Annotated in this window: 108 protein-coding genes and 1 riboswitch (2 of these 109 cut by a window edge); of the genes, 13 read left to right on the forward strand and 95 right to left on the reverse strand. The window is 36.5% G+C overall.

Annotated features, from left to right (window positions below; all coding sequences use genetic code 11):
- The 9 genes from FFM71_RS01660 to FFM71_RS01700 all read right to left on the reverse strand — a co-directional run.
- Positions 1–241, reverse strand: partial view of an APC family permease gene (locus FFM71_RS01660; RefSeq protein WP_137610450.1) — the 5' end (the start) only. It extends 1,085 nt beyond the left edge of the window; only the first 241 of its 1,326 coding nucleotides appear in the window; the start codon lies at positions 239–241; its stop codon lies beyond the left edge, outside the window.
- 5 nt (positions 242–246) lie between these two features.
- Positions 247–465 carry a hypothetical protein gene (locus FFM71_RS01665; protein WP_137610451.1) on the reverse strand — a complete coding sequence of 73 codons (219 nt, stop codon included), beginning with the start codon at positions 463–465 and terminating at the stop codon, positions 247–249.
- 303 nt (positions 466–768) lie between these two features.
- The gene (locus tag FFM71_RS01670) at positions 769–1,482 is read right to left on the reverse strand and encodes a gamma-glutamyl-gamma-aminobutyrate hydrolase family protein (protein WP_137610452.1); all 714 of its coding nucleotides are present in this window, start codon (positions 1,480–1,482) and stop codon (positions 769–771) included.
- A 194-nt stretch (positions 1,483–1,676) separates the two neighbouring features.
- Positions 1,677–2,540, reverse strand: coding sequence for a PRD domain-containing protein (locus FFM71_RS01675; protein WP_137610453.1), 864 nt, complete (start codon positions 2,538–2,540; stop codon positions 1,677–1,679).
- A 49-nt stretch (positions 2,541–2,589) separates the two neighbouring features.
- Positions 2,590–3,402 (reverse strand): Cof-type HAD-IIB family hydrolase, encoded by an 813-nt coding sequence (locus FFM71_RS01680; protein WP_137610454.1) that lies wholly within the window; start codon positions 3,400–3,402, stop codon positions 2,590–2,592.
- Positions 3,403–3,602: 200 nt separating this feature from the next.
- Positions 3,603–5,027 (reverse strand): 6-phospho-beta-galactosidase, encoded by a 1,425-nt coding sequence (lacG, locus tag FFM71_RS01685; protein WP_373278780.1) that lies wholly within the window; start codon positions 5,025–5,027, stop codon positions 3,603–3,605.
- A gap of 12 nt (positions 5,028–5,039) precedes the next feature.
- Complete coding sequence (locus FFM71_RS01690) at positions 5,040–6,764, reverse strand: PTS lactose transporter subunit IIBC (RefSeq protein ID WP_373278781.1); 1,725 nt, start codon at positions 6,762–6,764, stop codon at positions 5,040–5,042.
- 30 nt (positions 6,765–6,794) lie between these two features.
- On the reverse strand, positions 6,795–7,145 hold the full coding sequence (locus FFM71_RS01695; protein WP_137610457.1) for a PTS lactose/cellobiose transporter subunit IIA: 351 nt from the start codon (positions 7,143–7,145) through the stop codon (positions 6,795–6,797).
- Between the two features lie 10 nt (positions 7,146–7,155).
- Entirely contained in the window at positions 7,156–8,010 is an 855-nt protein-coding gene (locus FFM71_RS01700; RefSeq protein ID WP_137610458.1) for a PRD domain-containing protein, read from the reverse strand.
- A gap of 607 nt (positions 8,011–8,617) precedes the next feature.
- On the opposite strand from FFM71_RS01700, the gene guaD reads away from it, so the two are divergent.
- Complete coding sequence (guaD, locus tag FFM71_RS01705) at positions 8,618–9,940, forward strand: guanine deaminase (RefSeq protein ID WP_137610459.1); 1,323 nt, start codon at positions 8,618–8,620, stop codon at positions 9,938–9,940.
- Positions 9,930–11,276 (forward strand): uracil-xanthine permease family protein, encoded by a 1,347-nt coding sequence (locus tag FFM71_RS01710; protein WP_137610460.1) that lies wholly within the window; start codon positions 9,930–9,932, stop codon positions 11,274–11,276. Before guaD ends, FFM71_RS01710 begins: the two co-directional genes overlap by 11 nt.
- A 178-nt stretch (positions 11,277–11,454) precedes the next feature.
- On the opposite strand, the gene FFM71_RS01715 is transcribed toward FFM71_RS01710, so the two are convergent.
- The 14 genes from FFM71_RS01715 to FFM71_RS01780 form a co-directional block, all read right to left on the reverse strand.
- Positions 11,455–12,480 (reverse strand): GGDEF domain-containing protein, encoded by a 1,026-nt coding sequence (locus tag FFM71_RS01715; RefSeq protein ID WP_306437278.1) that lies wholly within the window; start codon positions 12,478–12,480, stop codon positions 11,455–11,457.
- A gap of 888 nt (positions 12,481–13,368) precedes the next feature.
- Positions 13,369–14,496, reverse strand: a complete 1,128-nt coding sequence (locus tag FFM71_RS01720; protein WP_137610461.1) for a GGDEF domain-containing protein — start codon at positions 14,494–14,496, stop codon at positions 13,369–13,371.
- A gap of 271 nt (positions 14,497–14,767) precedes the next feature.
- Positions 14,768–15,931 carry a GNAT family N-acetyltransferase gene (locus FFM71_RS01725; protein WP_137610462.1) on the reverse strand — a complete coding sequence of 388 codons (1,164 nt, stop codon included), beginning with the start codon at positions 15,929–15,931 and terminating at the stop codon, positions 14,768–14,770.
- Between the two features lie 55 nt (positions 15,932–15,986).
- Positions 15,987–17,072, reverse strand: coding sequence for a DUF871 domain-containing protein (locus tag FFM71_RS01730; RefSeq protein ID WP_137610463.1), 1,086 nt, complete (start codon positions 17,070–17,072; stop codon positions 15,987–15,989).
- Positions 17,073–17,097: 25 nt separating this feature from the next.
- Positions 17,098–18,399 (reverse strand): PTS cellobiose transporter subunit IIC, encoded by a 1,302-nt coding sequence (celB, locus tag FFM71_RS01735; protein ID WP_137610464.1) that lies wholly within the window; start codon positions 18,397–18,399, stop codon positions 17,098–17,100.
- Positions 18,400–18,541: 142 nt separating this feature from the next.
- Positions 18,542–19,315 carry a MurR/RpiR family transcriptional regulator gene (locus FFM71_RS01740; protein ID WP_137610465.1) on the reverse strand — a complete coding sequence of 258 codons (774 nt, stop codon included), beginning with the start codon at positions 19,313–19,315 and terminating at the stop codon, positions 18,542–18,544.
- 783 nt (positions 19,316–20,098) lie between these two features.
- The gene (locus FFM71_RS01745) at positions 20,099–21,556 is read right to left on the reverse strand and encodes a 6-phospho-beta-glucosidase (protein ID WP_137610466.1); all 1,458 of its coding nucleotides are present in this window, start codon (positions 21,554–21,556) and stop codon (positions 20,099–20,101) included.
- A 26-nt stretch (positions 21,557–21,582) separates the two neighbouring features.
- A complete protein-coding gene (locus tag FFM71_RS01750) occupies positions 21,583–23,028 on the reverse strand; it encodes a 6-phospho-beta-glucosidase (protein WP_137610467.1) in 1,446 nt (481 codons plus the stop codon).
- Between the two features lie 5 nt (positions 23,029–23,033).
- The gene (locus FFM71_RS01755) at positions 23,034–23,369 is read right to left on the reverse strand and encodes a PTS lactose/cellobiose transporter subunit IIA (protein ID WP_137610468.1); all 336 of its coding nucleotides are present in this window, start codon (positions 23,367–23,369) and stop codon (positions 23,034–23,036) included.
- 104 nt (positions 23,370–23,473) lie between these two features.
- Entirely contained in the window at positions 23,474–23,782 is a 309-nt protein-coding gene (locus FFM71_RS01760) for a PTS sugar transporter subunit IIB (RefSeq protein ID WP_137610469.1), read from the reverse strand.
- 689 nt (positions 23,783–24,471) lie between these two features.
- A complete protein-coding gene (locus FFM71_RS01765; protein ID WP_137610470.1) occupies positions 24,472–25,293 on the reverse strand; it encodes a Cof-type HAD-IIB family hydrolase in 822 nt (273 codons plus the stop codon).
- 80 nt (positions 25,294–25,373) lie between these two features.
- On the reverse strand, positions 25,374–26,678 hold the full coding sequence (gene aroA, locus FFM71_RS01770; protein WP_137610471.1) for a 3-phosphoshikimate 1-carboxyvinyltransferase: 1,305 nt from the start codon (positions 26,676–26,678) through the stop codon (positions 25,374–25,376).
- A 234-nt stretch (positions 26,679–26,912) separates the two neighbouring features.
- A complete protein-coding gene (locus FFM71_RS01775) occupies positions 26,913–28,247 on the reverse strand; it encodes a M20 family metallopeptidase (protein ID WP_137610472.1) in 1,335 nt (444 codons plus the stop codon).
- A 30-nt stretch (positions 28,248–28,277) separates the two neighbouring features.
- Positions 28,278–29,783, reverse strand: coding sequence for a YfcC family protein (locus tag FFM71_RS01780; RefSeq protein WP_137610473.1), 1,506 nt, complete (start codon positions 29,781–29,783; stop codon positions 28,278–28,280).
- A 167-nt stretch (positions 29,784–29,950) separates the two neighbouring features.
- Here FFM71_RS01780 and FFM71_RS01785 point away from each other — a divergent pair, with 167 nt between their 5' ends.
- Positions 29,951–30,493 carry a hypothetical protein gene (locus tag FFM71_RS01785; protein ID WP_137610474.1) on the forward strand — a complete coding sequence of 181 codons (543 nt, stop codon included), beginning with the start codon at positions 29,951–29,953 and terminating at the stop codon, positions 30,491–30,493.
- Between the two features lie 40 nt (positions 30,494–30,533).
- Here the strand turns inward: FFM71_RS01785 and FFM71_RS01790 are convergent, their stop codons facing one another.
- The 3 genes from FFM71_RS01790 to FFM71_RS01800 all read right to left on the reverse strand — a co-directional run bounded on the left by FFM71_RS01790 (position 30,534) and on the right by FFM71_RS01800 (position 32,837).
- Entirely contained in the window at positions 30,534–31,877 is a 1,344-nt protein-coding gene (locus FFM71_RS01790) for a DUF4097 family beta strand repeat-containing protein (RefSeq protein ID WP_137610475.1), read from the reverse strand.
- Positions 31,870–32,220 carry a PadR family transcriptional regulator gene (locus FFM71_RS01795; protein WP_137610476.1) on the reverse strand — a complete coding sequence of 117 codons (351 nt, stop codon included), beginning with the start codon at positions 32,218–32,220 and terminating at the stop codon, positions 31,870–31,872. The genes FFM71_RS01790 and FFM71_RS01795 overlap by 8 nt, the downstream gene beginning before the upstream one ends.
- A gap of 128 nt (positions 32,221–32,348) precedes the next feature.
- Complete coding sequence (locus tag FFM71_RS01800; protein ID WP_137610477.1) at positions 32,349–32,837, reverse strand: acyl-CoA thioesterase; 489 nt, start codon at positions 32,835–32,837, stop codon at positions 32,349–32,351.
- A gap of 152 nt (positions 32,838–32,989) precedes the next feature.
- Here FFM71_RS01800 and FFM71_RS01805 point away from each other — a divergent pair, with 152 nt between their 5' ends.
- Together FFM71_RS01805 and FFM71_RS01810 are read left to right on the forward strand one after the other, a co-directional pair.
- Positions 32,990–33,253 carry a hypothetical protein gene (locus FFM71_RS01805; RefSeq protein WP_137610478.1) on the forward strand — a complete coding sequence of 88 codons (264 nt, stop codon included), beginning with the start codon at positions 32,990–32,992 and terminating at the stop codon, positions 33,251–33,253.
- 94 nt (positions 33,254–33,347) lie between these two features.
- Positions 33,348–34,934: an L-lactate permease gene (locus tag FFM71_RS01810; protein WP_137610479.1), complete on the forward strand. Its 1,587-nt coding sequence runs from the start codon at positions 33,348–33,350 to the stop codon at positions 34,932–34,934.
- 605 nt (positions 34,935–35,539) lie between these two features.
- Here the strand turns inward: FFM71_RS01810 and gap are convergent.
- Positions 35,540–36,550 (reverse strand): type I glyceraldehyde-3-phosphate dehydrogenase, encoded by a 1,011-nt coding sequence (gene gap, locus FFM71_RS01815; protein WP_137610480.1) that lies wholly within the window; start codon positions 36,548–36,550, stop codon positions 35,540–35,542.
- 108 nt (positions 36,551–36,658) lie between these two features.
- Here gap and FFM71_RS01820 point away from each other — a divergent pair, with 108 nt between their 5' ends.
- Positions 36,659–37,516, forward strand: a complete 858-nt coding sequence (locus FFM71_RS01820) for a helix-turn-helix domain-containing protein (RefSeq protein WP_137610481.1) — start codon at positions 36,659–36,661, stop codon at positions 37,514–37,516.
- Positions 37,517–37,589: 73 nt separating this feature from the next.
- Here the strand turns inward: FFM71_RS01820 and FFM71_RS01825 are convergent, their stop codons facing one another.
- The 8 genes from FFM71_RS01825 to tyrS all read right to left on the reverse strand — a co-directional run bounded on the left by FFM71_RS01825 (position 37,590) and on the right by tyrS (position 45,742).
- On the reverse strand, positions 37,590–38,369 hold the full coding sequence (locus FFM71_RS01825; protein ID WP_137610482.1) for an ABC transporter permease: 780 nt from the start codon (positions 38,367–38,369) through the stop codon (positions 37,590–37,592).
- Positions 38,370–38,378: 9 nt separating this feature from the next.
- The gene (locus FFM71_RS01830; protein ID WP_171000441.1) at positions 38,379–39,260 is read right to left on the reverse strand and encodes an ATP-binding cassette domain-containing protein; all 882 of its coding nucleotides are present in this window, start codon (positions 39,258–39,260) and stop codon (positions 38,379–38,381) included.
- Between the two features lie 176 nt (positions 39,261–39,436).
- Positions 39,437–40,591 (reverse strand): quinone-dependent dihydroorotate dehydrogenase, encoded by a 1,155-nt coding sequence (locus FFM71_RS01835; RefSeq protein ID WP_223876454.1) that lies wholly within the window; start codon positions 40,589–40,591, stop codon positions 39,437–39,439.
- On the reverse strand, positions 40,588–41,226 hold the full coding sequence (gene pyrE, locus FFM71_RS01840) for an orotate phosphoribosyltransferase (RefSeq protein ID WP_137610484.1): 639 nt from the start codon (positions 41,224–41,226) through the stop codon (positions 40,588–40,590). Before pyrE ends, FFM71_RS01835 begins: the two co-directional genes overlap by 4 nt.
- Complete coding sequence (pyrF, locus tag FFM71_RS01845) at positions 41,226–41,921, reverse strand: orotidine-5'-phosphate decarboxylase (RefSeq protein WP_137610589.1); 696 nt, start codon at positions 41,919–41,921, stop codon at positions 41,226–41,228. Before pyrF ends, pyrE begins: the two co-directional genes overlap by 1 nt.
- A 15-nt stretch (positions 41,922–41,936) precedes the next feature.
- Positions 41,937–43,208 carry a dihydroorotase gene (gene pyrC / locus FFM71_RS01850; protein WP_137610485.1) on the reverse strand — a complete coding sequence of 424 codons (1,272 nt, stop codon included), beginning with the start codon at positions 43,206–43,208 and terminating at the stop codon, positions 41,937–41,939.
- Entirely contained in the window at positions 43,168–44,115 is a 948-nt protein-coding gene (locus tag FFM71_RS01855; protein ID WP_137610486.1) for an aspartate carbamoyltransferase catalytic subunit, read from the reverse strand. Before FFM71_RS01855 ends, pyrC begins: the two co-directional genes overlap by 41 nt.
- 382 nt (positions 44,116–44,497) lie before the next feature.
- Complete coding sequence (gene tyrS / locus FFM71_RS01860) at positions 44,498–45,742, reverse strand: tyrosine--tRNA ligase (protein ID WP_137610487.1); 1,245 nt, start codon at positions 45,740–45,742, stop codon at positions 44,498–44,500.
- 334 nt (positions 45,743–46,076) lie between these two features.
- On the opposite strand from tyrS, the gene FFM71_RS01865 reads away from it, so the two are divergent.
- Positions 46,077–46,655: a histidine phosphatase family protein gene (locus FFM71_RS01865; protein ID WP_223876456.1), complete on the forward strand. Its 579-nt coding sequence runs from the start codon at positions 46,077–46,079 to the stop codon at positions 46,653–46,655.
- Positions 46,656–46,794: 139 nt separating this feature from the next.
- On the opposite strand, the gene yihA is transcribed toward FFM71_RS01865, so the two are convergent.
- From yihA to rpsO, 7 genes are all read right to left on the reverse strand, one after another.
- Complete coding sequence (gene yihA / locus FFM71_RS01870) at positions 46,795–47,379, reverse strand: ribosome biogenesis GTP-binding protein YihA/YsxC (RefSeq protein WP_137610489.1); 585 nt, start codon at positions 47,377–47,379, stop codon at positions 46,795–46,797.
- 48 nt (positions 47,380–47,427) lie between these two features.
- Complete coding sequence (gene clpX, locus FFM71_RS01875; protein WP_137610490.1) at positions 47,428–48,675, reverse strand: ATP-dependent Clp protease ATP-binding subunit ClpX; 1,248 nt, start codon at positions 48,673–48,675, stop codon at positions 47,428–47,430.
- A gap of 140 nt (positions 48,676–48,815) precedes the next feature.
- On the reverse strand, positions 48,816–50,102 hold the full coding sequence (tig, locus tag FFM71_RS01880; RefSeq protein WP_137610491.1) for a trigger factor: 1,287 nt from the start codon (positions 50,100–50,102) through the stop codon (positions 48,816–48,818).
- 211 nt (positions 50,103–50,313) lie between these two features.
- Entirely contained in the window at positions 50,314–51,504 is a 1,191-nt protein-coding gene (gene tuf / locus FFM71_RS01885) for an elongation factor Tu (protein WP_137610492.1), read from the reverse strand.
- 205 nt (positions 51,505–51,709) lie between these two features.
- Positions 51,710–52,657: a tetratricopeptide repeat protein gene (locus FFM71_RS01890; protein WP_137610493.1), complete on the reverse strand. Its 948-nt coding sequence runs from the start codon at positions 52,655–52,657 to the stop codon at positions 51,710–51,712.
- Positions 52,658–52,694: 37 nt separating this feature from the next.
- Positions 52,695–54,392, reverse strand: coding sequence for a ribonuclease J (locus FFM71_RS01895; protein ID WP_137610494.1), 1,698 nt, complete (start codon positions 54,390–54,392; stop codon positions 52,695–52,697).
- Positions 54,393–54,567: 175 nt separating this feature from the next.
- Positions 54,568–54,837, reverse strand: coding sequence for a 30S ribosomal protein S15 (gene rpsO / locus FFM71_RS01900; protein ID WP_137610495.1), 270 nt, complete (start codon positions 54,835–54,837; stop codon positions 54,568–54,570).
- A 514-nt stretch (positions 54,838–55,351) separates the two neighbouring features.
- Between rpsO and rpsT the strand changes: the two genes are divergently transcribed.
- Positions 55,352–55,600 carry a 30S ribosomal protein S20 gene (gene rpsT / locus FFM71_RS01905; RefSeq protein WP_137610496.1) on the forward strand — a complete coding sequence of 83 codons (249 nt, stop codon included), beginning with the start codon at positions 55,352–55,354 and terminating at the stop codon, positions 55,598–55,600.
- A 658-nt stretch (positions 55,601–56,258) separates the two neighbouring features.
- Here rpsT and holA read toward each other — a convergent pair.
- From holA to FFM71_RS01985, 16 genes are all read right to left on the reverse strand, one after another.
- Entirely contained in the window at positions 56,259–57,272 is a 1,014-nt protein-coding gene (gene holA / locus FFM71_RS01910; RefSeq protein WP_137610497.1) for a DNA polymerase III subunit delta, read from the reverse strand.
- Positions 57,247–59,388, reverse strand: coding sequence for a DNA internalization-related competence protein ComEC/Rec2 (locus FFM71_RS01915; RefSeq protein WP_171000438.1), 2,142 nt, complete (start codon positions 59,386–59,388; stop codon positions 57,247–57,249). Before FFM71_RS01915 ends, holA begins: the two co-directional genes overlap by 26 nt.
- A 117-nt stretch (positions 59,389–59,505) precedes the next feature.
- Positions 59,506–60,129 (reverse strand): helix-hairpin-helix domain-containing protein, encoded by a 624-nt coding sequence (locus FFM71_RS01920; RefSeq protein ID WP_137610499.1) that lies wholly within the window; start codon positions 60,127–60,129, stop codon positions 59,506–59,508.
- A 39-nt stretch (positions 60,130–60,168) separates the two neighbouring features.
- Positions 60,169–61,224 carry a SepM family pheromone-processing serine protease gene (locus FFM71_RS01925; RefSeq protein WP_137610500.1) on the reverse strand — a complete coding sequence of 352 codons (1,056 nt, stop codon included), beginning with the start codon at positions 61,222–61,224 and terminating at the stop codon, positions 60,169–60,171.
- 6 nt (positions 61,225–61,230) lie between these two features.
- Positions 61,231–61,722 (reverse strand): pantetheine-phosphate adenylyltransferase, encoded by a 492-nt coding sequence (gene coaD / locus FFM71_RS01930; protein WP_137610501.1) that lies wholly within the window; start codon positions 61,720–61,722, stop codon positions 61,231–61,233.
- Between the two features lies 1 nt (position 61,723).
- Entirely contained in the window at positions 61,724–62,275 is a 552-nt protein-coding gene (gene rsmD / locus FFM71_RS01935) for a 16S rRNA (guanine(966)-N(2))-methyltransferase RsmD (RefSeq protein WP_137610502.1), read from the reverse strand.
- Between the two features lie 4 nt (positions 62,276–62,279).
- On the reverse strand, positions 62,280–62,543 hold the full coding sequence (locus tag FFM71_RS01940) for a DUF2129 domain-containing protein (RefSeq protein WP_137610503.1): 264 nt from the start codon (positions 62,541–62,543) through the stop codon (positions 62,280–62,282).
- A gap of 4 nt (positions 62,544–62,547) precedes the next feature.
- On the reverse strand, positions 62,548–63,726 hold the full coding sequence (locus FFM71_RS01945; RefSeq protein WP_137610504.1) for an FtsW/RodA/SpoVE family cell cycle protein: 1,179 nt from the start codon (positions 63,724–63,726) through the stop codon (positions 62,548–62,550).
- Between the two features lie 579 nt (positions 63,727–64,305).
- The gene (gene typA / locus FFM71_RS01950) at positions 64,306–66,147 is read right to left on the reverse strand and encodes a translational GTPase TypA (RefSeq protein ID WP_137610505.1); all 1,842 of its coding nucleotides are present in this window, start codon (positions 66,145–66,147) and stop codon (positions 64,306–64,308) included.
- 74 nt (positions 66,148–66,221) lie between these two features.
- Entirely contained in the window at positions 66,222–67,001 is a 780-nt protein-coding gene (locus FFM71_RS01955) for an inositol monophosphatase family protein (protein WP_137610506.1), read from the reverse strand.
- On the reverse strand, positions 66,988–67,278 hold the full coding sequence (locus FFM71_RS01960; RefSeq protein ID WP_137610507.1) for a UPF0223 family protein: 291 nt from the start codon (positions 67,276–67,278) through the stop codon (positions 66,988–66,990). The genes FFM71_RS01955 and FFM71_RS01960 overlap by 14 nt, the downstream gene beginning before the upstream one ends.
- Before the next feature lie 244 nt (positions 67,279–67,522).
- Positions 67,523–68,950 carry a dihydrolipoyl dehydrogenase gene (gene lpdA / locus FFM71_RS01965; RefSeq protein ID WP_137610508.1) on the reverse strand — a complete coding sequence of 476 codons (1,428 nt, stop codon included), beginning with the start codon at positions 68,948–68,950 and terminating at the stop codon, positions 67,523–67,525.
- A 6-nt stretch (positions 68,951–68,956) separates the two neighbouring features.
- On the reverse strand, positions 68,957–70,246 hold the full coding sequence (locus FFM71_RS01970) for a 2-oxo acid dehydrogenase subunit E2 (protein ID WP_137610509.1): 1,290 nt from the start codon (positions 70,244–70,246) through the stop codon (positions 68,957–68,959).
- A 23-nt stretch (positions 70,247–70,269) separates the two neighbouring features.
- Complete coding sequence (locus tag FFM71_RS01975; protein ID WP_137610510.1) at positions 70,270–71,247, reverse strand: alpha-ketoacid dehydrogenase subunit beta; 978 nt, start codon at positions 71,245–71,247, stop codon at positions 70,270–70,272.
- Positions 71,248–71,249: 2 nt separating this feature from the next.
- Positions 71,250–72,353: a thiamine pyrophosphate-dependent dehydrogenase E1 component subunit alpha gene (locus FFM71_RS01980; protein WP_137610511.1), complete on the reverse strand. Its 1,104-nt coding sequence runs from the start codon at positions 72,351–72,353 to the stop codon at positions 71,250–71,252.
- A 151-nt stretch (positions 72,354–72,504) separates the two neighbouring features.
- Positions 72,505–73,503, reverse strand: coding sequence for a D-2-hydroxyacid dehydrogenase (locus FFM71_RS01985; RefSeq protein WP_137610512.1), 999 nt, complete (start codon positions 73,501–73,503; stop codon positions 72,505–72,507).
- Positions 73,504–74,416: 913 nt separating this feature from the next.
- On the opposite strand from FFM71_RS01985, the gene def reads away from it, so the two are divergent.
- The 4 genes from def (at position 74,417) to FFM71_RS02005 (ending at position 78,216) form a co-directional block, all read left to right on the forward strand.
- Positions 74,417–74,977: a peptide deformylase gene (gene def, locus FFM71_RS01990; RefSeq protein ID WP_137610513.1), complete on the forward strand. Its 561-nt coding sequence runs from the start codon at positions 74,417–74,419 to the stop codon at positions 74,975–74,977.
- Between the two features lie 136 nt (positions 74,978–75,113).
- Entirely contained in the window at positions 75,114–75,326 is a 213-nt protein-coding gene (locus FFM71_RS01995; RefSeq protein ID WP_137610514.1) for a DNA-directed RNA polymerase subunit epsilon, read from the forward strand.
- A 3-nt stretch (positions 75,327–75,329) separates the two neighbouring features.
- Positions 75,330–77,024, forward strand: coding sequence for a ribonuclease J1 (gene rnjA, locus FFM71_RS02000; protein WP_137610515.1), 1,695 nt, complete (start codon positions 75,330–75,332; stop codon positions 77,022–77,024).
- 241 nt (positions 77,025–77,265) lie between these two features.
- Positions 77,266–78,216, forward strand: a complete 951-nt coding sequence (locus FFM71_RS02005) for a diacylglycerol/lipid kinase family protein (protein WP_137610516.1) — start codon at positions 77,266–77,268, stop codon at positions 78,214–78,216.
- Positions 78,217–78,554: 338 nt separating this feature from the next.
- Here the strand turns inward: FFM71_RS02005 and FFM71_RS02010 are convergent, their stop codons facing one another.
- The 28 genes from FFM71_RS02010 to mraZ all read right to left on the reverse strand — a co-directional run bounded on the left by FFM71_RS02010 (position 78,555) and on the right by mraZ (position 106,215).
- Positions 78,555–78,923 (reverse strand): nuclear transport factor 2 family protein, encoded by a 369-nt coding sequence (locus FFM71_RS02010; protein WP_137610517.1) that lies wholly within the window; start codon positions 78,921–78,923, stop codon positions 78,555–78,557.
- Positions 78,924–79,014: 91 nt separating this feature from the next.
- Complete coding sequence (locus tag FFM71_RS02015; protein ID WP_137610518.1) at positions 79,015–79,491, reverse strand: GNAT family N-acetyltransferase; 477 nt, start codon at positions 79,489–79,491, stop codon at positions 79,015–79,017.
- A gap of 319 nt (positions 79,492–79,810) precedes the next feature.
- Positions 79,811–80,365 (reverse strand): hypothetical protein, encoded by a 555-nt coding sequence (locus tag FFM71_RS02020; protein WP_137610519.1) that lies wholly within the window; start codon positions 80,363–80,365, stop codon positions 79,811–79,813.
- 468 nt (positions 80,366–80,833) lie between these two features.
- Positions 80,834–83,242 (reverse strand): SF1B family DNA helicase RecD2, encoded by a 2,409-nt coding sequence (gene recD2, locus FFM71_RS02025; RefSeq protein ID WP_137610520.1) that lies wholly within the window; start codon positions 83,240–83,242, stop codon positions 80,834–80,836.
- Positions 83,229–83,894 carry a tetratricopeptide repeat protein gene (locus FFM71_RS02030; protein ID WP_137610521.1) on the reverse strand — a complete coding sequence of 222 codons (666 nt, stop codon included), beginning with the start codon at positions 83,892–83,894 and terminating at the stop codon, positions 83,229–83,231. Before FFM71_RS02030 ends, recD2 begins: the two co-directional genes overlap by 14 nt.
- A gap of 7 nt (positions 83,895–83,901) precedes the next feature.
- On the reverse strand, positions 83,902–84,552 hold the full coding sequence (locus FFM71_RS02035; protein WP_137610522.1) for a histidine phosphatase family protein: 651 nt from the start codon (positions 84,550–84,552) through the stop codon (positions 83,902–83,904).
- Positions 84,553–84,968: 416 nt separating this feature from the next.
- Complete coding sequence (gene mnmA, locus FFM71_RS02040; protein WP_137610523.1) at positions 84,969–86,087, reverse strand: tRNA 2-thiouridine(34) synthase MnmA; 1,119 nt, start codon at positions 86,085–86,087, stop codon at positions 84,969–84,971.
- Between the two features lie 13 nt (positions 86,088–86,100).
- On the reverse strand, positions 86,101–86,436 hold the full coding sequence (locus FFM71_RS02045; protein ID WP_137610524.1) for a hypothetical protein: 336 nt from the start codon (positions 86,434–86,436) through the stop codon (positions 86,101–86,103).
- Between the two features lie 54 nt (positions 86,437–86,490).
- Positions 86,491–87,639, reverse strand: a complete 1,149-nt coding sequence (locus FFM71_RS02050) for a cysteine desulfurase family protein (protein ID WP_137610525.1) — start codon at positions 87,637–87,639, stop codon at positions 86,491–86,493.
- Positions 87,640–87,651: 12 nt separating this feature from the next.
- Entirely contained in the window at positions 87,652–88,341 is a 690-nt protein-coding gene (locus FFM71_RS02055; RefSeq protein ID WP_137610526.1) for a 5'-methylthioadenosine/adenosylhomocysteine nucleosidase, read from the reverse strand.
- A gap of 10 nt (positions 88,342–88,351) precedes the next feature.
- A complete protein-coding gene (locus tag FFM71_RS02060) occupies positions 88,352–88,639 on the reverse strand; it encodes a hypothetical protein (protein WP_137610527.1) in 288 nt (95 codons plus the stop codon).
- Positions 88,639–89,208, reverse strand: coding sequence for an NUDIX hydrolase (locus tag FFM71_RS02065; RefSeq protein WP_137610528.1), 570 nt, complete (start codon positions 89,206–89,208; stop codon positions 88,639–88,641). Before FFM71_RS02065 ends, FFM71_RS02060 begins: the two co-directional genes overlap by 1 nt.
- A 680-nt stretch (positions 89,209–89,888) precedes the next feature.
- Complete coding sequence (locus FFM71_RS02070) at positions 89,889–90,107, reverse strand: cold-shock protein (RefSeq protein WP_137610529.1); 219 nt, start codon at positions 90,105–90,107, stop codon at positions 89,889–89,891.
- Between the two features lie 13 nt (positions 90,108–90,120).
- Positions 90,121–92,898, reverse strand: a complete 2,778-nt coding sequence (gene ileS, locus FFM71_RS02075; protein ID WP_137610530.1) for an isoleucine--tRNA ligase — start codon at positions 92,896–92,898, stop codon at positions 90,121–90,123.
- A gap of 177 nt (positions 92,899–93,075) precedes the next feature.
- Entirely contained in the window at positions 93,076–93,828 is a 753-nt protein-coding gene (locus tag FFM71_RS02080) for a DivIVA domain-containing protein (protein ID WP_137610531.1), read from the reverse strand.
- A 16-nt stretch (positions 93,829–93,844) separates the two neighbouring features.
- Entirely contained in the window at positions 93,845–94,639 is a 795-nt protein-coding gene (locus tag FFM71_RS02085) for a YlmH family RNA-binding protein (protein WP_137610532.1), read from the reverse strand.
- Positions 94,640–94,643: 4 nt separating this feature from the next.
- Positions 94,644–94,910, reverse strand: a complete 267-nt coding sequence (locus FFM71_RS02090) for a YggT family protein (protein ID WP_137610533.1) — start codon at positions 94,908–94,910, stop codon at positions 94,644–94,646.
- A gap of 14 nt (positions 94,911–94,924) precedes the next feature.
- Positions 94,925–95,341: a cell division protein SepF gene (locus tag FFM71_RS02095; RefSeq protein WP_137610534.1), complete on the reverse strand. Its 417-nt coding sequence runs from the start codon at positions 95,339–95,341 to the stop codon at positions 94,925–94,927.
- A 14-nt stretch (positions 95,342–95,355) separates the two neighbouring features.
- Entirely contained in the window at positions 95,356–96,606 is a 1,251-nt protein-coding gene (gene ftsZ, locus FFM71_RS02100; protein ID WP_137610535.1) for a cell division protein FtsZ, read from the reverse strand.
- Positions 96,607–96,644: 38 nt separating this feature from the next.
- On the reverse strand, positions 96,645–97,994 hold the full coding sequence (gene ftsA, locus FFM71_RS02105; RefSeq protein WP_137610536.1) for a cell division protein FtsA: 1,350 nt from the start codon (positions 97,992–97,994) through the stop codon (positions 96,645–96,647).
- 76 nt (positions 97,995–98,070) lie between these two features.
- Positions 98,071–98,769, reverse strand: a complete 699-nt coding sequence (locus tag FFM71_RS02110; RefSeq protein ID WP_223876455.1) for a cell division protein FtsQ/DivIB — start codon at positions 98,767–98,769, stop codon at positions 98,071–98,073.
- Positions 98,770–98,817: 48 nt separating this feature from the next.
- Positions 98,818–99,918, reverse strand: coding sequence for an undecaprenyldiphospho-muramoylpentapeptide beta-N-acetylglucosaminyltransferase (gene murG, locus FFM71_RS02115; RefSeq protein WP_137610590.1), 1,101 nt, complete (start codon positions 99,916–99,918; stop codon positions 98,818–98,820).
- Between the two features lie 9 nt (positions 99,919–99,927).
- On the reverse strand, positions 99,928–101,301 hold the full coding sequence (gene murD / locus FFM71_RS02120) for a UDP-N-acetylmuramoyl-L-alanine--D-glutamate ligase (protein WP_137610538.1): 1,374 nt from the start codon (positions 101,299–101,301) through the stop codon (positions 99,928–99,930).
- A 16-nt stretch (positions 101,302–101,317) separates the two neighbouring features.
- Positions 101,318–102,283, reverse strand: a complete 966-nt coding sequence (gene mraY, locus FFM71_RS02125) for a phospho-N-acetylmuramoyl-pentapeptide-transferase (protein WP_137610539.1) — start codon at positions 102,281–102,283, stop codon at positions 101,318–101,320.
- Positions 102,284–102,297: 14 nt separating this feature from the next.
- A complete protein-coding gene (locus tag FFM71_RS02130; protein ID WP_137610540.1) occupies positions 102,298–104,466 on the reverse strand; it encodes a penicillin-binding transpeptidase domain-containing protein in 2,169 nt (722 codons plus the stop codon).
- The gene (locus tag FFM71_RS02135) at positions 104,463–104,828 is read right to left on the reverse strand and encodes a cell division protein FtsL (protein WP_137610541.1); all 366 of its coding nucleotides are present in this window, start codon (positions 104,826–104,828) and stop codon (positions 104,463–104,465) included. The genes FFM71_RS02130 and FFM71_RS02135 overlap by 4 nt, the downstream gene beginning before the upstream one ends.
- A gap of 15 nt (positions 104,829–104,843) precedes the next feature.
- The gene (gene rsmH / locus FFM71_RS02140; protein ID WP_137610542.1) at positions 104,844–105,794 is read right to left on the reverse strand and encodes a 16S rRNA (cytosine(1402)-N(4))-methyltransferase RsmH; all 951 of its coding nucleotides are present in this window, start codon (positions 105,792–105,794) and stop codon (positions 104,844–104,846) included.
- Positions 105,784–106,215 (reverse strand): division/cell wall cluster transcriptional repressor MraZ, encoded by a 432-nt coding sequence (gene mraZ, locus FFM71_RS02145; protein WP_041499484.1) that lies wholly within the window; start codon positions 106,213–106,215, stop codon positions 105,784–105,786. Before mraZ ends, rsmH begins: the two co-directional genes overlap by 11 nt.
- Before the next feature lie 225 nt (positions 106,216–106,440).
- Here mraZ and FFM71_RS02150 point away from each other — a divergent pair, with 225 nt between their 5' ends.
- A complete protein-coding gene (locus FFM71_RS02150; protein WP_137610543.1) occupies positions 106,441–106,557 on the forward strand; it encodes a DUF4044 domain-containing protein in 117 nt (38 codons plus the stop codon).
- Between the two features lie 74 nt (positions 106,558–106,631).
- Here FFM71_RS02150 and thiT read toward each other — a convergent pair whose 3' ends face one another.
- From thiT to FFM71_RS02195, 9 genes are all read right to left on the reverse strand, one after another.
- Positions 106,632–107,213 (reverse strand): energy-coupled thiamine transporter ThiT, encoded by a 582-nt coding sequence (thiT, locus tag FFM71_RS02155; protein ID WP_137610544.1) that lies wholly within the window; start codon positions 107,211–107,213, stop codon positions 106,632–106,634.
- Between the two features lie 48 nt (positions 107,214–107,261).
- Positions 107,262–107,364, reverse strand: a riboswitch (TPP riboswitch).
- A gap of 32 nt (positions 107,365–107,396) precedes the next feature.
- A complete protein-coding gene (minD, locus tag FFM71_RS02160) occupies positions 107,397–108,194 on the reverse strand; it encodes a septum site-determining protein MinD (protein WP_137610545.1) in 798 nt (265 codons plus the stop codon).
- Positions 108,195–108,196: 2 nt separating this feature from the next.
- Positions 108,197–108,865 (reverse strand): septum site-determining protein MinC, encoded by a 669-nt coding sequence (locus FFM71_RS02165; RefSeq protein ID WP_137610546.1) that lies wholly within the window; start codon positions 108,863–108,865, stop codon positions 108,197–108,199.
- Complete coding sequence (mreD, locus tag FFM71_RS02170) at positions 108,862–109,404, reverse strand: rod shape-determining protein MreD (RefSeq protein WP_137610547.1); 543 nt, start codon at positions 109,402–109,404, stop codon at positions 108,862–108,864. The genes FFM71_RS02165 and mreD overlap by 4 nt, the downstream gene beginning before the upstream one ends.
- On the reverse strand, positions 109,404–110,264 hold the full coding sequence (gene mreC / locus FFM71_RS02175; protein ID WP_137610548.1) for a rod shape-determining protein MreC: 861 nt from the start codon (positions 110,262–110,264) through the stop codon (positions 109,404–109,406). Before mreC ends, mreD begins: the two co-directional genes overlap by 1 nt.
- 346 nt (positions 110,265–110,610) lie before the next feature.
- Entirely contained in the window at positions 110,611–111,612 is a 1,002-nt protein-coding gene (locus tag FFM71_RS02180) for a rod shape-determining protein (RefSeq protein WP_137610549.1), read from the reverse strand.
- A gap of 94 nt (positions 111,613–111,706) precedes the next feature.
- Entirely contained in the window at positions 111,707–112,345 is a 639-nt protein-coding gene (gene radC / locus FFM71_RS02185) for a RadC family protein (RefSeq protein ID WP_137610550.1), read from the reverse strand.
- 8 nt (positions 112,346–112,353) lie between these two features.
- Positions 112,354–113,619: a bifunctional folylpolyglutamate synthase/dihydrofolate synthase gene (locus FFM71_RS02190; RefSeq protein WP_137610551.1), complete on the reverse strand. Its 1,266-nt coding sequence runs from the start codon at positions 113,617–113,619 to the stop codon at positions 112,354–112,356.
- A gap of 78 nt (positions 113,620–113,697) precedes the next feature.
- Positions 113,698–115,343, reverse strand: the 3' portion of a protein-coding gene (locus FFM71_RS02195) for a valine--tRNA ligase (RefSeq protein ID WP_137610552.1). It continues 1,003 nt past the right edge of the window; the window shows 1,646 of its 2,649 coding nt (coding positions 1,004–2,649); the start codon falls outside the window, past its right edge; it ends in the stop codon at positions 113,698–113,700.

The following is a 115,343-nucleotide window of genomic DNA, read 5'->3' on the forward strand; positions in this document are numbered from 1 at the left end:
CGAATAAGCTGGAGTCTTCGGCAAAACATAAACCAATCGTTAAAACTAAAACTGCATCGAAGGCTAGAACAAAAATACTAGCGGGTCCAAAAAGTCGCATACCTTCATTTGGCAATAAGAAAATTCCCGAGCCAATAATACTATTGATTCCAAATAATAGGACTGTCCAAAAGCCCATCTTTTGTGATTTAACGGCTGCTTTGACAGTTGGTGCGTTAGTTAGAGTTATCGCTTGCTTCATGATTTTTACCTTCTATATAGTGTCAGAATTTTTTGATTAGGATAGCTTAAAAATATTTGTTCCGGCTGCTGGATCTGCTGGACCTGTTCAAGAAATTCGGACTGTAGAAGTTCATTAACTGAAAATACACCACGTTCTAATCCACGAACAACCATAGACAATTTTTCCATTGTCTTATTTGCTCCAATTAGAATATTTTCGGCGAATCCAGTTAATTTACTCATAAATGCTTTACCTCTTCTTTTTATTTTAATGTTTAGATTAGCACTCTCATGTAGATTGTCAATTTCTTATAATGAAATTAGTTAAATTTTAATGTAGGAATTGTTTGGTATTAAAAAGGCTAATATCAATCATTTTGTATAAATCAAAAAAGCCAATTCATTACTACTAAATTGACTAGATTTTGAACTATATATTTTAATTCTGAAGGTTGAAAGGCAAAAGTTTAATACATCAATTGGTGTTACCGGCCTGGAAACGACATACTTACTCAGACTTTCAACCTTTAGTCATGATTGCTGTCGTTATGCGCGATTGATAAAGTCTTGAAACAATTCTAATTGTCGCGAATCATGTTGCCACATATTCTCAGGATGCCACTGAACCCCTTGAATTGAAGCGTCAGAATTTTCAATCCCCTCAATCACGCCATCTGGGGCCTCCGCAACAATCTTTAACCCAGTTGCAACATCTTTGATTGCTTGATGGTGTCGAGAATTGACAAAAACATTATCACTGATTGTCTTAAATAGTTGTGATTCATGATTAACAGAAATAAAGTGTGTCGGTTGGTCTCCTGGTGCCTCCTGATGATGTTTTAGAACCTTACTTGGGAATTGACTATTTAAGTCCTGATAGACGGTTCCACCTAAGGCAACGTTAATAATTTGAGAACCACGACAGATTCCAAGAATCGGAATTTTCTTAGCCACGGCGGTTCTGATCAAAGCGATTTCAAAAATATCACGATTACGATTCGTCGCCCCTAATTGTGGAATCGGTTCTTCACCCATAAATGTGGGATCAATATCTGGGCCCCCGGTAAAAATTATTCCGTCCAACCGTTCTACTAGCCCATTAATTTGTTCTTTAGGGATATATGGCAAACTAACGGGAATTCCACCAGCGGCCACCACTCCATCAACTGCCGGGCGAGGTACAAAATCCATTAGTTTTTGATTGATCACTGACGTGGCGCCAGTATATATATCTGCAGTAATACCGATTACCTTGCTCATATGTTAATTCCCCGTTTCCATTTTCAATTTAATCCGATGGATAATTTATTAACATTATTAAATATTTTCTAATCTAAGTCTAGTGTTATGGCAATATTTTTTAATAAATTTCATTTTCTCTAATAAATAAATATTTTGGATATAAAAAAAGATATATTTTTTTATATTAATTGCCTTTAAAAATATATCTTCATTTATTGGGCACCATTCAAGCCATCCTCTTGCGTAATCCTTTGAATATGAATGATAAAATATAATAATTCTTTATTATTTAATTCGACACCACGCGCAGATTTTATTTCAGCAGAAACCTGTTTAGCAATCGACGTTGATCCGGGATAATCCCGTTCCATTTCTAATTCAATTTTTTGATCAAAATTTGTGTCAGCTGATATATTATTCAACCGCTGTTCTAAATACTGCAAATGTATCATGAATCGGTCATAGTAGCTGCTGTTACTCTTGGTACGAAAAATATTATTTTGTAACAGAACTCTTTTTATTAGCTTGGTAAAATCAACTTTTGCTGTTATATCAAGACTATTACTACTATCAGAGGTTGTTTGAGCATTAATAAAATGCAATGCCAAATTTCTAATCTCTGACATTGGTAGATCAATGTTGAGATTCTGATTAATTATTTTCAAACCTTCGCTAGAAATCAGATACTCTTCAATATACTTATCACTCATATCGGGAATATGACTAGGCTTATACTCACCATTTATGTATCGCTTATAAGCGCCATGAATGTGATCACTCAAAGTAATATAAATATAATCTAAAGCATGGTAATTGAAATTTTTTCTAGCGTAAGCAACGATTTCATAAGTGGTAGTTACTACATCGATGGGAATGTCCTTTAACAAGAAATAGAGATTTTTCTGGGAATCCACAGTATCTAGATAAAAGATTTTTTCAATCTTCACGCTGTCTAATGTCTCTCCCTTTGATTTATGAAAGGCAATCCCTTTGCCTTTAACAATTGCTTGTTGATCATCTTCTAAATCAACAACGGCTGTATTATTATTAAATATTTGTTTGATAATTAATTGCATAGCTCACCTCATACAATTAATTATAAATGAAAATGAATGTTCTTTTCGGCTATAGAACAAATTTTTCAATTGCCAATCCCACTCCACTGTGATTATTGTCTGCCGTAACGTAATCAGCTGCTGCCTTTACATCAGTTAAGGCATTGTCCATAGCAACCCCTTTGCCGACAATCCTCAACATTGGAATATCATTATCTCGGTCTCCCATTGCGATTACCTCAGAAAGATCAAAGCCCAAATTTTCAGCCAAAACTTTAATGGCTTTACCCTTATTAACGTGTTGTGGGAAGATTTCTAGGAAACCTATTCCGGTACGAACTACAAAATAATCTTGATCAAACTTTTCATGAACCATTTTAGAAACATCATCTAGCTCGGATTCACTACCGTTGATAATTGCTTTAACAATTTTGAATTCGGCGGGTAAATCATCGGGCTCCTTTAAATATAATCCATTGGCATTTTCAAAAGCCTGCATAATTGTATACTTATCCAACCAATCGCCACTGCTAGTATAGGTATTACCATGATTATCCACGACGTTGTAGTGCAAATTATTGTTATGAACAAATCTTATAAATTCTCGATAAAATTTATTGCTTAACATTTCTTGATACATAATTTTGCCATTCATATCTTCAATGATTGCCCCACCATTGGTAATCATATATTGATCAGAACCACTAATATCTAATTGATCAGCAAATTTTATAACGGCGTTATGTGTCCTTCCAGAACATAAAACAACCTTGATACCTTTGGCTAACGCCTGTTTTATCGCCAACTTATTCTGGTCAGAAATTGTCTTTTGGCTAGTTAACAAAGTGTCATCCAAATCTAAAGCAATCATTTTGTAATCCATAATTATCTCCTTATTTGTCTTTATATATATTGTAACGAAAAAGAACTCCGAGATGTTGATATCTCAGAGTTCTTTAAATTTCTTCAACGGTTAACTGTTTTCAATACCTAGGGGAGACGGAAATGACGTCTCATATTAAAAACAAACATTTTTCAGGTAGTTTTGTTGCAAGATTAATTTCAATTCGAGGAAAATTGAAATTAATCTTCTATTTCGTGTGTTTCACTGAGATTCTTGAACCAATAAGCGCTCTTCTTAACATAGCGCTTTTGTGTTGGAAAATCGACGAAGAATAATCCATAACGTTTGCTGTAGCCATTAGTCCATGAGAATTGATCCTGCAAGGACCAGATAAAATACCCTTTGACATTGGCGCCATCGTTAATGGCATCAGCAATTGCACTGATATATTTCTTCAAATAATCGATTCTCTTGGGGTCATCAATGATTGTATCATCGGTAGCACCCTCTGGTAGGCTTTCCTTTAATCCGATACCATTTTCAGTTACATAAGTAGCTGGTACCAATGGATAGTCGTTGTGAATTCTCATAAGGGTATCATGCATCCCTTTTGGATAAATAGCCCAATCCCAGTCAGTAGTTTCAATATTATCTGGTTTTCTTTCTTCACCGATCCCGTGCAGACGAGAAACTGAAGTTCCTTTTGCACCAGTACCATTGTGAATGGTCTCAGAAGCACCATCGTATGCTCTCATCCATACACTAAAGTAATTATTTACTCCTACAAAATCTAATTGGTGGGCAGCCTTGCTTAATTCCTCCATTTCCTTTGGTGTAGATTTAAACATTGGCTGATTATTTGCGTCCAATATTTCTTTAATCAGTGAAAGAGTCTCAGGACTATATTCACCAGCCAAGGTACCATCTAGGTAAAAACGGTCTTCAAAGGCATCCTTCAAAGCAGCTGCATGACGGTCTCCTTGACTATCACTATATGGGTAAACTGTTTGAATGGCATGAACAATTCCAATTTCGCCACCTAAATTCATTTCCTTATAAGCATTAACAATTCTAGCATGGGCAACATTTTGATTATGCTCAGCCTGAACTGCATTGTCGAATCTACCCTTTTCACCAGGTGGAAATGTTCCGGAAACATGTTGTTGAATCGCCATAGATGTTGGTTCATTAATAGTGATCCAATATTTAACTTCAGGAAATTCTTTGAAACAGTATTTTGCATAATCGACAAATGAATCTAACATAACTGGGCTCATCCAATCACCCATATCATGTAATTTTTTAGGAGTATCAAAATGATGTAGTGTTACGAACGGAATAATATGGTGCTTTGCACATGAGGCAAATAATTTGTGATAATACTCAACTCCACGTGGCTCCAACTTATCCGTTGTTCCCTCAGGAAAAATTCTTGACCATGCGATAGAAACTCGAATCGTTTGAACGCCATATTTCTCAGATAGTGCCAAATCATCGTCATAACGATGATAAAAGTCGGCGGCTGGATCAGGGCTAAATCGACCTTGTTTCTCTAAATAGTCATCCCAAAGAACCTTTCCTTTTCCATCTTCTTTAGTAGCACCTTCGACTTGATAAGCCGCTGTGGCACCACCCATCAAAAAATCTTTTGGTAATTTAAGCATCAATCAAACCTCCTATGCTAGATTTGCTTTTACAAATTGTAATGATTTTTCTGGATTTCTAGTTAATTCAATGTATTCTTTACCAGAAGTTGTAGCTAATTTAACACCGTACTTATCAGTAATCTTTTGTACATTACCTTTCATACTTTCCATTTGTGGAGCTAAAATAACTAGATCCATATCTTGAATCATATTCATATCTTGACCATAAGCACGAGCAGCAGCTGATAATTTCAAATCACGTTCCTTAGCCGTCTTGTTTAAAGCATTGGCCAAAATACCACTGGTACCACCACCAGCACAGATAACCATAACGGCCGTATCTTTACTAAATACTTCATCATTCGTTTTATCATCAACCTCTGGCGTAGCTTCATCTCCAGCCGTTGAAGCCATAACCGTTCCATCAGATGTTGTGTCAGTGTCGTCTGTAGATACATTACCTGCACCATCTGCTACAAGTCCTTCAGCAATAGCATTTTTATTTTCTTGTGAAAGAAGATCATTGTCATAAACTCTCATGAATGGGAGCCAAATGAAGACATCAAGAATCAAACTCAAAGCAACGAATACAAATGCTAATGGAGCAAAACCGGTACTAATTAAAATACCAATTGGAGCTGGGATAACCCAAGGCATGGTATACATCATACCGTTCATCCCTAAAACATCGATAAAGAACTTGAACAAACAGATATTAACCATTGGTGTTACAACAAAAGGTACAAAGAAAATTGGATTCATGATAATTGGAGCACCGAACAAAATAGGCTCATTAACAGAGAAACTGACAGGAATAAATGCTGCTTTCCCCAAAGCTCTCAATTGCTTAGAACGAGCTAGGAACAAGAACAAGAATACTAGTACAAGTGTTGATCCAGTACCACCCATGTTCATAACATAATCTTGAGCATTTTGAGCTAAAACGTGAGTAGCTTGGTGACCAGCTTGAATCAATTTCAAGTTATCTGCAGTATTAGTAACTTCAATGGCAGCAACAGCAGGTGCAACGATTGAAGGACCTTGAACACCAACAAACCAGAAGAAACCCATCGCTCCAGCGATAATTGCTAATCCTAAATAGGAATCACTGGCTGAGAAAATTGGAGCTAGTAAGGAGATAATCAATTGAGCCAAATTCTTACCAGTAAATGTAGCTAATACTAATGAGAATGCCCAAAAAGCAGTAACTGATAAGAACATTGGAATAACGTCTTTAAATGTTTGTGAAATATTCTGTGGTACCTGTGGAGGCATCTTAATTGTGACGTTATTCTTGATACATACATAATAGATATTTGGGACAATCAAACCAACAACATATGAAGCAACTAATCCTTGTGTACCAAGGTAAGTTAAATCAGCTCCACCTTTGTTTTGAACAATAGCACTAATTATAAAGGCAATTTCAGCAGCAAGGATAACTGACACTGCATTCATTTGATTAGTCTTAGGTAAATCTAGGTTCTTTGTATCAGTTAAATTCTTTGCGGTTGTAGCTGTAACAAACAATGCAAGTAGTCCCATTGAGTAGTTATAGGCAATCATAATATTATTTTCAATATTAACTGGCCAATGATAACCCCAAGCATTTGGTACATAAGCAACCAGGATAAACAATGACGAGAATAAGATGATAGGCATTGATGCAATGAATCCATCACGAATGGCGGAAACATAGGCATTAGATGCAATTTTTTCAAATCCTGGTTTCATTTTTTCAATTCTACTAGTAATGACATCCATCTTTCAGATCTCCTTTTTGACTTAATTTTTCATATCTAATTTTTCTTCAATTTTATTAATTCTTTCATATTCATCAATAAAGAACTCACATTGATCCATCAACATCATTGTTGTCATTAAAGTATCCTGACCATGAACCATAATGAATGTAACGTCCATGTCCATGCCGCCAGCTTCGTTAGCTAGTAACTTGGTTTGTTCATTATGAGCCTCAACGATTGATTGATTAGCCTCTTCAACTAATTTTCTTGCTTCTGCAATTTTACCAACACGGGCATTCTCTAAAGCCTTCATTAAGGCTGTTTTGGCATCCCCTGAATATGCTACGATTGCGAATCCTGTCATTGAAATTTCTTCTTTTGTAACTGCCATAATAATTACCTCATTTTTTTGTTTTTTCTTGTGTTAATCGTTGAATGTGAATTATGAAATATAATAGTTCATTACTATTGAGCGTCGTTGATAATTTGGATTGTAAACTTGTATAAATTTCTTTGGCAATTTTTGATGAACGTGGATACTCCTTTTTCATCTCTAATTCCAATTTATCGCTGAAGTCGCGATCTTCACTGTCGTCATTATCAAGACGTCCTGCTAAATACTGTAAATGAATCATGAAACGGTCGAAATAATTACCATTTCCTTCAATTCGATAAATCTTATTTTCGTTCAAAATCGTTGTCACAATGTCATTGACCTCTTTGGACGTATCTTCCTTTAGGTCACTGGCTTTAGATTCTTCACCTTTGGCATTGATGAAATGTAGAGCTATACTTTTAATTTCCGACTTTGGAAAATTAACATGCAGATTCTGATTGATTACCTCTAATCCATGACTGGCAATTTCATATTCATCCGGATACTGCTCACTCATATCGGGAATCAAACTTTCTTGATATGTGTGAGCCAACAATCTTTGATAGGAACCGAATATATGGTCACTCAAAGTGATATAGACATAATCCAAAATGTTATAATCAAATTTCTTTTTTGCATAATCAATAATTTCATAAGTAGTAGTAACAACATCAATTGGAATATCTTTAATCAAAAAATATAAATTATCCTGTGATGTTTTTGTATTTAAATAAAAGATATTCTCAATCTTACTCGAATCAACTTGTCCACCCTTAGTCTTCTTAAAAGCGATTCCTTTGCCCTTTACAATTGCTTGGCGATTATCTCCTAGGTTGACTAACGCACTGTTATTGTTAAAGACTTGGGCAATCTCTACCATCTCACTTCCCCCTTTCTGGCAACAAAAAAGAGACCACCAACGTTTTTCATCATGATAGTCTTTGGACTAAACAATGAAGAAAATACGTTGAGTGATCTCGCCTAATTTAATAGTAACAATTCACTGAAAATATATTCATCTTTCAACAACGCTTAGTATATGCTAGTAATTTCTTTTTGTAAACGGTTTCATTGAATTATTTTTTGAATCATATATTTCTAGTATTTGACTTTGTTTCAAAAAGCCTTTGTGACGGTAATCTGAGTTATATTTTAAAACAATAATTTTTTTATCTGATTATTGATAATTAGCACATACTGTCAGATCATCTGGATTTTTTCCAGTACATTATCGGCAATTAAAATTCATTAACTTTATTTTTATAAATCACTTTTATCATCAAGACAAATATCAAATACTTTTAATAGGGCGGTTAAAGCGGATACAAAGAAAATAAAATCCCAAAAAAATGAACGTTAAGTTTATTTTTAACACGATTTTTTTGACATTCAAGTAAAATGCGAACTATTTACTATTTATTTACATAATCATTCATGTTATCCTTACTATATAAAATTTAAGGAAGTGTTAGATTATCACCTATCAAATAGTTTTTGAGGGAAGTTACTTTTCTTCAGCAACGTTTGACAAGGCGGATTTCACACCAGATTCACTTATATGTGTAGACCAGTCAGGAATTATTGACCGTGTTATATCCGCTTCTGATAGTGATTATCAGATTGTCAAACAAGCTGCATTGGATAACGATATCCTCAAACAAATACCTAAGGGAAGTTATCTTTTACCAGGATTCACTGATTTACATATTCACGCACCACAATGGCCTCAGGCCGGTTTAGCTTTGGACAAGCCGTTGAACGAATGGCTCAACACTTATACTTTTCCACTTGAGGCTAAATTCAAAGATCTACAGTATGCTAAAAAAGTTTACCAAAGCTTGATCAAAGAATTATTGGCCAACGGTACTACTACTGGTTTGTTCTTTGGATCAGTTCACACGGATGCCAATTTAGTTTTGGCTCAGATTTGTGCTCAACTTGGACAACGTGCCTTTATTGGTAAAGTTGTGATGGATAATCCAGAACAAACTCCGGACTATTATCGTGATGCCTCTTCCAAAGTAGCTTTGGAAGAGACTGAAACATTCATTCTCAAAATGCTTAAGCTTCAAGGACAAACCGGTTCCGACATAACGCCAGTTATCACGCCCCGCTTTGTTCCTAGTTGTACCGATGAGACGTTACAAGGTCTGGGTGGCTTAGCTAAAAAGTATGACTTACCCATTCAATCACACTGTAGTGAAAGTGTTTGGGAAGATCAATATGCAATCGACCGTTTCAACTTACGTGACGCTGAAGTACTTAATAAATTTGGCTTGTTAACTGACAAATCAATTATGGCTCACGGTACCCAACTCAGTGACAGTGATTTAGATTTGTTTGAAAAAACGCAATCATCTATCGCCCATTGTCCTATCTCCAACGCGTTCTTTGGCAATTCGGTCATGCGTGTTAATGATGCTCACCAAAAAAACGTTAAAATCGGTTTAGGAACCGATATCTCCGGAGGATTTTCTCCTAGTATTTATCGAAATATGCAACAAGCTATTATGTCATCACAGATGTTACAAGACTCTAGTCATAAACCGGCACGTCTTTCAGCCAGCAATGCCTTTTATCTTGCAACAGTTGGTGGTGCTAGTGCCTTACATATCAAATCTGGACAAATTAAAGTCGGTTTTAAAGGCGACTTTCAAATTGTTCAAGATCAATACTTCGAACTCTCATCAAATGAATCAGACGATATATTTGAGAGACTTGTGTACCACACAAATAAAGAAAATATCAAACAAGTTTATGTAGCTGGTAAATTAGTACATGACAACCGAGGAGAAAATAATGGAAAATAACAACAAGAGCAGTCTTTTAGTCGGCCCTGATGACAAAATTGGCATGGGCGAAGCTGGTTTCTTAGGTCTTCAACACGTCTTAGCGATGGATATCTATGTTCCACCAATTATTCTAGCTGGCATGATGGCAATGGGCCTCAGTGATCAAATGGGACTTTTGCAATCAACTTTCTTAGCTGCTGGTATTGGAACAATTTTACAAACATTTGTCTTCATGAAGATGCCCGTTTCTCAGGGTCCTTCATTTGTTCCTCTTGGTGCCGCTGCCGGTGTTGTACTAGCATCTGGTGGTTTGAAAGGTAATGGTATGGGAACACTGATTGGTGCTTTATTAATTGGCTCACTTATACTAATCGTCTTAGGTGTCACTGGTGTTTTCCAAAAAATCATCAACCGTCTAGTTCCTGCTTTAGTCGGTGGTACGATTATCACTTGTGTTGGTTTATCTTTGATTCCAACTGCTCTAAACAGTAATATTTTCAACGCTCCTGGTAAGATTGACAATAATATCATCTTAGCTTCTGTAACTGCTTTAACATTGTTAGTCTCAGTTGGTATTAGTTTGAAATTTCCTAGCGTTCGTCGTTTCTTCAGAACTAGTTCAATTATTTTGGCTTTAGGTGTTGGAACGATTGTTTCAACTATGATGGGCATGTTCAACTGGAAAGCAGTTTCTGAAGCTGCTTGGTTCGGACTTCCCCAAAGAACAATTTTCCACTGGGGTATCAACTTCAGTCCTTCAGCTATTATTACTTTCATAATCATTTACGCAGTTATCACAACTGAAACAACTGGTACTTGGTTTGCCATGGGTGCCGTTACAAACCACGAAATCACTGACAAACAATGGAATCACGGTATTATCGGTGAAGGTTTAAGTTGTTTGGTAGCTGCCCTACTTGGAACAACACCAGTTACCGGTTATTCAACAAATGCCGGAGTTATCTCAATCACTGGTGTTGCAAGTAAAAGAGTTTTCTTATTTGCTGGAATCTGGTTCTCAATCTTAGGTTTCTTCAGTAAACTATCAGCCTTTTTAGCCGCTATCCCTGCCCCAGTTATCGGTGGCGTCTTTGCAATCATTACTGTTACCATCATGCTTAACGGTCTAAACGTTATCCGCGGATTAGAAACAACAGATCGTGACCTTTACATAATTGGTATTCCAATCATTTTGACATTAGCCTTAGTACTACTACCAGCTGATGTCACAAAGAATGCTCCCCAAATCTTACAATATTTATTAGGTTCACCAATTGCCATGGCTGCTATTGCTGCTATTATTCTTAACTTAGTAATGCCTAAAGCAAAGAAAGCAACCGTTAAAACGATTTAATTAATTTGAAATAAATCAAAGAAGCACTGTAATCCAAAATAGGATTACAGTGCTTCTTTGATAAAAAAAATAGTCATCAACATTATTTCTACAACAAAGATTTTATTTTCGTAAGTATAAATTAATTGTTCATTGACTCATTATAAATAAATTGGTCAGAAAGACTGAGAACCACGTTTTATTTGGCCGTAATTTGCATCCGACCATTTTTCTTGGAGTGATACAGATTACCATCAACACGTGAATAAAAATCATTTGGTTCTAAATCTGTTTGAGCAATTGTTGAAACGCCAACTGAAACTGTAATTGAAATTGACTTGTCATTTAATTCAACATCCAAATGATTCAGCGCCATAAAAATTTGTCGAACTATTGGTTCAGTAGATGACAAATCATAGTTTGGAAAGATAACATTAAATTCTTCGCCACCAGTCCGATATAGTTTAACATTCGGATCATTTTCAGCTATTACCGTTTCTACAACATCAGCCGTATGACGCAATACCTTATCCCCTGCTAAGTGACCATAAGTATCATTTACCTGCTTAAAATGGTCAATATCAAACATCATCATCGAGAGTGACAAGTTATTTTCAAAACTGGTATCAAATAAATTTCTAATTTCAGTAACATAAGCAGCGTAATTCTCAGTCTTAGTCAAAGCATCATGATTGGCAAACTCCAATAGATGAACTTTCAAATTAGTATCACGTAAAATCATTCCAACATAGCTGTACAGCAGCATCTCAAAGATAATTAGATAAGCCCACTCTTCAAAATACGTTTGCCAAGTAAAACCAAACTTTTCCCTCATAAAGAACCACAACAGACCTCCAAAAATTACTCCAGACAGGATATAAAAAATAAACGGATGATCATTATGTTGCTTACGACGAAGATAATTAAGTGTTTCATAGAAAGTAAGCAGTACAATACTGTGGCACCACGATTCCCAATATCCAAAGGAGCCATTAATAAACATATAGGAAATTATTAATGGATATAGATAATAATATGGAACATGAATATTTAAAAAATAGGCACAGAAAATCAAGGCAATCAACTGAAAATTCATAAATTGCCAAGAAATCGATGTATGAACAAGCGTCATCTGCATACTTATGATGAAAATCCCCATATAGCCGACACCAAGCCAGGAATTTAGAAGATCCTCATCAAAATGAATACCTTTTGAATTCAGCATTGTTTTTAATCCATCATATAAAACCTGATACAGAGTAAAAACGCCTAAAACAAAAAAAAACACTTGTGATAAATGGCGTCACACGCCAAACTGACCATGTCAAAAACCAAACCCCCTGTTAGGCTACTTTTTATTTAACGTCTCAGAACAATTAAATATGCCGGCTATAGACCTGTTAAAATCCATTTTTAAGCATATTATTAACCGCTACTATACATCATTTATAATTTTTTTTATATAAACATCTATGCAATTCTAGCACAAAAAAATCCCACTGTTCCACCCGTTTGTAGAATAGCGAGAATTAATCATTCAGACACTGCCTAAACAGTGATAAATCAAATTTTCTAGATAAAGACAATATGTTAAAAGTATCTTTTTAACATATCTACCTAATGGTTAAAATGTTAAGTAAATATGCCATTTACATAGTTAAGAGTATTAATCTGCTCTGCGGGCCGGTTAATACTCACAGCGCTTCAAACTAGTTTATTTTTTTGCAGGAACAATAAACTTCTAATTATTTAGACAACGGCCGAAAGGTTAATAATTAATATAACCAATGTTGTTACAAGCTTAGAGCTAATTTATTTAAATAATCAGAAACTTTCATTTTATTTGTTCCTGCCATGAAAAAATAAATTAGTTGGAGGAGCTGAGAGTATTCATTTGCAGCGAAAGTGGCGTTATTGCTTCAAACAACCGAGGTTCGAGACCGCTTCCCAGGCTCGGGCCGTTCCGCGCAGCAATTGAATACTCTCAGCTCTGGAAACGGTATACTTAACTAAACCTTAGTTATTTACAAATTAGTTCTAGGACTATGACAACAATATTTATATTAAGATTTAAAAAAATTGTAATTGTAATTTTCAAAGAATTGGGAAATATTTAACTTGCAGTAATCTGCATTCGACCATTTTTCTTAGAATGATAAAGATTATTATCAACTCTTTTATAGAAATCATCTGGATTATCATCTGATGACGACATGCTAGAAACACCTACAGAAATAGTGATTTTGATTTGTTTTTCTCCATCTTGAATGTCCAAATTATTCAAAGCCGTAAAAATCTGTCTGACAATTGGTTCAGTTGAAGGCAAATCATAGCCCGGAAAGACAACGTTAAACTCTTCGCCACCAGTTCGATATAACCTCACATTGGGATCATTACCATCAATTACCTGCTGTGCAACTGTCACGGCCTTCTGTAGAACCTTATCTCCTGCTAAATGACCATAGGTATCATTAACTTGCTTAAAGTGATCAATATCGAACATCATCATCGACAAATTAAGTTTATTACGCAAACTATTGGGGAAAAGTAGCTTCATTTCAGAGACGTATGCAGCATAATTCTCAGTCTTAGTCAAAGCATCATGATTGGCAAAAGCAACTAATCGTCCTTTTAAATCGTTTTCACGAAGTAACATTCGCATATAACTGTATAATAAGACTTCAAAAATCAATAGATAACTCCACTCCTGTAAAAAGACCCGTTGACTCAGATTAAATTTCACAGCAACGAAGAACCACATAACTGCACCCCAAGTGACGCCGACAACCATATAGCCAACAAAAGGATGCTTTCTGACTGGTCTTCTACGGATATAATTAAATGACCAGTATGTGAGCATGACACTCAATGCATGTAACCAAGATTCCCAATAGCCAAGGGAATTATTAAACAACATATAAATTAAAATAATTGGTACGAAGAAATACAGTGGAACACGAATATTGAGAAAGTATGCACAAAAAATCAAAGCAATGATAATAAAATTCATAAATTCCCACGAAATACTTTTGCCAACGATTGTAGATTGCATACTAAATATAAAAACCAGCATATAAATCACACCAAACGATGATCTCAATATATCGTCATTAATTGAAAACTTTTTTTCATGTACAATATTTCTCAGCCAATCAAAAGCAACTTGATAGAGCGTGAATACACCCAAGATGAAAAAAATACTCGTAATAACGGGTGCAACATGCCAGACATCCCATGTCATAAAGTGCTGTCTCCCTTCACATCTCAATAACTTTTGTTAAAACGTTTGCGTCTTTAGATTACACTATAATTTATTTAATTCAATTCAAATTTTTCTATTATTTTTATGAAATTTTAAATATATAAAATATTGTAAAGAAGACATTGTGTTGTTTAATTGTAAAAATTAGTCTGAAAATCTGAGAAATATTTAACTAATACAACACCTAACCCAAATTAAATGTCACAAATAAAAAAAGACGTTTGAGTTTTACTCAAACGTCTGATTTGACCTAGAAATAATCAATTAACTGGGGCTTTTCTTTAACAAAAACCTCATTTAGCTGATCCACTTTTTCGGAATCACCAGTAATATAGCCGTATTCAAACAGCGAATCCAAGGAACGATAACCAAACATTGCTTTAGTTAAAGTCTGAATCGTCAACTCCATGTCAGGGGTTTCGTCGTCAGCAATTTCAAAACTAACGACTCCATTTTCGATTGAAAGTCGCCAGGTATGGTTATTCCAATCCAAATCATCATTAACTTTAAAATAAACTTTCGACATAACTAGTGTTTGAACAGGATAGCGTTTGACAAAATCACTCAAATCTACGATTCGAGCCATCATATAGGGTGTAACTGAAATTTGAGCTGAATAAGGATTCTCTAACAAGTCGGCTTTAACATCAGGATCAGGAGATTCATAAACAAAATGTTGAAAAATCGATTGATGTTTCGTAACAAACTTGCTTAATAATTGACGGCTGAGTGGATTCTGATTAAGCCATTCATGAATATAGAAGGTTGTTCCTTCACTGTAATAAATTAGATATCCAATTAATTTGTCCGCATCATCATAGGCCGTGGCAACTTGATAATCTTCATGCTTATCAATCATGTGATCCCACCACCACTTGGGGCGAACTACCCCTCCATGATAATTGTTACTCAAATACATAATTTTAATATCATCATTTAAATCTCTGATATCGTCACGTTCTACATGTCCGACATTGCTATTTTTAATACGGGGCAGTTGATCATTTTCCATCGTTATAACGCTATGATCAAAGACTTGTTCAAAACCAAATTGACGATAATATCCGTATGAAAATGGTGCTAAATACGATAAAGTAATCTGGTTATGATACATATCGGTCAAAGCTGCCTTTAATAAGGTACCCGCACCACCACGACCACCAAACTCTGGTGCACTCATAACGTCGCCGATACCATTCATCTTGTAATCAACACCATGGAAATTTACATCAAAAGGAATACTAAAAAGCCCACTACCTAGTTTATTATGATTCATTAATCCATAAACCATTGAGTGATCAAAACGTTCTTTTAAGACATCCTTACGATGCTTGGAATCCTCACGATTAAATGAATACAAATATAAATTATAAAACTCATTAAATTTATCTTCATCGAGTAAATATTTATTCATATTTCGCTCCCTATAAAAAAATACTATTCAACTGAGAATAGTATTTCTTCATTTTTTATTTTGCTAGTTTGAAACTACTCCAAGGTTCGATGTAATTCAACAAGAAAGCCTCATTAGAATTCAAGTGTCCAACAACATTCCGACGACCGTCATTCTTTATATCACAAAGTGCGATTTGCGTCTCACCTTTATATTGACCATAGTTTTCATTAACAATGATGATATCACCGCGTTTGATATCTTGAGTATCGTGTGCGGGAAAATCGCCATTCTTATAAACAACTCTTGTCATTGTACTACGTAACAAGTAGTCAGATGCATCACCACGATAGACATGGGTAGTATTCAAAATAACTTCTTTTTCGAGATCAGTCGCATTATCTGAGAAATCAACCTTCAATACTGGATATGGTGCATAGAAAGCTTCAGAAGCTTCTTTTAATTCTTCATCAGATGCATAAGTGTTACCGATGATGACATCATCAACGACTCCACTCAATAGCAAATGCTTAACTTGTGTCGCAATTGGTAAATCACGATCATCTTCAAGCGTTGGCAAACCGTCCTGAACAGGCCAAGGGCCAAATGTTGCACTATGTGAGCTAATGAAGGCAGCTGAGTGAACATTGCGTTCCTTGAAAAAGTTTGACCATTTAATGAAGAAGTCCTCACCTAAGCCAGTATATCTTTGAGGATAAAAGTTATGACAACCAAGAAGATTATTGGTATCAGGATGATATGAAATAATATTATCCAAGTAGTGTGTCCCAGAACTCATATTAATTTCAATCTTTAATCCATAAGGATTATGAGTCATCTTAGCCTCTTCCATGCCAGAGAAACCTTCGTCAAGTCTAACACCAGCAGCACCAAGATCATGGAAAAATGATAAGTCATCGTAACTAATATCAAGTGCCTTAAATAATCCAGGGTTCATGTCAACAATCGTAACAAAGCCTAACTTATTTCCATAAGCAATCGTCTCTTTAAAACGGTTGATAGTTTTATCCTTGTCATCGCCTAATTCGAGTAATGAAGCAAAGATACGTGAATAGCCTAACTTACTAGCAGTATCAAGATATTTTTTATCATCCTCTAAAGTTGAATGCTCTGGATATAGTGATAATCCAAGTCTTCTCAAAACATGACCTCCAAAAATTTAAATATTATTTGCTAATTTTAGCTGAATCTAATTCTTCAGCCAATTTTTCTCTATCCATTGACTTGAAGAAGTAGAAGTAAATCAAAGTATCGATCACGATATTAACGATTTGTAGAACTGAACCGGAAATGTGACCAGTTGCAATAAATCCTGATAGGATTGGTGGAGTTGTCCATGGAATATAGACACCCATTGGTCTAGCAACCCAGTTAGCTGCCATTGAAACATATGTTGTTGTTACGTTAACAAGTGGAGTCAAGATAAATGGAACAGCCATCTTGTAGTTCATAACAATAGGTAGACCGAAGACGATAGGTTCGTTAATGTTGAACAATGCAGGTCCAGCAACAAGTTTACCTAATGTCTTAAGTTCCTTACTCTTAGCAGCGAATGCTAGTAGCATAGCCAAACCGATTGTGGCACCAGAACCACCCATGTGAACGAAGTTATCGAAGAATGATGTTGTAACGATATTTGGTAGAGCTTTACCAGCAGTAAAGGCTGCGTGGTTTTGGTTCAAAGCTGTTAACCAGATAGGCATCATAACACCAGAAACAACGTTGGCACCGTGAATACCGAATAACCATAGGAATGAAACAAGGAATTCAGCAACTAAAGCACCAGGCAATGTGTTACTCAAGTGGCCAAGTGGTGTTGCCAAGAAGAAGGAAATGATATTTGGAATACTTTGCATTGGTGTTGCTTCAACACCGATACGGATTACCCAAACAAGAGCTAAAATAATGAATCCTGGGAACAAAGCAGCAAATGAGTTACTTACTGCAGGTGGAACTGTATCAGGCATCTTGATTGTCCAGTTCTTGTGAACCATCCAAACATAGAAGTCAGTGATAAATAGACCAACAATAATAGCTGTAAATAGACCTGCTGAATCCAATTGTGTAAGTGGAACCCACAAAGCTCCAGCTTTATCTGTCTTCAATGGAATAGTAAGTACAAAAGCACCTAATGAAACAATTGAAGCAGAGATTGGATCAACCTTATAACTCTTAGCCAAGTTATAAGAAATACCGATAACGGCAATCAATCCCATGATATGGAATGATGCGTTAGTTGGATATTGTAAAACGGTTGCCCAGTTCTTACCAAAGATACCAGCCATAAAGTCTAGATAGGCTTGAATTGGAAATTGTGCGATGATCATGAACAATGAACCAATGATGATCATTGGAACAGCCAATGTCATACCATCACGCAAAGCAATCAAATGACGAGAAGAAGCAAGCTTGCCGGCAAGAGGAATTAACTTATCTTGGACAAAGCCGCCAGATTTCTTTTCAGCCATGTGTAAAACCCCCTCAAATGAAATAAAATATGTTTCACAGCAGAAACACGAATCTGCTTACAAGAACCATTGTAACCCTTTTCATTAAAAAGTATATGCATTTATAAGGAAAATAATAAGTTATCATATAAAAAACATGTTACTAATCCGTAACACGTTCCGTAAACCTATTATCCATTTGGTCTACCATCTTGTGGTATGCACAATTAGACATTTGCTCAAGCGTATATACGATAGGCACTTGAGTCGTGACATTAATGTGTCCCTTACGATTCTGTGGCGTGTCATATGAGATTGAAAAGTCAGTTATTTGATTCAATACTGAATATGAATTGGCCGTCAGAGCAATCGTTTCTGCCCCATTCTTCTTGTAGTAACGTGCTTGTTCCAAGACTTGGTCTGTTTCCCCTGAAATAGATATGAGAATCAACAGCGTTTTTGAGAAATCCCTATCTGAGAAGGGTTCCGGTTGGAAAGGATCAATAATCGGTAATGAGTATATCCCGTAGCTAGATAAAATGCTTGCTCCAAACTGAGCGATGCGACCACTGTTACCGACCCCAAAAAACAAAACTAGATCCGAGGCATTGATCATGTCAGCTGCCTGTTTAATTTTATTATCAAATGGCTCCTCATCAGCAACAAGTTGAAAGAAGTTCTTGATAGGCTCCATACTGGGATTCTGTTGTGATTTTGTAGGTTGCTTAAGACTTTGCTTAAGTGCAAATTTAAACTCTGAGAAGCCGCTATAATCCATCTTCTTGAGGAATCTTAGAATCGTAGTCGTCGAGACATGTGCTGCATCAGCCATCTCCCGAATAGTCATATTTTGAACTTCTTTAGTATGGCCAATAATATATTTGTAAACTATTAATTCCAAACGATTGAGTTCATGAACTTTTTGATATGGAAACATATTTTAACCTCCTTGTGAATGGTCTATATCATTTTTACTGAAACATAATTATATTATATATGTAACAAATTACATCCGCTAGGTGCCGCCTCCAGTTGTCAGTAAGATAGTCCCTGCTGTGGGGACCGGCCCGAACCAACGGTTTACCTCTGCCTTGACCTAAAGCTTGGCAAGGCTACGAGTCGTAAAGTTCGTCTCACACTGTATAAGTTAAAAACCTGACATCACCTTAACTGCAACGACTTATATTACCGACGACTTCTGATTAAGGATTGTTTTTTTCATGTTAACTGATACTTCAAAACACACAATGTGTATTTAATTAACCAAACTAATAACAATTATAAAAACATCCTTCAATACATTAGCCACTGGATGCTAGGGATTCTACCAGCAGTGCAAGTGGCGTTAGAGCAGCGCTTTTCTGCTCTTACCCCACTGACGTATTTTGAGATTCGCGGTCTTTGCGAAGCTCAAAATCGAGGCGCGAGACGATGCTGCTGAAAAACTAAATTAGAGAAATTTAATCCACCATTTTCGTTTTATTTGAAGCACTATTTTGGGTAATTTCACCCACTTTTGTACTCAATAATAACTGTTTTATGGGAATTGATTTTTTAAAATTAAAAATTCAGGAGTTTTTCAGCAGCCTTGCGCGAGACCTTGGCTCGCACCGGTCACACCACAGGTAGAATCCCTAGCATCCGGTGGCGGCCCAAACCCTAAAACAAAAGAAGCTAAGACAAAATAATATGACTTTGTCTCAGCTTCTTTTTAATTGATTCAGTCTAATTGTGATCCGTTAGTACGGATTACCTTTTGATACCAATAGAATGAATCTTTCTTTGAACGTTCAAGTGTTCCGTTACCTTCATCATCTTTATCAACATAAATGAAACCGTAACGTTTGGACATTTGACCTGTTCCAGCAGAAACCAAATCAATGCAGCCCCAAGGTGTGTAACCTAAGAGATCTACTCCATCCTCGTTAACCGCTGTTATCATTTGTTGAACATGAGCTCTGAGATAGTCAACTCGATAATCATCATGAACACTGCCGTCAGACTCAACTTTATCATAAGCACCGAAACCATTTTCAACGATCATTACTGGCTTGTGATAATGTTCTGTCAACCAGTTCATTGAATAACGTAGTCCAATAGGATCAACTGGCCAGCCCCAGTCATTATACTTAAGATTAGGGTTCTTAACTGCTTCACGATCACCAATAAACTTAAATTCAGGATTGTCATCGCTATATTTAACAGTCATTGAGTTGTAATAACTGAATCCAACATAATCAACTGTTCCTTCACGTAATACAACGCGGTCTTCAGCTGTAATGTCTGGTCTCAAGTCGTGATTCTTAAAGTAAGCTTCCATACCAACTGGATATTCACCCAAGGCTTGAACATCGGCCCACCAGTAACGTCTTTGCATGGCCTTTTCAGCTAACAAGATATCACGTGGATCTGATGAAGCTGGATAAACGGGTGTAAAGTTGACCATATTACCAATTTCAAAGTCAGGATTGATCTTGTGACCAATCTTAACTGCCAAGGCACTAGCAACAACTTCATAGTGTGATGCTTGATACATCAATGCTTCACGTTCATCCTCTGACTCGTTATCTCTAAAAATCAAACCGGAATCAGTTGCAATTGAAAAGTCATTTGTAAAAGTAGTTTGATTATTGATTTCGTTGAAAGTCATCCAATACTTAACTTTGTTCTTGTAACGTTTGAAACAAACTGTAGCAAATTTAACAAAGAAATCAATAACTTTCCGATTTCTCCAGCCACCGTACTCTTCAACCAAGTGATATGGCATTTCAAAATGTGACAGTGTGATAACTGGTTCAATACCATATTTCAAGCATTCATCAAATAAGTCATCATAAAATTTCAAACCTGCTTCGTTAGGTTCATCTTCATCTCCGTTTGGAAAAATTCTTGTCCAAGCAATTGATGTTCTGAAACATTTGAAACCCATTTCAGCAAATAATTTAATGTCACCTTTATATTGGTGATAAAAATCAATCGCCTCATGATTAGGATAGTTTTTACCGGCGATGATGCCATCTGTAATTTCACGTGACTTTTGGTAAGCACCAGCAGTCATAATATCTGACACACTGACACCTTTGCCATCAACATTCCAAGCACCTTCGAGTTGGTTAGCCGCAACAGCTCCACCCCATAGGAAATCTTTTCTTAAACCACTTTTTGTTATTTCAGTCATATAAAAACCTCTCTCCTTTTATATGTCTATTCTTTTAAATCTTTACCATTCGAAGCGATAACTTTTTTATACCAAGCAAATGAATCTTTCTTATAGCGTTTCAAACTACCGTTACCTTCATCATCTTGATCAACATAAATCATGCCGTAACGTTTCTTCATTTCACCAGTACTTGCTGAAATCAGATCAATGTGACCCCATGGTGTGTAACCGATCAATTGCACGCCGTCTTCTTTAACTGCCTTTTCCATTTGTAAAATATGGTCATGGAAGTAAGAAATACGGTATGGATCATGGATACTGCCATCGTCTTCTAATTTATCGTAGGCACCAAAACCATTTTCAACAATGAATAGTGGTTTGTGCCAACGTGTTGTCATCCAGTTCATGGCATAACGAAGTCCAACAGGATCAATTTGCCAACCCCAATCAGACTTTTCAACGTAGGGATTTGAAACTAAATCTTCATGTTCGTTGTAATCAAAATGAGTTTCATTTTCATGAGCTTTAGTTGTGAAGGACATGTAATAGCTAAATCCAACATAATCGACTGTTCCAGCCTTCAAAGTCGCCAAATCGCTAGCAGTGACGTCAATGTCATAACCCTTACGACTCCAATACTTTTCCATCCATTCTGGATAATAACCAAGTGCTTGAACATCACCAAAGTAATAACGATATTGCATGGCACGCTCAGCCTTCATTATATCCTCAGGCTTTGAAGTTAGTGGGTAAACTGGGCACATTGCAATCATTGAACCGACTTGTAAACTTGGGTCAATTTTATGTGCAATTTGAACCGCATGAGCACTAGCAACAAATTCATAATGAGCAGCTTGGAACATTTCTTTTTCCCAGTTGTCATCCTTACCTAATTCCAACCCAGAATCTTGTAGTAATGGATGTGGATCACTCCACTCAGCTTGATTGTTGATTTCGTTGAAAGTCATCCAATACTTAACTTTGTTCTTGTAACGTCTAAAGCAAACCTCAGCAAAACGATCAAAGAATCCAATCAACTTACGATTACTCCAACCACCATATTCTTTAACTAAGTGATATGGCATTTCGAAATGTGACAAAGTAATTACTGGTTGAATTCCATACTTGAGACATTCGTCAAACAAATCGTCATAAAATTTCAAACCTGCTTCATTAGGTTCAGTTTCGTCACCATTTGGAAAAATTCTTGTCCAGGCGATTGATGTTCTGAAACATTTCAAACCTAAGTCAGCAAACATTTTGATGTCTTCAGGATATTTGTGATAGAAGTCATTACCCCAATGATTAGGATAAATTTCTCCATCCTTGACACCATCTGTTACTTTGCGAGCTACTCCCTTAGAACCAGCAGTCATGACATCGGCAATACTTACTCCCTTGCCGCCTTCATTCCAGCCACCTTCTAGTTGATGAGCAGCTACAGCGCCACCCCAAAGGAAACCTTCGGGCATTTGAATTCCTTCACTCATTGAAATTATTTCCCTTCTTCATCAAGTCTCTTGTACAAATCAACAATTTCTCCAGCAAGGTCTCTAAATGTAATAGCATTCATGATGTGATCTTGTGAGTGAACCATCAACAAAGTAACTTTAGCATGTTCGCCATTAGCTTCTTTAGTAAGCATGTCAGTTTGTGAATTGTGAGCATCAACTAAAAATTTGTCAGATTCCTTTAATTTTTGATCAGCAATTGTAAAGTGACCTTTCTTAGCAGCGTTAATTGCTTCAAAAGCAGAACTCTTAGCATTACCACCGTTAATAATTAATCCCATTACTGTTTGTAATTCTTCATCATGTTGTTCTTCAGCCATTTTTATAAATCTCCCTCAATTTTTTAAGCGCTTACTGTCGCTTTAAATAACAAAAGGGGTGTATATTTACGCCCCTTTGTTTGTTTTTTATTAATGATAAACGATTAACCGATTAGTTTTACAGCCTCTTGTAGAACCTTTTCACCGTTCATCATTCCGTAGTCTTGCATGTTGATTACTTCAACAGGAATGCTCAACTTATCTTTGAATTGTCCTTCAAGATATCTTACTTGAGGTCCAAGCATCAATACATCTGGATGTTTTTCTTCTAATTTTGCATCTGCATCTGCAGCAGCAGTAGCAAAGATTTCTGTGTCAATGCCATCACTTTCAGCAGCCTTTTGCATTTTTGATACTAACAAACTTGTTGACATACCAGCAGCACAAACCAACATAATTGTCTTTTCAGCCATAATCAAATACCCCTCTTGATCCATTATTTTATTTATTTGTTTTTTTGCTAAAACGTTTACTAAAAACGCTTTCATAGAACAATTAGATTGTATAACGTCTCTGAAATTTTATCAAGATGTTTTTAACAAAAAACAAATATTAGTTTCAAATTTAACCTGATTTAGTTATTTATTGATAATCGTGGAGATATTCCTTGTATTAGTTATAAAACGTTTGTTGCCGTTTACAGAGCTAAAAGTATTCATATGCTGCGCGGTGCGATTCAAGCAACAAGGTGGTCTCGAATCTCGGTTGAAGCTGAACCTCGAACCGGTAAGTCCCCACACGCCCAGTGGTGTAAGAGTAAAGTTCTAACGCCACTTTCGCGGCAAGTGAATACTTTCAGCTCTTCCAACTAGTTTTTTTATAATAGGACTATCCAATTGTGATCTTTTGATATTTAAATAAATTAACTCTGGGTCTGTAACAACAAGGTTATATTAATTTTTCAACCTTTATTTATGATGGCAAAAAATTTACTGTCGCGTCATGGTTAGACTAGAGGTCAAAAAAGGAAGTTATTCCTTCACTTTAAAATTTCTCAAAGTAAGAAACAGCTTCCCTTTTTATTATCATTATATTTTTAAACAACTGAGTTGCACAAAACTGGGCGAATCTGAGTTTAATAATCAAAGCTCCAAAGGCGGTCCTAATCGAATTCCTTATTCAATACTCTATCTAACATCTTTGCAACGCCATCTTGATTGTTATTGGCAGTTGTTTCCCAAGCAACGTCCTTAACGCGATCAATTGCATTATCCATCGCAACGCCATAGCCTACTTCTTTGATCATATCTAAATCATTTCCATAATCTCCAAAACACATGAAATGTGTCATTGGGATTTTAGAAAGTTCTGAAATATGTTGCAAGGCAGATAATTTTGTTACATCTTGGCCGTTAATTTCAAAATAATAACTGCCTGAACGACTAATTGTCACTGGTAATGCCGTAAATGATTCTAGTTTCTTTTGTAATTCGGGTAATTTGGACGGTGTACAGCTGAAACAAACTTTATAAATATCTAAATCCGTGCGGTCATTAAGCTTCTTTAAATCTTCCATCGAATGGGCCTTGATATGATGACGACTCATTCCCTCAAAGTAAGTCGTCCAACCGTGATTGGGATCGTAGATATAGACGTCATTCAAGCCATCCAAAACTACTTTGAATTTACTAAATTCAGCTCGTTTTAAAATTTCTGCGACAATCTTATGGTCTAGAGGTTGGTCAAAGACTTTTTTGCCATCAGAATCAACTATGACCGCCCCGTTCAAAACAACTCGATAGCCCGGAACTTTTAAATCATTCTCAAAGTATTTATTGACGGAATGTAACGTTCTCCCTGAACAAATGGCAAATTTTCGCCCCGAATTGACCACATTACGAATAGCTTGGACATTTACGGATGATATTTTACTGTAACTATTCAGTAACGTTCCATCTAAGTCAGTTCCTATAAATTCAATCATTAATAACGTAACCCCTTACATCGTTGCAATTTATTATAATCATACGACACTGTTTGAAAAAAAAGAAGTCCCTTTCACAATTACTTAGCGACAAGGACTTTGTTTAAGTCAGCAATGAATCCCGGATAAGAGACGTCGATTGCTTCAATATTCTTTATTTTAAAAGGCGTCTCTGTAAGAATTGAAGCGATACAGAGCATCATCGCAATACGATGATCATTGTGACTGTCAACATCATCCTTAACATTAATTTCTTGATTACCGTTAATTACAATCTGATCCTCATGAACTTGCATAATAATGCCCAATTTAGCTAATTCTGTTCGCATATTAATCAAACGATCACTGATCTGTAAGTAAACATCATGAATACCATCAATTACCGTCCGACCATTTGCCTGAGAAGCCATCAGCGCAATTAGTGGAATTTCATCAATGATAAATGGCACTTGCTGTGCAGATATCGTTGTTCCATGTAGCTTTTGAGATTTAATTATCAAATCCCCAAAAGGTTCGACGCTATTGATCGAATGCTGATTGAGGAAAATATGTGCTCCCATCTGTTTAGCAACATTTAATAATCCAATTCTAGTTTTATTTAGACCAACGCCTGGTAGAGTAATTTCACTACCATCTGAAAGCAATGCTCCAACGATATACATAGCTGCCGAAGAAAAGTCTCCAGGTATTATTAAACTTTGACCTTCTAATTGACTGTGACCCGGGTGGACCACAATAATATCGGGTTTTACTTCAATATCAGCGCCAAAGTAATTTGCGAGGACCTCAGTGTGATTTCGAGTCGGCAACTTACGAATGATCCGCGTCTCACTATTAGCATATATCCCCGCCAAAATCAGACTACTTTTAATCTGAGCGTTAGAAATGTCTTGATGGTATGTAATCCCTTGCAAATCATTACTACCAGTTATTCTCATCGGTAAAGCATTTTCAGTTGTTTGCTGGTAACTGGCACCCATTTCCTGCAAAAGACTCACTAAGTGGCTTGTAGGACGTTTTTGAAGATAATCTCCACCAATTACCTCATATTGATTGGGACTACTAGCTAAAACACCAAACAACAGGCTTCTCAAAGTACCCACGTTATCAATTTGCAATGGATGATCCAACGGCTTTAGCTGATGGTCAATACCTTTAATGATCATATCTTTATTACTAATTTCAGTATGAATCTTAGCGCCCAGTTCTTTGAAGATCCGAACAGTAACGGCTAAATCATCAGCATACATAAAGTTGCTAATTTGGGTGACGCCATTAGCCAACGCACCAAAAATAATAGCACGATGAGCAATACTTTTATCACCAGGTACCGTTATTTCGCCTTGAAAACTGAATTTGCGTGGTTGCGTATTAAAGTTAAACATGTTTCTACACCTCAAGTATTTTTAAAAGCTGGGAATAATTACGGAATAAATATCTATTCAACAGATAGGTTCAAGATTGGTCCGCACTGCCAGTCCATATTTTCCAGCTCTGGAGACGGTAGGTCTTAATCCTTTACTGCTACGCTACCGAATTTTGAAATATAAAACAAATTTTTAGTCTTGAGATAAAAAAAAATAGGACCTCAGCCCTATTTTCATTAATTATTGGAATTTTTAAACGCAAAGACGATAGAGAGCTTCAGCAAAAATTTCCATAGCTTTTCTCATATCAGCCTTACTCCAGTTCTCATTAGCTTGGTGCATGAAATCAGGAGTTGTTGGTAACATCCCACCAAAGGCTACACAATTATTCATAGTTCTAGCAAATGTTGCACCACCTGAGATAGCTGGTTGAGATTTGGTATCACCAGTTAAGTCTTGGTATGTCTGCATCAATGTTTTAACAAGTTCACTGTCAGTTGGAACATACAATGGTGCTACGTAATCAAAGTTTTCATACTTCATATCAAACTTAGCAACGGCATCTGAAACTTGTTGAATCAATTGATCATGGTCAATCTTTACGGGAATACGCATATCAATTTGCATTCTTGATTCTTCTGGTGTGATCTTCAAACTCGAAATATTGAAAGTCAACTTACCAGACACATCATCCGAAACATCACCTAACAAGTTAGTAGCATTAGCATCCTCACCAAATGCCTTCAAGAATTTCAAAACAGCAATATCTGGGAACACGTCTGCCAAAGCAATCGCTAATCTGACAACAGCATTAGTACCTTCCGGAGCGTTCATTGCATGAACTGATTTACCGTGAACTTCAATTTCACCATCTTTTTGATCTGCGTCGAAATTGTGTTTTTGTAAAGCAGCAAATACTTCTGCCTGCTTTGGACCGTCATAGATAGCTTTACCAGGAACTGCATTAAAGGCATTCTCAAGGTCAAGGTTCAATTCAGTGGACCCAGGACCTGTTAAATATGATTGTTGCAATCCTTTTTCAGCATAAATCAATGGGAATTCTGCATCCGGAGCAATACCCATGTCAATTGGGTCTTCTTTTTTATTATATTCAGCCAAACATCTCCAAAGAATCTCTTCATCAGTACCAAAGATTACACGGATCTTTTTGTTAAATTTGTAGCCTTTGTCTAAGATTGACTTGATAGCATAAATAGCTGAAATTGTAGGACCTTTGTCATCTTGAGTACCACGACCGTACAACTTGCCATCTTTGATAGTTAGTTTGTATGGTTCAACATCCCAAGCTTCCAAATTTCCAGCAGGAACTTCATCCAAGTGACCTACTATACCAAATGTTTGATCACCCTCACCAATATCAGCATAGCCATAATAGCCATCTGGATCTTCGTGAGTCTTAAAGCCCAATTTGTCCATCAATTCCATTGTCTTATCAAGTGCGGCTTTAGGTCCCTTACCAAAGGGTGCATTAGGCTCTGCTTCACTATTAAATGAGGCAATGCCAACCAACTCACCCAAGTCTTTGATAGCTGCATCTTGAATTTCATCTGTAATAAATTGTTCCATTATTCAAACCCCCAGAATTATTTCCAAATATTATTTAAACATCGAAACAACAACTAAGAATACTGCGATTACCACGAATAAAATGGCGACCAATTTCCACATGTACTTCCACCATTTAACAATATCAACATGACCAATTGCCAAAGCACCCATAACGATACCTGAAGTTGGTGTAATCAAGTTAACTAATCCAGAAGCCGATTGATAAGCTGTGATAACAAGTGAGCCATCAACGCCTGAGAATTTACCAAGTGGTCCCATGATTCCCATTGTAGCAGCAGCAAGGCCGGAAGTTGAAGGAATCAAGAATGACATTGGAATATAGAAAATATATGTTAAGACGATGAATACACCTGCAGAAAGGTTTTGCAAGCCAGTTTCACCAGCATGCAAGACTGTAGCAGTGATGTAACCATTGTTCATGATAACTTGAATACCACGGGCAACAGCAACGATAATAGCAACACTGATAAATTCTGTCATACCACCCATGAAAGCGCTAATATAATCAGATTCCTTCATGTGGAAGACAAACATGATAACAACTGACATCATGAAGAATAGTGTTGTGATTTCTGTAAAGTACCATGTTCCTAATGGTGCCAGATCCTTACCAATTAAAGCACCAAGGAAAGGTAGATTTGTGAGCCACTTCGTAAAGTTTTCAAAGAATGTCCAACCAGGATTCAAACTTGTCCAAGGAATCAAACTGCTGATCATAATAACGAACGTTAAGGCAAAGAGCCAAAGAACACTCTTTTGCTTCTTAGTTAATTTTTCTCCAACAGATCTTTCTTCCATGTTAAATTCTTCAAGATCTTTTTGACGGCGCTCAAAAACAACTGACTGTGACGGATCTTTTTTAACCTTTTCAGCATAGTGCATAACGTATGCAATACTGATACCGGTTACAATAATTAATAAAATAAACCGTGAAATCAAACCATCACCAGGTGAAATATTAATTGTCTGTGAAGCAACACCTGTTGCAAATGGATTAACTGTTGAAGCCAAACATCCAACTTGTGAACCGATCAATGCCAAAGAAATTGCGGTAATCGAATCGTAACCAACACTGATCATAACAGGAATTAAAATTGGATAGAAAGCAATCGTTTCTTCACCCATACCGTAAGTTGAACCACCGATTGCAAATAAGGTCATTAAAATTGGGATAAGTGCTTTTTCTTTACCATGATACTTACGGACAGTTGAACTAATACCATCATCCAACGCCTTAGTTTTATTGACGACCCCTAAGAAACCACCAATAACCAAAATAAAGAGTGAAACTGAGATAGAACCTTCAGTTATATCAGTACCAACCATCCCGTTGATTGGTGCTAAGAATACATCCCAGATACCTTGAGGACTACTTGCTCGTGCCTTGTAGGTACCTGCAATGATATTTCCCGCTTTGGTAGTTGCATACTCACCAGCAGGTATAATCCAAGTCAAAATTGCGACTACGATTATCAAGAAGAACAAAATTGTATAAGCGGATGGCATTTGCCATTTTTTTGCTTTCTTTTCCATTAAATCAACCCTCCTATATTTATAATATAGTCTCAGGATATACGATAAAATAAACTATTACAATGCTTTATAGCGAAATATTTTTAAATAAAATTTCCTTTGACATCAGTTGTGTAAACGGTTGCAAAATATTACAATATTATTAGATTCAAGAGGGAGATATTAGAATGATCGATACGATCGAGTTTGGAAAAAGGATCAATCATCGTCCAATAATTGTAAGTTTTTTAGTCAGCTTTTTGGCTGGTGGCCTTGGATTAATCGCTAACATAAAGGTATCTATATTATCATTTTTGTTAGTTTTATTTTTGCTACTTTGCATTTATTTTCCAATTCTTTTGCCAAAACTATTCGGCCATTGGCAACTAGAAAAACATGGTATTTCTTACTATAAAATGACTACTTATCGTGACAAATTAAAAATGATTTTCTTCCCAGATCAAGCAGAATTTCAATTTATCAGCTTTTCTCAAATTAAAAACTTTCAAGTTCATGAGGAAAATCAACAATATTCTGTAACTGACATTTTAACAATAAAACCTGCAAAGCAGTCAATTTTCCCTGAATTTAGAAAACCATTTTTTCTCGAATTGAAACTTAATCAAGCTTCGGCTGATTTAGATCTCTCATTTGATCAATTACACGATCCGCAACATACAATGTACCGACTGGCAAACGTCCTCCAGATTCTTTCAAATAAAATAAACTAAAAAAACTGAGATGAAATTCTAATTTTCATCTCAGTTTTTTTTAATTTACTTTAATTGTGCCTGAATTTGCTTTGGCAGTTAGCTTATATTGAGGACCAGTCCCAACCCTACCTTCCTTCAGACTTAGAACGTCATGTTTATAATTAGCCGCCTGGTTCATTTTGACTACTCCACTGCGAGCTTCAAGATCAAAATCATAAGAATCGTGTTCAGGCATCATTAATTTTATCGTTCCGCTGTTGTTAGAAACCTTAACATCCGAGGTGATTTTTTCAAATTCTATTTTAATTGTACCTGATTTAGCAGTTATCGAACCAGCGCCACTGAGGTCAAGTCCTCTAATTGTGCCACTATTAGCCTGAATATTGTAATCTGGGCTGAAAACATCATCTAATTTAATAATACCGCTCTTAGCATTGACTGATAATGAATTCTTAACATCAACGTCTTCCAAAACAATCTTTCCAGAAGTTGACTGAATCAGCAGTTGATTGATCGAAATATTTCTAATATTGACCAAACCACTGTGGACATTAATCAGTGCTTGATCAATATTATCCATATTTTGAAGTAGCAGACTGCCACTACGATTGGTAATTCTTAATTTTCCTGTGAATTCCTTAGGAATCAAAATTTGAGTTTTTATACGTAAAGGTAAGAAATGAGGAACTCGTCCCTGCTTAACTACTAGAGTATCATCGACAATCTCAGCTTTAACCTGATAATCGGGATTAGACCGTGACATGTATTCTCTGATAACAATTTTTTGTCCATTAGTTGGCAAAATCTTTAAATAGGCGTTTTCAGAAAAAATATCCATTTTTTTAATATCCGTCGTAGAAAACTCACTTTCATCCGTCAAGGGCATTGATTCAACATGTACTTCAGTATCAAAATCAGTATCCTTGAAATTTGCATTGACTTCATCAAATGATTCTTTAGATTTTTTTCCATTAAAATTGATGCCGTCTTCATTGATAACCATGTTTCCTAACTTAACGCCTTCAGAATTGATACTGATAGTTTTCCCATTGTTGATTGTAATACCATCATCATTGATATTGAGTAATTTCCCATTATCTATTCTGATTCCATCATCATCTAAATCAATGTGATGCTCCTGAATCGTTTTACGATAATGATTATCTTTGTCCTGATTTTCATCCAAAACTTGATCAATTACCTCATCAATATCGCCGAATTCTTTAAATGCTGCGGCTACTGCAGCTTCTTCTGTCACGTCAACGGTCTTTTTGTCTTCAGACGAAGCAATCAAATCAGATTCCAATTCCTCTTGTAATTCTTGTAAGTCCGCGGTATCTGGATAGTCCGCAAAAATTTTATTTAATTTTTCATCTACTAATTTATTTATCATTTCACTCATAATCTTGTATCCTTCCTAAAATCAAATCATCTATTACATCCTTGGCAAATTTCCAAGCTTCAATATTATCTTCCAAAGTCTGTTTGCCTTGCGTCGTTATTTGATAATACTTGCGACGACCGCCCTGGCTTTCATCGCCCCAATAACTGACAATATCGTTATTTTTTTCAAGACGTCGAAAAACTGTATAAAGTGTTGCCTCGTTCAGTTCATATTTATCGTGACTCAAATTTTTAACCATTTTAGCAATCTCATAACCATAACTGTCACCTTGGCTGAGAATGTTCAAAACAATCGTGGCTGTGTGTCCACGAATTATATCTTTAGAAATTTGTGGTTTCATAATCCATCCCTACCTTTTATTTCTATGTAGATAATGTATCACCAATTACTGTGTGTGTCAAAGTAATTTACTTGAAATAGTATTTTGATATAAAAAAAGAGTTAGTCATAAGTTTCAACTAACTCTAATTACTCGATATTTAAATGACTCAAAAATTCATCTCTCTGCCTGTAATCTGCACGTCTTCCCGCCAGTCGTTTTCTAAAACCCGCACAGAGATACTTTTCCTCTGGTGTCTCTGGAACTATTTCTGGTAGCTCGACTGCCTGTAAAACCACTAGTGTACAGAAACTAGAAAAGGCTATCTCTCTCTCATCAGTTTTTAAATCATGACTAATAATCTTCGTAAAAACTTCAATTTGTCGACCTGATACTCCCGTTACAAAGGATTCAAATTTAATATATTTATCAGTTGTAATTGGTTTCCAAAAATTAACATGATCATAACTAGCAGTTGCAATCTTAGCTTTTATCACTTTAAAACTGGCTAATCCAGCATTCTCATCCAATAAACTGAGCGTTTTACCACCAAAAAGTGTTCCTTTGTCGTTCAGGTCCCCATCAAAAATAACTCTTTCACTGATTGTGCGCGTTTCCTGACATGTAATTTGTTTCATAATTTTCCCCATTTTTAACGAACGATTTCTATTTAAATTGTAACTTGTCAGCCAGCACTTGCATACTAATTTTCTAAAATAACCGTCTGCTAATTGATTAATCTCATCTAAAATATTATATGATAAGAGTAAGAAAATTCTGGAGGAATATTATGGCATTTCAACTTTGGTATACAAATTATTTTGTCGACATTGATTCTGAGAATCCCGTTGATCCTAAGACTATTGAAGGCATCAATGGATTGGGGGAAGTTTCAGCTAATGGAAACTTATCAGCTTGGCACGTAAAATCACAATTACAAGAAGATGACTTCAAGCATCATTTGAATAAATTATTAACCGATCAAACCAAAATCAATCCAACTGACGTTACGGTCACTAAAGGTATCAATGGTGGTCCATTATCAATGCTTTAGTTCATTTTTTTAAAAACATTTTTGCAAATTCTATTCACAACCATAAGCTAAAAATTATATAATATATAAAATTGGTTTAAGAGGGAGTTATTTTATGATTCTAATTGCACTATCTGCGGTCATCTTGCCACTAGTTTTATTAGGCATTCTCAACTTGCCTGCCACTAAAGGTATGTCGATCAGTGCATTTATTGTTCTGTTGGAAGGTTATTTCTTTTGGAAAATGCCTACCAAAGTTTTACTAGCTTCAATTTTTCAATCGATCCACAAATCGTTACCAATTCTGTGGATTTTGTTTGGGGCTTTGATGATGTTAAACATGTTGCAACACACGGGAGCTATTGATCGAATCAACGCTGGGTTTCACACAATTTCAGCTGACATGCGGTTGCAAGTTCTATTGGTTGCTTTTTTATTCGGTGGTCTGATCGAAGGTGTTTCAGGATTCGGTACCCCCGCCATGGTTACAGCACCACTAATGATTGCTTTAGGTTTTTCGCCCATGGCTGCCGTAACATTAGCATTAGTCGCTGACTCAACTCCGGCATCCTTCGGGGCAGTCGGAACTCCGTTAACAGTTGGTTTGAGTAACGTCAGTGAAAAGGCTGATTTTCTTAATGCTATCGGTCAAAAAATTACACAAATAGATTTGTTTGCTGGAACATTCATGCCATTGATTTTAATCTTTATGCTGACATTTCTTTTTGGTAAAAAAGAGGGCAATCCTAAAAAGGATTTCTTAGCCCTTGTTCCTTGGTCACTTTTCATCGGTATAGTATACAGTCTCTTCGCTATCCTAGTTTCATTCGTTGTAACTTATGAATTTGTAGCAATTTTGGCACCCTTTGCCACAATTATTATTGCCATTATTTCAATCAAATTTAAGTTTCTATTACCTAAGTCAGTCTTTGAAAAGCCTTGGACAACTTCGACTAAGACAGTTACAAACACAAATAAAATGTCTTTATTAACTGCTTGGTCACCTTATATTGTGGTTATATTGCTGTTACTAGCAACCCGGACAATTAATCCTCTCAAGCAACTTTTGGTAAACAACATTAATTTATCTTGGCGAAATATCTTAGGATTCACTCAAATCAGCTCTGATTGGGAATTTCTCTATTCACCAGGAACTTTGTTAACAATCGCCGTTCTGATTGGACTATTAATTCAAGTTAAATCACTCAAGAGTTTCTTACCAACTGCTAAAAAAGTTGTTCTATCAATGAAATCAACCGCCTTAGCTTTGATAGTTACCTTGATAATGGTTCAAATATTTACTAATTCAGAATTAAATGGTGCAAACTTTCCAAGCATGCCAATGTACATCGCTAAAATAATTTCCAAATATCTATCATCAGTCTGGATCATTATTGCTCCTTTCCTTGGTCAACTAGGATCATTTGTGACCGGAAGTACGACCGTTTCCACTTTGACATTTGGTCAAATTCAGGCCGATATCGCTACAAAAGCTGGTGTCGGTAAAGAATTAGTTTTGGCAGCTCAATTAATTGGTGCCGCCGCCGGAAATATGATTTGCGTACATAATATTGTGTCAGTCAGTTCAGTTGTTGGATTGTCTGGACAAGAAGGAAATATCTTACGTAAAACAGTGGTTCCAGCTTTGATCTATAGTTTACTGGTCGGGATCGTTGGTTTCATCTTCACATTATTTATGTAAAACGAAAGTCTGGGAATATTCCTAGGCTTTTTTGCGTTGAAAAAAGAAAAGTTTAGTACTATCAGTTCTAGAAATGATATACCTAAAATGTGGACGTGCTAGTTAATCGTTATTAATTGAATGTAAAATATTCAATTGCTTTTATTTCCAGACTATTTTAAATTCTAAAATAAACATAAGGTTAAAAACTGAAGGTTGAAAGGTGAAAAAGTGATATAAACAGCGCTCTGATAGTCCTAAAGTAAATTTATTTATCTATTTATTTAAATAGCAAAAGATAACAATTAGACATTCGTATTATTAAAAAACTAGTTGGAAGAGCTGAGAGTATTCATTTGCAGCGAAAGTGGCGTTAGGACTTTAGTCCTTACACCACCGGGCGTGTTGGAGACTTACCGTTTTTTGGTAAGGCTTCAAACAACCTAAGATTCGAGACCGCCTTTTGGCTCGGATCGTACCGCGCAGCATATGAATGCTTTCAGCTCTGGAAACGGCAAACTTAATTAAACTTTCAACCTTTAGCTATGAATAAAAAAATGCTCAATTAACCGAGTAATTGAACATTTCTTCAAATAATATTTTTTGATTTCCATAATCTATTATAATTAAATATGTGCAAACATGTTCAAAAGACGCACCATTTGACTCGTAAAACTATATTCATTATCATACCAAGCAACCGTCTTAACCAGAGTCGTATCACCCACTGAAGTAACTTCAGTCTGTGTTGGATCAAAAATTGAACCATAGGATGAATTTATAATATCGGTTGAAACAATATTACGGTCGTCATAGCCAAATGAAGGATTATTCTCTGTGTGATTCTTCATTGATTGATTAACTTCCTCAACAGTCACTGCCTTGTCAACAACTGATACTAATTCTGTAAGTGAGCCATCACTTACAGGTACTCTTTGAGCGTGTCCTTTTAGCTTCCCATTCAATTCAGGAATTACTAATCCAATCGCTTTGGCAGCACCTGATGAATGTGGAATGATATTAACAGCTGCTGTTCGTGCTGCACGAGGATTATTGCCACGAACTGGTCCATCCAAAATCATCTGTGTTGAAGTATAAGCATGAACAGTTGTCATTGTTCCGACTTTAATACCATAATCTTGGTTTAAAAAATATGCCATTGGTGCTAAACAATTAGTGGTACATGAACCAGCTGAAATAATTTTGTCGTCCTTATTTAAAATATCGTCATTTACATTAACAACGATTGTCTTCATTGAACCAGCTGGAGCTGAAACAATAACTTTCTTAACACCTGCATCAAGATGTGCTTGAGATTTCTCAGTCGAGGTATAAAATCCGGTACATTCCAGTACAATATCAACACCATCATTTTTAACCCATGGTATTTTACGTGCATCCGGTTGAGCGTATACCTGAATCTTTTTCCCATCAACAATAATGGCTCCATCTTCTGATGTAACCTGTTTTTGATATGTTCCATGTGCCGAATCGAATTGTAACAATTGTGCCAACATCCCGGCATCCGTTAAATCATTAATCGCAACAACTTCGATGTCTGAATCAATTTCACTAATCCGGCGAAATGCCAAACGTCCGATTCTTCCAAATCCATTAATACCTACTTTTACTGTCATCTTTCTGACCTCCATGTCTTTATTACATGAATAATCATAATTTGAAACAGTCATCAAAAAAATGGTATAAATGAAACAGTTAACTATACTATTTGTCAGGAGAAAAGCATGCCTCAAGTAGATCGTCATAAAAATCGCCAAGTTGAAATTGAATTTAATCCTACACAAAATCTTGCCGAACCACCATACAAAAAACGTTATAGCTTAATATTAATCACACAGGGACAAGTCTCATTACAATTAAATGATTATCCACTTAAATTACAGTCGCCATGTATTATCTGTCTGAAAGACGGAGATAATATAATTATTAATGAATCCAAGGATTTGGTAGCCTCCTCTTTTTCTTTTAATCCTGATTTTTTGAACACAGTTCGATTATCACACACCAAAGATGTTAAAGTTCCTAATACTCCAAGAATCAAAGAAGGGCTTTCTTTGTTTGAAAACAATTTACAACACATTGGCACAATCAACTTAACAAGTGATATTTATCCAAAGTTTTTACAATGGTTCTTCACCTTGGGCATGGAGGTCAATGCTCAAAGTGATGACTTGTGGGTGTGCCGTATTAAACAATACTTGATTCAAATTTTTAACCTTTTACTCCGTTTAGAACAAGATACTCAAAATTCAACCATTGAGCAGGCATTAAAATATATCCACTTAAATTATTCAACACCAATTCGTTCTGAGGATTTAACCGAACTAACCCATCTCAATCGTGTCTCATTGAACAATCAATTCAAACAACGTACTAAACAAACAGCTTTACAATATTTATTATCATACCGACTAACAATCGCCGAACAAATGTTGACACACACTGGAATGACTTTAAATGATATTGCCTTGGCAACTGGCTTCGAATATGACACTTACTTCATGAGGCAATTTAAGCAACGTATCGGAATGTCCCCAACGCAGTATCGTAATCTAACACGAGAGCTGGCCGCAGCCCAATAATGTATCTTGAATTGCTTAATTAAGAACCATAGAAAAAATGACCGAAAACTTCATCATTGCCGATGGAGTTTTTTTATACTTCTTTTCTAGAGAAGAAGAACAATCCAATTGCCATAAATAAAATAATATATATGATATTTCCCATTAACATCTGATCATTATTTAAATGCGTCAGTTCAGAAAGAGTTGATTCTCTAACCAATTGTCCAGGATAGTTTAGAAAATTAAGTGGATTCCACTTTAAAAAGTCCCATTTGCTAATTAAAACAAACATTAATGAACTGATGATTTCCAAAGCAAAATATCCGACGACACCAACAACAACAGCCAAAGCACCTTTTTTCATCACTGCTGCCAACAAGAAAACAATACTCAAGATTAACCAGAGTGTAATAAAAGTTGCACCATTACTAATCAACCAACTTTGCCAAACTAAATAAGTGCCACCCTCTGACTTATCGACCAATGAAAATGTATTATTAAAAAAAATGAATTTATCAAATAAACTCAAAATCATAGAAAACAAATAGATCCCTACTGAATATGTTAAAACGGTTAACCATTTGCTAATTAAAATTTGGTTACGTGAATATTGTTGCATCACAACGTTTTTAATCGTATTGTACTCAAATTCTGTCGAAATAATCGTAGCGCTAGTGGCAATCAGGATCAAAGAGATGAATGCAGGTGATACGAAATCATATTGAAACAAAAATTTTGGTTGTAAAAATTTAGAATATGACTGACTAAAAATTGCTACCCCTATATTTTGTAACGCAATAAATAACAGACAAAACCAGAAGCTCCGCTTCTTCAGCAACTTAAAAATTTCTTGTTTATATAAATAACCCATAATCTTCTCCTACTCCGCAATTAATTTCAAAATCGATTCTTCTAAGTCCGCATCTTCGTGCTGCATATCATTCACGGTAATTTGTTGTTTCATCAAAATATTCATCAATCGTTCAACTGTATTTTCCTTTGTTAACGTTAAGCGCAATGGTGACTGTGATACAACTTGAAATCCAACAATCTCTAACAACTTTTGAGCTTCAACATCATCACTGGTTTTAATTACAACAAAATGCTGATTACTGGCTAATAATTCATTCATGGTTGTTTTCTTAATAACTTTTCCATGATCAATCACGATTAAATCTTCAGCTAATTTTTGCAACTCTCCTAAAATATGGCTCGAAATCAAGACAGTCATCCCTTGATCTCTGCGCTTTAAGATCAGCTCCCGTAAATCTTTTGTCGCTTGCGGATCTAACCCATTCATTGGTTCGTCTAAAATAACTAGGTCAGGTTGATTAACCAAAGCCATCGCAATACCTAATTTTTGTTTCATCCCCAATGAATATAGCTTAGCTTTTTGGTCAATATAATTATTTAATTTTAAGTCATTAATAATCTTTTGGATACGTTCTTTGCTGTCATTTGAATCAGTCACAAATAATTTGAGATGGTCTCTTCCACTTAAATATGGATAAATCCCTGGATACTCAACTAATGCTCCAACCCTTTTCAGGATGGGATGGTGATTGAAGGTGCTTTTTTGCCCATCAATAGTTACCTGACCTTCGCTTTTGATTAGACTTAAAATTGCCTTCATGATTGTAGTTTTACCTGCACCATTGGCGCCAACTAATCCAATGATATGACCTTTTTGACATTCAAAATTAATATCAAATAACGTCTGTCTATTCCCGAATGATTTATTCAAATTTTTAACTGATAAAATTGTTTCTTCCAAAACACTACCTCCATCTGAATTTCCCTTAAAATTTCCCATTTAATCCGATAATTAAAGTTTAGCGAAGTATTAATTTTCAAGATATTCAAATAAGCAATCTCTTTCAAAAATTAATTAAATGCAAAAAAAAATCCACTATCTAGTATAGATAGTGGATTTTCTAGCTATTCCTCGTGAAATGAAGCACCTGAATTAGCATCTAATTCAATTTTTTTATCATTATTAATATCGGTAACGATAATATCTTCATTATCTCGAACTGGAGTTTCGGAAATCTTAGGGGAGTAAGTTAACTTTTGTAAAACGTTGTTCTTAGACAAATAGTTATTTATTTGATTGATCATTGTTGGACCATTATAAATAAATCCTGTATAAACTTGCACTAAACTGGCTCCTGCCAATAATGCAGCTCTTGCATCTTCAGGCGTGAAAACACCACCAGAAAACATTATTGGTAAATCTGGAAATACCTGATGAATTGCTTTAGTTAAACTCAATGACTTTTTAAAAATTGGCTTACCACTGAGACCGCCACCTTCATTTTTATGCTCAGACCTCAAATTATCATGAATCGGGCTAGGGTTGGCGGCTGTATTAGTTAAAATGATTCCGTCCATTAAGCTGCCCACTTCATTGAGCAATTCAATTAATTTTTCAGGGGTAATATCATTACCAAACTTACAAAAAACCGGTTCCTTGATATGTAAATTATGGATTTTTTGAAGTAGCTTTTTAGCGACTGGAATTTCTTGTAAAGTTGTCACACCTTTTTGATTAGGACAACTTTGATTTAGGGCTATATAATCACCAAACGAATGAATCTGCGCAATATTATCAACCATTTCATCAATCATACTGTCACTGTCCAAACCATGCCCAGGTGCGACGCTGATACCAATTTTAACGTGTTTGGGAGTGTTTGCTAGATGTTTCCTAGTTTCTTCAACACCAAGATTATTTAAACCCATGCGATTGATTATTGCTTGATCAGCTGGTAAACGAAAAATTCTCTTTTTCTTATTTCCTGGTTGACCATTTTTAGTAATACTACCAATTTCTACAAACCCAGCCCCTAAGGCGCCAAGACTATTGTAAAATTCAGCTTTCTTATCAAAACCTGCTGCAATACCAATTGGTGAATCAAAAGTTACGCCTTTAACCGTTAATCCCAAATTAGAATGTTGTTTTGTTTGAAACATTGTCCGTAAGACCTGCGGTGTCTGATTAAATATTTTTAATCCAGTAGCTACAATATGATGATCAATTTCAGGGTCGACTTTAAAAATTACGGGACGAACTAATTTGTATAAATCCATCATTTACCCCAGCTTTCGGGGTTCTGATACCACTGTTGTAACAATTCCATATCTGTTTCTTCAACGTAATTTTGCTTTTGAGCAACCTCAATCATTGTTGGAAAATCAGTCAATGTGAATAATTTGGTGTCATAATCAGCAAAGTTCTTCGTGCTTTCTGGTAGTCCATAAGAGAAGATGGCAACAGTTCCAATAACATCCCCACCTTCTTCACGAACAGCTTTGACAGCCTTTAAAATACTACCACCAGTTGAAATTAAATCATCGATCAAAACAACTTTGTCACCCCTTTGGCAACGACCTTCGATTTGACTCTTTTTACCATGATCCTTTTTCTGAGGGCGAACGTAATTCAAAGGTAAATTCAAAATGTTAGAAACTCCAGTAGCATGTGGAATTCCGGCTGTAGCAACTCCACCGATAACTTCAACTTCCGGATAATGCTCCTTGATTAAATCTGCTAAGTCGTGAGCAATTGTTTGGCGAAAATCTGGATAAGCAATCGTTAAGCGATTGTCAGTGTAAATCGGTGATTTGATACCACTTGCCCATATGAAAGGCTCCTTGGGACTCAACGTCACTGCCTTAATTTTTAATAATTGCCCTGCAATGTTGTTAGCAACTGCTAATTTATCCATTATTTATTCCACTCCTTACAAATATTCACATATGCTTGATGGCCATCTTGAGCCTGAGTAATCGGACGACCAACGACGATAGCATCACTGCCAAGCTCTCTAGCATGAGCTGGTGTTGCAACACGCTTTTGATCACCTACTTGAGATGACTTGGGTCTGATACCTGGGGTAACACACAAGAAATCAGTACTAGTAGCGGTTTTGATTACTGGAACTTCAAGTGCAGAAGATATAACCCCGTCAGCTCCATTTTGATAAGCCAATTTTGCCAAATGCGTTACATAATCTTGCGAATCCAACGGTACTTGTAATTCATTCGCCAATTCCGTTTGACCAAGGGATGTTAACTGCGTTACTGCTAATAATTTGGTCGACGAGCCGGCAAGGCCCTCCTTAGCAGCAGCTATCATCTCAGAACCACCTGTCGCATGAACTGTCAGCATTTGAACATCCCACTGAGCAATCATCTCACACGTTCTTTTAACCGTATTAGGAATATCATGCAATTTCAAATCCAAGAAAATATTATAACCACGTTCTCTTAAATTTCTCACAAATGGATAGCCAAATTGACAAAACATTTCTAAACCAATTTTTAAAAATAATTTTTCTTCATCTTTGGGAAATTGATTTAAAAAGTTGATACATTCAAAATCATCTGCAAAATCTAGCGCTACTATTACTGGCTTGTTCATCATTACCCTCACTCTTTATTTTGAATAAATACATGTTCCATTAACGTATGTCTGTTCCACCTCACCGTAAACTTTTTGACCGATAAAGGGACTATTCTTGCCTTTTGAAAGAAAATCCTTTGATTTAATCGCATATTCATCATCTAAATTTATAATTGTAAAATCTGCTCTTTGACCAAGCTTAATTGTCCCAGCTACTTTTATTTTAAATATTTCAGCCGGATTATTAGTCATAAGTTTCAATAACTTTTCCAAACTAATGATATTTGTTTTGACTAAGCGACTGTACATGAGAGGAAATGACGTTTCAATTCCGGTAATACCAAAGACACTCTTAGCAAATCCTTGATTCTTTTCATCTTCAGCATGAGGCGCATGGTCGGTTGCAATCATGTCGATCGTGCCATCCTGCAAACCAGCAACCAAAGCTTGACGATCCTCTTCACTGCGTAATGGTGGATTCATCTTAAAATTGGCATCATCATTTAAAATATCTTGATCACTGAGCAGTAAATGGTGTGGAGAAACTTCACAAGTCACATTAATTCCAGCATCTTTAGCCATTCTAACCAACTGCACACCGTCTTTTGTCGAAATGTGACAAACGTGATAGTGAACCCCAGTCTCCTTAGCCAAAACTAAATCTCGTGCTAATTGAGATGTCTCTGCCACTCTTTGAATTCCTGGTAAACCTAAACGTTGTGACGCCGTTCCAAAATTAATAACACCATGATTGAATAGATTCTTGTCTTCCACATGAGCGGCCAAGTGACTGTCAATTGCAGCAATTCTTTCCATTGCCATAAACATTGACCGTGCATTCATGATTCCATGTCCATCGTTAGAAAAGGCAAAGGCCCCTAATTTGGAAAGCTCTTCTATATCGACTAGTTTGTCACTAGTTTCATCTACGGTAACTGGTGCATATTGCAATGTGTGAATCAAAGAATTTTGTTCATTTAACGCTATTTGTTGACCGAATTTCTCAGCGTTATCAGGCACAGGGATAACATTTGGCATTGCTCCAACCGTTGTAAATCCACCATGTGCAGCGGCCAAAGTTCCTGTTTTGATTGTCTCCTTATGAACTTGACCAGGTTCTCTAAAATGCACGTGTACGTCTACTAATCCAGGCGTTACTAGTTGAAATTTTGCATCAATGATTTTGGCATCTGTTGCAACAATATTCTCAGCAATCTGCTTAAACTTACCATCTTCAATCAGAAGATCACAGTTAATTAATTTATTAAGGTAAAACAACTTGGCGTTTTTGATCAGTAACTTCATCGTGGATATGATCTCCTTCCAAAACAGCTTCAATCATTGCCATTCTCATGAATACTCCATTAGCCATCTGTGGGAAGATATATGACTTGTCGCACTCAACCACATCGTCAGCAATTTCGGCACCACGATTGATTGGGGCGGGATGCATGATCATCGCGTCAGCTTTCATCATATTGACACGTTCCTTATTTAACCCATATTTGTTAAAGTAATCTGTCTTAGAAAAGCTCTTGTTCTCTTCTTCAGAAAGACGTTCGTGTTGGACTCTCAATAACATTACAACATCCATTTCTTGGCAAAGGTCATCAACATCCATGTGAGGTCCCATTTCAGCAAACTCTGGCGTGTACCAAGCGTCCAAACCACCGAAACATACTTGAGCACCTAATCGTGTCAAAATTTCTGCATTTGAGTGGGCAACTCTAGAATGACTTAAGTCACCGATAATTCCAATTTTCAAACCATCAAATTTCCCAAAATGTTCAAAAATCGTCATCAGATCTAAAAGTGATTGTGAAGGATGTTGGCCAGTGCCATCACCACCGTTGATAATGTGAATATTTAAGTCATGGTTATTAACTAAATCTTCGTAATATTTATCTTTACTATGACGAATAATTGCAACCGAAGCGCCGATACTCTCTTCAGTTTTGATTGTGTCATAAAGGCTTTCACCTTTAGTCGTTGATGATGTTGAAGCTTCAAATTCAATTTCTTTCATCCCTAGTTTCATTTCAGCAACTTGGAAACTAGATTTAGTTCTCGTACTGTTTTCGAAGAAGAGATTGATAGCAAATTTATCTGTACCGATCACTGACTTTTTACCAGCTTTGAACTTTTCCGCAGAGTCTATTAGGCTATAGACCTCTTCGTTTGATAATTGTGACATAGAAAGTATGTTTTTCATTGTTTTCCTCCAAATTAAAAAGGGTTAGCTTTCATCCAGCTAGCCCCTAAAAGTTTGGTTTTATCCGACCTTTTAGACCTCACTGGATCCATTTAAAAGTTCCCTGATTTTTCTTTAAGTAAACAAAAAACTTCCTATCCCACAAGGAAAGGAAGTTTACACTTTTTCTGTCTCTACGTGTAATGAACCTTCCAAGCCTCACAGGACTTGATTAAAAGTTTTCGTTGAAAATAATATAAACGATTTCACGCATTCAGTCAACAGTTTTATTTAAATATTTGAAATATACCGTCTCCAATTGCCAGACGATTTGTCTGCTATAAAAACAGTCAAAACACTTATTAACTCAGACTTAACACTGATTTAAAAAGTAAATCAAAATCTATTTTACAGTAGCTAAGAAATACTTCTTCTTACCTCGACGAATAACGATATATTTACCATCAAATGAATCTTTTGGCTCGATTTCAGTAGTTGTATCTGTTAACTTTTCACCATTAATTCTGATAGCACCATTTTGAATATCTTCACGCGCTTGACGTTTTGACTTATCGACGTTTGTGGCAATTAATAGGTCAACTAAATTGATTGAATCAGATGAAATTTCGGCACTTGGTACACCATGGAATGCTTCAGCGACTTCTTCAGTTGTCAATTCTTGAATTTCACCAGAGAACAAGACATCCGTAATCTTTTCAGCTGTCTTCAAAGCTTCTTCACCATGAACAAATTTAGTAACTTCTTGAGCCAAAGTCTTCTGGGCCAAGCGTTTTTCTGGAGCGGTCTTAACAGATTCTTCTAAATCATCGATTTGATCTTTTGTTAGGAATGTAAATTTCTTTAACAAATTGACAACATCTTTGTCATCTTGATTAAACCAGAATTGATAAAATTCATATGGTGAAGTCTTTTTAGGATCAAGCCAAACAGCACCACCGGCAGTTTTACCAAATTTTGTACCATCGGATTTCAACAATAATGGAATTGTCAAAGCATAAACTTTGGCTTCTTGCCCTTCAGCCTTGTGAATCAAATCAAGACCAGCAGTTAAGTTACCCCATTGATCGCCACCACCGACTTGCAATTGCACATTGTGTTGACGGTATAGTGTTAAGAAATCTAATGATTGAAGAATTTGGTAAGTAAATTCAGTAAATGAAATTCCAACTTCCAAACGACTTGAGATAATTTCTTTATTAAGCATTGTATTAACGTTGAACAATTTACCATAATCACGTAAGAAATCTAGAATACCAATAGGTTCAGTCCAATCAAAGTTGTTGACCATCGTAAAACCATTGAAAATCTTGTTAGCTTGATTGCTTAAAGCCTCAACGTTGTGATTAACCTGATCCATAGTTTGCATTGGACGTTCAGCCTTTTTACCACTTGGATCACCAATCGACCCAGTTGCACCACCAATAACGATATAAGGATGGTGACCAAATTTGCCAAATCTTTCCAAAGTCATAAATGGCAACAGGTGACCGATATGCATAGAATCACCGGTTGGATCCATACCACAGTATAGTGAAATATCCTTAGAATCAACTAAATCACGAAGGCCCTCTTCGTCAGATTGTTGATTGATCAAACCACGCCATGATAATTCGTCAATAATATTCATAAAACTTCCTCCTAATTGTTGTCCTCGTTAAAGGGATAAAAAAAGGCATCCCTGCAATTTATGCAGGGACGCCTTTTTGCGCGGTACCACCCAAATTCAAGCTTATTAGCTTGCTCTTTACTCCTATAACGTAGGATCCGAATTTTAGTCTAGTATTTCACAATTTACCCTGCTTGACTCGCACCAACCGTCAATTCTCTGGACACTGAAGTAAATTCCTACTTGGATTAAAACTAAAACATTACTTATAATTAGAATGATACACACCACTTAAACAATTTTCAAGGTATTTTTTAGTGTTATTGTATAATTAAGTTACTTTCTAAGGGGGATAATTTTGACAAAAACACTCTACATCATGCGCCATGGACAAACATTATTTAATATTCAACATCGAATTCAAGGCTGGTGTGATTCACCATTGACAGAAATTGGTATCCAACAAGCCAAAATTGCAAGTCAATATTTTAAAGATAACAAGATTAAATTTGACGCTTGTTATTGTTCCACAACTGAACGAGCCAGCGACACATTGGAACTTGTAACTGATATGCCATATAAACGCTTAAAGGGCCTGAGAGAGCTCTCATTTGGAAAATTTGAAGGTGCTCCTGAATATTTACATCCACAAGATGATCCTAAAAAGCATTTTGGTGATTACTATGTACAATTTGGTGGTGAGGACAATCAAGTCGCCCAACAACGAGTTAATAAAACACTGACAGCAATTATGCAAGAAGATGATCAGACAGTTTTGGTCGTCAGTCACGCAGGTGCCATAATGATGTTTTCTGACTTGTATACCGACATGAAAAAATTACGTAACAGTGGCTTTACTAATTGTAGTATTTTGAAATTTACCTACGATGACAATAAATTCACTTTCGAGAAGATTATTAATTTTGAAGGATAACAAATCAATATTTTATTTTTAGAAGTTCATATCAATGATAAACAAAAATGAGTTGTATCACACCTAATTATTTGGTTCTTTAAGTGTGATACAACTCATTTTTCATACAATTAAAAATTTGGATTTATAAAAACATTTTTTATTTCATATGATCTTCAATCCAAGTCCAAACTTCATCCTTACCCTTTTTTGTTGCAGCACTGAACAATTGTAAGGAATCTGTTTGATTGATCTCCATCGATTTTTTAACTTGGCTAATCGTCTTATTCCACTGGTTACCCTTGACTTTATCCATCTTTGTTGCAACAACCAGCGTTGGAATATGATAATAGCTGACAAATTGATACATTGAAATATCGTCTTCACTAGGCTCATGACGTCCGTCAACTAAAATAACAACACCACGTAAGGGACTTCTGGTAGTCAAATATTCTTCGATCATGATACCAAATTCTTCACGTTGTTTCTTGGAAACTTTGGCAAAACCATAACCAGGTACATCAACTAAATATAGCTGGTCTTCAATATTATAGAAATTCAAAGTTTGGGTCTTACCAGGCGTACTAGACGTTCTAGCAAAGCTTTTACGGTTGATCAACGTATTTATCAATGATGACTTACCGACGTTTGAGCGACCTAATAGAGCAATCTCCGGATAACCTTCATCTGGATATTGTCTTGAACTGACGGCGCTTAAATTCATAGTTACATTATTTACCTGCATAATTCACCTCAATGAAACAATTTTACCATATAAAAAAAAAGCTGCCAATTAGGCAACTTCTCCATTTTTCAAAATAAGCTCTGGCTTTTTAACTTTTCTGACAGCATCTTTAGTAACCTTGATACTCTCAACATCATCACGTCCAGGAATTTCAAACATCGTATCAAGCATTGTTTCTTCAACGATAGATCTCAAACCACGGGCACCAGTATCTCTTTCGATTGACAAACGAACAATTTCTCTCAAAGCACCATCAGTAAATTGTAATTCAACTCCATCAAGAGCCATCAATTCCTTATATTGCTTGATTAAGGCATTTTTTGGCTTTGTAAGGATATTAACCAAATCATCCTCAGTGAGCTTCTCAAGAGCCGTAACAATAGGAATACGGCCAATGAATTCAGGTATAATACCAAACTTCATCAAGTCTTCAGGGATAATTTGTTGCATTAAACTTTTCTCTTCGGCAATATTGATCTTTTGTTCAGCACCAAAACCGATTGTCTTATCGCCAAGACGATTCTTAACAATTGTTTCAATCCCATCAAAAGCACCACCAACAATAAAGAGGATGTTAGTTGTGTCAATTTGAATAAGTTCCTGTTGAGGATGCTTTCTTCCGCCCTGTGGTGGAACACTAGCAATTGTTCCTTCAAGAATCTTCAAAAGTGCTTGTTGAACACCTTCACCAGAAACATCACGAGTAATTGAGACATTCTCACTCTTCTTAGCAATTTTGTCGATTTCATCAATATAAACGATACCGTGTTCGGCCTTGTCAACATCAAAATCGGCATTCTGCAAAAGTTTCAAAAGAATGTTTTCAACATCTTCACCAACATATCCAGCTTCAGTAAGTGTTGTAGCATCAGCAATTGCAAATGGAACTTTCAAGATACGAGCCAAAGTTTGAGCAAGGAAGGTCTTACCCGAACCAGTAGGTCCGATTAAGGCAATGTTACTCTTTTGCAATTCAGTTTCGCCCTCTTTTAGGTGTTCCATTTTATTAATTCTCTTATAGTGATTATAAACAGCAACTGACAATGCCCTCTTAGCGTCAGTTTGACCAATCACGTAATCATCAAGAATTTTTTTGATTTCAATAGGTGTAGGGATGTTGTCCAAATCTAATGGTGTAGCTTCATTTAATTCTTCGTCTATGATTTCTTTGCATAAATCAATACATTCATTACAAATATAGACACCGGGTCCGGCAACTATTTTTTTAACTTGATCTTGTGTTTTACCACAAAATGAACAGCTAATTGTGCCAGTATTTTCTGTACTATCAAACATATGCGATTTCTCCTTCAATAGTTCCAATGCTTTAGAAAGTCTAGCATTGTCATAATTAAGAGTAAAGTAATTAGTTTTACACGTCGTTCTTATAAAAAAAGGAAGCCTTCCGGCTTCCTAGATTTTAATAACAGAATTGCTTATTTTTCAACGGCTGAGTCAACAATCAATTCGATTGCTTTCTTAGCAGCGATGTCATGAGCCAACATTTCGTCAGAAAGTGCATTTCTAACAGCTGATTCTTCCATCTTGTATTCGTCAGAAAGTGATTTGATTTCTGCTTTAATTTCGTCTTCTGAAGGTTTGATACCTTCTTTAGCAACGATTGCTTCGATAACTAAGTCAGTCTTAACACGTTCTTCAGCGTCTTTAGCAAATTGTTGTTTCAAAGTATCTTCAGTTGTTCCTGTCATTTGATAGTACAACTTAGGATCGATACCTTGACGACGTAAGTTAGCTAGGTATTGGTTCAATTGGTTTTCAACTTCTGTATCAATCATAGGTTGAGGAATTGAATCAAGTTTAGCATTCTTTACTGCACCAGCAATTGCTTCTTCTTGAATATTTTCTTCAGCAGTTTCTTTCTTTGAATCTTTGATTTCATCGTGAAGCTTTGTCTTCAACTCTTCAAGAGTATCAACATCTTCATCAACGTCCTTAGCAAAGTCATCATCTAATGCAGGCAATTCTTTTGTCTTAACTTCGTGAAGTTTTGTAGCAAAGACAGCATCTTTACCAGCTAATTCTTTAGCTTGATAATCTTCTGGGAAAGTAACCTTAACGTCAATATCTTCGCCGGCAGCGTGACCAACTAATTGATCTTCAAATCCAGGAATGAATGAACCTGAACCTAGTTCTAGTGAGTAGTTTTGTGCGCTACCACCATCGAATTCTTCGCCATCAACAGTTCCAACGTAATCAATGATAACTGTATCGCCGTTTTCAGCTTTACCATCTTTAAGAACTAATTCAGCTTGTTGCTTTTGTAATTCGGCAATACGATCTTCAACATCAGCCTTCATAACATTACGTTTTTGCTTTGAAACTTCGATACCCTTGTAATCACCAAGTTCAACACCAGGTTTTACAGTAATAGTTGCTGTAATAGCCCATGGTTGATCTTTTTCCATTGATTCAACGGAAATTTGTGGTTGATCAACAGGTTCTACCTTTGTATCATCAACAGCTTTTTGGTAAGCATCTGGTAAAACAGCGTTAAGAGCATCTTCGTACAATGCTTCTTCACCGTACATACGGTTGAAGATTTGGCGAGGTACGCGGCCTTTTCTGAAACCAGGAACATTTAAGCTCTTCTTTACACGGTTGAATGCAGTATCCAACCCTTTCTTGATAGTGTCTTGGTCAATTTCAAACTTCAATTCACCAGTATTGTTTTCTTTTTTTGTAAATTCAGCCTTAGCAGACATTTATATTATCCCTCCGGTATTTCAACGATCTCATACTTTGTAATATTACCTTAAAAAGGTGATATTGTAAACATTTGACGTGATTTATAGGTACTTTAAGACATCATGTTATCCATTATAAAATACTTTGACGTATTTTTGAACATTTTTCAATAAAAAAAAGAGCTGGATTTATTCCAACTCTTTTTTAATTATCATCACGACTTAGAAATTAGTCTAAGATTTCTGTAACAACTCCGGCACCAACAGTACGGCCACCTTCACGAACAGTAAATCTTGTACCATTTTCAATAGCAACTGGAGCAATCAAGTCAACTTCAAAAGTAACTTGATCACCAGGCATAACCATTTCTACACCTTCTGGCAATTCAATAACACCAGTAACATCAGTTGTATGGAAGTAGAATTGTGGACGATAGTTTGAGAAGAATGGAGTATGACGTCCACCTTCTTCTTTACTCATAATATAAACTTCACCCTTGAACTTGTTATGAGTCTTGATTGAACCTGGTTTAGCAAGAACTTGTCCACGTTCGATTTGGTCACGGTTAATACCACGAAGAAGAACACCAACGTTATCTCCGGCTTCACCGATATCCAATGTCTTACGGAACATTTCAAGACCAGTAACAGTTGACTTCAATGTTTCTGGCTTCAAACCAACGATTTCAACTTCGTCACCAATCTTAACTTCACCACGATCGATACGACCAGATGCAACAGTACCACGACCAGTGATAGTGAAGACATCTTCAACAGGCATCATGAATGGTTTTGTATTATCACGTTCTGGTGTTGGGATGTATTCATCAACAACATCAAGTAATTCTTCAACGTGTTTAACTTCCTCTGGGTCACCTTGAAGAGCTTTCAAAGCTGAACCACGGATAACAGGAATGTCATCCCCTGGGAAATCGTATTCTGATAGAAGTTCACGAACTTCCATCTCAACTAGATCAACTAGTTCTGGGTCATCAACAAGGTCAGTCTTGTTCAAGAAGACAACGATGTAACCAACACCAACTTGGCGAGCAAGCAAGATATGTTCCCGTGTTTGTGGCATAGGACCATCAGTTGCAGCAACAACAAGGATGGCACCATCCATTTGTGCAGCACCAGTGATCATATTCTTAACGTAATCAGCATGTCCTGGAGCATCAATATGTGCATAGTGACGCTTTTCAGTTTCATACTCAACGTGAGCAGTGTTGATAGTAATCCCACGTTCTTTTTCTTCTGGGGCTTTATCAATATCAGCGTAATCTTCAGCCTTAGCTAAACCTTTGTCAGCCAATACCTTAGTGATTGCTGCTGTTAAAGTAGTCTTACCGTGGTCAACGTGACCAATTGTCCCAATATTTACATGGGGCTTTGTTCTCTCATAATGTTCTTTTTCTGCCATTACAAAGAATCCTCCTAAAATTTCATTTCATAAGATTGATCCAAAGAAAATGTTCTTTAGACGACTCTTTACTGAAAAATTATACTACTTTCAGAGGTGAAAGCAAATTAATTCATAGCAAATCACCGACTAAAAATATACTCTTTGGAGTATACAGGCCGTAAACGTAATTGTAAATACTCAAAGTGAAAAAAATTTAAAAAATTCACTCCTGAAAGGTATTTATCAGCTCATCGAACCTCTTTAACCAAGTTTTCACATCGTCTAAACCTTGATTATCACTTACTTCTGAATCATCTACTAAACCATACCTTAAAAGCATTGCTTTTGTCCAGAGTTCCGGCGTTTTTATTATTTCATTACCAAAAGGATAGACAAATGCGGCATATAGAGACAATTCACCTTTGAAGTTCTCGATCTGAGTTTCGTTTTCATCGGTCAGTAATTTTTCCAGTTCGTCACACATTTTCAAATAGACATCAGTTGACATAATAGGCATTAGCTTGCTTGGAATGCAAGTTTTATTTTCACCATAGAACGAAATATCAACCTTTTCACTAATACCTAACTTCAATAAATTTTCCAAAGCTTCACTCTTTAAAAGCGGATGCAGCAAGGGATTGCCTAATAATATCTTGGCATTTTTGACGTAATCAGCCTTATTAAATTCCCGCAATTTTCGCAATAATTGAATTTGCTCAGCGGTCGGCTCAGTTACAATTGAAAGTAGTCGTGCTGATATTTTATCCTTCTCAGGTTTAAACGAACGTTCATGACGATCTTCAGCAATTCTGATACGTTTGACAAAATCAGCAATAATTTCCGTCTTAACATGTGGTGATGGATTGGCATCGTAGTAATTTAACATTTGATTAGCCAGCAAAAAATCGTTGTTTTCCAGCACGATATCTAATGCCAATTCTGCCGTCTGAGGTTCGCTGAGGTAATAGTTAAAATAATCTAAAATGACTGCCTCTGCGTCGCCTGGTCTTTTTTGATTCAATAAAGAAGCAGCAAGCCCCTTGTTAATATCAAAGGATTGCTGCATCGAATATGCTTGTGTGTATAAATCAGTTGCTTCGACCCAATTACCTTGGTCAAAGGCCTCATCAGCCTGATCAATAATTTTTTTTAGATTATCTGAATCGTCCATACAATACCTCGACAATATCCGAATAGATTAAATCAATCTAATTCTTTGCTTTTCTGTGTCTGTTTTGATTAACTTCCATGATCACAGGCAAAATAACTGGATGTCTGTTGGTCTGTTCATACAAGAAATGATTTAGTTTATCACGAACTCCTTGTTTTAAGTCCGACCAATCGAAATCTTTGTTATCTTGCATGTAATCGGTGATCGTATCAACGATAATATCTGAACTTTCACTCAATAAGTCACGACTAGCTCGCATATAAACGAAGCCACGTGCCGTTATTTTAGGCTTAGCGACGACTTTCTTCTTTTTACGGTCAATTGTAGCTACCGCAATAAAGACCCCGTCTTCGGCCAATAATTCACGATCACGAAGGACAATACTACCAATATCGCCAACTCCAATACCATCAATCATGGTATCTCCAGCATCAACGCCCTTACCTTGATAAAATTGACCGTTTTCGTAATTTAGAACATCCCCCTTTTTTGTTAGGAAGATATTTTGATATGGAATACCTGTTTCATTGGCAATTCTAGCATGGGCGTCTAAAAGACGATATTCACCTTGAATTGGAATAACGTTCTCAGGATTCAATAAATTGATCATCAATTGTAAGTCAGACTTATTTGCATGACCTGACGAATGCTTGTCATCACTAAGAGCTTTGACCTCGGCACCAGTACGATAAATGGCATCTCTAGCCTTAGCAACAGTTGTATCCATAGCGTGTGAAGGTGTAGTAGCGATAAATACTAAGTCGCCTTCTTCAATTTGGAACTTCGTCTTAGCAGCAGGATTAGCCATCTTTTGAAGCAACTTAACTGGCTCACCCATTTTACCTGTTTCGATGACAACTAATTTATTCTTGTCAACATTCTTTAATTCCTTAGGCTTGATTAATAGTTCTTTGTTATTGATCTTCAAATAGCCCAAACTCATAGCAGTTTTTAAGATTTTTTCAGCGTCAGTTCCGGAAAGAAAGACACGACGGCCTGTTTTATCAGCGGCATCAACAACTTGTTGCATTCTTTGAATATTTGAAGCAACTTGGGCTACGATGATCCGACCATTATGATAACTAAATGTATCTAAGATATATTCATAAATATCTTTTTCACTTGAATTTTCATATGGAGACTCAGCGTTTGCAGAGTCACTTAACAGTGCTATGACACGTTCACTACCAATTTTGGCAATTCGACCATAATCTGTTTTATATGTTGGTGCAGCTGCTTGATCAAATTTAAAGTCCCCCGTATAAACGATTTGACCTTCAGTAGTACTGATAACTGTTCCTAATGATCCAGGAATCGAATGTGTTGTCTTGAAGAATGAAATTGATGCTTCCTCAAAATCAATAGCAGTGTTTTCGTCAATAACGTGGAAATTGTTGAATTTCTTACTACGACGATCATTTGAACAAACAATTTTAGCCAATTCAATAGTCATTTCTGAACCAAAAACTGGAATATCAAATTCACTGATTAAGTATGGCAAAGCGCCGATAGCATCAGCATGTCCATGTGATAGAAATACTCCGACTACTTTATCAATATTTTTCTTGATGTAAGTCATATCTGGAACAACTACATCAATTCCGTAGAGATCATTGTCAGGGTATTGTAAACCAATATCTAAGATATAAATCTCATCATTTACTTCGACAGCGTACATATTTTTTCCGTTTTCACGTACACCACTTAACAAAATTATTTTAATTTTTTTGCTCATTTTCATCTCTCATTTCATTTAAATAGCATAGATCATAATATTCTATTGTGATTCTTAAGTCTTTTAAGACTATTTAAGCTATACCTATTTTTCATTTTACCATATCAAAGGCAATTTAGAGAAAATATGCAAAAAAAATAGGAGCCTCCAACAAAGGAAGTTCCTAAAATTATTATTAACGACGTAGACCCAATGACTTGATTAGTTCATGGTAACGATTAATATCTTTTCCACGTAGGTAACCTAATAGATTACGACGGTGACCAATCTTCTTAAGTAGACCAACATATGAATGGTGATCTTTCTTGTTAACTTTCAAGTGATCGTTAAGTGCATTAATATCAGCAGTTAAAACCGCGATTTGTACTTCTGGAGAACCAGTGTCTCCATCTTTACGTGCATATTGTTTAATAATTTCGTTTTTCTTTGCTTTTGAAATAGCCATTTCAATTCACCTTTTCCTTATATATTTAGCCAAACTATGCTTGCGTTGGTGATTCGTCAAACAGAGCATGGTTAACACAACTAAATAATTTACTACATAATCGAAGATATTGCAAGACTTAAAGCTAAGGATCAACCTGTACAACGAGTGCAGTTTTTATATCTAACACACTGTGAGTCTGGAACATAACTATTATTGTCATTAAGCACATGAATCTGGAGATGGTCTATTTAACTTCCACTGCAGTTCTCATTTTGAAGTCTGACATTTACTTAATTGAGAATTCTTTAACTATAATTCTTAAAAGTGATTTCAAAAACATATAACTTGCAGTAATATAATATGGTTAGTATTCATATTCAATAGATTGATTTAATAGGTACCACGGTAATTTAATTACCATTAAACTATAGATACTGAAAAAAAATCGACATTTCATTGCATTGTGAAAATTAATTATGTATAATTCTATGTATTGAGTTTTAAGCTTACTAGGTAATCGGAGGTGAAATTAATGCCACAAATTAAATCAGCTATGAAACGTGTAAAGACTGCACAAAGCGCAGGCCTTCGCAATAATGCACAAAGAAGTTCAATGCGTTCAGCAATTAAGAACTTCGAAGCATCAGCTGCTAACAACGCTGACAACAAGGATGACTTGTTTAGATCAGCTGTTCGTGCAATTGATATGGCTAAGTCAAAAGGCCTAATCAAGGCTAACAAGGCTGCTCGTGATAAGTCAAGACTTGCAAAATTGAATTAATGATAAGCAGCCAATTGGTTGCTTTTTTATTTTGTCAAAATAAGAATATGTTTTAACTAAAGGTTGAAAGTTTTGGCAAGTATGCCGTTTCCAAGTCAGTATAATTTCTTATGAATTCGGATTTATAATTATATCAAAAAGAGTTGTATCACATTTAATTTTCTTAAAGTGTGATACAACTCTTTTTGGTTAACTAAAGGTTGAAAGGTGAAAAATTAATCTAACAATTGCTATTACAGGACTGAAGCTAATTTATTTAAATACTCAGAAATCTTCATTTTATTGTTCCGCCCATAAAAAAAACTAGTTGGAAGAGCTGAGAGTATTCATTTGCAGCGAAAGTGGCGTTATTGCTTCAGCAATTACACCACCGGGCGCGTTGAAGACTCGCGGGTTTTGCGAGGCTTCAACCGAGGTTCGAGACCGTTTTATGGCTCGGGCCGTTCCGCGCAGCAAATGAATACTCTCAGCTCTGGAAACGGCATACTTAACTAAACTTTCAACCTTTAGTTGGTTAATTTTAAAATTTAATGATTGAAACAAAATTTCAAAAAATAATTACCGGGATACTTTTATAATCAAAATTTAAGAAAGAAACTCTAATCAAATTACTGACCTTATTTATTATTGAAATTTGATAATATTTTACACTATCCTTCTATGCATATTTAGCGATAAAAAGATCAAAGAGTAGTTCTTTATCTCCTTGCCCCGATTTAATTTGATAATCTAAATTAACAATATCATCATACATAACTTGTAGTCTAGGCCGATTCAATGTTTTAGCCTGACGATGGGCATACTTAACCCGATATGGATTCAATCGTAAACTTTTGGCAATGGTCGACTCTGACAAGCCTCTTTCCGACAAAACCTTAACCTGAATCAGCAGTCTCAGTTGTGAAATGATAATTGCGACCAATAAAATCGGATCAATTTTTTGTAGTAAAAACTGATTGTAAAGCTCTTCAGCCTTATAGACATTCTTATTCAGAATTTCTGTCATCAGATCAAAAACATTATCTTCTAATGATTGTGGCACTAATTCTGAGACTGCTGCCTGATCGATTTGTTTCGAATTCAAAGCATACATCTTTAATTTTTCAAGTTGATTAGTAATCAGCGAATAATTACCTTTTGTTTTGTTGACCAATAATTCTAAGGCAGCTGGTTCAATCTGATAACCTGCATTTTTTAAATCACTATTGATGGTTCGATTTAATATTGGACCTTCCATTTGACCAGCATCAACGATTGTCGCTGATTTCTTTAGTTCTTTAACGATCTTCTTCCTGGAATCCAATTTATCGTAGGATGCAAAAATAACTAGAATCGTCGAAGGCGTAGGATTTTGAATATATCGTAATAATAAATCAGGATTCTGTTCGACTGTATTCTTAGTCCGCTCGCCTGTTAAAAAAAAGGGATGTTCTGCAAAAACTAACCGACGTTCACCAAAAAAAGGTGCAGAAATGGCCTCGTTGATCACATCTGCTAGCGATACTTCCTCCAAATCAAAATTAGAGAAATTCATCTCACGCTCTTCCGGTGACATTATTTCTTTAAACGACTTTTGAATATCCTTGATAAAAACTTGTTCTTTACCAGTAATCAGATAAACATTGTCTAAATTACCTTTTTTTAAATTATTTTTTAGTTCTATTATTTTCAAGCAAGTCACCCTTTAAGAAAGTTGTTATCTTTTCCTCATCATTATAGGAAAAATAATACCAATTAATCATACCATAATCAGCTGTATTAAAATATTGCACTCGATGCTTCTGTAACCGCTGCAATGTTTCCTGATTGGGATGACCATAGCGATTATTAACTCCGGCAGAAATAAATCCCAATTTAGGTTTAGTTTTCTCTAGCAAATCGTTACTAGTGGCAGTTTTAGATCCATGATGCCCAAGTTTCAAATAATCAATCTGAAAATTCTTATCATTTAAAATTGACTTCTCACCAGCACTATCAAGATCCCCTGGAAAAAGCCATTTTTTATTCTTGATTTTGGCGAATAACGTTAAAGAATCACCATTTTCGCCAATGCCTTTTTTCTTAGGCCACAATACTTGCCACTTGATAACCCCGGTATCAACAATATCGCCTTGTCGTAAATTCTTAAATTTTATCTCTGGATGTTGCTTGATTGCCCGTTTAATACGGGGATTATCTTCTAATCCAATACCAAAATTAACTTCCTTCACTGGAAATTTATTTAACATTATATCCAAATTACCAATATGATCGACATCCTTGTGCGAAATAAATATTTTATCAATGTAGCTGATTCCCTGAGATTTCAAAAAAGGAATCGTACTATTCTCAACTTGATTACTGCTAGTTCTCTTGGCCCATGGTTTACTTGGAAAGCTCGATTTTCCTGCAACGTCGATTAAAAAGGTCTTTCGCTGCAACGGAGTCGTAACTAAAATGCTGTCCCCTTGACCAACATCTATCAGACTGACTGAACCGAACAAAGGAAACTTATTTAAAATAACACAACCAACAAATATAACCGTATATTGCCACAAGTATTTATTCCAAAATGTTTTGCTTTCGATATAAAACAGCACGATTACCACTAAAATAATTACAATTGCGATTGGAAATTTACCAGTAATAAATGTATTAGTAGGATTCATCGTTAACATCTCAAGAAAACTATAGAATTTTTCAAAAAAATAATTTGGAATCTGCCAAAATTTCCAATCGACCGTTAGTGAAGAAACCAATGTTACCGGCAAGATGATATAGGTAAATAGTGGAATGAACATTACATTTGCTAATAATGTCAACCAATTGAATTGAAACGTATAAAAACTAATCAGGGGCAGACTAACTAGATTCATTTTAAATACGGTCAGCAAAAAATTAGATTCTTTGTACAAATAAAGAATTGCAAAAGATAGCAAAAAGCTCAATTGACCTCCCATTTCAATTATTGCAAAGGGATAAATCATTAAACAGATCATCATTGTCAAACTAAAAACATCCAATTTACTCCACGAAACTTTAAACCTGCCTAATATGATTCCTACCATGGCTAAAACAATTGCACGCCAAATACCACTCTTAGAACCTACCAAAATTCCATAGCATGGCAGTAAAATCAGCATAATATCATTGATCCACTCAACTGGGATTCTAAGGTATGATGTAATTTTTTTGATGATCGTCAACAAAATTAATACGTGAAGCCCTGATAAACTGAACAGATGAATCACACCCAAGACGCTGAGTATTTTGAGGAAATTTTTATCTGGATTTGCCGTGTATCCAACGATAAGACTTTGAGCGTGAATCCTGAGCCACTTAGGTAAATGCGTCAAATGTTGAATAATATGTATTCGTAAAACATTTATTTTATCTAAAACTGTTTTTGCATGATATGTACTTACTTTTCCAATTTGATTCAATTCCACTGTATAGTGAATATTTTTATGATAAGCATATTTTTTAAAGTTAAATTCACCGATATTACGTGGTCCAGTAATTGCAGTCACTTTTTTAATTTTTACTGGTGCCTCGACAATATCAGTCTGCTGTTCCCAAGCAGCCTGTTCTTGCTTGGATTTCAATTTATAAACGAATCTGACCGTTTGCTCATCATTACGTAGTTGTCCGCTTAGCAGATCGCCATTAATCGAAAAGGTATCAGGTGAAAAAATTGCGTTCGAAAAATGTGGCATCATTGGTCGTAAACTTTGTTCTAATAACTGACAACGTATCAAAAATATCCCGGCAACTAACCCGACAACTATCAGTAAACGCCCATTCCTCAACCAAAAAATTCTCAATAAAACTATTACTAAAAAAAATACTAGCCAACTTGATTCAAAATAAATAGTTATCAATAGAATGACCACTATGGTGGGAAATATTAGTAATCCTTTCATCGATTAAACAGTCAATTGATCTTTCAAGGAGTCCAAACTTTTGTCACCAATACCTGAAACTTTTGTTAAATCGTGCAATTGTTTAAATTCACCATTTTTCTCCCGAAATGCAATAATTTTTTCAGCTTTTTTTGGTCCGATACCCGAAACACCCTTAAAGTCGTCAACTGTAGCTGTATTGATATTGACTACTTTCTTATCACCACTATTGTTTTCCCCACCATTTTTGGCTGCACTAGCACCTTTTTCACCCACTACTGGAACGTAAATCTGCATTTGATCAGTTAATTTTTTAGCCTGATTTAATTGCTTTACATCAGCATTAGAGCCCGCTCCACCAGCCATCTTCAGAGCATCTTGAACAATGGCACCATTTTGCAGTCGATAAACTCCAGGTGTCTTAACCGCCCCCTGAATATCGACCACGACAATTTTATTTTTAGTTACCTTGGGATTTTTTTCTTCTTTTTTTGACGCTGAGACCTTAGTTTCCGTTTTAAGATCATTTTTAACCATTGATGTTTTATGACCTTGAAGTACCAAATAACCTGTTCCTAAGGCAATTATTACCACTCCAAGTAAAACCAACATCTTATTACGTTTCAAATAATTCAAAATATTTTCCATCTCTATCACCTCAAAAAAAATTACGAAAAAAAACAGCCCTTATTTGGACTGTTTCGTTTTTTCTAGATAATTAATGGCATCATTCAAGTTTTTCACTGGAACAATTTTCATCTTGGTATGCAGTTTCTTAGCAGCACTGAGTGCCAAATGATAGTTATTTACATAGCCAGGTTCATATTTCTTAATTTCTTTAGTAACCGGATCGTCTGGAGCAAAGAAAATCGTAGCACCTTCCTCAGAAGCAGCATAGACCTTTTTCTCAATCCCGCCGATTGGTCCAACAGTTCCATCAGGAGCAATCGTTCCAGTACCAGCAATTGTCCGGCCAGCTTTCAAATCTTTATTGGCGACTTGCGAATAAACCTGCAGCGTAAACATTAAGCCCGCTGAAGGTCCTCCAATTTGCCCAGCATTAATTTTAGTTGGGGGATTTCCCTCAGCTTCAGTATCATCAGTTAAAGTGATTCCAAGGCCAAATCGTTTCGTATCGGCCAGTTTAACTAACTTACCCGAAGCAGTCTTTTTCTTGCCATCTCGTAAGAAACTTATTTTCACTGTCGAATGCTTATCTTGTTTTCGAACATACTTGATAAATTGATCAGCATTGGTGAAGTGATAACCATTGATAGAAGTGATTGTATCACCCATTTCCAGCTTCTTCTTGAAGTCAGAATTACTCATGATATCCATCACATATACGCCTAAATATTTCTTAGTAAATGGTTTGTCAGCCTTAGAATACGCCGCCTGCACAGCACTATTTTGGGCTGATTTCATATAAAACTGTTGAACTTTAAAATATTCTTGACTATTTTCATCGCCCATTAAATCTTTTTGCGAATAAATTGTTTCAAAATTATTTCCTAATGATTTTAACAAAGTAAACGGCGTCCCTTGAATAATCCCCACGGTCGTCAAAAGCAAATTCCCTTTTTTCTTATCGTGTTTGCCATCCACTTTGACAAATTGTGAGGTATCTTCTGCAGTTCCAGGCACTTCCAAATAATAACCCGTAGGGGTCAAGAAAAATGCTGCCACCACAATAATTATGAAGATTGCACTTAAAACTTTGTTTCTGGTTTTATTAAATTTCAAAATAGGCTAGTCCTTCCTATACTTCTCTATCAACGCCTGAGCCACTGCTGGAGGAACAAACCCTGAAATATCCCCGCCAAAACTAGCGACCTCCTTCATCATTGATGAAGATATCGTAGCATATCTATTATCTGCTAGCAGGAATATTGTTTCAATTTTTTTATCTAAAATTTTATTGATAGCCGAAATGCCCGACTCATACTTGAAATCGTCAGCAGTCCGCATTGAACGTACTAAAAAATTAGCTCCCAAATCCTGAGCCAACTTAACCGTCAATTCACCTTTTGAATTGACAATTTCAACATTTTCCAAATCTTTTATCTCTGCTTCAATAAAAGCTTTCTTTTCTTCATAAGTGAATAAATACTTTTTGGAAGTATTTGTCATTGGCGCCACGTACAATTTATCAAACAGTTTGGCAGACCGATGAATAATATCTAAATGACCATATGTAATTGGGTCAAAGCTTCCAACAAAGAGTCCAATTTTTTGAGACATGCTATCCTCCAAATTGATACAATGCAACCTTTGTATCTTTATAACGTTTTTCTTTAATTAAATCTATTCGACCAAAGTCATTCAAATCAATATCGTAATCCGTCTCATCAACAATAATGGCATCCGGATTCAAAAGATCCTGCTCAACCAAATCCTTGATTATTTGTTCAGTGATTTTCATTCGATATGGTGGATCTAAAAAAACTAAATCGAATTTCACACCGTCAGCTGCAAACTTCTGTAAAGCCTCTGTAGCTGCGGTCTTCATAACTACAAAACTTTCTTCAGCATGGGTCTTTTCAATGTTTTCTTTAATGGTATTGATAGCCTTATAGGCCTTGTCGACCAAATAAGCTTGTCCATACCCACGAGAGACAGCTTCAATGCCTAAACTACCTGTACCGGCAAATAAGTCCAAAGCAACCCCATCAACCATGTAAGGGGACAACATGCTAAAAACAGCCTCTTTAACTTTGGACGAAGTAGGACGAGTATTATCTGTTGGTACCGCCTTTAAATTTAAACCACGGAACTTTCCTGAAACAACTTTCATAAGACTAATCTTCCTCTTCAGTACTCTTGGATTTTAAAACAAAATGTTCATCAAGTTCTTTACGATGGCCCAAAGATACCCTCTTAACATAATTTTTTGAAGTTAATTCTTTTCTTATTTCCGGTAACTTACTTGAATTAACATAAATCATTACATATTTCATCTTAGGAGAAGTGTAGTAAATTGTGCCATAACGTTGCAATTTCTTTCTCCATTTTAATGAGTAGACCCAGACATAAAGTGCCTGGCGCTCTACTTTTTTATACATAGGATCACCCTTTTTTAATTTTTTCAAATTTAGCAGTTGCCTCAAGATTCAAGACCACTCCTAACGCTACTGACAAGATTAAGAGACTTGAGCCACCATAACTAATAAATGGCAGAGTAACACCAGTCAATGGAATCAAACCTAGCAGTCCCCCAACATTCAAAATGATTTGAATCAAAATCATCGTTGCCACACCATAATAAATCAATGAATTATAAGTCTTTTTTGATCTGAAACCTAAAGAAATCATTCGCATAATAATAATAAACAATAGACTTAAAATAAATGCTACACCGACAAAGCCCAATTCTTCACTAACAATCGACATAATAAAATCAGTATGTGGTTCAGGTAAATAGCCACGCTTTTGAATACTATTCCCTAACCCAACACCGAATACACCACCATTACTGATGGCGTAAAAAGAGTTGACCAATTGTGCTCCAGATTTTTGTTCCAATTGGAATGGATGTTGCATTGCTAAAAATCGTTGATAGGCATAATTATGCTTTACAAACATGGGAGGAAACTTGGTAATAATAACCACCATACCGGTAAAGACAACTAATAACACTCCACTCAATTCTGCAATGAGTCGCCCTGGAATAGTTGATGCCGACAGTAGAACTAGTGTAATCAATGACAGGATCAATGCCCCACCAATATCAGGTTGTAAGAAAACCATCACGATCATTACAATAACAATTATCAAAGGCTGCAATACTTCCAGAAATACTTCTTTCCAACCCTGCTTACTCAATAAACGATTTTGCTTATTGGTTAAGAATAACGCTAAATACATTATAAAAAATAATTTAGCTAATTCCAAAGGCTGAAAATTTATCAGTCCCAGATTAATCCAGGCCGACGCACCATTGATACGACTACTGGGAACAAATTTGGCTCGCAGCAATAAATAAAGCAATGAAATTCCTGTTACCAACATGACGATACTCAAGATTCGCTGACTTTTAAAAATCTTTTCTTTCAACATGAATGTCACATAACAAAGAAAGAGCCCCATGACGGCATACGTTGACTGTTTGATCAAGTACTGATCAGTTTTACCGCCAACCACTAATGCATTGTAAAAACTGGCGGAATAAACCATCACAATGCCAATGCCCAAAAGCAAGATGTATGGAATGACTATCCATAAGTCTATTTTCCTTAATTTTTTCACATTTTATCTCCTAAAATCTGATAATAAGATTATACCACCAAACAAATGGAGAAAAAAACTGACTCGATTGGTATTGAAATTTGCTGGTCTTCTGAACTGAAAATGATTAATTCGCGAATTAATCAATTAAAGTTTGAAACGTTTGAAAGACGAAACAATAATATAATTATTATTTTTACAGGCCTAGAGCTAATTTATATATATAACTGAAGGTTGAAAAGCGAGAAATTAATATAGGCGTTGTTATTACAGACCTAAAGTTAATTTATTTGCATAATTAGGAGTTTTCGCTTTATTATTCCTTTCATAAAAAAGTCAAACTAGTTGGAAGAGCTGAGAGTATTCATTTGCAGCGAAAGTGGCGTTATTGCTTCAGCAATTACACCACCGGGCGCGTTGAAGACTCGCGGGTTTTGCGAGGCTTCAACCGAGGCTTGAGACCGTTCCCCAGGCTCGAGCCGTTCCGCGCAGCAAATGCATACTCTCAGCTCTGGAAACGGCATACTTAACCTTATAAAATTAATTAAACCAAAGAAAAAAGAGGTTAGGACAATTGTCCCAAACCCCTTAAAATATTAATTATTTTGAATTCTTCTTTGATTTATCAAACTTCTTACGTTCGTTTGTGCTCAAAATCTTCTTACGTAATCTAACACTTTCAGGTGTTACTTCACAAAGTTCGTCTTCGTTTAAGAATTCGATTGATTGTTCTAGTGACATATCTTTAGGTGTCTTGATAGCGGCAGCATGATCTTTACCAGCGGCACGAGTATTTGTAAGGTTCTTACCTTTAGTAACAGTAACAGCGATGTCTTGATCACGGCTACTTTCACCAACAATCATACCCTCATAAACGTCAACAGCGGCACCGATAAATAATGTACCACGATCTTCAACTGATTGTAGTGAATATGTAGTTGATGGACCTTGGTTGATTGAAACCAAAGCACCAGTTCTTCTACCTGGGTTCCAGTTCTTAACAACTGGCTTGTATTCTGAGAATGTATGGTTCAAAATACCGTAACCACCAGTCATTGAAAGGAATTCTGTTGAATAACCGATCAATCCACGTGAAGGTGCTGAGAAAATAAGTCTTGTTTGACCATTTCCAGTACTTTCCATGTTAACCATGTCACCTTTTCTTTGAGACATTGAATCGATAACTGAACCAACGTATTCGTCAGGTGTATCGATAGTTACCTCTTCAAAAGGTTCGCACTTCTTGTTGTCGATATTCTTGTAGATAACTTCTGGACGTGATAGTTGTAATTCGAAACCTTCACGACGCATTTCTTCAACAAGGATTGACAAGTGAAGTTCACCACGACCTGAAACCATCCAAGCACCGGCTTGATCAGTATCTTCAACCTTCAATGAAACATCTGTATGTAGTTGCTTTCTTAAACGGTCTTCGATCTTTCTAGCAGTAACTTGTGTACCTTCACGACCAGCAAACGGAGAGTTGTTTTGTAAGAACATCATCTTCAATGTTGGTTCATCGATACGTAGCAATGGAAGTGCTTCTTGATGGTCAACTGGTGTAACAGTTTCACCAACGAAAATGTCTTCCATACCAGAAACAGCAATTAAGTCTCCGGCCTTAGCTTCGTCAATTTCAACACGGTTTAGACCCATGAAACCAAATAATTTAGTAACACGGAAATTCTTTGTTGAACCGTCAAGTTTCATAACGGTAACATTGTCACCAACTTTGATCTTTCCACGGAAAATACGTCCGATACCGATACGACCAAGGTAATCGTTGTAATCCAACAATGCAACTTGGAATTGTAGAGGTTCGTCTGAATTATCTATTGGAGCTGGAATAGTCTTCAAAATTGTGTCGAACAATGGGTTCATAGTATGTTCTTGATCGGCTGGATCATCTGAGTAACTTGAAGTACCGTTAATAGCTGAAGCGTAAATAACTGGGAAATCAAGTTGTGTATCATCAGCACCTAATTCGATAAATAGTTCAAGAACTTCGTCAACTACTTCTGCAGGACGAGCACCTGGTCTATCGATTTTGTTGATAACAACGATAGGTGTTAAATGTTGTTCCAAAGCTTTTTTCAAGACAAAACGTGTTTGAGGCATTGTACCTTCATATGCATCAACAACTAGAAGTACACCATCAACCATCTTCATGATACGTTCAACTTCACCACCGAAGTCAGCATGTCCTGGTGTATCCAAAATGTTGATTTTCTTACCTTGGTAATCAACAGCTGTATTCTTAGAAAGGATTGTGATACCACGTTCTCTTTCAATAGCATTTGAATCAAGGGCACGATCTTGAATTTCGTAGTGCTTTCCTAGTGTGTCTGATTGTTTTAACATTTCGTTAACTAATGTAGTCTTACCGTGGTCAACGTGAGCGATGATCGCAATGTTTCTAATATCTTCTCTTCTCTTAGTCAAGTTAGTTCTTCCTTCCGTAAATACGTGTTTAAATTACTTGCAATAAAAAAACTGTGAATGACTGTCACAGTTCACTAACGCGTTTTAAGTGTCATTAGTGCTTCAGAAACAACTTTCTGAGTACCAACTATTACGACTTGTGATTCTAACATATTTATTGGGGCACCGTCAATACTTACGACACTCATCCCTGCTGCCTCACACATAACGCGTCCAGCGGCTAAATCCCAAGGAGCTAAGTATGACATATACATGACTTCTTTGCCAGTCAGAAGGTGACCGAAAATAATTCCGGCACTTCCATAAACTCGAAAACCACTGCTCTTTTTAATGACATCTTGAACGGCAAATTTATTTGCCAAGGCCATTGGAGCGGATACATCAACTAAACCTTCTACCAAGGGAAGATTCTTTGGATTATCGATCTTTTGATTATTAACAAACAATCCAATTTCTTTACCACCGTGATAAATTTTATTATCCATAACGTCTATAATAGCACCATTTAATGGTTCACCGTCAATGTAAGCGCCAATCATAGATGCAAAATTATCTCCGCGCTTAACAAAATTCATTGTTCCATCGATTGGATCAACAAAGAAAACTAGCCCTGACATATCCTTAACAAGGTCGCCATAGCCTTCCTCACTGACAATTGTTGCATCTGGATAAGCTTTTTTTATTTCACTATTAACAAACTGTTCAGTCTTTTTATCAAAATTAGTTACCAAGTCGTTGCGATTTTTTTTCGTTGCGACTGACATCTTCTTGATTGAATCTTCGCGCAACTTCTCGCCAACTTGGTTGAGTAGTTTTACTAAAAAAGCATCAATTTCCTTGCTATCTACTTTCATTTCTAATCCTGACTTTCTCACTGTTTTTTGCTTGTTGGCACTGTTTGAAAACTTGATAGATCGAATAGCCTGATTCTAATTCAAATTCCTTGCCTAACCTCTTTTGTTCCATCTTCATTGGAACAACTTGTTGAAACGAACGATATTTCTGTAAAAATTCATCACGTTTAACACCGGATTCGTAAGCCTTTTCTACTGCATTGTATAGTGCAATCACAGTCACGATATCTGCCTGTGTCCAAGCTTCATCAAGTGGATAACTATAGTTATCTTGCATAGAATTTACTCCTTCTAGTTTCTTCTTAAAAACTGCTATTTCCAGTTTCAAGGGACATGCACCACCTCTGGAGACGACATATTTAATAAATAGCACAATGCGTTTTAAATTTCTATAATTAGTCAATCCAAAGAAACCTTGAGTCTACTATACAAAAAAAGCGATGTAATTGCATCGCTTTTTTGATTAATTAATTTATTTAGTATACGAAACGAAACTATTTCGGTTTCTAAATAAGCATAGCTTAAATATGTGTTGGGTATCCGATTAAAATATCGGCTGCCTCTTGAATTGGTTCACCTAATGTTGGATGTGGATGAATTGTTAATGCAATATCTTCCGCGTTCAATTGACAATTTACGGCAACACTCAATTCAGAAATCAAATCACTGGCACCTGGTCCAACAATTTGACCACCCAATAAGGTTCCAGTTTCCTTGTCAGCTACCAATTTAACGAATCCTTCAGCAGCATCTAATGAAACAGCACGTGCATTACCAGCAAATGGGAACTTGGCTACTTTAACATCAATATTCTTATCCTTAGCATCTTTTTCGGTTAAACCAACAGTTGCTAACTCAGGATCAGTAAAGCAGACGGCAGGAACGCTGATATAGTCGTTTGCTGTGTGTTTACCAGAAATTGCTCCAGCAACCGTCTTACCCTCAAAGAATGCCTTGTGAGCCAAAGCAGGACCTGGGGTAATATCACCAATCGCATAGATATGATCAACTGAAGTTTTACCTTGCTCATCAACTTCGACTAGACCACGATCAGTTGTCTTAACATTAGTCATTTCCAAACCAAAATTATCAGTGTTGGGACGACGACCAACAGTTACCATACAGAAATCAGCGTTTAGAGTAGTTGGTTTTCCATCAACTTCATAAGTAACATCAACAGAATCACCCTTATTCTCGCTCTTCTTAGCCATAGCATTAGTAATAATTGTTACGCCCTTTTTCTCAAGGTTCTTCTTAACGATTGAAACCATATCTTTTTCAAAATTAGGAATAATGCTTGGTGAGCCTTCCAAAATTGTTACATGTGAACCAAGGTCGGCATAAGCACCAGCTAATTCTGTTCCAACGTAACCACCACCGATAATGATGAATTCCTTAGGAACTTCTTTCAGGTTCAAGCCGCCGGTCGAATCAATTACACGATCAGCAAACTTGAATCCGCGAATTTCGATTGGACGACTACCAGTTGCCAAAATCAAATTCTTGAACTTGATAGTTTGACCACCACCGTTGTCCATGAATTGTCTTGGACCACTTGGCATAATACGAAGTTGCGTGTCGCTGTCCAAATATGCTTCACCATTGATCAATTCAACATGATGTTTTTTCAAAAGCATTTGCACACCGTTTGTCATTCTGGCAACAACTTTTTCATCTTTCCAAGCTTGAGTTTTCGTGAAATCAATTGTGGCATCACTAGTTGTAATTCCGTAAGTTTCTGAATCCTTAGCCTGTTGAAGTCTGTGACCAGCAGTAATCAAAGCTTTTGAAGGAACACAGCCAATATTTAAACAAACGCCACCAACGGTATCAGATTTTTCAATTACAGTTACATCTTGTCCCAATTCTGAAGCTCTGATTGCTGCAACGTAACCACCAGGGCCGGAACCAATAATAACGGTATCTTTTTCTATTACGTTTTCTGCCATTTTAATTTAGCCCTCCATTAATAACATATCTGGATCATGCAACAACTTCTTCAAGAGGTTCAAAGCATTTTGTGCCAAAGCACCATCAATCAATCTGTGATCATAACTCAATGATAACTTCAACATATTACCTACTTGAATATTGCCATCCTCATCAACATATGGTTCTTTGGCAATCTTACCAACACCTAGAATTGCAACTTCCGGATAGTTGATAACTGGAGTAAACCAGCCACCACCAATAGAACCAACGTTACTAATTGTGATGGAACCACCGCTCATTTTATCCATGCTTAATTTATTATCATAAGCCGCTTGACTGTTCTCGGTGATTTCTTTAGCAATTTCGAACATCCCTTTAGAATCGACATTCTTAACATTTGGAACGTAAAGTCCATGTTCAGTATTAGTTGCAATACCAACATTGTAATAATGTTTGTAAACAATTTCTTCTGTTGAATCATCAATTGAGGCATTCAATTCTGGATAAGCCTTCATAACCGCAACTAATGCCTTAACAATATATGGCAAGAATGTTAAATGAACCCCCTTGTCAGCAGCAATTGCCTTGTACTTCTTTCTGTTAGCCATCAAAGCTGACACTTCAACATCATCAAAACTTGTGACATGTGGAGCGGTATGTTTACTTGTTAACATTGCCTTTGCAATAGCTTTTCTAGTAAGTGACATCTTTTCACGAGTTTCAAGTTCTGGTGTAGCTGATTTATACGGTGTAATTGGTTGAGCTGGAGCACTAGCAGTATTGGCTGAAGCCGTTGCTGTTACTGGTGTAGCAGCACTAGCTGGATTACCATTCTTATATGAATCAACGTCTGATTTGGTTATTTGACCATGTTTTCCACTTGGAGTAACCGATGCTAAATCAACACCTTGATCACGAGCATACTGACGAACTGATGGCATTGCTAAATAATGCGTATTGGCTGAACCAGTTGCTGCAGCAGCTGGAACACTGGCAGTACTACTTTCACTAGCAGCGGGCACGGCTTTTTCTGCTGCCTTTGGTGCTGGTGTATCGTCATCGCCAGAATCAGGAGAGCCATCATCGATCACAATTAATGTATCTCCGATTTCAACGGTGTCCCCTTCCTTAGCTACAATTTGTTTAATAGTACCAGCTACTGGTGATGGTAGTTCTTCAACGGATTTATCATTTTGAATTTCTACCAAGGAGTCATCTTCTTTAACGGTGTCTCCTTCTTTTACAAGCCAGCTGGCAATTTCACCTTCGGCCATACCTTCGCCTAGTTCTGGTAATTTAAATTTGTATGCCATAGTTTTTTCCCTTCCTTCGATTATTAGTAGTTGAGAATTTCATTTACTTTTTCTTCAATTTCTTTAGCCCGTGGAATCCAAATGTCTTCACCAAGAGCAAATGGATAAACACTATTTGGAGCAGCTACTCTACCAACTGGTGCATCGAGAGAAAGGATGGCACCTTCAGCAATGGCTGATGCTACTTGAGCGCCAACGCCGGCCATCTTTTGTGCTTCTTGGACAATTACAACTTTGTGAGTTTTTTGAATTGATTTGAAGATTGTTTCAGTGTCAATAGGTGAAACAGTTCTCAAGTCGATAACTTCAACAGAAATATTTTTTTCTGCCATTGTGTCGGCGACTTTGATTGCTTCATTTACTTCGGCACCATACGCAACAATAGTGAGGTCATTACCTTCACGAACAACATTAGCCTTATCCAAAGGCACTGAGTACTTGCCATCAGGAATATCATCCTTCATTGAACGATATAGTTTCAAATTCTCCATAAATAACACTGGATCATTATTTTCAACTGATGAAATCAACAGACCTTTAGCATCATATGGATTACTTGGCATAACTACACGTAATCCTGGAATTCCAGTAAAGAAGTTTTCCAAATTATCAGCGTGCATTTCAGCTGTATGTGTCCCCCCACCATAAGGTGTTCTAATTGTTACAGGAGCATTCTTCATGCCATCAAATCTGAAACGCATTCTAGCCAATTGACCAGCAATTTGATCAACAGCTTCAAATGAAAATCCCATAAATTGAATTTCAGGAATTGGACGCCAACCAGTTAAACCTAAACCAGTTGCTAAGCCCAAAATACCTGATTCAGCTAATGGAGTATCGAAGACACGGTCTTCACCATATTTTTCTTGGAGCCCTTGAGTAGTTCTGAAAACGCCACCGTTTTTACCAACATCTTCACCGAAGATCAATGTTTTTGGATCGTCTTCCAGAACAATGTCTAAGGCATCTGTAATTGCTTGAATATAAGTTTTCTTAGCCATCTTTACTTCGACTCCTTTGCTTCAAATTTATCGATTTCTTGTTTCATTTCTGGGGTTGGAATCTCAAATGTACGTTTCAACATATCAGAAACCTTATCAGCAGGAACATCATCGGCCTCTTTGATAGCTTCTTTAAATGATGCTTTGTAATCATCAACTAATTTATCTTCTTGTTCCTCTGACCAAAGTCCCTTATCTTCAAGAACTTTTCTTAAGCGGATCAATGGGTCCTTTTCAAACCAAGGTTGTTCTTGTTCCTTAGTTCTGTAACGTTTAGGATCATCACCTGCACTTGAGTGAGCTCCAAAACGATATGTTAAAGTTTCAATCAAGACTGGTCCATTGCCAGCTACCATATAATCACGTGCGGCTTTGGCAACTGCATAACAAGCTAAGATATCCATCCCATCAACTTGAACACTAGGAATACCCGCAGCGACGGCCTTTTGAGCTAATGTAGGGGCAGCAGTTTGTTTAACACGAGGCGTTGAAATCGCAAAGCCATTGTTTTGAACAATAAAGAGCACTGGTGCTTGATATGCTCCAGCAAAGTTCATTCCCTCATAACTGTCACCTTGAGAAGTACCACCATCACCTGTATATGTGAAAGCAATAGTATCCTCTTCTTTATTCTTTTTGATACCTAGTCCAACACCAGCAGCTTCAACATAAGCAGCACCGATAATAATTTGGGGCATCATGGAACGAGCCTTAAACTTGTTTCCGACGACATGACCTCTTGACCAAAGATATGCTTCAGTTACGGTTGCACCATGTTGAATCAATTGAGGAACATCACGATAAGCGGGCAACAAATAATCTTGTTTCTTCATTGCCAAAACAGTTCCCATCTCGGAAGCCTCTTCACCTTCAGTTGGTGCATAGAATCCCATCCGTCCTTGACGTGAAAAGTTCATTGTTTGTTCGTGTAATGCACGCTCCCAAACCATCTTCTTCATAAATTCAACCAAATCATCATCTGAAAAAGTATCAAAGATCTCTTGATCTGTTATTTCAGCATTTTCATTCAAAACTTGAATAGGTTTTGAAACATTCGATAAGTCATTTTTAATTGCTTCAAAATCAACAATTGGTTTATTTGCCATTCTTCACAGTCCTTTCATAAAAAAACTCATCCCTTGTGAATACTGTAAGGGCTTTCATATAATTTTAGTCTATCATTGATCTACCAAAAAACAAGTAGTTTAGGCGTTCCGCAATCAAAAAAAAATTAAATAATGATTGTGAAAATGATAACTATTTATCTAAATCTATTTCATTTTCAGACGTACCATTTTTGAGTTCATCAACCATCGAATCCAAGGAGATCGTTGCCATATTCTTTACTGCCTTAGTCGTGTAAAAGGCGATATGTGGCGTTAGAATAAACCTAGGACTCTTAATAACTAGTTCCAGCAATTCATCTGATAATCCTTCATCAGTTAAATCATTGTTAAAAATACCAACTTCATTTTCATAAACATCCATAACAGCACCGTAAAGTTTCCCTGACGCTACAGCCTCATAAAGATCTTTGGTATTAATCAAATCACCACGGGCGGTATTAATTACGATAGCATCGTCTTTCATTTCTGAAATTGATTGGCTATTAATTACGGTATGCCCCTTGCCTAAACTTGGAATATGTAAAGTTACCACGTCTGATTCCTTCAATAAAGTGTCAAGACTATCAACGTAAAGTCCTTCTTTTTCAATTTCGGAATTGTGAAATTTATCGAAAGCAATGACTTTTGCGCCAAATCCTTGATAAATTTTAATTGCTGCTTGACCAATTCTTCCGGTACCAGCAACACCAACGGTCAATTGATTCAATTCACGTCCAATATCTGGTACCCAGCGAAAATCGTGTTGATCGACTTTTCTAATCATATGTTTCATATTTCTCAAGAGTGCCATCAAACCAGTAACTGAATACTCAGCGATTGCCTCTGGTGAATAGCTTGGTACATTGGTTAAACGAATCTTATTTTTCTTCAAAGCTTCAATAGGAACATTATCGACCCCAACGTTTCGCAACGAAATGACATGAATCCCATATTCATTCATCGTGTCAAAAATCTTTTCATCATATGGCAATTGTTGATAAGCAACGATTCCATCGAATCCCTGTGCCATTTTGACTGTTTCAGGGGTCAAAAGATCAGTGACAATTTTTACTTCAATGTCGTTGTCCTTTGACCATTCCTGAATATACTTTTTCTCATCTTCTCTGACACCAAAATCAATTAACTTCATCTAGTTAGCCTCCAATGATACGAATTTATGTAACCTTATGAAATCGGTAACATATACACCTAACATTTTATCATTTTAGCGATTATTATCACAAAGATATAACCTTATAAAAATCAAGTTTAAATTTGGCGTGCCGCTTTCTGGTGTGAGTGATTCCGCCGCTGTGGGACCGGCTCGAGCCAAAGTGCGGTCTCAATCCTCGCTTTTGGACTTCGAGAAAACCACTCGAATTTCAAAAGACGTCTTGTGCTGTAAGAACGGGAAAATCACCCGTCCTAACACCACTGCCACTGCTGGCTGCATCACTCACACCAGAAAGCTAGATAATTTTTTATGGCTTGATATAAATGATATTACGAAAATAATTGTTGATTTTTTTACGATAACTATTGCTGTTAAAGGCCTAAAGCTAACTTAATTTAAATAACTGAAGGTTGAAAAGTGAAAAAGTAATATAAACAGTGCTCTGATAGTCCTAAAGTAAATTTATTTACCAATTTATTTAAATAGCAAAAGATAACAATTAGACATTCGTATTATTAAAAAACTAGTTGGAAGAGCTGATTAGTATTCATTTGTGCCGAAAGTGACGTTAGAACTTCACCATTACACCACCAGGCGCATTGAAGAATCGCAAGTTTTGCTAGGTTTCAAACAACCTAAGGTTCGAGACCACTCTTTGGCTCGGGCCATTTCGCGCAACAATTGAATACTATCAGCTTTGGAATCAGCATAATTAACTAAACTTTCAGTCTTTAGTTAAATTTTAAAACATTGAAGCTGCACACTTCATAGAACGCTTTCTTTAACAAAACCAGTAAATTTTTTGTCATTTATTTCTATTTTCAGAGAAAAATAATCTATAATAGATATACTAAGGTACTTTTGTACAATCAAACATTTGGAGGAAACTATGTATTTTATGAAAGATATCGTCCGTGATGGCGATCCCGTTTTAAGAAAAGTTGCTAAAGAGGTTCAATTTCCACTGAGTGACGATGACAAAGCATTGGCCGCCAATATGATGGAATATTTAGTTAAAAGTCAAGATGAAGACTACGCTGAAAAGCATCAACTACGTGCTGGTGTTGGTTTGGCTGCACCTCAAGTTGGCGTTTCAGAAATGATGGCTGCTGTTTTGGTTCCTAACGAAGATGACCCTGACAAGCCTTTACTTAAAATTACGTTGATCAATCCTGTTATCGTCAGAAATTCAGTCCAAAAGGCTGCTTTGTCTGAGGGTGAAGGCTGTCTTTCAGTTGATAAGGATGTCTCAGGCTTTGTTCCACGTGCCGATAGAATCACAATTAAATATGATGACTTTGAAGGTAACTCACAAACAATGCGTGTTAGAGATTACCCTGCTATCGTTTGCCAACATGAAATTGATCATTTAAATGGTCACCTATACTATGACAAGATCAGTAAAACTGCACCATTCGATCTTGACCCAAGTACCGTCGTTATTTCGTAATATCGTTGTCAGTATACTTACCCTATTAGATATGGTAGAATTGTGCTATCTATTGATTACTGCACAAATGGACTGGAAAAAACGTCAAATGAAACTGACTTGTTTCATTTAATTCGATTAAAGGAGAAATTTAATATTGATTTATAAAGTTTTATATCAAACAAGTGAACTAGACAACCCCCGTCGTGAATTTACACATTCACTTTACGTGGACGCAGCTTCAAGTATTGAGGTACGTCAAGCGGTCGAAAAAAACACCGACTACGAAATTGAATTTATTCAGGAACTCGATGAGCAACATTTAGAGTACGAGAAAAAGAATCCTGATTTTAAATTAACGGAGTTTTAATTAATGTCGTTTAAAGTAAAAAATAATGAAGTTGCTGTTTTTGCCATCGGGGGCCTTGGCGAAATCGGTAAAAATATGTACGGAGTTCAATATCAAGACGAATTGATCGTTATTGATGCCGGAATCAAGTTTCCAGAAGACGAACTTCTTGGAATTGACTATGTCATTTCAGATTACAGTTACTTAGTAGAAAACAAAGATAAGATTAAGGGACTCTTCATCACCCATGGTCACGAAGATCATATTGGTGGTATTCCTTATTTGCTTCAAGAACTTCCAAATGTTCCAGTTTATGCCGGTCCACTAGCATGTGCATTGATTAAAGGTAAATTGGAAGAACATGGTTTACTAAGAACAACTGAAATGCATGTCTTACACGAAGATGATGTTATCAAATTCCCTAAGACAAGTGTTTCATTCTTCAGAACAACTCACTCAATCCCTGATACCTTAGGTATTGCTGTTACTACACCTCAAGGAATCATTGTTGAAACTGGTGATTTTAAGTTTGACTTAACTCCAGTTGCCGGATTACCTTCACCTAACTTACAAAGAATGGCTGCACTTGGTGCTAAAGGCGTTTTATGTTTACTATCTGATAGTACAAATGCTGAAATCCCAACCTTTTCTAAGTCAGAACGCTCTGTTGGTTTAACGATTCACCAAATTTTTGAAACAATCCAAGGAAGAATTATCTTCGCTACCTTTGCTTCAAACATTTATCGTATTTCCCAAGCAGTTGATGCTGCAATCCAACAAGGTCGTAAAATCGCAGTCTTTGGACGAAGTATGGAAGGTGCAATCGAAAATGGTCGTGAATTAGGATACTTGAATATCCCTGATGACATGTTGATTGATCCTCATGCTCTGAACAAAACACCTGCTAGTGAAACTTTGATTCTATGTACTGGTTCACAAGGTGAGCCATTAGCTGCCTTGAGTCGAATTGCTAACGGTACCCACAGACAAATTACAATTCAACCAGGCGACACGGTTATTTTCTCAAGTAATCCTATCCCTGGTAACACAATCAGTGTTAACCACTTGATCAACCAACTTTCTGAAGCTGGTGCTGAAGTCATTCATGGTAAAGTTAACAATATCCATGCTTCTGGTCACGGTGGTCAAGAGGAACAAGAATTAATGCTCCGCTTGATGAAGCCTAAATTCTTCATGCCAATTCACGGTGAATACCGAATGTTGAAGATTCACACCGAGTTAGCTGAATTGTGTGACGTGCCACAAGATCACTCCTTCCTATTGGAAAATGGTGATGTCTTGGCACTTACAAAAGATACAGCTCATGTAGCTGGTCACTTCCCTGCTGGCGATGTTTACGTCGATGGCAAGGGCGTTGGTGATATCGGTAATGTTGTTATCCACGATCGTCAAGTTCTTTCTGAAGAAGGAATGGTCGTAGTTGTAGCAACAATTGATTATCAAAAACATATTGTCTTAGCAGGCCCAGATATCTTGTCACGTGGATTCGTCTACATGCGTGAGTCTGGCGAATTGATCAACCAAGCACAAAAACGTGTCTTCCACTTGATCAAGAATGCTTTTGATAATGACGATACTGAAAAAGTTACTGAAGCAACCTTGAAACGTGTCATCATTGAAGGACTACAAGAATTCTTGTACAAACGTACAGCTAGAAATCCTGTCATCTTACCAATGTTAATAGGAACCTCAATCTAAAGAAGATCAATTGATCTTCTTTTTTGTTTTGGCAGTCTTTCCGTCTCAGGCTGCCTATTGACTTGCTGTGAGTATCGGTCTTTGCTGAATCAGTACTGGCAATCTGAGACTAGTGTATTTTTTATTATGAATATTGTTATATAATTAAGAATATTCATTGCACCATCCGTATAAATTCTAATAACTTCGTCGATAGAACTATAAATATCCTGTTGACCGTAGTTAAATTAAGGGTATTTAAATGACTAAAATAAGTAAAATTGAAATAATTCTCAATTATCATGCTGGTAATGGGCATGCTAAACGTACTTGTAACAAGGTGACTGACTTTCTCAATCAAATCAGTTTAGATTATGAAATTCATCCAACTAAAAAAGATGGTGATGGGGTCAGGATTGCTAAAGAGTTGGCCAATAAGCACGAACAAAATATTAGAATTGTCGTCATTGGCGGCGATGGGACTTTGAACCAGTGTGTTAACGGTGTAAAAGAATCAAGTTTTCCTGACACTCCTCTCGGTTATATTCCGGGCGGCTCTGGTAACGATTTTAATCGTGGAATTAAATTAGCCATCAAAGATCCTGTTATTTTAATGCAAGCCATTCTTTCTCTCGAACAACCACGCAAAATTGACGTCGGGAAAGCTGTTGGATCCAATTTCTCACATTACTTCATCAATAATATTGGAATCGGCTTTGATGCTAGTACAGTCTATTACACGAATCATTCATCGCGAAAAGAATTTCTCAACAAATTGCAAATGGGCACCCTCGCCTATTTAACTAACCTCTTGAAAGCCATTAAACGACAACCTGCCTTTAAATTAGATGTCGACTACGGCCCACAGAAAAAACATTTTGATTCAGCTTATATCGTTGTTGCCACTAATCACCCCTACTTTGGCGGTGGCTTTGCCATTGATCCGACAGCAACCCCATTTAATCATCATTTAAACTTGGTTGTGGTTAGAAAGATAACTGGTTTGACCTTTGCAAAATTATTAACAAAATTAGTAACCGACGGTTCCCATTTGCAAGATAAAAACGTTTGGCATATTGAACGAACAAATTTCACACTTCACAACACTCCTAAACAGTTTGGACAAATGGACGGTGAAGAATTGGACAAGCATGAATTCGATTTACATTTTAAGGTTGACCAACACCCATTCTGGTTACCAGTTAAAGAGTAAAAAAAAGTGCCCCATAATTATTAGACGATTAAATCTAATAGTTACGAGGCACTTTTTTTAATTAATTACTATCGAGGATTAAAAGTCGAAAAACAAATATGATCATTGTTGTTACAGGCTAGCAGGAGCTAATTTTAAGTAATCAGAAATCTTCATTTTATTGTTCCTACCATTAAAAAAAATAGTTGTAAGAGCTGAGATTATTCATTTGCAGCGAGGTTCGAGACCTCTCTTTGGCTCGGGCCGTTCCACGCAGCATATGAATACTTTCAGCTCTGGAAACGGCATAATGCATCAAACTTTCAACTTTTAGGTATTAAACTAATACACCCCATTATCTATGAAATAATAACTTTTAAATCAATAATTTTACCATCATTATCAAATTTATAATAATCAAATCCATGGAGTGAAAACAGCGAACCATCACTCTTCAAACCAGCAACGACCCATTCAGTCTGATAATTATTATCAACATCCCTGATTTCAAAGAGATGTTTCAATTGTTTATTACGACCAAAAAATAGCCTAAAGAAATCGGCGACTTCTTTCTTATTTGTTGCGGTTTCATTAATGCCAGATTTGATTTTTGCATCATCGCTAAACAAGTCGATGATTGCCTTTAAGGAATTCATATCACTTGATGCATAGTCAGACAACTTGAAATACTTTTGAATCGTAATCTTATTCATATCGGTATCAGTCATGTGTTATCTCCAGTCAATGATTAATCATTAATGAAATTATTGTACCTCGAAATCATTAAAAAAATATCAGCCTATACGACTTGTCACTATTTCAAATATTTTTATGATAAATATAAATTTCACCAAATTTTCCATGAATTCGTTTGTTCGAATCAACAAAGCCTGCCTTTAAATACAGCTCTTGAGCAGCTATATTAGTCGGATTAACTCCTAAAATCATTCGGTCGACCTTTCTATAATTAAAATAAACAAATTCAGATAACCTCAATAATGTAATTAAGGCATAGTCACGGCGGCGAAAACGACTGTCAATTGAAAAAGCCTGCAACAAAATATCAGTTTGCGAATCGCCATCAAATAACAATGGCCCATCATCCGTATGTAGACAGAAACATCCAACCAGTCTCTTATTATCAAGAATCATTATTGGTTGCATATGGGGATTGATCCGACTTCGCTCAATAATTGATTGTGGACCACCGATATTATCATTTGGTTCCAAGCAATACCCATCAATCATACTTTGCGTAATATTATTTCCATCATATTCCTGTAATTTGAGATTCATTTTGACATCACATCCAACAAGAAAAATATCTTATTCATTTTTACCAAGACGATTTTGGAAAAATCACCTTAGTACCATGATTATAGTCACCTTCCATTATTTTTAGTATAAATATGATTCCGGATATTTTCCAACCTGAATCTGAAGGTAGAAAACAGCCGAAATAAATACGTATGGTGCTCGTTAAATATGGCGTCTCCAGAACTGGAAACGGGTCAATTACTAAACTTTCAATCCTTATCTTGTGTCAAAAAAATAGCCTGAAACCTTTTAGGCCCAGACTTGGTCTTGCATTCACATATTAATTCCAAAATTTGAATTACCTACGTTCGTGTCTATCTCTTCGACGTTCATCCCGTCTCTCTTGTCGACTACTACTATCTTTCTTCTGAGCAGCAACGTTACCTGATATTTCACTTGGATATTTAGTTGAAGCACGGTACCAAACAATTCCACGTTGAATCAACAATGTAATTCCCAAATACAACAATAAAGTTACTGAACTTCCAGTCCAAATTCGATCAACAGCCATATGCATTCCAATACCTATAACCCACCAAACGATGGTTAACCAATTACCTTCGCGCATAACTAGACCTTTATCATCAAGCCAATACTTGTAAGTGAATGCTCGCAGGATAGCGAAAACGGCAGCACTAACTAGACTAAGAACTCCAAAAATAATTATCCTATTTTGTGAAAGATTCATGTGTTGCTTACTAACTGCATCACCGATTGACGCGATTCCAAACAATATCACAACAATAAAAAATTCTGGTTTAAATTTAACCGTTCGTGGTTCCAATTGACGCTTGATTACCACATACAAAATCAACAGTGCTAAAACAATATTTGTATAACTAAGGTTTTGCATAATAACTTTTCCTAACGTTTTTTATCATTTAAATAATACTCTAAAAATATTAATTACAAAAGAAAAAATTTGATTTTTTGATTATAATAACTAAAGGTTGAAAGGTAAAAAATTAATGTAGTCGCTGTTATTACAGACCTAGAGTTAATTTATTTAAATAATTAGGAATTTTCGTTTTATTTGTTCCGGCTATTAAAATAAACTAGCTGGAAGATCTGAGAGTATTCATTTGCAGCGAAAGTGGCGTTATTGCTTCAGCAATTACACCACCGGGCGTGTTGGAGACTCGCGGGTTTTGCGAGGCTTCAACCGAGGTCCGAGACCGCATTTTGGCTCGGGCCGTTCCGCGCAGCAATTGAATACTCTCAGATCTGGAAACGGCATACTTAACTAAACTTTCAACCTTTAGTTATAATAAATCGTAAGAGAATACTTAACCTAAATTTCAAACATTAGTTAAATTGATTTTTATTTCTTGACCTCTTCACCATGTTTCATAAAGTCAGTTGGAATAACACTATCCATCCCAATCATTGGATCGATAGCATTGTTCATCACCATATCAAGTGTCAAACGATAATCCTTTGGCTCAGTGGTTTCATCTGATTCAACATCCTCATCTGGTGTCTCTGAATCCGGTTGCTTAATCTTAAAGCTGGTAAAAATTCGTTCCTTCAAAGTTGTCTGACGTTCACTCGACTGATCTCTAATTGAACGTTCAAAAGCACTGCGATCACCGACCATGATCAATAGACGCTTAGCTCGTGTAACTGCAGTATACAACAAATTACGACGTAACATCCGTGATTCTTCATTAACCAGTGGCAAAATAACCATTTCAAATTCAGAGCCTTGTGATTTATGAATTGAAGTACAGTATGCCAAAGTAATATTGAGCCAATCCTTACGATCCAGAGTAACTTCATTGCCGTCGAAGTTGATAACTAATTTATCAACCTTGTCGGTATTTTCTTTTGCCAAAATAATCCCAATAATCTGACCTATTTCACCATTGAAAACATTATCTTCTGGCGTATTGACCAAATAAACAACTTTATCCTTGATACGATATTTAATATTTCCCATAGAAACTTCTTTACGCTGAGGCGTCATCGGATTAACAACATTTTGAATCACATAATTAAGATTATCGATACCGGCCGTCCCACGATACATTGGTGCCAAAACTTGAACATCCGCAATATCAAAGCCACGATCACCAGACTTACTAATAATTTGTGATAAAACATTGGGAACATCTCGACTATTGCAATTGATAAAACTTCTATCAGCTCGATTTTCAAAGATACCGTCGACAATTACACCTTCATTGATATCATGAGCTAATTGAATAATCGTTGAATCCTCATCCTGTCGATGAATATTTTTCAAAATCATTGTGGGAAAAACTTCACTATTGATCAAATCAGCAAAGACCTGACCGGCCCCAACTGATGGCAACTGATCACGGTCACCTACTAAAACAATTTGTGTTCCCGGTTGAACGGCAGAAATTAACACTTTAAATAATTTCGTATCAACCATCGACATTTCATCAATGATCAATAATTTACAATCCAAACTTGGCTCTGCAAATTCATCATCTTCTGTGCCAGTCAGTCCTAACAAACGGTGAATCGTCATCGCTGGTAAACCGGTTGATTCACCCATATGTTTGGCTGCTCGTCCTGTAGGGGCAGCTAGTGCAATTGCATATTCCTTAGACTCTGGTTCAAGTGGCATGTCATTTAATTTCGCATAGGCCGCCACAATGGCATTAATGATAGTTGTTTTACCTGTTCCGGGGCCCCCAGTCAGTAGAAAGATTGGAGCAGTCAAAGATTGTTCGATTGCCTTTTCTTGTGAATCATCATATTTAACGTTGAAATCCGACTCAATCTGGCGTAATTCCGTCCTCATGTCTTTCTTTTTCCAAGCCACGCCTTTGAAACTATCCGTGATCATCTTCAATGATTGGGCAATTGACCACTCACTGTCAGCCAAATCCTTTTCATAAACGTTACCATCTTCGACTACTAATACGCCGTCTTTAACTAAATTACGTAATCCATCCACTAATTTTTGTTGCAGATCATCGGTTGAGTTAGCTCGCAAGATACTGCCAACACGACGGATCAATTCCTGACCATCAACATATGTGTCACCTGTTTCATTGACAATTAATGTGACCATCTGAATCAAAGCACCTTTGATACGTCTAGGGTCATCGCCTGTAATACCTATACGCTTGGCCAGCTCATCCGCACGTTTAAAACCAACACCTTTAACATCGATTACTAACTGATACGGATCTTCATTCAATTTATCAAGTGTCTGTACACCATACCTTTGAAAAATTCTTGCGCTCAATGTTGGACCGAATCCATAGTTATTCAACTGATACAAAACTTGTTCCGTCTGATGATTGTTAGAAATTTGTTCCACAATATTCTGAGTCTTCTCTTCACCAAGTTTTAGAAAATCCAAGGCATGTGGATCCTGTAAAATCTTGTCGATTGCATCTTCACCTAATGTATCAACAATCTTCTCCGCTTTTTTCTTTCCAATACCAGGAAACTCTTCACTCGAAAAGAAAGCTACTAATTGTTTGCGACCATTAGGACGACTACGCTTATAAGTCGTTGCTTTAAATTGCTGACCATATTTCGGGTGATCGACGATTTCACCTTCAAAACGATATTCTTCTTCCTCAACAATTTCGCCAAAACTACCGGTAACGACAATATCGCCACCATCCCAGCCGGTATTAGTTTTTTTAACTTTAATCGTAAAGATCTTATAGAGATTTTCGGGGTTTTCAAAAAAGATGGCTTTGACAGTACCCAAGAAATATGGTTTCTCGTTACTTTCTGTCATTGCTATCTCCTTGTTTGATAAATTTTTGTAACTCAGCTAGTTTCTTTTCATTCTTCAAATAATACTTTTCATCAATTTTTTTAGACTGATCCAAGTAGTTTTGATAATCCTCATGCAGGTTCATCGCACACAATGCCATATTAAAGTAATATTTGGCCTGTGGTTGGATTTTACTGGCTGTCTTGTAAAATCCCAAGGACTCACCAAAATTGCCGTTAGCAAGCAGTAAATCAGCTAATAACTCATTGGCTTGTAAATCCTCTGGTGATTTTTCAACCGCAGTCAAAGCATACATGATTGCTAATTGACGCTTACCTTGTTGATCCAATGTTTTAGCCATCATGAAATAAGCTTCAAATGCGTAATCATCATTGACCAAATTTTGGAAAATATCATTGGCCTTATCGAATTTATCAGCCAAATAATACACGTTCCCCAAATTATAGAGTAAATCCTGATTATCCTTATACATTTCTAAAGAGCGAGCTAACAACTCTTCGGCCTGTTCCAAGTCGCCAGCTTCAACTAGATAAGTCGATAATTGTAAAATCTTGGGTAATTGCTTTGGATCTTGATTCAAATCAGCAACGACTAATTTGATTGCTTGTTCTTTGTCGCCCTGATTAAATAATTCTTCTGCTTCTTTGTTCATAAAAACCTCAAATAGTATCTGAACTTTCTAATTTCTTGCCCAGATATCCCGTTTCATTCCATTTAATTAATTTAAATTCACCATTTTCAAAACGCAGGTGAGTCAAACTAGTATTCGAGAGTCCACCATTTTTTCTAATATCAGCGACTTTCGTTCCTAACAGTGATTGAATCATCGTTACCAATGCCGCACCATGACTGACAATTACCACATTAGCATCAGGTTTGTTTTCGGCAACAATCCTCTTAACTGCATCAGTCGTTCTTGCAGCAACCTTTTCAAATGATTCACCCCTGATCAAATCATAATCATACTCTGCAGGTTGATGTCTGAATGCATATATCACTTCAGGTATTTCATTTTCCAACTCAGAGAACTTACGTCCTTCCATAATGCCCAAGTCAAATTCACGTAGATCGCGCACGATTGATAAAGGAATTTGTCGTTTCAAATCCTTGATCAAGGTTTCAGCTGTTTTTTTAGCACGTGGTAATGGACTGGCATACATGTGATCGATTGCTGTATCTTCAAGTCTTTTTGCTAACAGACTGATATCATGTAAACTTTCTGGCAACAATGGCGAATCACCATGTCCACCTTGATATTTTCCTTCTAAGTTCCATTCGGTCTTTCCATGTCTGACAAAATACAATTCCATTTTTTCTCACCTTACCAAGTTAGTTAAGTACAATTATGGATTTTTTGGTGATTTTTTTCAAGGCTACTGTAAACATTCCAGAATGTAACGACAATTAAGACGATGTTTCCTTAATCTATCGCATCTGCTTTTTTAATTCTTATCGTTCAATCTCAGTAATACTCATAAAGTCATTGGCAATGTTAGATTAATTTTGTGATATAAAAACAGGTCTAACCAAAATTGTAGAAAATTTTAGTTAGACCTGTTTAGTTTATTTCTTTTTAAAAATCTTATTTTAGGTAGTGACTTCAAAACGAGCTACGATGGGACAACTCCTTCCGCCTTTCATAACTAGATAAATTGCCCGAAAAGTACCGCGTGCACTTCATCTAGTTACGAAAATGCTCGGGAGCTTAGCGCCCCATCTTCGCTCTCTAGATATATTGTAACTTCTTCTCTGCCATATAAGCAGCATCAATAGTAGCTCCACCTAGACACTCTTCACCATCATAGAAGACAACTTCTTGTCCTGGTGTAATAGCGCGTACTGGATTATCAAACTCAACATTAACCTTACCATCGCCTAACATGTGAACGGTTACGCCGGTATCTTGTTGACGATATCTAAACTTAGCTGTGGCATGGAATGTCTCGCCATAACCTTGTCCTGTGATAAATGATAGGTCTGAGGCATCCAAATGATCAGCATACAAGGCTGGGTTATCGTATCCTTGGTCAACGTAAAGAATGTTCTTTGACATATCCTTACCTACTACGAACCAAGGCTCGTTTGACTTACCATTTCCACCAATTCCAAGACCCTGTCTTTGACCAATTGTGTAATACATCAAACCAGCATGCTTACCCTTAACCTCACCATCAGGTGTCATCATAGTGCCACCCTGAGCAGGCAAGAATTCGCTTAGGAACTTACGGAAGTTTCTCTCTCCGATGAAACATACACCGGTTGAGTCCTTCTTCTTAGCAGTAGCAAGGCCAGCCTCTTCAGCAATACGACGAACCTCTGACTTTTGCATACCACCGATTGGGAACAATGCCTTTTGTAACTGATCTTGTTGAACAGTACTCAAAAAGTATGTCTGATCCTTGTTAGCATCGCCACCACGTAACAAGTGAACTACACCATTATCATCACGGAAACTTTGAGCATAGTGACCCATTGCAATGTAATCAGCGTTTAACTTGTTGGCATAGTCAAGAAATGCCTTGAACTTAACCTCTTTGTTACACATAACATCAGGATTTGGAGTTCTACCCTTACGATACTCATCCAAGAAATATTCGAACACACGGTCCCAATACTCCTTCTCAAAGTTAACTGAGTAATAAGGAATACCAATCTTGTTGGCGACCTTAGCAACATCTTCATAATCCTCTGTCGAAGTACATACACCGGAATCATCTGTATCATCCCAGTTCTTCATAAATACTCCGATAACCTCATAGCCTTGTTGTTTCAAAAGAAGTGCACTAACTGACGAATCAACGCCACCACTCATACCTACTACAACACGCTTCTTCTTATTATCCATTTCAAAACCTCATTTATTTAACTAATACATTTTTTTCTTTTAAAAAGTTCATTAAGTATCGGTAGTCACTTACTTCTGCTTCAGTGTCCTTGATCTTAAACATATTGATATTGTGCAATCCTGACTTATCAGTGATTGTTAATTTTAAACTATCTAAACTCTTGTCAACGGTTGCACGCAAAAAATATCTGGCTTCATATGGTGACGATCCATTAATCGGATGTACCAATTTGAAACTACCTTTATTTGATTCCATGAAACCTGCATCAACAAGTGAATATTTTTTTACTTCAGGGCTTAGTTCATAAACTTCCTGGTCCCCTTGTACTTGAGCTTGTCGTTTATCCATTTTATTCATCCCCCATAAAGATTTTGTCTTAATTATAAGTTTGAATAAAATTCACTAATTAGTCAAGTCTGAAACTATCTCAATTAGTTTATTAGTAAATTTAACGACTTCACTTTCAGTATTATCTTTTCCAAAACTGATTCTAACAGAGTCTTGAATCTTGGAACTATCTTCACCAAACATGGCAATTAAGACATGTGAAGGTTCCAAACTACCGGCAGTACATGCAGACCCACCAGAGATTGCAAATCCTTCTAAGTCTAATCTAGTCAACAAAACGCCACGATCAACTCCTGGAAAATACAAATTCATCACATGATTCAAGGCGTGATTATCAGTTGGTCCATTGATCTCAAATTTAATATTATTTTCTTTTAAAATTTCTTGAATTGTTTGTTTAAAGCCAAAATAACGTGCTTGTCTAGCTTGTTTTTCTTCCGGAGTAATCAGTTCGACGGCTTTAGCAAACCCAGCGATACCAGGAACATTTTCAGTTCCCGCACGTCGTTTGGTTTCTTGGTCGCCTCCTTTAATAAATGATGGAATATGAATATCATCATTGATATAAAGAAAACCGATAAATTTAGGCCCATTAATTTTATGAGCTGAAGTTGATAACATATCGATGTGTTCTTTTTTGACATCAATATCTTCCATTCCATAAGCTTGAACAGCATCGGTGTGGAAAAATGCTTGATGATCTTTTAGAACTTCCCCAATCTCTTTAATGGGATTCATGGAACCGACTTCGTTATTGCCATACATGATTGATACTAAAATAGTATCATCCCTGAGGGCGTCTTTAACTTGTTCGGCAGTCACTTCTCCACGAACATTTGGTTTCAAGTAAGTTACTTCAAATCCTAACGTTTCGAGATATGCTAAAGGTTTGAGGATAGCCTCGTGCTCAATAGCAGTTGTAATGATATGTTTACCTAACTTTTGTCTAGATAATGCTGTTTCAATCACCGCAGTATTATCACTTTCAGTACCACCACTTGTAAAGACAATTTCTGAGTCTTTGGCATTGATACTTTGAGCAATCGTATGGCGACTTTCGTCTAGGACTTTGCGAGCACGACGTCCAAACAGATTGGTAGCAGAAGCGTTACCAAAATTATTGGTCATCTGATCGTTAATCACATCGACTACAGGTGTAGCCATCGGTGTCGTGGCAGCATTATCTAAATAAATAAATGCCACAATAAATCCCCTCTATTCTTGGTCTAAAAAGTTCAGTAACATAGTTACTGATTTGCGTCCGGCTTGTAAAACAAATTCGTCAAAATTGACACTAGCATTTTCGTCCCCAACATCACTCATTGAACGAATGACAACGAATGGCGTGTGGAATTGGTTGCAGACTTGAGCCACAGCTGCACCCTCCATCTCAGCTGCTAATGCATCTGGGAACGACTTTTTAATTGTAGCAATTTTTTCTTTAGAGTCAACGAATTGGTCTCCGGTAACAATTAAACCTACTCGAGAAGTCAAACCAGTTCTTTTTGCGGCGGCAGCAATCGCCTTAACATAATCAGGGTCAGCCTGAAAATAAAGCTCTTGTTGTGGAAGTTGACCAATCTTGTAACCAAAACCTGTAGCGTCAACATCGTGATAAGCCATCTTATCAGAAATAACAACATCTCCGATATGTAAGCCAGTTCCGATTCCACCAGCTGAACCAGTATTAACGACAAAATCTGGTTGATAACGATCATTAATAAGCGTAGCAGTGATTCCTGCTTGAACTTTACCAATTCCACTTTGTGCTAAGTAAACTTCATGATTCTTATACTTACCAATAGTGATATCAACACCAGCAACTGATTCTTTTTTAACATCAGTCAGTGATTCTTTCATTAATTTAATTTCTTCTTCCATAGGAACGATTACGCCAATTTTCATACTTTACCCCTTAAATAAAAAATAATATTAAAAATACTAGAACAATTAAGCCGAATACTGTAATGATGGCAATATTTAGCTTTTTTTTCAATTTATTTGTCTTATCTTCAAAAGTTGATAAATTTTCTTGAATTATTTGTTCCGGATGTTGCTGTTTATATTCTTCTTCAGCACGGCGACGTTCTTGCTCACGAATTTTTTGTTGCTGAGCCTCGACTTGATCAGCACGAACGACAGTCTGTGGTTGCTGAGTTGATTTAACTTTTGAATTATAAAAATCTTTTAATTTTGAGAACATTATTTTGCCCTAGCTTGAAGCAATTCCCAATAAGTAATGGCATAAATACTCTTTGAATCACAAATTACACCAGCTTGAATTTGGAACTTTGCTTCATCCAGTGTTAATTTTTCAACATTTAAGAATTCATCCGGATCAAGTGGACGTTTGAATTCAACTTCTTTTAAATCAGTTGCCTTAAAGACAGTCAATTTTTCATTGGAATAACCTGGGCTAGCAAAGAAAGTTGTGACCTTTTCCAATTTATCAGTCGTCATACCAAGTTCTTCATCCATTTCACGCAAGGCAACTTCTTTTAAATCGCTACCTTCATCAAGATCAATTTTACCAGCTGGAATTTCCAACGTTTCTTGTTCAAGTGGAGTCCGCCATTGTCTAACAAAAATCATCCTGTTATCTTCAGTAAAGGGAATAATAGCAACTGCACCATGGTGTTTAACGACTTCCCGGATGTCAGGGATTCCATTGGGTAAAATCACTTGTTCGACATCAACGTCGATAATTTTACCGCCAAACATTCTCTTTTGGGCAACAATTTCTTCGTAGTATCTTGAGTCTTCTTTTTCCATTATTTGACCTTCTTACTTGAGATTATCAAAATTGAACCAATGCAAATATTTTACCAGATATTGAATTAACTACAAGGTGTCAACTCCGGTTAGCAATTAAATATGCCGTCTCCAGAGCAGAGAAATATTCACTGGCTGTGCGGACCGGTCCGAGCCTGAGAATCGGCCTCGAACCTCGGTTTGAAGACTTACCACAAACCGGTAAGTCTCCAAACACGCCCGGTGGTGTAATGGCTAAAGCCATAACACCACTTCCACTGCCCACAAATATTTCTCAGCTCTTCCGACTAATTAATCGCTATTACACTGAATGTGAAACTTTCAAATTCTTTTATATACAGCTTATTTAAATCTTTTTTACCGGCGAATTTGAAACACTTTGTATTTCTTAAATTTAATTATTTAAACATTTGTAATACAAGGATACTAATCATATTTAAACATACCAGAATACGATTTAAATTCAAAGAAATCCCGAGCCTCCGGGCGTGAGAAATGGAGTCCGCAGTGGTAGTGGTGTTAGGACGGCGATTTTCCGTTCTTACACCACAGGACGTATTTTGAGACGCGGTTTTCGGCTCAAAATCGAGGGTCGAGACCTTGGCTCGAGCCGGTCCACACAGCAGACTCCATTTCTCACGCCCGGAGGCGGCATCCTTCAATACAAAAAAAAGAAAGCACTATTCAGCACTTTCTTCTTCATCTTCAATACTAATATTTACAGCTTGTGGTCCTTTATAACCAGGCGCAACTTCATACTTAACTGTCAAGCCATTTTTGATATAGTAATCATCACGGTTAAGAACTGAGTCAGCAAAGAAGAAAATATCTTCACCATCGTTATTGATGAAACCAAAGCCACGATCATTATTAAATCTTATAATTTTTCCGGTAAACATTTAGTCACCTATCCTATTCATCAAAGCCATCCGTCATTGTTTCGGGATATTCCTTAGCAACAATTTTAGCACATCTAGCACAGAATGTTGGATAATTTTCATCACTACCAACATCTGTCTTGATCATTCGACATCTTTGACAAACATCGCCAGCTGCTTTTTCAACAAGAACATCAGCTAATTCGTACTTGTCAGCATCTGCTACGTCTGAATCAGTCAACTCAAATTGTGAAACAATCAATAATTGACCGAAGTTGCTGTCGATTTTATCAAGTACAGCTTTCAATTCAGCACTTGGTTTAACCGTAACTTTAGCTTCGAGTGACTTACCAATCAATTTGTTGGTACGAGCAACTTCGAGTGACTTCAAGACGTTATCTCTAAAGTCCATGAAGACTGCCCAATCTTTTTCAATTTCAGCTTGATCAGAAATTTCTTCAACCTTAGGCATTTCTGTCAATTGAATGAAATCTTCTGGTTCTTTAACATATTCCCAAACTTGTTCCATTGTATGAGGCAAGATTGGTGTCAACAACTTAGCTAATTTAACTACAACATCGTAGATAACTGTTTGCATTGAACGACGAGAATGTGAATCCTCAGCATCGATATAAACAACATCTTTAGCAAAGTCCAAGTAGAATGTCGACATTTCATTAACAATAAAACTTACAACAGACTTAGCAACATCTGCAAAATCATACTTGTCATAGTCAGCAAGTACATCCTTAACTAAATCGTTTAGTTTAACTGTGATGTACTTATCTTCTGGACGAAGATCATCGTAATTAACAGCATTTGCCTTAGGATCAAAGTCTGTTGTGTTAGCTAACATAAATCTGATAGTATTTCTAATCTTACGGTATGTTTCAGAAACTTGTTTAAATGAGTCAACTGTTACGGAAACATCAGAGCTTGCATCAACTGAAGCAACCCAGAGACGAATAATTTCAGCACCAAATTGTCTTTCGATATCACTAGGAGCAATAACATTACCAAGTGATTTACTCATCTTAACGCCCTTTTTATCAAGCGTGAATCCTTGTGAAAGGATAGCCTTGTAAGGAGCAACACCATATGCAGCAACAGAAGTTACAAGCATTGAGTTGAACCAACCACGATATTGGTCAGAACCTTCAAGAATCAAATCAGCTGGGAATACTAAGTTATCACGGGTTCTAGCAACACCTGAATGTGCTGTTCCGGAGTCAAACCAAACATCCAAAATATCAGTTTCCTTAGTAAATTCACCATTAGGACTTCCTGGATATGTAAAGCCTTCTGGTAGAAGATCCTTAGCCTCACGTTCAGCCCAAACATTTGAACCATATTTACCAAACAAGTCGGCAACATGGTCAATTGTTTCTTTTGTCATGATTGGATCGCCATTTTCAGCATAGAAAATTGGTAGTGGAACACCCCAAGCACGTTGTCTTGAGATAACCCAGTCGCCACGGTCACGAATCATGTTATAGAGACGTGTTTTACCCCAGTCAGGCATAAATTCAATTTTATCAATTTCATCAAGAATTTGTTGTCTGAATTTGTCGATTGATGCAAACCATTGTGGTGTAGCACGGAAAATAACTGGTTTCTTTGTACGCCAATCATGTGGGTAACTGTGAGTGAAGAAACTTAGTTTCAATAATGAACCATTTTCCTTCATTCTGTCAGCAATCAACTTATTAGCATCATCGTAGAAGACGCCTTCGTATTCAGGTACTTCATCAGTAAATCGACCTTGAGCATCAATTGGTGAGAATACTGGTAACTTATATTTCATACCAACAACAAAGTCATCAGCACCAAAACCTGGAGCGGTATGAACTAAACCAGTACCATCGTCGAGTGTTACGTGATTACCAAGAATTAAAGGAGATTCTTGATCGTAGAATGGATGTGTTGCTGTAAGTCCTTCAAGATCACGTCCTTGAACGGTCTTAAGAACCTCAACATTTTCCCAGCCCAATTGTTCTTGTACAAATTGCAAACGTTCTTGAGCGACAACATACTTCTTACCATCAGCATTAACTTCAGCATAGATAAACTTAGGGTTTACACAAATGGCTTTGTTAGAAGGCATTGTCCAAGGAGTTGTTGTCCAAATAATAAATGAAGCATCTTGATCAATTACACCTTTACCATCACGAACTTTGAAAGCAACAAAAATTGATGGTGACTTGATATCTTTATATTCGACTTCGGCTTCAGCAAGTGTTGATTCTGAAGATGGTGACCAGTAAACTGGCTTCTTACCACGGTAGATATAGCCTTTATCAACCATTTCACCGAAAACTTCAACTTCGGCCTTTTCAAATTCTGGTTGGTAAGTAATGTATGGGTGATCCCAGTCAGCGGAAATTCCGAGACGTTTGAATCCAGCCATTTGTTTCTTGATTTCACCTTGAGCAAAGTCGAAACACATCTTACGATAGTCTGACAAGCTCATTTCCTTACGTTTAACACCTTTTTTAGCAAGTTGTTGTTCGATTGGAAGCCCATGAGTATCCCATCCTGGTACATATGGTGCACGATAGCCATCCATTGACTTGTAACGAACGATAATATCTTTTGAGATCTTGTTCAAAGCGTGTCCCATGTGGATATCACCATTAGCAAATGGGGGCCCATCTAATAGTTCAAAGGTTGGTTTACCCTCATTTAATTTTTGACGACGTTCATAAAGTTTGTTTTCTTCCCATGCTTGTTGCCACTCTGCTTCTTTAGTTGGCAAACTACCACGCATTGGAAACTTAGTTTTGCCTAAATTTAAAGTATCTTTTACTCGCATTCTTTCACCCCTTCTAAAATAAAAAGAACCCATCCAATTTCTAGGACGAGTTCTCGCTATACCACCTATTGGTAAATTAAATAAATTGTTTAAGAGTCGATATACCAAAAATAATTTTTACTAGTCTCACACCAACACTAGCTCGCTGAAAAAATTCTCTTCATGGCACTTAATCTCTTATTGCTTCTTAGAATCCGCGTCGGCGTCATCTTTAAAATTGAACGTTGGTTCATTTTGTTGATGGCTAATCGTATACGATTCGTCCGGTTGGTTTTCCTGAATATTGTCATTATAATTCATTTGCTCGGAATTGAAAACCGAATTTTGGTCATTTTCATAATCTTGTTGATTATTTGCTTGGTCAGTTTGATAATTCTGGTTCGTATCTGGTCGCTGTTGGTCGCCAACTTCATGTTTAAGTTTGTCAGTAGATGTACTGTCATTAAGTTTGGACCATTCTGGACTGTCAACCATATCCAACTGTTGCTTCAACATACCTTGCAAACCTTGTCTGAATGTATTTACACTCCGTTTCAGATTATCTGTTTCAATTGTAACCTGACGAGCTCTTTCAGATGCATCTTGCAAAATTTGATTCGATTTTTCAGTAGATTGATTCAATAAGTCTCGAGCTTTTTTCTGTGATTCCTCGACAATTATTTGAGCTTCTTGTTCGGATTCGTTTTTAACTTTCTCAGCCGCTTCTTGAGCAACTAAAATTGATTGATTCAAAGCATCCTTCATATCAGTAAAATACTTCAATTGTTCAGATGTTTCTTTGATTTCTTTTTCTAATTGCGCATTTTTTTGCAAAGCTAAATTATAGTCTTGAGATGCTTGTTTCAAAAAGCTGTTAACTTGGTCGCGGTCATAGCCTCGAAATTTACTATCAAATTCTTTATCATGTATTTCTACTGGTGATAATACCATAACTTCACGCCCCCTACTATTTCTTAATGATGTTAACCGAAAGAAGATATTTATTATTCCTCGATCTGCCCATAATATCATTAACTCTTATTCGGCCAAAGCCTCTGACACTCAGTGTATCAGTAATTGTAATAAATGAGCTAGCATTCTTATTCACAACCCAATTAATTTGAACTTTGCCATGATCGACTAAGGATTTAGCATTTTGTCGTGACAAATCATAAACATCAGCGATAATTGTGTCCAATCGTAAAGATTGAATAGTAATCGTCTCATCTGCTGATTCATCTTTTGGTAAAAGCAATTCATTGAAACTCTTTTCGATTAGATGAATCTTATATGGTCCAATTTTTTTAACCTGATCTTCAATGTAATCACTCATCGAATTAAATACAAAAAATTGCCAATTCTCGCCATCGGTAATAATATCTCCAAAACGATCACGTTCAACGCCTGATCCAGTTAAGGAACCTAGTATTTGGCCATGATGCAAATTAGCAAATTTTTCCGGATAACGAATCTCGTACATTGCAATCTCATAGTCAGAATCTTTGGGCACAAAATAGTCAGGAGCAATTATTCCCCTGACACGTTCCGCGTTCTCATAACCGCCAAAGTAATGTACGTATAATCCATCATATTTATTAATCAGATTATCTAAAATCGTTTGTTCACGTAGATTCAAAAAATCAGTGAGCTGTGGAGTGTACATTGTTTGAGCTTTTAATAATATACCGCTTATTTTATCAATGAACGTTTTCTCTTCTGGGCGGAAAAAGCCTCCACCAATGATTGTTTTTTTATCATCCATATTTTTAGATTATTAAGAATATCGCTTTCTGCAATAATTGAATTAGTATAAGTGCAATTATTGGAGAAAAATCAAGAAAGCCTATACTTGTTGGTATGACTTTTTTAATTAAATTTAAGAATGGATTTACCATTGCTACGATAAACCTTCCAAATGCAGAATTGTATATTGATGGTACAAATGACAACAAGCAATATACAAAAATTATGAATTCATACAGTTGGAAAGCCATACTAACGACAAATGGCAATCCACTTAAAATTTGATCCATATCTTTCCTCGACTTTATTCGTTTATATCTGTTAAGCTTCCATCGATTTCAAACTTAGGTGGTGTACAAAGAAAGATTTTTTCTCCAACACGTTTAATTTCACCATTTAAGGCAAAGATAGTACCTGTTAAAAAGTCTACGATTCTCTTTGATTGTTCATCATTGACATTATTAAAATTAACGATTACCGCTTTGTTATTCAAAAGTTGTTTGGCAATAACTTTTGCATCTGAGTAAACTCTTGGTTGATAAATTGCAATTTTACTATTACCTTTTGCTCTTGCTTCACTGGCTGTACTCATTGATACTACCTTTTCGTTTTTCGAATAATTTGATTTAGGCTGTTCAGTATTTTGATTGTCGACTTGTTTTTCGTCAAACTCATCGTCGTCATTAATACCAAAAAAACTGCCTAATTTTGCAAATGCCATAAGAAAATCTCCTTTTATTTATTGTTACGACGTTTAAAAATTGGAGGTGTTGAATCATCGTCGTCATCGCTCAAATCAATTGTTTCAGGCTTTTGGAAGATTTCAAAATCGCCTTTTTCACCAGAAACATTGTTTTGTTTAGCAGCATCACGATTGATGTCCCAAGCAGCCAATGGATCATTAGATGGTTTTTGTGTAGCAGAAGTTGGTTGACTGTTATTACTATCATTGTCAGCTTTATTCTTGTTATCTAATGTTGCACGAGGATTGTTTAAAGGACGTCTTGATGGTTCTCTCTTCTTGCTTTCTTCGGTTTCAACGCCAGTTGCAATAACAGTAACCTTAACTTGGTCACCTAATGTATCGTCAATTGAAGTACCAAAGATAATATTAACATCTGATGTAGCTTGTTCGGAAACAATTTGCGCTGCATCTTGTGCTTCAAATAGTGATAAGTCTGGTCCACCAGTAATATTAAGAAGAACTTGTTTAGCACCGTCGATTGAAACTTCAAGCAATGGTGATGAGATAGCCTTCTTAGTAGCTTCAGTAATTCTATTTTCACCGTTAGCTTGACCAATACCCATAAGAGCTGAACCTTGATCTGACATAACAGTCTTAACATCAGCAAAGTCCAAATTAACAAAACCAGGTGATGTGATCAAATCAGAAATACTTTGTACACCCTGACGTAAAACATCATCAGCAATACTAAATGCTTCGCTCATAGGTGTTTTCTTATCAACAATTTCTAGCAATTTGCTGTTAGAAATCAAAACTAATGTATCAACATCTTTTTTAAGTTCAGTAATACCATCAGCAGCAAAGCGTGAACGTTTTGAACCTTCAAAAGCAAAGGGACGTGTCACAACACCAACTGTTAAAGCACCACTTTCTTTAGCGATGTTAGCAACGATAGGAGCAGCACCTGTACCAGTACCACCACCCATTCCGGCAGTTACGAAGATCATATCAGCGCCTTCAAGGGCTTCTTTAATGGCTTCTTCACTTTCTTGAGCAGCTTTTTGTCCAACCTCTGGATTTGAACCGGCACCTAAACCACGTGTCAATTTAGGTCCTAACTGAATTTTTGTTTCAGCATTTGAGTTTTCTAGAGCCTGAACATCAGTATTAGCAGCAATAAACTGTACACCTTTGATTCCTGCTTCTACCATTCGATTGACGGCGTTGCCACCAGCACCACCGACACCGATAACTTTGATTACCGCTCCCTTATTTTGGGTAGAGTCTAAAGTATATTCCATTAAGGAGTTCCTCCTAATTAAATCATTTATTATTATTATTAATCAAAAAATTTACTCCAGAAATCCTTGAATTTCGACATTTTTTTACCTTTTTCAGGCTTTGTCTCAGCTTCTGTTGGTTGGTCTTCTTGAGTTTGGTCCATTGGTTCTGGTTGCTCAAATTGCTGCTGCTTTTGAGGCTCAGAAGCAACTTGAGGCTGTGGTCGACTGCCTTGTTCAATGGTTGCGCCATTGACAACATTATCAGCAATCACTCCAATATCATTTAATCTTGAAGCATAAGTTACTAAACCAAGTCCTAATGAATATGATGGATAACGCATACCCATCTGTGTTGGAACATAGCTTCTAACTTTGACATCAAAAATCTTTTTAGCTAGGTCTTCCACATTTGGCGTAGCAGCAACCCCACCCGTCAAAACAATTCCGCCTGGTAAGGATAAGGCTCCTGCATCTTCAAGTGGAGCTTGCAATCTAGTAAAAATCTGATTGAGTCGAGCTTCAATAATTTCAGATAAATATTCTTCTGAAATCATTGTCGGATCATTCTTACCAACAACTTCAACACTGATATTTTCGTCAGTTGCTGATTTGTCAGCAGATGCATTACCGTAATATAGTTTCAATTGATTAGCATTTTCAACAGTTGTATTCAAAACAACCGAGATATCGTGTGTGACATAGTCGCCACCTTCGAAATCAACAGTTGATAATTTCAAATTGTGATCATGCACTACAGAAGCAGTCGTTTGACCAGCTCCCATATCAATAATTACTGCACCAAAATCACTCTCGCCATCATTTAAAACGACTTGACTTAATGCCATTGGAGAAATAACTTTATGAATAATATTTAAGCCAGCTTTTTGGATGGCCTTCTTCGTATTATGAACAATTGTTTTAGGTGCCGTATATAAAACTCCTGACATCTCTAAACGTACGCCAATCATTCCTCGTGGATCACGAATGTTATTGAAGCCATCGACAGAAAATTGCTTAGGTATTAGAGAAACAACTTCTCTTTCACTAGGTAAGTTTTGAACCATAGCTGCCAACATAACTTGTCTGACATCATTTTCATTGATTTCTTTTGATTGAGAACCTACGGCAATCATGCCCTGGCACTTATCAATTTGTAACATGTTAGCCGATATACCGACTACAACGTCACGTATGGAAATATTTGCTTGTGTTTCGGCCTTCTTAATTGCACGTTTTATTGCACTTGCCGCCTTGTCTATATCGACTATAACGCCACGGCTTACACCTTCAGAGCGTTCACTTCCGACGCCAACAATACTTAACCTGTCATCAGACGACTCAGCAACAACTACTTTAATTGAATTCGTGCCAATATCAAGACCTACAAAAAATTCAGAATTGTCCATTAATCGTGGCAGCCTCCCTTACCTAGAAAAAATCTATTCACTAAAAAATTTTAACACAAATATGATTATATTAAACCTATTTCTTACCTTTAAAGGGATAAGAATAGGCTCCAATCTCCAAATCTATAACGCCTTTCTTTTTCATCTGAGCAGCCATCCCTGGATAATACTTCAATTTTGTTCGAACAGTTCTCATATCAGCGATAACTTTGTTGCCATCATTCATATCAATTTTGATTCGATATGGATTCAATTTAGTCGGAGCATTGTAAAATTCAGACACGTTTGTCTTCACGTTACTGGGTAATTCGGCATAAATTTTCGACATCTGCTTCAACCTACTGGCACTAAAGCCACTATAAGTTGGATAGTTACCAATGGGAGAACTCATCCTTTGATTGATGACCTGACCATTATTGATAATGCGATAATAGCCACCATTCTTATTGATAAATCCAAGTGTTGGATGTTCAGAAACCTTAATAGTTAAGTCACGCATATTTCGCGTTCCAAACGAGATAGATTTGATTGATGGAAGTTTCTGTTCCGTTTCTTTGGCAATTGTCTTATGATGCAAAAAAACATTCAAAAGTGTGGAATTATCATCAATTTTAGTAGCATCAATTACTTGTTGAGCACCTAAATCATTAACGCCTTTGACATTGATATTTCTTACTTTACTCAATGACGAACCAAAATAAGCAATCAATACGATAACAAAAACTATTATAATAATTATACTATTTTTACTTATTCTAATTCTTTTTCTTAGCACGATTAAACCTCGCATCTATATACGCCGTTTCCAGAGTTGGAAACAACCCTACTTCTTAACCAACTCAGTTAATACCTTTATCAAACGATCAGCGGAATCAGGAACACCTATTTGTTTAGATTTCTCAGACATTTCTGACTGAACCTTACTATCGCTCATAATTTCATTTACCGCTTCATACAAGGTATCACTTGTAAGTTCAGCCTCTGGAATCAATTTAGCTGCTCCAACTTTAGAAACTGACATAGCGTTCTTTGTTTGGTGATCATGCGTTACGTATGGGCTTGGTACAAATATAGCTGGAATACCTAATGCAGTAATCTCGGCAATACTTGTGGCACCACTACGTCCAACAATCAACTTAATGTCAGGTAAAATTTCTGGCATATTATCAATATATGGTAATACGGAGATATTTGCACTGTTTAGATACTTTTCATCAATTAATTTAACCACATTGTCATAATGTACTCGTCCGGTAACAAACAAAACTTGATAATCAGCCTTAACAAAGCGGTCCATCGTTTCAATTGTCGCTTGATTAATCGGTTTTGCACCACGAGAACCACCAAAAATCATTACAGTGTCCTTGTCCGCTTCCAAATTGAATTCTTTCAAACGATCATTCTTTTGAATCGTGACAACTTCTTGAGCTCTAGGATTCCCTGTGAAAACAATTTTCTTTTTTTCACTGAATTGGTCCGTTGCTTCAGTAAATGCAATGGCAATTTTATCAACAAAACGAGCTAAGAACTTATTTGTCACACCGGCAATCGTATTTTGTTCATGAATAACAGTTGGAATATGCATTGTATGTGCAGCATAAACGATGGCACTTGATACATAGCCTCCAGTACCAACGACGATATCTGGTTTGAATTCTTTGATGATCTTACGTGACTTACGAATACTTGAGAGAAAAAGTCGGACTGTTTTTACATTATCAACCGTCAAGCGACGTTTGAAACCTTGAATTTCAATCGTCTTAAAATTCAATCCAGCATTCTTGACGATTTTGCTCTCTAAGCCCTTTTCTGTTCCAACGTATAGAACATCATCAATTAAGTCTCGTTCCTTGAGACGCTTAATTAAAGCCATTGCGGGATAGATATGTCCACCGGTACCACCACCGGAAACAATAATGCGCATTTTTGTCATTTATTTAACTTCTCCCTTTAGTGTCTCGACCGTTTGAATATACAAATCGCCACGTTCTTCAAAGGTATGGAATTGATCCCAACTAGCAGCAGCTGGTGAAAGTAGAATAACATCCCCAGCATCACTTTGCTTGAAAGCTTCAGGAACAGCTTCAGACAAATTGTCTACTTTAACGATGTTACCGACTCCAGCTTTTTCGGCAGTTTCAATTACCTTTTCGGCAGTTTGACCATAAACAACTAAATTATTGACCTTGCCCTTAAGTGATGGAATCAACTCATCAAAGCCATTACCACGATCAAGACCACCAGCAATTAAGGTTATCGGTGTCTTGAAGGCAGTTAATGCGACAATTGTTGCTTCGACATTGGTTGCCTTAGAATCATTATAGAATTTATGTCCACCGAAAGTATCTACATATTGGATTCTATGCTTGACACCTCTAAATGATGATAATACTTCAATAATATCCTCATTCTTAACGTCGAATAATTTGGCAACACTAATTGCAGCTAAAGCGTTTTGAACATTATGTTCACCGGGGATTTTAATTTCATTGGCTGTCATGATTCTTTCACCATTACAGTAAAGAACATCATCTTTAACGTAGGCACCCTTTGGTAATTCTTGGTTGTCTGAGAATGGTAATATCTCAGCATTTGACTGTTTAGCCAAGTCACGCCATTCCTCGGTATTGTAATTGATAACAAAGTAATCATTCGCAGTTTGATTCTTAGTAATATGCATCTTAGCTTTAATATAGTTAGCGCGATTCCCATGAAAATCCAAGTGAGTTGAATAAATATTATTCAAAACAGCAACGTGAGGGTGTAAGTCGATTGTCCCTTGAAGTTGGAAACTTGATAGCTCCGTTACAACGACATCATTCTTGGTTGCTTTTTGAATTACATCAGAAATGGGAATACCAATATTGCCAGCATAATATGAATGCTCAAATTTTGGTGAATGTTGCAGCATCAACTGAATCAATGTTGTAACAGTTGTCTTACCGTTAGTTCCTGTAACGCCAACCATTGTAGCATCTGAGTAACTGTAGGCAATTTCAGGCTCTGTGACGACTGGAATCTTGAGCTTTTCAGCTTGTTGAATCAATTCATTAGAATAAAAAATACCTGGATTTTTCACTAAATAGTCAAAAGACTCATCAATCAAACTTGCATCGTTGCTACCGGTAATAACTTTAAAACCGGCATCGATCAATGATTGTGCTTCAGTATTTTTTTCCAAAGGATTGGAATCAACAACAGTCACATCTGAACCCATTTTGTTTAATAACTTGGCTACAGCAAAACCACTTTTAGCTAATCCTAATACTAAGATTTTTTTATTTGAATAATTACTCTTTGTTTTCATTGCTATCATTTACTTCCTATACGAATAAAATTAAATAAATTGCGGAACAAATTGCACCAACGATCCAAAAGACAATATCAATTCTCCATTCAGACCAACCCATCATTTCAAAATGATGATGAATTGGTGTCATCTTGAAAATACGACGATGGAAAACTTTGAATGAAAAGACTTGTAGCATGACACTCATTGTTTCAATTACGTAAACTAAACCAATCAATAATAATGACCAATAACGACCAAGCAAGATTGAAATGGCTGCGAGTCCTGCACCAAGTGCAAGTGAACCAACATCACCCATAAAAATCTTGGCTGGTTTGTGGTTGAAAATCAAGAATGCTAACAAGGCACCAACGACTGAGAAACAGACGATAGCCAAGTCAAAACGATTTTGATTCAAAGAAATAATCCCGTAAGTTGCATATGAAATTGTTCCTAAACCACCTAATAAGCCATCCAAACCATCAGTTAAGTTAGTTGCATTTGAAAAACCAACTAACCAGAAAATAGTGAATAGTACGAAAATCACGACAGAATTAACAGATAACACTCCCGGAATCGTGAAGTTCATTGGAAGTTGATCACCATTATATACAGCTAAGAAAATGATACCAACGATAATTTGTAAAAGTGCCTTTTGGTAAGCACGAAGTCCCAGATTGCGTTTTTTGAATACTTTGATGAAATCATCAATGAAACCAATGCAACCGTATAGAACAATCACAAAAGTTGTAATCAATAATGAATGCGTCAGCTGACCTTGCCAGATACCGACCCAGATGTCAGTAATCAAGGTAGCGACAATAATCAACAACCCACCCATTGTAGGTGTTCCTGACTTCTTTTCGTGCCACTTCGGACCTTCTTCTCTAATAGACTGCCCCTCTTTGTGCGCAACCAAGTAACCAATTAAGAATGGCATAAAGATGGCCACAATTGCGAAAGAGCTAATTATGTCGAAAACAATATGACTAAATTCCATGAAAATCCCCTTAATTATTTATTTTTCAATGTAACTATAATTTTACCACTCCCATTTATCACCTGACCAGACTCAACCGATTGTTTCACGACATATCCGTCACCTTTTGTGGTAACTTGCTTACCAGTTATTTCAGCAAACTTCAAAACATCGTTCTTGGACCAACCAGATAAATCAGGCATCGTCATTGCACCATTGGTTAACAAGACGATTCTCTGATCAGGCATGACCTTCTCACCACTAGCTGGTAATTGTTGAACAACTTTGTTTCCGGTACCAATAACGCCAGACTGTAGGTTAAGATTTTTGATTTGGGTGAGCGAATCCTTGGTTGATTTATCTAACAGACTCGGAATGCTGACATATTGACTGCCAGCTTCAGTGGACTTAGTAGGAGACTTGCCTTGATTGACTAGTCTCTTAACTAACGGATTGAAAACCTCAGATAGAATTTTTTCTGGGGCTTCAGTCATTTTCTGTGGTTGTTTCATAGTCACGTAGACGATGTAATTCGGATCATCATACGGGATCATACCTACCACTGAAAAAATATAATTATTGGAACCTGTCAAATAACCTCCAGCTGGAGAGGCAATTTGTGCTGTACCGGTTTTAACTCCAACCTTCACTCCAGGCACATTATAAACCATACCAGTACCATAATTTTTAGTTACGACTTGACGCATTGCCTTTTGAACTTGCTTAGCCGTGCTAGCCTTGATTGGTTGGCTAACAACCTCACGTTTAAAACTCTTAGTTGTTTTACCTGTATTTGGATTGACAACTTTTTGCACGATCTGAGGCTTAATCATTTTACCGCCATTAGCGATTGCTGAAAAAGCTTGTAACATTTGCATCGTGTTAACATTGACACTTTGTCCAAAGGAAGTCATTGCCTGATCACTGACATGTTCATAGGAAATATTTCCAGCAACTTCACCCGGTAGATCAATTCCGGTTTTTTCACCGATATGGAAGCGTTTCATGTACTCCAGCCAAGTTTTAGAACCCATCTGTTCTTCTAATTTGACCATACCAACGTTAGAAGATCTTGTGAAAGCCTCAGATAATGGGATATAACCCCATCCAGCAGTATTCCAATCACCGATTGTTCGACCACCAACTTCGACCGTTCCAGATTTATACAGTTCATCTGGATTGTAATTTCCAGAATCAATTGAAGCTGATAATGTCAGAATTTTCATAACTGAACCTGGTTCAAATTGATCTTCCACTAAAGTATCACGCCAACTATTATTCAAACCCTTCTTCGTTGTGGGATTAAAGGTTGGTCGTTGCGTTGCAGCCTCAATGGCACCAGTTTTAGCATTCATAACTAAAATCTGTAAGCCCTTAGGTGCATACTTTTCATCAATATCTTGGGCCAAAATTTCAGTATATTGTTGGATCTTACTGTTGAGAGTCAAATAAATATTTGATCCATCAGCAGAACTCTTTTCAATCACTTGTGAATCTGGCAATTCATTACCACTGTTATCAACTTTGGTGATCTTTTTACCATCACGTCCAGCCAATAATTTGTTGAAGTATTTTTCTATACCCATAACGCCACTGATATTACTATTTGCATCATTGGCATCATCAGCCTTGGTAAATCCAACTAAATTAGTGGCAAAAATACCATTTGGATAAGATCTCGAAGGCAACTCAACAAAATGGATTCCCGGTAACTTCTGGGCAGCAATCTTTCGCTTGATTTCAATCGACAGACCTCGTCCTGAAGGTCCAAATTCCACCTGATACTGCTTCTTATTCTCTGGCGTTAAAAATTTACGCAATTCTTTGGCAGATAACGGTAAATATTTGCTCAAGATTCGTGCCGTTTTTTCCCGGTCAACAACATAGTCGGCCTTACCAGTCGTAGTTTTTGATTTTTTAGAAACAATGGCATAAATATTATAAATCGTAGAATCTCCGGCAATCATATCACCATTGACATCCATAATGTCGCCACGTTTTGCATTAACTTTATTTACATGTTCATATTTTTGCTTAGTCCTCTGCTCCAGATTAACGCCGTCATATTGCTTACTCATGGAAATATACGCGAATCTTTGAAGAAAAAGGATAAAAGAAAAGGCAGTCGCAATCAAAATGACCATACCAACAATATAATGATTGCGCCTTGCCTTATTTTTAAATAATTTTCTGAACTTGCTCATTTCGAAATATTCCTTACGTTGTTGTCACTCATTTTCAAATTATGCTCTTTTGCAAAAGAAGAAAAACGGTCAAAACTAGTTAATTCAGAAATCTCTTGTCTTAAATTAACATTGCTTGTATTTGTTTTAGATACTTGTGTTGTTAGACTATCTAAAGTGTTTTGAGAAGATGTCATAGAAACTTTAATGCTTACTAATACAATCATTAAGGCCAATGTCAATAAGCCTAAGCCAACAATTGAAAAAGTCTCAAATTTGGACAGGGCAACGCTGTGCGTTTTTGGCTCTGCTTGAACTCTCGGTTCAGGCTGGGCCTCCGTTTGATATTCTTGTAAATTTCTAGCAGTACTATCTTCTCTCATATTCTTAATTCTCCATTATATCTTTTCAACAACACGTAATTTGGCACTGTGTGCCCGATTATTTTCTGATAATTCTTCAGTGTTTGGCAATATGGGCTTGCGAGTTATTTGTTTCAAGACGGGTTTTATATCGTCTGGAATAACAGGAAGTCCTCTTGGTAAATCGACATGGGAATTGTCTTTAAAAATATGTTTAACAATACGATCTTCTTTGGATTGAAAAGTTATAACGCTGATTCTGCCCTTAGGAGCTAGAAGGTCAATTGCTTGTGCAAGCGATCTCTCAAGGGAGCCTAATTCATCATTGACAGCAATTCTAATTGCTTGGAAAACTCGTTTAGCTGGGTGACCACCAGTTCTTCTGGCGGCGGCGGGAATAGCGTTTTTTATGATATCCGCCAACTCCAACGTTGAGGTTATACGATGATCCTCTCGAGTCCGTTCAATGGAACGTGCAATTTGTTTAGCAAATTTTTCATCACTATATTTATAGAAAGTACCTACTAATTCACTGTACGTCCAATCATTAACGATTTTTTCGGCATCAAGATCTTGTCTCTGATCCATCCGCATATCCAAGCGAGCTTCTTTTTTATAACTAAAGCCACGAACAGCATCATCAAATTGAGGAGATGAAACTCCTAAATCATAAACAACACCATCGACTTTTTCTACACCAAGTTCGTTCAAACGTTCTTGCATATTTTCAAAATTATCACGTATTAAAGTTAATGAGTTATCACCGATAATATCGGCATTATTTTGAATACTTTCACCGACCTCAATGGCGGCTTCATCACGATCAAACACATAAAGATGACTATTGTGTACACGACTTAAGAGTTCCTTAGTGTGTCCACCACGACCAAAGGTAGCGTCTACATAAATTCCATTATCATGGGGATTTATCTCATCAATAGTTTCTTTTAAAAGTACTGTTTTATGTTGATATACATTAGAAGTCAAAGTCTGTCATTTTCTCCGATATTTCTTCAAAATTATCTTCAGCCTCTTGGCTAAATTTATTCCAGCGTTCCTCATCCCAAATTTCAATGCGATCGGAGACGCCGACAATTACACAATTCTTATTTAACTTAGCAAAGTCAACTAACGAAGCGGACAAATTAATCCGCCCCTGTTTGTCAAACTCAGCCTCTGCAGCTGCAGAATAAAAGAAACGAGTGAATGCACGTGCATCCTTTTTTGTTAACGGCAACTTATCCAATTGCGCCTCAAGTTTATCCCACTGTTCCATTGGATATCCAAAAAGGCAACCATCCATGCCACGTGTGATTACAAAACTATCACCCAGCAACTTTCTAAACTTTGCAGGCACGATTATACGGCCTTTAGTATCAAGTGTGTGATGAAATTCACCCATAAACACGGACAGTTCACCTCAATTCTTTAACACTTTCTAATTTACCACAATTCCCCACTTTTAACCACACGATATTTGACAATCAGTCAACAAATGTGAAAGCAGTTACTAATTATACAGTTCAAGCGGTGGGGGATTATTTCATATTTGGAAATAGTGGCTTACAAATATTGCATATTTTGTATTTGTGAAGTAACATTTCACTATATATTAATTTAGGTGGTGGATGTTTTGGACGGTAAAAAACCTAAAAGCACTTTAACTAAAATTACACAGATTGTTGTTTGGCTAATGATTTTGGTCACAATCGGCGGTGTAGTTTTAGGTGCTGTGATGAGTTTTATTTAACCTTTGGAAATATTTCTAGACAAAAAAAACGTTCTGAATTTTAATAATTCAGAACGTTTTTTTAGTGCACTTGTTTAATTTTTCACGATAATTAATTGTTTAAAAATTCGATTCAGAGCAAAAACTAAAACTAATAGCATCAACATGTTAGCAACGAAACTGCCGCCATTGATAACTAACGAATAGATCCAAGGATTCATACCTTTAGGTGCGTAAGTCCCCCAGTAAATACCACCGGCTAGAAAATGGAAGAAATATTTGGCAAAAAATCCTAACGCTGAATAAAGTAAAATCAATCCAATACCACTCTTGCCTTGCTCCATTGCCTTCTTAACTGGCTTGCTTCCCAAACCAATCAAACCAACGACACTAAATGCCAATGGATATTCGACGATTCCTTGAAATAGATTCAAGAAACCACCATGGCTGAAACCGAATAACACCAGATCCAATATCCCCCAGACAAGGCCAGTCATTAAACCAGCTTTGACACCACGACGTAAAGCATAAATTGCCATTGGAATCAGTCCATAGACAAATTCAATCGCTGAAACCCCAGTCGTATGTGGTACAAATGACAATGCTAACGCTAAGGCTGTAATCAAAGCGCCTTCAGTTATCACGATCAATTCGTTGTTTTTCCCAACATTAGTCATAAAAAAAACTCCCTTCTGATTTTTAGTCATCACAAGAGAGTTCGAGCATCTGCTTGAACAACACTATCCCTACGCATGTATTAACATAACAGGTTTAAAGGGTCTGAACATAAATGTTCACTCTCAGCCAAAGGCTCCCCCTGTGTTGACTTATTCAATTACAAATGGATTGTACCATAGTGCTTATTTTCTACCAAACACTCTGCCCCAGAAACCAACTTTTTTTTGATGGTCAAATAAATTAAGCGGAATATTCTCACCCAACATTCGTCGAGCAATATTTTGATAGCTGCGACCAGCGTCGCTGTACTCGTCAAAAGCCACTGTTCGGCCCGTATTTGAAGCGGAAATAACTTTGTCTTCATCAACTACAATTCCTAATAAAGGAATTCCTAAATGATTAACAATATCGTCTATTTTCATAGAAGTGCCGTCATTGATCATGTTCTTCCGAATCCGATTAATTATCAAATGAGGTGTGATGGGCATGTTCATATTTTCAAGAATACCAACTACTCGATCCGCATCACTAACAGAAGCAACCTCTGGATTAGTAACAACTAAGGCACCATCCGCAATTGAGACCGCGTTTTGAAAACCATACTCGATACCAGCAGGACAATCGATCATCACAAAATCAAATCGTTGTTTCAATTCGTTAATGATATTGCCAACTGAATCCTTATCCAAAACATATTTATCCGCAAACTGTGAAGCAGCCAATAAATACAAATTGTCTTCAAAACGTGGGTCACGAACTAAGGCCTGTGAAACTACTACACGATGCTGAGCCACATCAACGATATCGTAAACGATTCGATTAGTTAGACCCATAACGGCATCAAGATTTCGCAATCCAATGTCCAAATCGACCATACAAACTTTCTTGCCCAGACTCGCTAAGACAGTACTAACATTTGCAGTCGTAGTAGTTTTTCCAACTCCACCTTTTCCAGAAGTTACAACTATTGATATCCCCATAGTTAACCTGTCCTTTTTCCTAAATCATTTAATCTATCCTTGTAGTTCGTTAAATCATCTACACTGATTGAATGTAAATCATCAATAAATGCAAATTTACCAGCCTGAAATTCATCTTTATTGTCGTCAGTTACAATTTCAATAACATCGGCAATACGTAATTGATCAATTCCCTTGAGATTGCCAAAAATAGCTGCCTTCGTATTATCAGGATACCCGGCCTGCAAAATACCATTGACCTCTCCAAGAACATAAATTGAACCAGTTGTACATATTTGTGAATCTCGATGCAATGTCCCAAGAAAAATTAAATCACCTTCGTAATCTAACTTTTGACCACTACGGACGATTCCAGACTCAATATTAACCTTGTTAGCTTTCAAAACTTCGGCTACTTTTGCCTTGTCCTCAACGTCAGATTGAATATCCTTCAATTCTAACTGTGGATATTTATCAAAAAATTCTCTGATTCCGCTTTTCTGTTCCTCTGTTAATAAGCGACGACCAGTTTTAACCGTAAAATAAATGACATCATCATTTTCATTGGTTGATTCAACGTTTTGCTGCATAATCAATTCTTTCAATTTTTTAAATGCATTAACGTAATTGGCTTTATCATCCATTAAAACTGAAAAGCCATTCTTATCACCCTTTAAAATGATATCTCTCATTTATTATCCCTCCGATATTTCACCAGCCACTCAGACAAGTTATTCATTGGAATATATAGAATAAAGAACACTACGATATTCCAGAGCAACGTTGGTCCCAACGTATATGTGATGAAATCAAAAATACTTGTATTTGTCTGTTGCAACATTCTTTCTAGCAGATAAATACCTGACTGTAAAAATGTCAAAGATAAGAAATAAATTGACAATTCATAGCCTAAATTATTTTTTACTAGTAAAAATTTAAAATGATCGATTCCAATCATCAACAATGGTAAGAGCACTGTATATAAACCGATAATTCCATAGTAGTACGAATCATAAATTACCCCAAAGATCACTCCATATAATATCAATTGACGACGGTTATCAATTCGCATTGTCAACATAACGATCATCATCAACATCAGTTGCGGCAAGATAACTACGGTCCCACGATTCATATTATTCAAAAAGGCCCACTTGATTAAACCATCTAGGTAAAATGCAAGAAAAATGAATAATACTTGACCGATTATCTTTCGATTTTTAATGTTCATTAATTTCCACCACTAACTGATGACTTAATGACTGTGACCACTGTAAAGTTACGTAATTCAGCAGCAGGCGTAATATACACAGAATTAGTCATTCCGTAATTATCCTTCTTAATCCCGTAAACTTTACCAATATACAATCCACGTGGTGTTAAGCCACCCAAACCAGATGTGATGACGCTTTGGCCTTTTTTGATGTTCTTAGTCGAATTGACATTTTCCATAACTAAATCACCTGTAGAACTATCATAACGACTGACAACACCGGTAATATTCTTACTATCACCCAAGATTTCAGAAGCAAACTTATCATTTAATTCATTATCAGTAGAAATCAATTCAACCTTTGCACTGACTTTATCAACTTCAATGATACGTCCAATCAAACCTTTACCAGACATAACCGGCATATCTTTCTTGATACCGCTTGTTTGACCACGATTGATTGTTAGATAACTTTGCCAACTGCTTGGTGAACGAGTCAAAACAGAGGCGTTAACTGTTGTATAGTCAGTCAATGTACCATCAAGTTTCAATTCTTGTTTTAACTTCTTGTTTTCATCTTGAACTACTGATAATTTTGCCTTATTTTGCGCTAATTCACCAATTCTAGCTTTAAGACGTTTGTTTTCAGAATATGTATTATACAGATCAGAAAATTCTGAGGTAGCATTTTTAACAGCATTCGTCGGATAAGCAAAGACTCCCCCAACGACACTGACGACATCATTACCGACTTGTTGAACAACTGGTGGCGTTTTTTTGTTATCACGGATATTGACCGTAACTGCCAGCAGCCCAAAAGTAACGATAATAAGTATCATTAAAATAATTAATTTTTTATTTGAAAAAAACTTTTGCATTGCTTCCTCCTAGTAGATCAGATAACTAAAGGTTTTTTGCCGCCTACGGGTGAGAGTGCTTTTTATCCATTGTGAGGACTAAAGGCCCTACTCCACTCTCCATAATATTTAAATAACACTTTATTTTTACACAATTATTAAATAATTGAAGATTAAATGAATGAAATTTACGAATATTTTAAAATAATTCCAAAATTCCATAGAACTATCCATATAAAAATAGTCGGAAGAGCCGAGAAATATTAGCCACCTGGCGATATACTTCTCAACTCTGAAGACGGCATCTAATAAAATGATTTTACCATTATTAATCTTTAGTCAAATAAAAAAACGGGAATTAACCCGCTTATTTTTGGCGACGCATTACATCGATATTTTTAAGTGATTCACCAGTACCGATGGCCACACAATCTAGTGGGTCTTGAGCAATGAATACAGGAACTCCTGTTGCTTCAGATATTACTTCTGGCAAGTGATGTAGTAAAGCACCACCACCAGTAAGAACGATACCATGATCGATAACATCAGCAGCAATTTCAGGAGAAGTTTCCTCAAGAGTTTCTTTAATTGTTTCAATAATCTCTTCAACGTTTTCATGGATGGCTGTCGCAATATCTTCACCAGACAATTGAACCGTCTTAGGCAAACCTGTTACTAAGTCACGTCCACGAATTTGCATTGATTCGAGTTCCTTTGATTTTTCAACAGAGGCAGAACCAATTTGGATTTTAACATCTTCAGCAGTTCTTTCACCAATTTGAAGGTTGAAGTTTGACTTAATGTATGCAGAAATTGACTCGTCAAACTTGTCACCAGCGACACGGATTGAACGTGATGAAACGATACCACCCAATGAAATTGTAGCAACATCAGTTGTACCACCACCAATATCAACAACCATATTACCTGTTGGATCCATAACTGGAAGTCCAGCACCAATAGCAGCTGCAAATGGTTCTTCGATTACATAAGCTTCACGAGCACCAGCATGTTGTGTAGCCTCGATAACGGCTCTCTTTTCAACTTCAGTAACACCACTTGGAACACAAACCATGACTGAGGGTTTAGAGTTGTTAGCGGTTTTTTCGATGAAATACTTCATCATCGCTGCTGTTGTGTCATAATCGGCGATTACACCGTCACGCATTGGACGAATTGCAGAAATACTACCCGGTGTACGACCAATCATTTCACGTGCATCTGAACCAACTGCGACGATTTCTCCAGTGTTATTATTCTTTGCAACAACTGAAGGTTCATTTAAAACTATACCTTTTCCTTCAGCATAAACTAGAGTATTTGCAGTTCCCAAGTCTATACCGAGCTTCTTTGATCCAATACCAAACAATTTATTTTCTCTCCTTTAAAGTACACACCACATTTTACGCTAAACAAAATTATATCATAGAAAACGCCGATTTAAAGCACGACGAAATCATATCCTAAATTAAATTTAAGGTCTTTAGGCTAGAATAAGTTTTTTTCGTAATAATTAAATGGTCAATTAAGTTTATTCCTATTAACTGGCAGCCCTTTTTAAGTCGCAAACTAAAATCTTGATCATTAGTCGAAAACATCAGTGAACCATTTGGATGATTGTGCGCCACAATAATCTGTGTTGCCGACATCTGAATAGCCTCACGTAATATATCCCGTGGATGAACCGTTGCCTGATCGACCGTACCAATAAAAATAACCTTTTCATCGATTACATGATAACTATTATTTAAATAAACAGCTACTAGTTTTTCTTGTGGAGTGCTTCCAATTTTATTTATTAAATGTCGACCCACATCATCTATTGAAACAATCTTTTCAGATAGTGTATCGGTTTGAATCTTTCTACTTCCTAATTCAATTGCAGCTAAAACTTTACAAGCTTGTGCTACCCCAATACCATTAAACGACATCAATTGTCCTAAACTCAAATTTAAACCACCGGAATCACAAATGATTTTCTTTGATAAGTCCACAACTGAATTGTTTTTGGTTCCATTGCCAATGATTACGGCCAATAATTCTTCATTTTTTAACGTTTTAACACCATGGGCTAAAATCTTTTCTCTTAAATTTATCATCATAACTTAAATTACGAAAAATAATTTTCCAAATCTGAAATTAGATAAAATGATCCAGTAATCAATAACAATTGCCCCTGATTCATTCTAGCCATAATTTTCTGTAACTCTTTACGATAATTTTCAATAAAAGAAACATTGCTATACTGCGATAAATTGTAGTCACTTGCCGTAGCTGACCGCTCCATATCAAGCTTTGTGATATAAACATGGTTAACCTTGGGAGCTAACTCTGCAAGAATCTCATGTCGATCCTTATCTTTCATCCCAGCATACAAAACAATTATATCCTTATTTTCATAGTTTTTAATCAAAGAATTAATTAAATTGTAAATTGCTGAAATATTGTGTGCCCCATCCATCAAAACTAATGGCTTTTGCTGCACAATTTGAGCTCGTCCAGGTAAATGATTTTTATCTAAATTATCAACAATCATTTTACTCATGTATGTTTCCTGTTGAATCTTTTCGTAGAGTGCGAATGCTTGAATTGCAATGGCCGCATTCATTGCGGTAGTTTTTTCAAATCCCTGACAATGAATCCCCTCTACTGTTACTTTATCATCATAATATGTAAACGAAACATCAAAATCACTATTTTTATAATTTCTTATACCAAAATCCTGACCAAATTCAAAAATTGGACTACTTTGTGCAGTTGCCGTTGATTCCACAATTGAGCTAACTGACTCGTGCAGCTCACCAGTCACAATCGGCCTTTCTGGTTTAATGATACCTGATTTTTCTTCAGCAATATCTTGGATCGTCGGTCCAATCAATTTTTCATGATCTAAATCTATTGAAGTAATAATCGATAAGGCCGGTGTTATGACATTAGTCTTATCATGTTTAGCACCAATTCCTGCCTCAATTACCGCAACATCAACACGACCTTGAAAATAAAAATAACCTAAAATAGTCACAAATTCAAATTCTGCTAAATCAATATCACCAATTTTATCTTTAATATAATTAACAGCGTCTAACAAATCAGCATCAGAGATGTATTGATGATTAATTTGAATCCGTTCATTAAAGCGATTGACGAATGGTGAAATGAACATCCCCACTCTTTTGCCGCTACCTTCTAAAAGATTTGCCAAAAAATTAGTTGTTGACCCTTTACCATTAGTGCCAGTAATATGAATCGTTTGATAATCATTTTGAGGGTTTCCTAGAAGACGCAGTGCCTCTTTGATGTTATCAAGATTATTAGTTCGATGAAACTTAGGTAATGCATGAATATAATTCACAGCAGCTTGATAATTTTCTAACAATTTTTATCGCTCCAATTTTTCTTAAACAAAAAGGGGCAGGCATGTGCCCTTCCCCCTTTGTCATTATATACTCAATTATTATTGATTGTCTTTTAGTTGTTGAATTCTTTGTTCAACCTTAGCTTGACGTGATTGATAATCAGCTAATTTTTCTTTTTGTTCAGCGACAACCTTTTCAGGCGCCTTATCAACAAAGTTTTTGTTTGATAATTTCTTATCCAAACGAGTGATTTCTTGATCTAGTTTCTTCATTTCTTCATCTTGACGAGCAATTTCTTCATCAATATTAATCAATTCAGCTAATGGAACGTACAATTCAGCACTGTTTGTTACAGCAGTCATTGCTAAAGCTGGAGCCTTCAAGTCGGCAGCAACATTCAATTCCTTAGGATGCATGAAACGATCGATGTATTCCTTGTTGTTCAAAATAACAGCTTTAACATCATCATCTTGTGGCTTGATCATGATATCAACGGCCTTAGACATTGGTGCATTAGCTTCCAAACGAATCTTACGAAGTGACTTGATCAAATCAATCAAGATATCCATTTGACCCATGGCAGCTTCATTGTCTAATTCAGCGTGATATTCAGGATACTTAGCATGCATGATTGTCTTACCGTTATGAGGCATCGTCAACCAAATCTTTTCAGTAACGAAAGGCATGATTGGATGTAAGAGACGAAGTGTCTGGTCAAGAACATAGGCCAAAATCATCTTCTTTTGCTTCTTAGCAGCTTCATCGTCACCAGTAAGAGTTGCTTTACTCATTTCGATATACCAGTCACATAAGTCATTCCAGATGAAATTGTATAAATTACGACCAACTTCACCGAAATCAAAGCTGTCCATCAAACGATTGACCTCTTTAACAGTTGTATTTAGCTTCGTTAAAATCCACTTATCAGACAAATCATATGTTGTTATAGCTGAAAGATCATCCATTGCTGGAGTATCGACATCAAGGTTCATAATAACATAACGTGATGCATTCCAAATTTTGTTAATAAAGTTCCAAGCTGAATCCATCTTGTCATAACTGAAACGAGTATCTTGACCTGGAGTTGAACCATTCATCAAGAACCAACGTAATGCATCAGCACCATATTTTTCAATAACGTCCATCGGATCGATACCATTGCCAAGCGACTTACTCATCTTTCGACCTTGTTCATCACGAATCAAGCCATGAATAACAACGTGATCAAATGGTTCTTTACCAGTAAACTTCAAACTTTGGAAAATCATTCGAGATACCCAGAAGAAGATAATATCATAGCCTGTAACTAATGTATCTGTTGGGAAATAGCGCTTGTAATCCTCTGAATTTTCATCTGGCCAACCCATAGTTGAAAATGGCCATAGAGCACTTGAGAACCATGTATCAAGAACATCTGATTCCTGATTCCAGTTTTCAATATCTTTAGGAGCTTCTTCACCAACGTAAGTTTCACCAGTCTGCTTGTTATACCAAGCAGGAATTTGATGTCCCCACCATAATTGACGTGAAATAACCCAATCATGAACATTGTCCATCCATTGTGTGAAGGTATCTTCAAAACGATCAGGAACAAAGTTAACTTTATCGTTAGTCTTTTGATACTTCAAAGCCATTTCAGCTAATGGTTTCATCTTAACGAACCATTGTGTTGAAAGTCTTGGTTCAACTTGAACACCTGAACGTTCTGAGTGACCAACACTGTGCATATAAGGCTCAATATTAA

Origin of the sequence: Companilactobacillus huachuanensis, from assembly GCF_005404815.1 — a bacterium.
GTDB lineage: Bacteria > Bacillota > Bacilli > Lactobacillales > Lactobacillaceae > Companilactobacillus > Companilactobacillus huachuanensis.

Bases quoted from the DNA above. Each gene is read 5' to 3' on its own strand.
- FFM71_RS01665 (WP_137610451.1), bottom strand. From the start codon at position 465: ATGAGTAAATTAACTGGATTCGCCGAAAATATTCTAATTGGAGCAAAT.
- FFM71_RS01670 (WP_137610452.1), bottom strand. From the start codon at position 1,482: ATGAGCAAGGTAATCGGTATTACTGCAGATATATATACTGGCGCCACG.
- FFM71_RS01675 (WP_137610453.1), bottom strand. From the start codon at position 2,540: ATGCAATTAATTATCAAACAAATATTTAATAATAATACAGCCGTTGTT.
- FFM71_RS01680 (WP_137610454.1), bottom strand. From the start codon at position 3,402: ATGGATTACAAAATGATTGCTTTAGATTTGGATGACACTTTGTTAACT.
- lacG (WP_373278780.1), bottom strand. From the start codon at position 5,027: ATGCTTAAATTACCAAAAGATTTTTTGATGGGTGGTGCCACAGCGGCT.
- FFM71_RS01695 (WP_137610457.1), bottom strand. From the start codon at position 7,145: ATGGCAGTTACAAAAGAAGAAATTTCAATGACAGGATTCGCAATCGTA.
- FFM71_RS01700 (WP_137610458.1), bottom strand. From the start codon at position 8,010: ATGGTAGAGATTGCCCAAGTCTTTAACAATAACAGTGCGTTAGTCAAC.
- FFM71_RS01710 (WP_137610460.1), top strand. From the start codon at position 9,930: ATGGAAAATAACAACAAGAGCAGTCTTTTAGTCGGCCCTGATGACAAA.
- FFM71_RS01715 (WP_306437278.1), bottom strand. From the start codon at position 12,480: ATGCTGAATTCAAAAGGTATTCATTTTGATGAGGATCTTCTAAATTCC.
- FFM71_RS01720 (WP_137610461.1), bottom strand. From the start codon at position 14,496: ATGACATGGGATGTCTGGCATGTTGCACCCGTTATTACGAGTATTTTT.
- FFM71_RS01725 (WP_137610462.1), bottom strand. From the start codon at position 15,931: ATGAATAAATATTTACTCGATGAAGATAAATTTAATGAGTTTTATAAT.
- celB (WP_137610464.1), bottom strand. From the start codon at position 18,399: ATGGCTGAAAAGAAATCTGGCGGCTTTGTCCAAGATAAGTTAATTCCT.
- FFM71_RS01740 (WP_137610465.1), bottom strand. From the start codon at position 19,315: ATGTTTCCATATCAAAAAGTTCATGAACTCAATCGTTTGGAATTAATA.
- FFM71_RS01745 (WP_137610466.1), bottom strand. From the start codon at position 21,556: ATGACTGAAATAACAAAAAGTGGTTTAAGAAAAGATTTCCTATGGGGT.
- FFM71_RS01750 (WP_137610467.1), bottom strand. From the start codon at position 23,028: ATGAGTGAAGGAATTCAAATGCCCGAAGGTTTCCTTTGGGGTGGCGCT.
- FFM71_RS01755 (WP_137610468.1), bottom strand. From the start codon at position 23,369: ATGGCTGAAGAACAACATGATGAAGAATTACAAACAGTAATGGGATTA.
- FFM71_RS01760 (WP_137610469.1), bottom strand. From the start codon at position 23,782: ATGGCTGAAAAGACAATTATGTTGGTTTGTGCTGCTGGTATGTCAACA.
- FFM71_RS01765 (WP_137610470.1), bottom strand. From the start codon at position 25,293: ATGATTGAATTTATAGGAACTGACTTAGATGGAACGTTACTGAATAGT.
- aroA (WP_137610471.1), bottom strand. From the start codon at position 26,678: ATGTTTAACTTTAATACGCAACCACGCAAATTCAGTTTTCAAGGCGAA.
- FFM71_RS01775 (WP_137610472.1), bottom strand. From the start codon at position 28,247: ATGGAACAATTTATTACAGATGAAATTCAAGATGCAGCTATCAAAGAC.
- FFM71_RS01780 (WP_137610473.1), bottom strand. From the start codon at position 29,783: ATGGAAAAGAAAGCAAAAAAATGGCAAATGCCATCCGCTTATACAATT.
- FFM71_RS01785 (WP_137610474.1), top strand. From the start codon at position 29,951: ATGATCGATACGATCGAGTTTGGAAAAAGGATCAATCATCGTCCAATA.
- FFM71_RS01790 (WP_137610475.1), bottom strand. From the start codon at position 31,877: ATGAGTGAAATGATAAATAAATTAGTAGATGAAAAATTAAATAAAATT.
- FFM71_RS01795 (WP_137610476.1), bottom strand. From the start codon at position 32,220: ATGAAACCACAAATTTCTAAAGATATAATTCGTGGACACACAGCCACG.
- FFM71_RS01800 (WP_137610477.1), bottom strand. From the start codon at position 32,837: ATGAAACAAATTACATGTCAGGAAACGCGCACAATCAGTGAAAGAGTT.
- FFM71_RS01805 (WP_137610478.1), top strand. From the start codon at position 32,990: ATGGCATTTCAACTTTGGTATACAAATTATTTTGTCGACATTGATTCT.
- FFM71_RS01810 (WP_137610479.1), top strand. From the start codon at position 33,348: ATGATTCTAATTGCACTATCTGCGGTCATCTTGCCACTAGTTTTATTA.
- gap (WP_137610480.1), bottom strand. From the start codon at position 36,550: ATGACAGTAAAAGTAGGTATTAATGGATTTGGAAGAATCGGACGTTTG.
- FFM71_RS01820 (WP_137610481.1), top strand. From the start codon at position 36,659: ATGCCTCAAGTAGATCGTCATAAAAATCGCCAAGTTGAAATTGAATTT.
- FFM71_RS01825 (WP_137610482.1), bottom strand. From the start codon at position 38,369: ATGGGTTATTTATATAAACAAGAAATTTTTAAGTTGCTGAAGAAGCGG.
- FFM71_RS01835 (WP_223876454.1), bottom strand. From the start codon at position 40,591: ATGATGGATTTATACAAATTAGTTCGTCCCGTAATTTTTAAAGTCGAC.
- pyrE (WP_137610484.1), bottom strand. From the start codon at position 41,226: ATGGATAAATTAGCAGTTGCTAACAACATTGCAGGGCAATTATTAAAA.
- pyrF (WP_137610589.1), bottom strand. From the start codon at position 41,921: ATGAACAAGCCAGTAATAGTAGCGCTAGATTTTGCAGATGATTTTGAA.
- pyrC (WP_137610485.1), bottom strand. From the start codon at position 43,208: ATGAAGTTACTGATCAAAAACGCCAAGTTGTTTTACCTTAATAAATTA.
- FFM71_RS01855 (WP_137610486.1), bottom strand. From the start codon at position 44,115: ATGAAAAACATACTTTCTATGTCACAATTATCAAACGAAGAGGTCTAT.
- tyrS (WP_137610487.1), bottom strand. From the start codon at position 45,742: ATGAATATTATTGACGAATTATCATGGCGTGGTTTGATCAATCAACAA.
- yihA (WP_137610489.1), bottom strand. From the start codon at position 47,379: ATGCAGGTAAATAATGTAACTATGAATTTAAGCGCCGTCAGTTCAAGA.
- clpX (WP_137610490.1), bottom strand. From the start codon at position 48,675: ATGTTTGATAGTACAGAAAATACTGGCACAATTAGCTGTTCATTTTGT.
- tig (WP_137610491.1), bottom strand. From the start codon at position 50,102: ATGTCTGCTAAGGCTGAATTTACAAAAAAAGAAAACAATACTGGTGAA.
- tuf (WP_137610492.1), bottom strand. From the start codon at position 51,504: ATGGCAGAAAAAGAACATTATGAGAGAACAAAGCCCCATGTAAATATT.
- FFM71_RS01890 (WP_137610493.1), bottom strand. From the start codon at position 52,657: ATGGACGATTCAGATAATCTAAAAAAAATTATTGATCAGGCTGATGAG.
- FFM71_RS01895 (WP_137610494.1), bottom strand. From the start codon at position 54,392: ATGAGCAAAAAAATTAAAATAATTTTGTTAAGTGGTGTACGTGAAAAC.
- rpsO (WP_137610495.1), bottom strand. From the start codon at position 54,837: ATGGCTATTTCAAAAGCAAAGAAAAACGAAATTATTAAACAATATGCA.
- rpsT (WP_137610496.1), top strand. From the start codon at position 55,352: ATGCCACAAATTAAATCAGCTATGAAACGTGTAAAGACTGCACAAAGC.
- FFM71_RS01920 (WP_137610499.1), bottom strand. From the start codon at position 60,129: ATGGAAAATATTTTGAATTATTTGAAACGTAATAAGATGTTGGTTTTA.
- coaD (WP_137610501.1), bottom strand. From the start codon at position 61,722: ATGTCTCAAAAAATTGGACTCTTTGTTGGAAGCTTTGACCCAATTACA.
- rsmD (WP_137610502.1), bottom strand. From the start codon at position 62,275: ATGAAAGTTGTTTCAGGAAAGTTCCGTGGTTTAAATTTAAAGGCGGTA.
- FFM71_RS01940 (WP_137610503.1), bottom strand. From the start codon at position 62,543: ATGTATAAAAAAGTAGAGCGCCAGGCACTTTATGTCTGGGTCTACTCA.
- FFM71_RS01955 (WP_137610506.1), bottom strand. From the start codon at position 67,001: ATGAAAGTAGATAGCAAGGAAATTGATGCTTTTTTAGTAAAACTACTC.
- FFM71_RS01960 (WP_137610507.1), bottom strand. From the start codon at position 67,278: ATGCAAGATAACTATAGTTATCCACTTGATGAAGCTTGGACACAGGCA.
- lpdA (WP_137610508.1), bottom strand. From the start codon at position 68,950: ATGGCAGAAAACGTAATAGAAAAAGATACCGTTATTATTGGTTCCGGC.
- FFM71_RS01970 (WP_137610509.1), bottom strand. From the start codon at position 70,246: ATGGCATACAAATTTAAATTACCAGAACTAGGCGAAGGTATGGCCGAA.
- FFM71_RS01975 (WP_137610510.1), bottom strand. From the start codon at position 71,247: ATGGCTAAGAAAACTTATATTCAAGCAATTACAGATGCCTTAGACATT.
- FFM71_RS01980 (WP_137610511.1), bottom strand. From the start codon at position 72,353: ATGGCAAATAAACCAATTGTTGATTTTGAAGCAATTAAAAATGACTTA.
- FFM71_RS01985 (WP_137610512.1), bottom strand. From the start codon at position 73,503: ATGAAGTTAATTGATTTTGGTGTCAGAGAAGATGAGAAAAAGTATATT.
- def (WP_137610513.1), top strand. From the start codon at position 74,417: ATGTATTTTATGAAAGATATCGTCCGTGATGGCGATCCCGTTTTAAGA.
- rnjA (WP_137610515.1), top strand. From the start codon at position 75,330: ATGTCGTTTAAAGTAAAAAATAATGAAGTTGCTGTTTTTGCCATCGGG.
- FFM71_RS02005 (WP_137610516.1), top strand. From the start codon at position 77,266: ATGACTAAAATAAGTAAAATTGAAATAATTCTCAATTATCATGCTGGT.
- FFM71_RS02010 (WP_137610517.1), bottom strand. From the start codon at position 78,923: ATGACTGATACCGATATGAATAAGATTACGATTCAAAAGTATTTCAAG.
- FFM71_RS02015 (WP_137610518.1), bottom strand. From the start codon at position 79,491: ATGAATCTCAAATTACAGGAATATGATGGAAATAATATTACGCAAAGT.
- FFM71_RS02020 (WP_137610519.1), bottom strand. From the start codon at position 80,365: ATGCAAAACCTTAGTTATACAAATATTGTTTTAGCACTGTTGATTTTG.
- recD2 (WP_137610520.1), bottom strand. From the start codon at position 83,242: ATGACAGAAAGTAACGAGAAACCATATTTCTTGGGTACTGTCAAAGCC.
- FFM71_RS02030 (WP_137610521.1), bottom strand. From the start codon at position 83,894: ATGAACAAAGAAGCAGAAGAATTATTTAATCAGGGCGACAAAGAACAA.
- FFM71_RS02035 (WP_137610522.1), bottom strand. From the start codon at position 84,552: ATGGAATTGTATTTTGTCAGACATGGAAAGACCGAATGGAACTTAGAA.
- mnmA (WP_137610523.1), bottom strand. From the start codon at position 86,087: ATGGATAATAAGAAGAAGCGTGTTGTAGTAGGTATGAGTGGTGGCGTT.
- FFM71_RS02045 (WP_137610524.1), bottom strand. From the start codon at position 86,436: ATGGATAAACGACAAGCTCAAGTACAAGGGGACCAGGAAGTTTATGAA.
- FFM71_RS02055 (WP_137610526.1), bottom strand. From the start codon at position 88,341: ATGAAAATTGGCGTAATCGTTCCTATGGAAGAAGAAATTAAATTAATG.
- FFM71_RS02060 (WP_137610527.1), bottom strand. From the start codon at position 88,639: ATGTTCTCAAAATTAAAAGATTTTTATAATTCAAAAGTTAAATCAACT.
- FFM71_RS02065 (WP_137610528.1), bottom strand. From the start codon at position 89,208: ATGGAAAAAGAAGACTCAAGATACTACGAAGAAATTGTTGCCCAAAAG.
- FFM71_RS02070 (WP_137610529.1), bottom strand. From the start codon at position 90,107: ATGTTTACCGGAAAAATTATAAGATTTAATAATGATCGTGGCTTTGGT.
- ileS (WP_137610530.1), bottom strand. From the start codon at position 92,898: ATGCGAGTAAAAGATACTTTAAATTTAGGCAAAACTAAGTTTCCAATG.
- FFM71_RS02080 (WP_137610531.1), bottom strand. From the start codon at position 93,828: ATGGTATTATCACCAGTAGAAATACATGATAAAGAATTTGATAGTAAA.
- FFM71_RS02085 (WP_137610532.1), bottom strand. From the start codon at position 94,639: ATGGATGATAAAAAAACAATCATTGGTGGAGGCTTTTTCCGCCCAGAA.
- FFM71_RS02090 (WP_137610533.1), bottom strand. From the start codon at position 94,910: ATGGATCAAATTTTAAGTGGATTGCCATTTGTCGTTAGTATGGCTTTC.
- FFM71_RS02095 (WP_137610534.1), bottom strand. From the start codon at position 95,341: ATGGCATTTGCAAAATTAGGCAGTTTTTTTGGTATTAATGACGACGAT.
- ftsZ (WP_137610535.1), bottom strand. From the start codon at position 96,606: ATGGAATATACTTTAGACTCTACCCAAAATAAGGGAGCGGTAATCAAA.
- ftsA (WP_137610536.1), bottom strand. From the start codon at position 97,994: ATGGACAATTCTGAATTTTTTGTAGGTCTTGATATTGGCACGAATTCA.
- murG (WP_137610590.1), bottom strand. From the start codon at position 99,918: ATGCGCATTATTGTTTCCGGTGGTGGTACCGGTGGACATATCTATCCC.
- murD (WP_137610538.1), bottom strand. From the start codon at position 101,301: ATGAAAACAAAGAGTAATTATTCAAATAAAAAAATCTTAGTATTAGGA.
- mraY (WP_137610539.1), bottom strand. From the start codon at position 102,283: ATGGAATTTAGTCATATTGTTTTCGACATAATTAGCTCTTTCGCAATT.
- FFM71_RS02130 (WP_137610540.1), bottom strand. From the start codon at position 104,466: ATGAGCAAGTTCAGAAAATTATTTAAAAATAAGGCAAGGCGCAATCAT.
- FFM71_RS02135 (WP_137610541.1), bottom strand. From the start codon at position 104,828: ATGAGAGAAGATAGTACTGCTAGAAATTTACAAGAATATCAAACGGAG.
- thiT (WP_137610544.1), bottom strand. From the start codon at position 107,213: ATGACTAATGTTGGGAAAAACAACGAATTGATCGTGATAACTGAAGGC.
- minD (WP_137610545.1), bottom strand. From the start codon at position 108,194: ATGGGGATATCAATAGTTGTAACTTCTGGAAAAGGTGGAGTTGGAAAA.
- FFM71_RS02165 (WP_137610546.1), bottom strand. From the start codon at position 108,865: ATGAGAGATATCATTTTAAAGGGTGATAAGAATGGCTTTTCAGTTTTA.
- mreD (WP_137610547.1), bottom strand. From the start codon at position 109,404: ATGAACATTAAAAATCGAAAGATAATCGGTCAAGTATTATTCATTTTT.
- mreC (WP_137610548.1), bottom strand. From the start codon at position 110,264: ATGCAAAAGTTTTTTTCAAATAAAAAATTAATTATTTTAATGATACTT.
- radC (WP_137610550.1), bottom strand. From the start codon at position 112,345: ATGATGATAAATTTAAGAGAAAAGATTTTAGCCCATGGTGTTAAAACG.